Consider the following 113,463-nt stretch of genomic DNA (forward strand, 5'->3'; position numbering starts at 1 on the left):
CACGGCATCGACTACTGCTTCACGCAGTTGCTGCCAATAGGCCGGGGTCATGTTGGCGCTGTCGATCAACGGCGACATTTCACGGAAGCGCCACTGCGGCACAACGAGATCAGGCTGGCTGTGCAGGTAGTCGCGCATCCGCGCTTCGAAACCGGAGGCCGGGGCCAGACCGTTGGCGCTGGCCTGCATGCCGATGGTGCCACCGGTGTAGAGCACCATGACGTGTTGGGCGGCGGGGTAGGTCGACGAATTCATGGGGATTCTCCGAAAGGATGAGGTCCTTGTGGGAGCGAACCTGCTCGCGAAGGGGGCATGCCATTCAACATTAATGTCGACTGTTCAACCGCTATCGCGAGCAGGCTTGCACCCACAGGTATTGCATCACAATAACTGACGGGCGCAGAGGATGCGCCCGTCATTCACCTGTCAGCGTTGCGCTGCAGGCACGCCTTGCGGCTCGGCTTCGGTCTTGCCGGTAGCTGGCGCGTCGGCCGGCCAGGCTTTCAGGTCGAGGTCCAGATCGGAAAATTTGCTGGAGTCGAACACTGGCTGCTTGACGCCGGCGCGGCGCTGCTCGTCGTAGTCGCGCATTACACGCATGCCGACCTTGAACAGCATGGCCAGGGCCATCAGGTTGACGAAGGCCAGGCAGGTCATGGTGATGTCGGCGAAGGCGAACACGGTCGACAGGTCTTGCATCGAACCCCATACCACCAGCGCCAGCACCAGGCCGCGGAAGACCATCAGCAGGGCGCGGTTGCGGCTGAGGAACTGCAGGCTGTTCTCGCCCAGGTAGTAGTTGTAGAGGATGCAGGTGAAGACGAACAGCGACAGCGCGACGCTGACGAAGATGCGGCCCCAGTCACCGACCACGGCGGCCAGCGAGTTCTGGGTCAGGACGATGCCGTCACCTTCGAAGCCCGGGGTGTAGAAGCCCGACAACAGGATCAGCAGCGCGGTGCAGGTGCAGATCACGAAGGTGTCGAGGAACACGCTGAAAGCCTGGACCACGCCCTGGGCGCCCGGGTGTTTCACCGAGGCCACGGCGGCGACGTTCGGCGCACTGCCCAGGCCCGCTTCGTTGGCGAACACGCCACGCTTCACGCCCATGACGATGGCGCTGCCGAGCAGGCCGCCGAAGGCCGGGTCAAGGCCGAAGGCGCTCTTGAAGATGGTTTCCAGCATGGCTGGCACGTGTTCGATCTGGGTGCCGATCACGTACAGGGTCACGCCGATATAGGCCAGGGTCTTGACCGGTACCAGCAAGTCAGACACTGCGGCGATGCGCTTGATGCCGCCGATGAAGGTGATGGCCAGCAGCACCGCCAGGACGATACCGGTGTGGCGCGGATCGAAGTCAAAGGCGTTCTGCAGCGAGTGGGTCACGGTGTAGGACTGCAGGCCAATGAAGGCAAAGCCGTAGGTGACCAGCAGCAGGATCGAGAACACTACCGCCATGCCTTTGAGTTTCAGGCCGTGCTGGATGTAGTAGGCCGGGCCGCCACGGTACAAACCGTCGCCATCGGCGCGTTTGTAGACCTGAGCCAGGGTGCATTCGAAGAAGCTGCTGGACATGCCGACCAGTGCGGTTACCCACATCCAGAACACCGCACCCGGACCACCGAGGGTCACGGCGATGCCGACACCGGCGATGTTGCCGGCACCGACACGGCCGGCGAGGCTGAGCATCAGGGCCTGAAACGAGCTGAGTTGCCCGCCGCTGCTTTTCAGGCTGTCGCGGAACACCGCGAACATGTGGAAGAAGTGGCGCAATTGAACGAAACGCGAGCGAATCGTGAAGTAGCTACCGAGCCCGACAATGAGCACGATCAGTACTTTCCCTGAGAGGAAGTCGTTAATGACTTCGAGCATGGATTTTTCCTCGCTGTTTTTTGTGTGAGCAAATGCTGGATGGAAGAAACATCGTGTTACACCGGTGTGCGCGCGGCACGACGGGTGAGGCGAAGATTTCGTCCCGGTTCCATATCGCGGGTTTGTTATTAGTTCGGGTTTCACATGGGTTATGGCCTCGTTACCGACGACCGCTCATGCGAAGAGGGGCGGCACTATACCGATCAGTGGCGCGCCCGTCTGCACAGTCGTGGTGCAAGCGACGAAACGAGGCTTTGAAACACCCGGCGTTACCGGCGCCGGGCTTGTGCGGAAACTGCTCTTCTGTGGGAGCTGACTCCCCCATTGTTCAGTCCCCGGACATACGGGTCTCAGGGTCAGAAAGTTAAAAAAAAGGGCTTGGGGACATATCCCCAAGCCCTCAAAAGGTGAGAGGTGTCTAGTCCCTCGACCTGGTGAGCGGTGCTACACGTAACGCGTCGGCTCAGGCTTTGAGCGGAACCAGACGCGGAGCAATCATGTTTTCCGGGCGCAGGATGTCGGCGAGACTGGCTTCGTCGAGCAGACCTTCTTCGCGCACCAGTTCCAGCACGCCGCGGCCGCTTTCAAGGGCGATACGGGCGATGCGGGTGGCGTTTTTGTAGCCGATGTACGGGTTCAGCGCGGTGACCAGACCGATCGAGTGCTCGACCAGTTCGCGGCAGCGGGCTTCGTTGGCAGTGATGCCGACGATGCAGTGCTCGCGCAGCATGTCCATGGCGCGTTGCAGCAGGCGGATCGAGTCGAAGATCTTGAAGGCGATCAAAGGCTCCATCACGTTCAGCTGCAATTGGCCGCCTTCGGCTGCCATGGTCAGCGCCAGGTCGTTACCGATGACCTGGAAGGCCACCTGGTTAACAGCTTCCGGGATGACCGGGTTGACCTTGCCGGGCATGATCGAGCTGCCTGGCTGACGCGCCGGCAGGTTGATTTCGTTGATGCCGGTGCGTGGGCCGCTGGACAGCAGGCGCAGGTCGTTACAGATCTTCGACAGCTTGACCGCGGTGCGCTTGAGCATGCCGGAGAACAGTACGAAAGCGCCCATGTCGGAAGTCGCTTCGATCAGGTCGGCCGCCGGCACTACCGGTTGACCGCTGATCAGGGCCAGACGCTGTACCGCCAGCGCTTGGTAGCGCGGGTCAGCGTTGATGCCGGTACCGATCGCGGTGCCGCCCAGGTTCACTTCGGTCAGCAGTTCCGGGGCCAGCGTCTTCAGACGGGCCAGGTCTTCGCCCATGGTGGTGGCGAAGGCACGGAATTCCTGGCCGAGGGTCATCGGCACGGCGTCTTGCAGTTGGGTACGGCCCATTTTCAGGACGTGATCGAACTCTTTGCCCTTGGCCGCGAACGCCTGAATCAGGCTGTCGAGGCTGGCCAGCAGGGTGTCGTGACCGAGCAACAGGCCCAGACGGATAGCGGTCGGGTAGGCGTCGTTGGTCGACTGCGCCATGTTGACGTCATCGTTCGGGTGCAGGTACTGGTACTCGCCTTTCTGGTGACCCATTGCTTCCAGAGCAATGTTGGCGATCACTTCGTTGGCGTTCATGTTGGTGGAAGTACCGGCGCCACCTTGGATCATGTCGACCACGAACTCTTCGTGGAAATCACCGCGGATCAATCGGGCACAGGCTTCGCTGATGGCAGCGTGCTTGGCTTCGCTCAGGTGACCCAACTCGCGGTTGGCGTCAGCAGCGGCCTGTTTGACCATTGCCAGGCCGACAACCAGTTTCGGGTAGTGCGAAATCGGAACGCCCGAGAGACGGAAGTTGTTCACCGCTCGCAGGGTCTGGATGCCGTAATACGCTTGAGCCGGTACTTCGAGGGCGCCAAGCAGGTCGTTTTCTGTGCGGAAAGATGCAGCGGAGGACATGATAGAAATCATCTCGATATGGACCCGGTCTGTGCCGGAACGCTGCGAATGCTAGGCTTGTGGGAATTTTTGGGCCAATGCTGTTCAGCACTGCCCTATGCACATTCGGCATAATGCCCGTGTGACGCCGCCCACGCGGCAGACGTGTGACCTGTTTTGGTGCGTGTCCGGGAGGACGTGATGAATCTGGAAAGCAAATGGCTTGAGGACTTCAGTGCTCTGGCCGCCACCCGCAGCTTCTCGCAGGCGGCCGAACGGCGCTTCGTGACTCAGCCGGCATTCAGTCGGCGGATCCGCAGCCTGGAGGCTGCGTTGGGGCTGACCCTGGTCAATCGCTCGCGTACGCCGGTTGAACTGACAGCGGCGGGGCAGTTGTTTCTGGTGACCGCGCGCACCGTGGTCGAACAGCTCGGGGAAGTGCTGCGCCACCTGCATCATCTGGAAGGCGGGCAGGGCGAAGTGATGCAAGTCGCGGCCGCTCACTCGCTGGCGCTGGGTTTTTTCCCGCGCTGGATCGCGCAGCTGCGTAATGAAGGCTTGAACATCGCCACGCGCTTGGTCGCGACCAACGTCGGTGACGCGGTGCATGCGTTGCGTGAAGGTGGCTGCGATCTGATGCTGGCGTTCTATGACCCGGATGCGGCGATGCAGATGGATCCAGAGATTTTCCCTTCACTGCATTTGGGCCAGACCGAGATGTTGCCGGTGTGCGCGGCGGACGCCGAGGGCAAGCCGTTGTTCGATCTGGAAGGTGATGCGAGCGTGCCGTTGCTGGCGTACAGCGCCGGGGCGTTTCTCGGGCGTTCGGTGAATGGCTTGCTGCGTCAGCGTCAGTTGCGCTTCACCACCATCTACGAAACCGCGATGGCGGACAGTCTGAAGAGCATGGCGCTGGAAGGGCTCGGCATCGCCTGGGTGCCGCAGTTGAGCGTTCGCGCGGAACTGGCTCGCGGCGAGCTGGTGGTCTGCGGTGGCCCGCAATGGCATGTGCCGCTGGAGATTCGCCTGTATCGCTGCGCACTGGTGCGCAAGGCCAACGTGCGCCTGTTGTGGCGCAAGCTCGAAGGCGGCGCTGCGCAAGCCTCCTGAAAAGATCGCAGCCTTCGGCAGCTCCTACATTGGAATGCATATCCCTGTAGGAGCTGCCGAAGGCTGCGATCTTTTGATCTTTCTGGCTGACCTTCAGGTCAATAAAACCGGGCTTTTGCGGCAGATGACAGATGGTCGCGCAGGGGGCTGTTTATTGCTTTCTTTGCGGTATACTGCGCGGCCTTCGGCCGGTACGTCCGGCCATTTTTCGTACAATCAAGCCACGCAACCTGCGTGGCTTGTTGTTTTATGACGCGCCTGCGGGCGCTCCAGAGAGAAGAGGCGCGACGATGAGTGCACTGGTTGGCGTGATCATGGGCTCCAAGTCCGATTGGTCCACCCTTAGCCACACCGCCGATATGCTGGAAAAGCTCGGCATCCCGTACGAGGTCAAAGTGGTCTCTGCCCACCGCACCCCGGATCTGCTGTTCCAGTACGCCGAAGAGGCTGAAGGCCGCGGCATCGAGGTGATCATCGCCGGTGCCGGTGGCGCAGCCCACCTGCCAGGCATGTGTGCGGCCAAGACCCATCTGCCGGTGCTGGGCGTGCCGGTGCAGTCGGCCATGCTCTCGGGTGTCGACTCGCTGCTGTCGATCGTGCAGATGCCAGCGGGCATTCCGGTCGCCACCCTGGCCATCGGCAAGGCTGGCGCGATCAACGCCGCCCTGCTCTCGGCAAGCATCCTCGGCGCCAAGCATCCACAGTTCCACGCGGTACTGAAAACCTTCCGTGCCGAGCAGACAGACAGCGTCCTGGACAATCCAGACCCACGTATTGCCTGAGGTTGTTGAGATGAAGATCGGTGTAATCGGTGGCGGCCAGTTGGGTCGCATGTTGGCCTTGGCGGGTACTCCGCTGGGCATGAACTTCGCTTTCCTCGACCCTGCGCCGGACGCCTGTGCGGCCGCATTGGGCGAACACCTGCGGGCCGATTACGGCGATCAGGATCATCTGCGCCAACTGGCTGATGAAGTCGATCTGGTGACCTTCGAATTCGAAAGCGTCCCGGCCGAGACCGTGGCATTCCTCTCGCAATTCGTCCCGGTCTACCCGAGCGCCGAAGCCCTGCGCATCGCTCGCGACCGCTGGTTCGAAAAGAGCATGTTCAAGGACCTGGGCATCCCGACTCCGGCTTTCGCCGATATTCAGTCGCAAGCCGATCTGGACGCTGCCGTCGCTTCAATCGGTCTGCCGGCCGTGCTGAAAACCCGCACTTTGGGTTACGACGGCAAGGGCCAGAAAGTCCTGCGCAAGCCGGAAGATGTGGTCGGCACCTTTGCCGAGCTCGGCAGTGTGTCCTGTCTGCTGGAAGGCTTCGTGCCGTTCACCGGAGAAGTCTCGCTGATCGCCGTGCGTGCCCGCGATGGTGAAACGAAGTTCTATCCACTGGTGCATAACACCCACGACAGCGGCATCCTCAAGCTGTCCGTAGCCAGCACCGATCACCCGTTGCAGGCGTTGGCCGAAGACTACTCCAGCCGTGTGCTGAAGCAGCTCGACTATGTAGGCGTGATGGCGTTCGAGTTCTTTGAAGTCGACGGTGGTCTCAAGGCCAACGAAATCGCCCCGCGCGTGCACAACTCCGGGCACTGGACCACCGAAGGCGCCGAGTGCAGCCAGTTCGAAAACCACCTGCGTGCCGTTGCCGGCCTGCCGCTGGGTTCGACGGCCAAGGTCGGCGAGAGCGCAATGCTCAACTTCATCGGTGTGGTTCCGCCGGTGGAGAAAGTCATCGCTATCGAAGACTGCCATCTGCACCACTACGGCAAGGCCTTCAAGGCCGGGCGCAAGGTCGGTCACGCCAACCTGCGCTGCGCCGACATGGCCACGCTGCAGGCGCAGATCGTCAAGGTCGAAGCGCTGATCGCCGAATAACGACAGTTTCATGTGGCAGCGGCGGAACCATTCAGGGGCCGCCGTTCTCTCATGGCAGGATGCCAAAGTCTGTCTAGGCTTCGCATATCTACTATTCAGAGGGAAATGCCATGGGAATTATCGGAACCATCTTTATCGGCCTGATCGTCGGCCTGCTGGCGCGGTTCCTGAAACCGGGCGATGACAGCATGGGCTGGATCATGACCATCCTGCTCGGTATCGGCGGTTCGCTGGCGGCCACTTACGGCGGCCAGGCCCTGGGCATCTATCACGCAGGTGAGGGCGCAGGTTTCATCGGCGCACTGGTCGGCGCCATCGTGTTGCTGGTGATCTACGGCCTGATCAAAAAGAACTGATCCAAAGCGACAAAGCCCTCTCTGCCAAAGCGGCGGGGAGGGCTAGAATGCTCGGCGATTCACTGTTCCTTCCTTTCTATACCGAGCACCTACATGCGCCGTCTTCTGTTGACTCTCCTTTTCCTTTGCAGCGGTTTGGCCCATGCCGGCGAACTGCCGGAAACCGACTGGCTCGAACTGATGCCCAAGTCGGACCAAAAGGCCCTTGAGGCCATGCCTGAAATCGACCACAACTCCCCGGAAGCCACCGGCACCTTCACCGAGAAGGGCGGGATGAAGCAGGCCAAAGGTCTGCCGGCGGTGATGTATTCGACCAAAACCGTGGCGTCGATGAACGACAAGCACATCCGCATCGGCGGTTATCCGGTGCCGCTGGAGTCCGACGCCAAGGGCCGCAGCACGCTGTTCTTCCTCGTACCGTATCCGGGCGCGTGCATCCATGTGCCGCCACCGCCGCCGAATCAACTGGTGCTGGTGCGTTATCCGAAGGGTTTGAAACTGGACGATATCTACACGCCGCTGTGGGTGACCGGCACGCTGAAGGTCGAGAAGGTCAGCAATGATCTGGCCGATGCGGCGTATGCGCTGGAAGCGGACAAGGTGCGGGTGGTGCAGGAATCGGATCTCTAAAGCAAAAGATCGCAGCCTTCGGCAGCTCCTACATTGGAATGCATTTCCCTGTAGGAGCTGCCGAAGGCTGCGATCTTTTGATCTTAAAGCGGTTTGCTGGCGACGCTGACGCCCATGGTATGACTCGCCCCCGGCGCGAGCGTGACGATGTCATCCATCACGTTCGCCGTCTCGATGCACAGCATGCGCTGCCAGCCATCGTTATCCATGTCAACCAGCGCTGCTGCGCGGTCGATCCACGGGTTCCAGATCACGGCGGTACGCGAACCTGTAGCCGTCAGCACAATGCGTCGTTCCCAGGTCGGGTCGACGATGCACAGTTGTGGCGGCGCATTGAGGTAGATGCGGTCGGTCTCACCGGCAAAGCGCAGATCGCCTTGCTGACTGTTGATTTTCCAGTCATCCAGCGTCTCGATGTACTGCAAGCCACCCACGCCATCGACGTGCACATTGCGCACGTCACTCACTGCGAAATAGGTGTGCAGCGCCTGACTCAGGCTGACGCTGTCACTGCCACGGTTGTGGCTGGTCAGGCTGAAACTCAGTTGCTCGGACAAATGCAGGGTCAGGGTCAGATCGACTTCGTGCGGCCAGCCCGGCAGGCCCCCTTCGGTGCGGGGCAGCTTGAATTCGACCTTGACGCCATCAGTCTCTGATTCGATGCCGCCCAGCTCCCAATCAATCGCTCGTACCAGACCGTGCGCAGGTGCCGGCTGCTCACCGGTGTACATCGCTTGCACGCTCTGCGGGTTGCGTTCGAACTTGCCGAACCACGGCCAGCACACCGGCACGCCGGCGCGAATGCTTTTGCCCGTCTTGAAGTCGGCCTTGTCGTTGAGCCAGATGATTGGCGGCTGGCCATCAATCTGATAACTGAGGATGTGCGCGCCTTGCTGGGCCACCAGCACTTCGGCCTGACCGTGGCGGATGCGCCAGCAGTTCAATTCATCCAGCTTCACGGCTTCAACGTTGGGCGTGTTCATGGGACAGCTCTCGATCAGACACTTGGGACGATTATCGACCGCAAAACGACCGCGAGGTTTAACGCGCGCGTGGTGGAACCGAACGAGTGCGACCACTGCCGTCGATGGCGACGAAGACGAAGACCGCTTCGGTCACTTTACGCCACTCGCTGGACAGTGGGTCATCGCTCCACACTTCGACCATCATCTGGATCGAGCTGCGGCCGATTTCCAGGGTCTGGGTATAAAAGGACAATTGCGCACCGACTGCCACAGGCACAAGGAACGCCATGCGGTCGATGGCGACCGTGGCGACGCGGCCGCCAGCCACGCGGCTGGCCATCGCCGTACCGGCCAAATCCATCTGTGCTACCAGCCAGCCCCCGAAAATATCGCCAAAGCCGTTGGTTTCACGTGGAAGTGCGGTGATTTGCAGGGCCAGGTCGCCTTGCGGGATTGGATCTTCTTGTTCGAGCTCTATCATGCCGGGGGTGCCTCTGACCCGTGACTCTTCGTTGGTATTGCTGGTGGTAGCCGTCTTCGGGAAAAACGATTCAGCACCGAACATACTACGTTCGTCACGTTTTCCATCAGGCGCCTAAGGAGAAACTCTGCGAAACCGGCTAATCCCGAGCAAAGGGCGGGCCAACGACGTTTTCGCACAGCAACCCCCTACAAACCGGAGCAGGTTGCGAGTATATCGATCGGTAGACTCCACGACGACCATCCGGTTCTCATTTTGACCGTCAAATACGCGCCTCTATGTGCTTTTTCGAACAATTTGCTATGGTGCCGAACCTGCCCAAGCCACCGCCAGCGTTGTTGTGGCGGCAGATCCGACTATAAGAGAAGCCCTTGCCATGACCACAGCGCCTTCGAGCCTCGCGCAGCCCGAGCAACCCGCACGACCGTTGACCCGCAATGACTACAAGACTCTGTCGCTGTCCGCCCTCGGTGGCGCGCTGGAATTCTACGACTTCATCATCTTCGTTTTCTTCGCCACAGTGGTCGGCAAGTTGTTCTTTCCGGCCGACATGCCCGAGTGGCTGCGGCTGATGCAGACCTTCGGCATCTTCGCCGCCGGCTACCTCGCGCGGCCGCTGGGCGGCATCGTCATGGCGCACTTCGGCGACCTGCTGGGGCGCAAGAAGATGTTCACCCTGAGCATTTTCATGATGGCCGTGCCGACCCTGATCATGGGTCTGCTGCCGACTTACGCGCAGATCGGTATCTGGGCGCCGATCCTGTTGCTGTTGATGCGCGTGATTCAGGGTGCGGCGATTGGCGGTGAAGTGCCGGGCGCGTGGGTCTTCGTTTCCGAACACGTACCGCAAAAACACATCGGTTATGCCTGCGGCACCCTCACCAGCGGACTGACCGCCGGCATCCTGCTCGGCTCGCTGGTCGCCACCGCTATCAACAGCATTTATACGCCTGCCGAGGTGTCCGATTACGCCTGGCGGATCCCGTTCCTGCTCGGCGGCGTGTTCGGCCTGTTCTCGGTGTATCTGCGCCGCTGGCTGCACGAAACGCCGGTGTTCGCCGAACTGCAATTGCGCAAGGCTCTGGCTGAAGAGGTTCCGTTACGCGCGGTGCTGCGTGACCATCGCGGCGCCATTGCCATTTCGATGCTGCTGACCTGGTTGCTGTCGGCCGGCGTCGTCGTGGTGATTCTGATGACCCCGACCGTGTTGCAGACGGTTTATCACTTCTCGCCGACCACAGCTTTGCAATCCAACAGCCTGGCCATCGTATTCTTGAGCATCGGCTGCATCATTTCCGGCGCACTGGCGGATCGCTTCGGTGCCGGTCGCGTGTTTGTGTTTGGTTGCTTGGGCTTGCTGGTCAGCTCGTGGACCTTCTATCACAGTCTCGCCGATCACCCGAACTGGCTGTTCCCGCTCTACGCGTTGACCGGTTTTCTGGTCGGCACCATCGGTGCGGTGCCGTACGTGATGGTCAAGGCGTTCCCACCGGTGGTGCGTTTCAGCGGGTTGTCGTTCTCGTACAACGTGGCTTACGCGATCTTTGGCGGGTTGACGCCGATGGTGGTCAGCCTGCTGCTTAAAGAAAGCGCGATGGGCCCTGCCTACTATGTGGCAGTGCTGTGCGCGATGGGGATTCTGGTCGGGGCGTGGTTGTGGAAGAAGGGGCGCTGATCCAAGTTCAGCTATCTAGGGCTCTCGCCAGCGCAAGAGCCTTGTTTCACACTCGCTTGTTGGGAGTCGAGCTCCATGCTCAAGCATGTGAGCTAAGGCGACCGCAGCATGCGGCTCTTCGATAACTTGGTGTTCAACCATTAAGTCTAATAGCCACAAAGCGCCGTGTACCTGGAGCCCGTCTCGTTGTGCCTGGCGCCTCAACCTACCATCTCCAGTTAGTAAAGGGCGGCGTGTTTCCTGTGCCAGAAGGTAACAGGAAACATCAGCCAGGGAGCTGTTGTTGTGCTCGACTCGCAAGCCGTATAAACGCATTACACTGGCTTCATCGAGCGACTCGATAATCAGACCTTGGTCGAGCAATTCGTCGTGGGGGAAGTCTTCAAGTTCCGGCATCACGAAGTCAGTGCAGCACAAAGTGAAAGGCAATCTAAACATCTGCTCCAGTAATCCGGCATTTCTGAAATCGATCCAGATATTCGTATCACTGATGTAGATAAGACTCATGCACTCTCCAGTGAGCCCAAGAAACTCGGGTCCAAGGTTTTTACTGGCCTTCGCAAGAGTTCGGCAGCCCGAGATTTGGTGATCAGCCCCTCCGCCAGCGCCCAAAATGCTAATGACTCAAACCTTTGCGGCGGTTTGCACGGCATCGGTTCAGGTTCTGACTTTCGCCAACCTTTGGCACTGAATTGGATAGTGAGGGATTTATAACCACCTTCGCTGAGTAGCTTCAGATCCTTCAGTCGCCTCAGGGCTGCGTGCATCGATATACCGTATTGCCGCTTCGCAATCAGTAGTTCCTGTGGATGAACCCTAGTGCGAGGATGGCTGCCGAAATCGCTAGTAACGCTTTTGGCGGGATACAGAAATGCCCCCGCGAAACGGTGGCAGCAGTTCTCTTTATCCTTTTCAGGCATCTCCTCTGGTAATGCCATGACCCAATGACCGAGCTCATGGGCGGCAGTAAACCTGATTCGTTCGCCTGGGCGATCAGCATTCAATGCAATTAGGACATGCTCGCCGTCGCCGGTGGTAGCGCAGGCGCCATCGAAATCGTCTGGGCCATTGAGCATTGCAACCTTGATGCTGTGCTCTTCTAGCTGTTCGGTGAGGTTGGCAATGGGGTCAGTGCCGATTCCCCAGAATTGGCGAAGCTCCTCAGCTGCTAGCTCGGCTTCTTCAAGAGAGGAAACTGCAATCATTTGCGCGGGAGTGACAGGAGTGTGGATGTCTGCGGGATCGAAACATTCCTCTAGGGCGATGTATCGCTCGAGGTGCTCTCGAATTTTTTCTTCTACTTGGGCTTGGCGATATTTAGGCATCCTGGCCAGCTTACGAAATTCCAGAGGCGCCAACGGGACCGCTTCTGCACGGAAAAAGTACTCAGGATTGACCTGCAGTGCTTTAGCTAATTGCAGCAGGCGAGTGGAGTTAGGGGTGCTCAACCCCTTCTCATATTTGCTCAATGCTTGTTTGGTTATGTCGCCGAGCTGGATGGCCAGAGCATCAAGGGTTAGTCCTCGTTGCAAGCGTGCGCGGCGAATTCGGTCGTTTATCATGGTGTCCTCTCGTGGTTGACAAGACTATCTTCTGCTAGTGATTTGTCAACCTGACAAGAGTTTCCTTTTTTTAAGACGAGGTCCATGCTGGCCTTTCATCCAATTGTCATATTTCAGCCATAGAGTGTTCACACGGCCTGCTGATACTTGGCCCCGACTTAACACACCCTATCTGCTAGGAGTAAGGCATGAAACTGAAGCGTTTGATGGCGGCAATGACTTTTGTCGCTGCTGGCGTTGCGACCGCCAACGCGTTCGCCGCTGTTGACCCTGCTATCCCGAGCTACACCAAGACCACTGGTGTGTCGGGCAACCTGTCCAGCGTCGGTTCCGATACTCTGGCCAACCTCATGACCCTCTGGGCTGAGAACTACAAAAAAGAATACCCGAACGTAAACATCCAGATTCAGGCCGCTGGCTCCGCCACTGCGCCACCTGCGCTGACTGAAGGCACCTCCAACCTGGGCCCGATGAGCCGCAAGATGAAGGACACCGAACTGGCTGCTTTCGAGCAGAAGTACGGCTACAAGCCAACCGCTATCCCGGTTGCTGTGGATGCCCTGGCCGTATTCGTGCACAAGGACAACCCGATCCAGCACCTGACCATGGAACAGGTTGATGCGATCTTCTCGTCGACCCGTCTGTGTGGCGCCAAAGCCGACGTGAAAACCTGGGGCGACCTGGGCGTTACCGGCGACCTGGCCAACAAGCCAGTGCAACTGTTCGGCCGTAACTCGGTATCCGGCACCTACGGCTACTTCAAAGAAGAAGCCCTGTGCAAAGGCGACTACAAGCCAAACGTCAACGAACAACCTGGTTCGGCTTCGGTCGTGCAATCGATCAGCTCCTCGCTGAACGGCATCGGTTACTCGGGCATCGGTTACAAGACCGCCAGCGTAAAAACCGTTGCTCTGGCCAAGAAGGGCGGCACTGACTTCATCGAAGACACCGAAGAAAACGCCCTGAACGGCAAGTACCCGCTGTCGCGTTTCCTCTACGTGTACATCAACAAGGCCCCGAACAAGCCTCTGGCGCCGCTGGAAGCTGAGTTCGTGAAACTGGTGCTGTCGAAACAGGGCCAGGAAGTTGTAGTGAAAGACGGCTACATCCCGCTGCCAGCCAAGGTTGCTGCAAAAGCACTGGCTGACCTGGGTCTGCAGGAAGGCGGCGCTGTCGCAAAGAAGTAACAAATTGAGTCCTGGGTGAACCCCACGGGACTCAGGTAACAGGCCGGATCTGCGCGCAGACCGGCCTTTTACACACCTCAAATTTTTGATCCTCTGCCAGCCCCGCTGGCGGTGGATTTGCTGCGTCACTGCATTGTCATCTTTCTGTCATACAGGATCGCTAGGGTGAGCGCATGAATGATCTGGCCAATTCCCAAATGACTACTAATCCTCCCAAGCGCATTGACTTCAATACGCCTGAGCTGCAACGCAAGCGCCGCATTCGTGCGCTCAAGGATCGCTTCACTCGCTGGTACGTCCTCGTTGGCGGTCTGGCGGTGCTGGCAGCCATCACCCTGATCTTCTTCTTCCTCGCCTACGTGGTTGCGCCATTGTTTCAGGGCGCTGACCTGACGGCGAAAGACTCGATCACCCCGGCCTGGATGCAGGACGCCGGCAAGCCGCTGATGATTTCGCTCGAAGAGCAGAATCAGGTGGCGATGCGCGTTTCCGACAAGGGCCAGGCATTGTTCTTTGATATCGACAGTGGCGCTGAGCTGAAGCGCGTCGATCTGCCGGTTCCTGCCGGTGCCACCGTGACCTCCATCGGCGAAGACCAGCCGGGCCATCCGCTGGTTGCCGTGGGTCTGTCCAACGGTCAGGCGCTGGTGTTCCGTCACACCTATAAAGTCAGCTACCCCGATGGCAAGAAAACCATCACCCCGGCCATCGAATATCCGTACGGCGAGACGCCGATCGCGCTGAACGAAGCCGGCGGTGCGCTGGAGCATGTCAGCCTGAATGCCACCGACACGACCCTGATGCTGGTCGGTTCGACCGGTTCGCAACTCAACGTGCTGTCGCTGACCAGCGAAGAAAACATGATGACCGGTGAAGTCACCAACGAGCAGAAGCGTATCGATCTGCCGCAGATGACCGAGCCGGTGAAAAACATCTTCGTCGACCCGCGCCAGCAATGGCTGTACGTGGTCAATGGTCGCGCCCAGGCCGATGTGTTCAGCCTGCGTGACAAGAGCCTCAACGGTCGCTACAAACTGCTGGAAAACGCTGACGCCGAAGTCACCGCGACCACGCAACTGGTCGGTGGTATTTCGCTTATCGTGGGTGACTCCAAAGGTGGCCTGGCCCAGTGGTTCATGGCCCGTGACACCGATGGCGAGCTGCGCCTGAAGCAGATCCGTACCTTCCAGATGGGCACCACGCCAATCGTTGAAATCTCCGCCGAAGAACGCCGCAAAGGCTTCCTCGCGCTGGATGCCAGCGGCAAGCTCGGCGTCTTCCACAGCACCGCGCACCGTACTTTGCTGGTCGATCAGGTGGTTGAAGGCCCGGGCCTGTTCGGTCTGTCGCCGCGTGCCAACCGGTTGATCGTCGAAGCCGGCGGCAAGCTGCAACCGCTGCTGCTCGACAACCCGCACCCGGAAGTCTCGTGGAGCGCGCTGTGGAGCAAGGTCTGGTACGAGAACTACGACGAGCCTAAATACGTCTGGCAATCGACCGCCGCCAACACCGATTTCGAACCGAAACTGAGCCTCTCGCCACTGACCTTCGGCACCCTGAAAGCTGCGTTCTACGCGATGCTGCTGGCTGCACCGTTGGCCGTTGCTGCAGCAATCTACACCGCCTACTTCATGGCCCCGGGCATGCGCCGCAAGGTCAAGCCGGTGATCGAGCTGATGGAAGCGATGCCGACGGTGATCCTCGGTTTCTTCGCCGGTCTGTTCCTAGCGCCATATGTTGAAGGGCATCTGCCGGGCATTTTCAGCCTGCTGATGCTGTTGCCGATCGGCATCCTGGTCGCCGGCTTCACCTTCAGTCGTCTGCCTGAGTCGATCCGCCTGAAAGTCCCGGACGGTTGGGAAAGTGCGCTGCTGATTCCGGTGATCCTGTTCGTGGGCTGGCTGTCGCTGTACATGAGTCCGTTCATGGAGAACTGGTTCTTCGGCGGTGACATGCGTATGTGGATCTCCCACGACCTGGGCATCACCTACGACCAGCGCAACGCACTGGTGGTTGGCCTGGCCATGGGTTTTGCGGTGATCCCGAACATCTACTCGATCGCTGAAGACGCTGTGTTCAGCGTGCCGCGCGGCCTGACCCTCGGCTCGCTGGCCTTGGGTGCCACGCCGTGGCAGACCATGACCCGTGTGGTGATCCTGACCGCCAGCCCGGGGATCTTCTCGGCGCTGATGATCGGCATGGGCCGTGCGGTCGGCGAAACCATGATCGTGCTGATGGCCACCGGTAACACCCCGGTCATGGAAATGAACCTGTTCGAAGGCCTGCGCACACTGGCCGCCAACGTCGCGGTGGAAATGCCCGAGTCGGAAGTCGGCGGCAGCCACTACCGCGTGCTGTTCCTCTCGGCGCTGGTGCTGCTGTTGTTCACCTTCGTCATGAACACCCTGGCAGAACTGATTCGTCAGCGTCTGCGCAAGAAATACTCGTCGCTTTAAGCAAAGGTAGAAGTCTGTGAAACAGAACTCCCTGAAAGGATGGTTCAAGAGCGGCGCCCCGGGCGTCTGGATCAGCGGTGGCGCGGTGTCCATCGCGGTCATCATGACCATTGGCCTGCTGGCAGTGATTGCCGTGCGCGGTCTGGGTCACTTCTGGCCGGCGGACCTGGTCCACGCCAACTACGACGTACCGGGCCAGGCTAATCACCTGGTCATCGGTGAAGTGGTGCAGAAAGAAGAAGTGCCACGTGCCCGTCTGAAGAGCGCCGGTTTGCCGGTGCCGGATGAAGGCCCGGAATTCATGACCCGCGAGCTGATCAAGGTCGGCAACCGTGATTTGAATGGCAACGACTTCACCTGGATCGTCGGCGAGTGGCTGACCAACCAGACCACGCCGCCCGAGCTGATGGCGATCGAGCGTCGTGAGTGGGGCAACTTCTACGGCTACCTGGTCAACGTCAAACAGGATGGCAAAGTCATCGCTGAAGGCGAAGCGGCATGGCCTGAGCTGCAAGCGCGGATCAACCGTGTGAACGGTCTGGCTGCGCAACTGAAGTCGCTGGAAAAGACTGACATCGGTGCAATCAACGCCGGGCTGGAGCGCATCCGTCTGCACGGCCGCAAACTGGAACTGGAAGGCAAACTCGACGCCACCGCGCAAGCGGACATGGAATCCGAGCGTGCCGAGTTGAATGCGCGTTATCAGGACATCGAAGCGCGTCTGGCTGATCTGCACGCGCAGTTCAACCGCGATGCCTTGACTGCTCGCGATGCCAACGGCAAAGAAATTGAAATCGGTCTGGGCAAAGTGGTGCACGCCTACCAGCCGAACGCGATGAGCACCTTCACCAAGCTCGGTTTCTACTTCAGCAAGATCTGGGAATTCCTCTCGGACGACCCACGTGAAGCGAACACCGAAGGCGGGATCTTCCCGGCGATCTTCGGCACCGTGATGATGACGCTGATCATGGCGATGATCGTCACCCCGTTCGGCGTGCTGGCGGCGGTGTACCTGCGTGAATACGCCAAGCAGAACACCCTGACGCGGATCATCCGTATCGCGGTGAACAACCTCGCCGGTGTTCCGGCGATCGTTTACGGCGTGTTCGGCCTGGGCTTCTTTGTGTACGTGCTGGGTGGTTCGGTCGACCGCTTGTTCTTCCCGGAAGCATTGCCGGCACCGACCTTCGGTACACCGGGTCTGCTCTGGGCATCGCTGACCCTGGCGCTGCTGGCGGTACCGGTGGTGATTGTGGCGACCGAGGAAGGCCTGGCGCGTATTCCGCGTACCGTGCGTGAAGGTTCGTTGGCCCTCGGCGCGACCAAGGCTGAAACCTTGTGGAAGATTGTGATCCCGATGGCCAGTCCGGCAATGATGACCGGCATGATTCTCGCCGTGGCCCGCGCCGCCGGTGAAGTGGCGCCGCTGATGCTGGTGGGTGTGGTGAAACTGGCGCCGTCGCTGCCGGTGGACGGCAACTACCCGTACCTGCACCTGGATCAGAAGATCATGCACTTGGGCTTCCACATCTATGACGTCGGCTTCCAGAGCCCGAACGTCGAAGCGGCCCGCCCGCTGGTGTACGCCACGGCGCTGTTGCTGGTGCTGGTGATCGCCACGTTGAACCTGTCGGCGGTGTATATCCGTAACCACCTGCGCGAAAAATACAAAGCTTTGGACAGTTAACACAAATCCTGTGGGAGCTGGCTTGCCAGCGATGCAGGCGACTCGGTCAGCCAGTAACACCGCGGTGATGCCATCGCTGGCAAGCCAGCTCCCACAAGGATCGGCGCAAGCCACAGATTTTCAGTAACCCATTGGCAAGGCCAGTGGTTCAACGAACCGAATTTGTTAGCACAGGGAGCCTCCCATGCAGCACGAAACACATAGCCACGGCATCAATATGTCTGCCCTGGGTCGAGACAAGCAGAGCCTGAATCTGGCGCAGGAAACCGTGGCCATCGAAGTACCGGGCCTGAGCCTGTACTACGGCGAGAAACAAGCGCTGTTCGACGTCAGCATGAACATCCCGAAACAGCGTGTGACCGCGTTCATCGGCCCGTCCGGCTGCGGTAAGTCGACGCTGCTGCGTACCTTCAACCGCATGAACGATCTGGTTGACGGCTGCCGCGTCGAAGGCGCGATCAACCTCTACGGCAACAACATCTATCGCAAGGGCGAAGACGTTGCCGAGCTGCGTCGTCGTGTCGGCATGGTGTTCCAGAAGCCCAACCCGTTCCCGAAGACCATCTACGAAAACGTCGTTTACGGTCTGCGCATCCAGGGCATCAACAAGAAGCGCGTCCTCGACGAAGCGGTCGAATGGGCGTTGAAAGGCGCGGCGCTGTGGGACGAAGTCAAAGACCGTCTGCATGAATCGGCACTCGGTCTGTCCGGTGGTCAGCAACAGCGTCTGGTCATCGCCCGTACCATCGCGGTTGAGCCGGAAGTGCTGCTGCTCGACGAACCGTGCTCGGCCCTCGACCCGATCTCGACCCTGAAGGTTGAAGAGCTGATCTACGAGCTGAAATCCAAGTTCACCATCGTCATCGTGACCCACAACATGCAACAGGCCGCGCGGGTCTCCGACTACACGGCGTTCATGTACATGGGCAAACTGGTGGAATTTGGCGACACCGATACCCTGTTCACCAATCCGGCGAAGAAGCAGACCGAAGACTACATCACCGGTCGTTATGGCTGACAGTTGCGGGTTATTCACAGAATTGACGCTGCGGCCCACCGCACCTTACCGGACGCTCCAAGGACGCCAACATGATTAGTAAAGAAGGCCTTACCCACCACATCTCCGCGCAGTTCAACGCCGAGCTTGAGGAAGTGCGCAGCCACCTCCTGGCCATGGGCGGGCTGGTCGAGAAGCAGGTCAACGACGCGGTGACCGCACTGATCGAGGCCGACTCCGGCCTGGCTCAGCAGGTGCGCGAGATCGATGACCAGATCAACCAGATGGAACGCAACATCGACGAAGAATGCCTGCGCATTCTCGCCCGTCGTCAGCCGGCGGCGTCCGACTTGCGTTTGATCATCAGCATTTCCAAGTCGGTGATCGACCTGGAGCGCATCGGTGACGAAGCGACCAAGATCGCTCGCCGTGCGATTCAACTGTGTGAAGAAGGCGAAGCGCCGCGCGGTTACGTCGAAGTTCGTCACATCGGCGACCAGGTGCGCAACATGGTTCGCGATGCACTGGACGCGTTTGCCCGCTTCGACGCCGATCTGGCGTTGTCGGTGGCGCAGTACGACAAGATCATCGACCGCGAATACAAGACTGCACTGCGTGAGCTGGCCACCTACATGATGGAAGACCCACGCTCTATCTCGCGGGTTTTGAGCATCATTTGGGTGCTGCGTTCGCTGGAACGCATCGGCGATCACGCGCGCAACATCTCCGAACTGGTCATCTACCTGGTGCGCGGCACCGACGTGCGCCACATGGGCCTCAAGCGCATGAAAGAAGAAGTTGAAGGCACAAGCGGCGAAACCGCTAATGTTCCGGGCAATGCTGACGATAAGTAAGATTGCCTGAGAAAAGCGCCCGGCCCTTTGGCCGGGCGTTTTTGTTTGTGCTTTTCATGGGCAGAACCGAATTAAAAAGCAGCACCCGCGAACGAAAAGTCCCGGCGTGACTGAAGAGTTTTGGCAATGTGCCATCAGCCAGCGTTATGCTTGCCGGGATTTTAATAGGGGTGTTGGATGAGCAAGATCAGTGTGTTGGTCGTGGACGATGCTTCGTTCATTCGTGACCTGGTGAAAAAGTGCCTGCGTAATTACTTCCCGGGGATCCGCACCGAGGACGCCGTCAACGGTAAGAAGGCTCAGGCCATGCTGGCCAGGGAAGCGTTCGACCTGGTGCTGTGCGACTGGGAAATGCCGGAAATGTCCGGTCTCGAGCTGCTGACCTGGTGCCGCGAGCAAGACAACCTCAAGACCATGCCGTTCGTTATGGTCACCAGCCGTGGCGACAAGGAAAACGTGGTGCAGGCGATTCAGGCCGGCGTTTCCGGCTACGTCAGCAAGCCGTTCACCAACGAGCAACTGCTGACCAAGGTCAAGCAGGCGCTGAACAAGGTCGGCAAGCTCGACACCCTGATGAACAGCGCGCCGACCAAAATGAACTCGGCGTTCGGCAACGATTCCCTGAGCGCCTTGACCGGTGGCAAGCCTACCGTGGTCGGCGGTGCCCCGACTGCTGCTGCGGTCAACCCGTTCGCCAAACCGGCTGCTGCTGCACCAGCGCCGGCCGCTGCGCCATCCCGTGGCCTGCTCAACAGCCCGCCGGTCAAGGCGCCAGCCGCCGCGTCCGCTCCGGCAAGCGGTCGTGGCCAGGGCCAATTGCGCCTGCCAAGCGGCACTCAGCAATGCGTGATCAAGGCTCTGAGCATCAAGGAAGCGCTGTTGGTGGTGAAACGCACCGAGACCCTGCCGCAGATCCTCGACAGCGCCGTGCTCGATCTGGAGCAGGGCGACAACGCTGAAATCGCCCGCCTCAATGGCTATCTGCACGCGGTTGTCGCTTTTGAGCCGAAACCCGACAGCGACTGGCTGCAACTGACCTTCCGTTTCGTCGACCAGGACGCGCAGAAACTCGACTACATCTCGCGCCTGATCGCTCGCGGCACGGCGCAGAAGCACTTCGTTCCGGGCGCGTGATCTTCGTCGCCTGACAGTCCGCCTTCGCATGCAGGCTCGCTCCCACCTTGGAATGCATTCCAAATGTGGGAGCGAGCCTGCTCGCGAAGGGGCCATCACGTGCACCACCAATCTCCCAGACTGGCCAATTTGAAACATCTGTCGACTAGCCTGGTCTGTCTCAGCTGCTAGGCTCATTTCCAGGCCTTCCTTTCGACAGACTTTTGCCCATGCTCGCGCGCCTGCTGTTTTTCTATGGTCTTTTCATGGCCTCCACTTCGGTTGTGGCCATGACCATCTACAAATCCACTGATGCCAACGGCGTGGTGTCGTACAGCGACCGGCCGAGCAAAGGCTCGCAGGTGTTCGTGTTTCAGGACCGAATGGTCGAGCGCCTGGAGCGGCAGGTTTACCTCGATATCAAAAAGCAGAAGGGCACTGACGTGGTCTTCGTGCGCAACGATCTGTATGCGCCGGTCAAAATTGCCTTGGCATTCACCGGGCTGAGCAATGTGCGCGGTGCGCCGGCGCAAACCATCCACCGGGTGCTGCCGGCGCGCAGCAATACGCGGTTGGCGTTGCTGACGGCGATATCCGGCAAGCAGCCGCTGGTGTATACGCCGCAGTTCCACTATTCCCTTGGTGACCCCACTGGTATCGCGCAGGGCTATCGCTATCCGCTGCCATGGCGGGGTGGGCCGTTTCGTCTGAGTCAGGGCGCCAACGGCCAATACAGCCACTACGGGCCGAAGAATCGCTATGCGATGGACATCGCCATGCCGGTGGGCACGCCGATCATTGCCGCGCGGGCCGGGGTGGTGGTGAAGATCGAAAATTCACAGAGCGGTCGCGGCTCGGATGCGTCCGGCAATTTCGTGCGGGTGCTGCACGATGACGGCACCATGGGCGTGTACCTGCACCTCAAGCAAGGTTCGGTGAGCGTGCGCGAAGGGCAACGGGTGGCGGTGGGCAGTCCGCTGGCCCTGTCGGGCAATACCGGCAACAGCAGTGGCCCGCATCTGCACTTTGTGGTGCAGCGCAATACCGGCGAGGGGCTGGTGTCGATTCCGTATCAGTTCGTCCAGCCGCTGGGGGCGTTGCCCAACTTTGCGTTGGGCAAGCAATAAAGCAAAAAAGATCGCAGCCTGCGGCAGCGCCTACAGGATCGCATTCCTGTGTAGGCGCTGCCGCAGGCTGCGATCTTTTAGCAGGCAATGCGGTTTCCCGCATTGCACTCAATCCAGCATCAACACCTTCGCCAGTACAATCTTCGGCCCTTTCATCTTCTTGATGATGATCCGCAGGCCTTCGACTTCCAGTACTTCTTCCTCTTCCGGCACCCGTTTCAGGGTTTCGTAGACCAGCCCGGCAAGGGTCTCGGCTTCGATGTGATCGAGGTCGATGCCCAGCAGGCGCTCGACCTTGAACAGCGGCGTGTCACCACGCACCAAGAGCTTGCCCGGCTGATAGGCGAGGATCCCGCGCTCAGCTTTGCGGTGTTCGTCCTGAATATCGCCAACCAGCACTTCCAGCACGTCTTCCATGGTCAGGTAGCCGATGATGTTGCCGTCAGCCTCCTCGACCACGGCGAAGTGCGAGCCGCCCTTGCGGAACTGCTCCAGCAACTGCGACAGCGGCATGTGCCGCGACACGCGCTCGAGCGGGCGGGTCAACTCAGCCAGGTTGAACGACTCGGGAATATGGTCCAGCGCTGCCAGTTCCAGCAGCAGATCCTTGATGTGCAGCAGGCCGACGAACTCCTGGCGCTCGCTGTCGTACACCGGATAACGACTGAACTTGTGGCGACGGAACATCGCCAGGATTTCTTTCAGCGGCGCGTTGAATTCGAGGGTGATCAGGTCTTCCCGGGAGTTGGCCCAGTCGACCACTTCCAGCTCGCCCATTTCCACCGCCGAGGCCAGCACGCGCATGCCTTGGTCGCTCGGGTCCTGACCACGGCTGGAGTGCAGGATCAGTTTCAGTTCTTCGCGGCTGTAATGGTGTTCGTGGTGCGGGCCGGGTTCGCCCTGGCCGGCGATGCGCAGAATCGCGTTGGCGCTGGCGTTGAGCAGGTAGATCGCCGGGTACATCGCCCAGTAGAACAGGTACAACGGCACCGCCGTCCACAGCGACAGCAGCTCGGGTTTGCGGATCGCCCACGATTTAGGGGCCAGTTCGCCGACCACGATGTGCAGGTACGAAATAATGAAGAACGCGGTGAAGAACGACACACCTTTGACGATTTCCGGCGACTGCACGCCGACCGCGCTCAGCAGCGGCTCGAGAATGTGCGCGAACGCCGGCTCACCGACCCAGCCGAGGCCAAGGGAGGCGAGGGTGATACCGAGCTGACAGGCCGAGAGGTAGGCATCGAGCTGACTGTGTACGGTGCGCAGGATGTGTCCGCGCCAGCCGTTCTGATCAGCGATGGCCTCGACCCGGGTCGAGCGCAGTTTGACCATGGCGAATTCCGCCGCAACGAAAAAGCCGTTGAGCAAAACCAGGATCAGAGCAAAAAGAATCATGCCGAAATCGGCGAATATTGTTGCGAGGGACAAGCCAGGGGAAGGGTCCATGATGGAGTTTTGCGGGTTCCGTGTGATTCAAGAAAGAGAAAAGTCGCGCCTGAAAGGCAGGCACAAGTCAGCCAATGTAGCGGCTGACCTGGCGATTGCCTAGTGCGACATTACTCAGCGGCGCTGATCGCCCGTGCCTGGGCCACTTGGGCCGGGGCGAAATGGCAGGTGAACGTGCTGCCGTGACCGGGCACGCTGCTGATCTCCATGCGCGCGCGGTGGCGCAGCAACACGTGTTTGACGATGGCCAGACCCAGCCCGGTGCCGCCGGTGTTGGAGTTGCGGCTGGAGTCGACGCGGTAGAAGCGTTCGGTCAGGCGTGGCAGGTGTTTGCTGTCGATGCCGATCCCGGAATCCTGCACGCTCAGGTGCGCGCCCTGATCGTCGCTCCACCAGCGAATGCGGATGTTGCCCTCGGCCGGGGTGTACTTCACTGCGTTGAACACCAGGTTGGAAAACGCACTGCGCAACTCCGCCTCGCTGCCCTTGAGCCACAGGCGGGGGTCAGCTTCCAGGGTGATGCGCTGGTTCTTCGCGCCGGACAATTGTTGCGCATCGCTCTTGATCGACTGCAGCAGGCTGTCGATCTGCACCGGCTGGTTGTCCGACGGGTAATCGGTGGCCTCCAGTTTCGCCAGCAACAACAAATCGTTGAGCAGCGTCTGCATGCGCCCGCCCTGTTGCTGCATCTGCTGCAGGGCGCGGCTCCAGCGTGGGTTCACTTCTTCGACGTTGTCGAGCAGGGTTTCCAGATAGCCACAGATCACCGTCAGCGGTGTGCGCAGTTCGTGGGAGACGTTGGCGATGAAGTCTTTGCGCATCTGTTCCAGCTGATGAATGCGCGTGACATCGCGCACCAGCATCAAGTGTTCGTTGTTGCCGTAGCGGGTCAGGTACAGCTGAATGCGCACGCGATCGTTGGTCGGCGAGGGGATTTCCAGCGGCTCGGCGTAGCTCTCCTGCTCGAAGTACTCCTTGAAGCGCGGATGGCGCACCAGGTTGGTCACCGGTTGGCCGCTGTCCTGTGGGGTCTTGAGACCGAGCAGGGTTTCGGCGGCGCGGTTCCACCACTCCAGATTGCCGTCGCTGTCGAGCATGATCACCGCGTCTTTCAGCGCGGCGGTGGACTCCTGAACCCGGTCGATCACCGCTTGCAGGCGCCCGCGCACGCGTTGGTCGCGGCGTTGCAGGTGGTAGATGCTGTCGAACACTTCGCCCCACAGGCCATAGCCATCGGGCGGTGCTTCGTCGGGTTGATGCTGGCGCAGCCATTCATGCAGACGCAGCAATTGCTTGAGCGTCCAGGCCAGATAAATCCCCAGGCCCGCCGCGAGGCTCCAGCCGTAATAGCCGGTGATCAGGCCGATCACCAGGCAGGCGGTGACCAGCAGCAGCATGTGGCGAATCAGGGTGCCATGCCAGTTTTGATTCACGGAGCGTCCTTAACGCAGCTTCGAGTTTCAAGCCACAAGCTTCAAGCTAAAGCGGATCGGCTTCAACTTGCCGCTTGTAGCTAGAAGCTTGCAGCTGTTTTTTTATGCTTTGGTGGAAAACCGGTAGCCGGTGCCGCGCACGGTTTGTACCAGATTTTCGTAGGCGTCGCCGAGGGCCTTGCGCAGGCGCCGGATGTGCACGTCGACGGTGCGCTCTTCAACATAAACGTTGCCACCCCAGACCTGATCCAGCAACTGGCCACGGGTGTAGGCGCGCTCCTGGTGGGTCATGAAGAATTGCAGCAGGCGGTATTCGGTCGGGCCCATCTCGGCCGGTTTGCCGTCGATGGTCACGCGGTGGCTGATCGGGTCGAGCAGCAGGCCGCCGACTTCGATCGGCGCTTCACCGTCGGTCGGTCCGGCGCGGCGCAGCACGGCTTTGAGGCGTGCGACCAGTTCGCGCGGGGAAAACGGTTTGGTGATGTAGTCGTCGGCGCCGACTTCAAGCCCCTGGATCTTGTTGTCCTCCTCGCCCTTGGCGGTGAGCATGATGATCGGGATGTCCCCGGTCAGCTCATCACGTTTCAGACGACGGGCCAACTCGATGCCGGAGGTGCCGGGCAGCATCCAGTCGAGCAGGATCAGGTCCGGTTTACGGTCGACGATGATGGCGTGTGCCTGCTGTGAGTTCTCCGCCTCAAGGCAGTCATAGCCGGCCATTTCCAACGCAACGGCGATCATTTCGCGAATGGGCGCTTCGTCGTCGACGATCAGAATGCTCCTGCCAACCATGCCTTAATCCTCTTGTCATTTAACTGTCTTGCGCCGCATTAGATAACGGAATTATTGCAGTCGTGTGACAGTATTTTAGTCCGGCGGCGATTGTGCGAATGCTGAACTAAGCTCTAAGTCCGAATCCTGACAACCACAAAAGAAGGTTTCCATGACTCAAATGACTGTTTCTTTCAAAGCACTGCTGCTTGCCGCTGCCGTTGCATTACCGTCGATGGCCTTCGCCGCTGATCCGGTCATGATGAAAGACGGCATGATGACCGACCACAAAGGCATGACCGTGTACACCTTCGACAAGGACACGGGCGGCAAATCGATGTGCAACGGCGATTGCGCGAAGAACTGGCCGCCGATGATGGCGCCGGCGGGTGCCAAGGCTGAAGGCAAATTCACCCCCATCAAACGTGATGACGGCATGATGCAATGGGCATATGACGGCAAGCCGCTTTACACCTTCAAAATGGATGAAAAACCAGGCGACATGAAGGGGGAAGGCTTCAAGGACATGTGGCACATGCCGAAACACTGAGTCCTGCAGCAACTGCGTCCCTGTGGGAGCGAGCAAGCTCGCTCCCACAGGTTTGCGGATCAGCGCAACGCGTAATCCAGCACGATCCCGACGAAAATCGCCAACCCGGCCCAATGATTGTGCAAAAACGCCTTGAAGCAGCGCATGCGGTCACGATCGCGGGTGTACCAGAATTCCCACGCATAACACCCGGCAGCCACCAGCAAGCCGAGATGGAACCAGATCCCCAACTCGAACTTCGACCCCGCCAGCAGCAGGCAGCCCAGCGACAACGCCTGCAGGCTCAGGATGATCACCCGGTCCGCCTCGCCAAACAGAATTGCCGTGGATTTCACGCCAATCTTCAAATCGTCATCCCGATCGGTCATCGCGTAATAGGTGTCGTAACCCACCGTCCACAGCAGATTGGCGATCCACAGCAGCCACGCTGCCGCCGGCAACTCACCGGTCTCGGCAGTAAATGCCATCGGCATCCCCCACGAGAACGCCGCACCCAGCACCACTTGCGGGTAATAGGTGTAGCGCTTCATGAACGGATAAGTGAAGGCCAACGCCAGACCACCCAGCGACAGCCAGATCGTCGGCGCATTGGTGCACAGCACCAGCAGGAAACTCACGCCCATCAACAGGGCGAAAAACACCAAGGCTTCTTTCGAACTGATCTTGCCGCTGGCCAGCGGTCGTTGCGCGGTGCGTTTGACGTGGCCGTCGACCTTGCGATCGGCCCAGTCGTTGATTACGCAGCCACCGGCGCGGGTCAGTACCACGCCGAGAACGAAAATCACCACGTTGGCCAGCGATGGCGAGCCTTTGCCGGCAATCCACAATGCCCACAGGGTCGGCCACAGCAGCAGGTAAATGCCGATCGGCTTGTCCATCCGGGTCAACTGAATGAAATCCCAGGCGCGCGGGTTCAAGCGGTTCAGGGACTTGAGCAGGCTCTGATACATCAGCAGTTCTCCGGATGGGCGCGGGCGGCGCGCCACAGGCTCGGCAGGAAGATTTCCGCGACCAGCACGCTCAACGCGCCACGGTCGAAACGCGAACGTCGGCCCCACAGCTCAGGCGCTTTCACGTCTGACGGCAACCATTGTTCAGGGTAGTGGCAAACTTCGAGGGCGCGGCGCTGGAACGCCTGATCGCAAAACAGCAATTCGCCCAGCGAGCGGCTGCCCAGTTCATCCATGTGCAGGCCGTCACCCTGTAAGGCGGCGCGCGAAGCGACGCTGCGGGCAAACACCCAGGCCTCGCCGTGACCGCGCAAATACACCTCGCGCACCCAGCCCTCGCTGCCCTCGGCCAGATCCAGCGCCGCGCATTCGTCGGCGCGCAGAGTGTTCCAGCCTTCGAACAACGGCGTGACGCTGAAGCCATCATTGGACAGCCGGGTCAGGCGGCGGGTGAGGGAGCCTTCGTCGAACAACCAGTCGAGGGTTAACGAATCGGGGAGGGGCGTCAGTCGGCTTCGGGTCAGCCAGAGCGGGGCCGGGCAGGCATTTGAATGTTGCACAATGAGTCATTATTGGCCGCAAATGAGGCGGCGAGCTTACCATGGCGAGCTGCGATATTGATTGATCCGGGTCGCCGTTGCGCCGAACAGGCTTGCATCTGCCCGGCACCATCAGTACAAAACGCCCTGAGCCGGATGGCAGCGCAACACCCATCGACCGTCCGCGCCGGCAATAAGCCTGAACCCTGAGGAAGTACTTGAATGAAAAAGTGGCAATGTGTGGTCTGCGGCCTGATCTACAACGAAGCCGACGGTTGGCCGGATGACGGCATTGCGCCGGGCACCGCTTGGCAGGATGTGCCGGAAGACTGGCTGTGCCCCGACTGCGGCGTCGGCAAGATGGACTTCGAAATGATCGAAATCAACTAAGCACAAACAAGGAGTAAGGCATGAGCGCACCTGTCGTCATCATTGGCACCGGCCTGGCGGGCTACAACCTGGCCCGCGAGTTTCGCAAGCTCGACAGCGAAACCCCGCTGCTGCTGATCACGGCTGATGACGGCCGTTCTTACTCCAAGCCGATGCTCTCCACCGGTTTCGGCAAGAACAAGGACGCCGACGGCCTGTGCATGGCTGAACCGGGTGCGATGGCCGAGCAATTGAATGCCGAAGTGCGCACCCACACGCGCATCAGCGGCATCGACGCCGGCCATAAGCGCCTGTGGATCGGCGAAGAAGCGGTTTACTACCGCGATCTGATCCTCGCCTGGGGCGCAGAAACCGTGCGCGTGCCAATCGAAGGCGATGGCGGCGATCAGGTGTTCCCGATCAATGATCTTGAAGACTACGCGCGCTTTCGCGCAGCGGCGGCCGGCAAGCGCCGGGTGCTGCTGCTCGGCGCCGGCCTGATTGGCTGCGAGTTCGCCAACGACCTGATCCTCGGTGGCTACGAAGTGCAACTGGTGGCGCCGTGCGAACAGGTCATGCCGATGCTGCTGCACCCGGCTGCTGCGGCAGCGGTGCAGGCCGGGCTGGAAAGCCTCGGTGCGAAATTCCACCTCGGCCCGGTGCTGACCCGACTGCAAAAAGTTGCCGATGGCCTGGAAGCGCATCTGTCCGACGGCCAGGTCATTCCTTGCGACGTGGTGGTTTCGGCCATTGGCCTGCGCCCACGCATCGATCTGGCGGCGGCTGCCGGTGTACAGGTCAATCGCGGTGTGGTGGTCGACCGCTACCTGAAAACCTCCCACGCCAATATCTACGCCCTGGGCGACTGCGCCGAGGTCGACGGGCTGAATCTGCTGTACGTGATGCCTCTCATGAGCTGTGCGCGAGCGCTGGCACAAACCCTCGCCGGAAACCCTACCGCCGTGAGCTACGGCCCGATGCCGATCACCGTGAAAACCCCGGTGTGCCCGCTGGTGGTTTCGCCGCCGCCACGGGGCAGCGAAGGCGTCTGGACGGTTGAAGGGCAGGGCGCCGACATCAAGGCCCTGTGCCACAGCGCCGACGGGCAGTTGCTCGGTTATGCACTGACCGGTGCGGCGGTAATGGAAAAACTCGCCCTGAACAAACAGCTTCCGGCCCTGCTGGCGTAAATACCGGTCGTTCTGTCGGAATCACCCCGCTTTTGCCCCTACAAAGGTCGCGGGGAGACTGGCGCCGCCGGTATCCGCGTGCCATTCTCACTCCCGTCTGCCGCAGAGTAGAGCCTGCGGCGCCTTGGGCGCTGTTCCAACGAGAACAGCACGGACATAACAACAAAAAACCGTCAAAGGGGCTTCACTAATGCGTAAACCAGAACTCGCCGCTGCAATCGCTGAAAAAGCAGACCTGACCAAAGAGCAGGCCAACCGCGTACTCAACGCCGTTCTAGAAGAAATCACCGGCGCTCTGCACCGCAAGGACAGCGTGACGCTGGTCGGCTTCGGCACCTTCCTGCAACGCCACCGCGGCGCCCGCACCGGCAAAAACCCGCAGACCGGCGAGCCGGTTAAAATCAAGGCCAGCAACACCGTGGCATTCAAGCCAGGCAAGTCGTTGAAAGACAGCGTTAATCCTTAATTGCGGCGAACTTCTCGAATAACGAGGAGAACCGTGTAGAAAAATGGGCACACCGATTGCGGTCGGGTGCCCATTTTTTATGCCTGCCTATTGGTAATGGCGTACAGCAATAATAAACGCCGCGTAAGTGATTGCATTTGTTGGCTATCGATCTGCCTCACACTTAAATCATTACCCTATATATAAAAGCCATCATAGTGATGGCACTTTTACGATTGTTGGATGTCTCGCTGTGAATTGTTGAAACAACACCAAGGTCTTTCGGAATCATCCTACATCCGAATTTTTTAAAACCCGGCATGCTCCCCCACCATGCTCGTCGGCCCCCGTTTACGGCGATCGGCGACACTTGGGACGATCGCTCTAAATCAAGCGTTCCAGGCATTTTGTACGGGTATCTGAATATAAACAGAGGATCGGGGATTCCCTGACGGAATATAGGGAAAACTCCTACAACAAACAAAGAACACTTCGTCTTGTTGTTTAATCAGATGCTTGCTAGTGGCCATCATAGTGATTACGATGCGCCCACTTGAAAGAGCACATCTCAATTGGATGAGTCGCTGCACCGCTCTTCGATACTGTCCCGCGCCGCGGTAACTCCAATAGGCGCCTGACTGTAATCCTTAATAAAGGCCATGGATGTCCTACTCAAGCAAACTTTCCGCCCATTACCTCGAACTCGCAAAAGTCTCTGTTTCCAAAGAGAATTTCGCGGGCGAAGACGTTCGTTTTTCGAGCGAATTCGAGGCCTTGGAAAGTGAGCTGGCCAAAGCCTCGTCGATGCACGAAAGCGGGCAGATCGACTGGCTGAAAATTCGCGAAAACAGCGAAAATCTGCTGCGTACCCAATCCAAGGATTTGCGTGTCGGCGCCTGGCTGACCTGGTCGCTGTATCAGCGTGAATCCTTCCCCGGGCTGCTGGCCGGCCTCGGTCTGCTGCACCATCTGTCGGAAAATAATTGGGCCGACGTTCACCCGCTCAAACCCCGCACCCGAGCCGCCGCCATCGGCTGGCTGGTGCCGCGTCTCGAGCAGGTCATCACCGAAAACATTGCGATCAAAGAGCAGTTGCCGATGTTCCGGCAGCTCTCCGAGCACCTGTCCGGCCTTGAAGCGGCATGTGCTGAGCATCTGGGCGATGATTCGCCGCTGCTGCTGCCGATCTCTCGTCGCCTGAAAACCATGATCCAGCGCGCCGCCGACAATCAACCGGCCCCCGGTGTGGTCGGTGCAGCAGTGGCGCAGGTCAAGCAGGCCGCGAGCCAGTTGCTCACCCCAGGCGCACCGATCGATAACGAACGAGACGCGCACAAAGCCCTGCGCGCGCAACAGGAAAGCGCCCGACCGTTGTGCGCCTGGTGGCTCAAGCAGAAGGCCACCGACCTGCGCGCCCTGCGCCTGAACCGCACGCTGCTGTGGATGACCATCGACGCAGTACCCGAGCGCAATGCCGAACAGATCACCGTGTTGCGCGGCCTGCCGCTGGAAAAGCTCAAGCTCTACCAGGACCGCTTCGATCAGGGCAAATACGCCGACCTGCTAGTGGAACTGGAGGCGAGCCTGGCGAAGGCGCCGTTCTGGTTCGATGGCCAGAGGATGGTCTGGGAATGTCTCCAGAACCTCAACGCCGAATTGGCAATGCGCGAAGTGGAAATCCACTTCGCGCTTTTGGTTCAACGCCTGCCCGGCATTGTCGAGTTGCGCTTCCATGACGGCGCGCCTTTTGCCGATCCGTCCACTCGGGCGTGGATCGCCGCCAACGTCATGCCGCACCTGCAAAGCGCCAGCGCGCCGCGCAAGGTCGAAAGCGAAAACGTCGAAACCCAGCCGGCCTGGGAAAAGGCCCTTGAAGAAGTCCTGCCGTTGCTGCGCAAGGAAGGCCTGAAGCCCGCCGTGCAGATTCTCAAGCAGGGTTTGCAGTCGGCCCACGGTGGCCGCGAGCGCTTCTTCTGGCAGTTCGCCCTCGCACGCCTGTGCTTCATGGCCAAGAAGTACGAACTGGCCAAGAACCAGCTGGAAACCCTCGATCAGACATTACAGGACTCAGGCCTGCACGCCTGGGAGCCCGATCTTGCATTGGAAGTGCTGCACCTGCTGCACAGTTGCTGCGAGTTGTTGCCGCAGAACCATGCCGTACGTGAACGCAAGGAAGAGATTTATCGCAGGCTGTGCCACCTCGACCTCGAAGTGGTACTCGAATAGGCCCCAGGGCCACAACCGCAAGGAGAAAAGCCATGGCCAAAGAAGGCTCGGTAGCCCCCAAGGAACGCATCAACGTCACCTTCAAACCCGCCACCGGCGGTGCTCAGGAAGAGATTGAACTGCCGCTGAAGCTGCTGGCAATCGGTGACTACACCCACCGCAAGGACGATCGCAAAATCGAAGATCGCAAGCCGATCAGCATCGACAAGATGACCTTCGACGAAGTGTTGGCCAAGCAAGAACTGGGTCTGACGCTGAGCGTGCCGAACCGTCTGCAGGAAGATGGCGAGGCCGACGAGCTGGCTGTGCAACTGCGCGTCAATTCGATGAAGGACTTCAACCCGGCCAGCCTGGTCGAGCAAGTGCCTGAGCTGAAAAAACTGATGGAACTGCGCGATGCGCTGGTGGCCCTCAAAGGCCCGCTGGGTAACGCACCTGCGTTCCGTAAAGCGATCGAAGGCGTGCTCGCCGACGACGAATCCCGCGGTCGCGTACTCGGTGAGCTGGGCCTGAACGCCGCAGCCCCGGACGCCTGAGACTCCAGCCAAGGAAGCCAACACAATGAGCACTAGCGCAGCACAAGAGAAGAGCGCCGGCAACGGCGAGTACAGCATTCTCGACAGCATCATCGCCGAAACCCGTCTGACTCCGGACGACGAAGCCTACGACATCGCCAAGCGCGGTGTGTCGGCGTTCATCGAAGAACTGCTCAAGCCGCAGAACAACGGTGAGCCGGTCAAGAAGGCCATGGTTGACCGCATGATCGCCGAGATCGATGCCAAGCTCAGCCGTCAGATGGACGAAATCCTGCACCACCCGGACTTCCAGGCGCTGGAATCGTCGTGGCGTGGTCTGCAGTTGCTGGTCGACCGCACCAACTTCCGCGAAAACATCAAGATCGAAATCCTCAACGTCTCCAAAGAAGACCTGCTGGACGATTTCGAAGATTCGCCGGAAGTCATGCAGTCGGGCCTGTACAAGCACATCTACACCGCTGAATACGGCCAGTTCGGTGGTCAGCCTGTGGGCGCGATCATCGCTAACTACTACATGTCGCCAAGCTCGCCAGACGTCAAGCTGATGCAGTACGTCGCCAGCGTTTCGTGCATGTCCCACGCGCCGTTCATCGCTGCGGCCGGCCCGAAATTCTTCGGTCTGGAAAGCTTCACCGGCCTGCCGGATCTGAAAGATCTGAAAGACCACTTCGAAGGCCCGCAATTCGCCAAATGGCAGAGCTTCCGTACCTCGGAAGACTCCCGTTATGTTGGTCTGACCGTGCCGCGTTTCCTGCTGCGTAACCCGTACGATCCGGAAGAAAACCCGGTCAAATCGTTCGTGTACAAGGAAACCGTTGCCAACAGCCACGAGCACTACCTGTGGGGCAACACCGCTTACGCGTTCGGCACCAAGCTGACTGACAGCTTCGCCAAATTCCGCTGGTGCCCGAACATCATCGGCCCGCAGAGCGGTGGCGCGGTTGAAGATCTGCCTCTGCACCATTTCGAAAGCATGGGCGAAATCGAAACCAAGATTCCTACTGAAGTTCTGGTTTCCGACCGTCGTGAATACGAACTGGCCGAGGAAGGCTTCATCTCCCTGACCATGCGTAAAGGCTCCGACAACGCGGCGTTCTTCTCCGCGAGCTCGGTGCAGAAGCCGAAGTTCTTCGGCATCAGCGCAGAAGGCAAGGCTGCAGAGCTGAACTACAAGCTCGGCACCCAACTGCCGTACATGATGATCGTCAACCGTCTGGCTCACTACTTGAAAGTGCTGCAGCGCGAGCAACTCGGTTCGTGGAAAGAACGTACCGACCTCGAGCTGGAACTGAACAAGTGGATCCGTCAGTACGTTGCCGACCAGGAAAACCCGAGCGCCGAAGTGCGTGGCCGTCGTCCGCTGCGCGCTGCGCAAGTGATCGTCAGCGACGTTGAAGGCGAGCCGGGCTGGTACCGCGTGAGCTTGAACGTGCGTCCGCACTTCAAGTACATGGGTGCCGATTTCACCCTGTCGCTGGTTGGCAAGCTGGACAAAGAGTAAGAGCGACTCATGGACGGATACGGCAGCCTGTTCGAACGCCTCAACGGCGACGCGCAACTACGCAAGGGCAACAGCCTTGAGGCTTGTGCCATGGCGTCAGTGGCTGCCCATCTGGCCAAAATGCTCAGCACCCGGGCCGGCAGCGTGCAAACGCTGTCCGACTACGGGTTGCCCGATCTCAATGACATGCGCCTGAGCCTGCACGACTCCCTGAGTCAGGCCCGTCTGGCCATCGAAAACTTCATCGAAGCCTACGAGCCGCGCCTGAGCAATGTGCGTGTCATTTCCCTGCCGCGTGACCACGATCAACTGCGCCTCGCCTTCAGCATCGAAGGCCTGCTGGAAGTTGAAGGGTTCAAGCGTCAGGTCAGTTTTTCCGCGCGCCTGGATGGCAGCGGTCAAGTGAAGGTCACCTAAGGAGATCCCCGATGTCTGGCAAACCCGCAGCACGTGTATCCGACCCCACCGCTTGCCCGCTCCCCGGCCACGGCACCAATCCGATCGCCGCCGGTTCCGGCGACGTGTTCTTCGACGGCCTCGCGGCCGCCCGCGAAGGTGATGCCTCCGCGTGTGGTGGTGCGATGGTCGGCGGCTTGGCCACGACGGTAAAAATCAACGGCAAGTCTGCTGTCACTGTTGATTCCATAGGCTCCCACGGCAACAAAGTCACCGCCGGTTCCGGGACGGTGATTATCGGCAATTCGCATTCACCAGCCCCGTTTGTGCCGCCGTTGCCGGTGGAGCTCAGTTGGCCTTTTACCCAGCACTTCGTCGCACGCAATCCGAGAACCGGTGCTCCGGTCGCAAACCGTGCCTACACCCTGAGAACGGCCTCTGGCAAAGAAATCAAGGGCGTTACTGATGCACAGGGTAAAACGGCGCCGATTGCTTCCAATTTGGCTGAAAGCGTCACGCTTACCTTCGAACCGCAGTCTTCGCTCGTGATTGCATAGGGTTTATGACATGACCGCACCGGCACCACTCACGACCCAGCTCACGCCTTCTTCTGACAAGACGCCAGTAGAAGTGCCTGTGGACGAATTCCTGATCACAGATATTCCTGGCGCCATGAGAAAAATGGGCTGGGTGCAGGCCGCTCGACTGATGCAGCGCTGGTTCGATGGCAAGCCTTACGAAATGACTATCGACGAAAAAGAGGGGCGTCTTGACGTTAAACAACTCACTCCAGAAAAACTGTTTGATGATCTGGAGTTCGATTGGTTGAACAGTGCGTCACCGCACACAGGTGAAGATGTAAAAGCGTTGCTCGAAAAAGCAGCGTATGCCAGTCAGTACAACGAGCTGATCGGGCGTGCCAAAGGATTGAATCAACTGGCGCCTGGTCTTTTGCAGTTTATGACGCGTCTGAGAGATCTCGGGATTCTTGATCAGGCAAGCATGGATCTGAAAACAGGCGAATATGATTTCAGTTCTATGAGCGCCCAAGAGTTGGAAGTAACATCGCAGTACAATCGCAGGTCTATCGGAACTGATAAGTGGGCAAGAATTACTGATCCACTGGATGATGTTTACGGAACGTTGGGTGGGTTTTCCGTAAAGTTTGCTGTTACCAAATTTTCAACGGTTTCGAAAACCAAAAAAACACCGGCCACTTTGCATATCGAAGAAATTGGTTGCTACATACGTGATACGTATGAGTTTTTGAATGACAGCAGTAATAATCAGCCGCTTGGGTACTGGAGCTTTGAAAGTGGCGTGAAAGGATTTAGTGCGTTGGGTCGAGATACATTTGAGGCCGATGGCCAGTTATATCACAAGGTAACTAACGATAGCTTCAATCAGTACCGTGCTCTACATGGTAAAGGTGGCGATTTGTTTGTTTATTCAACCGTGAAGAAGTTGCCAACATCCATTGACTTTCGTTTCATGAGTGCCGATTTCGGTGAGTTCGTGGCGAGGGCAAAGCCGATGGTAGCGTCATGATCAGTGCTAACAGAAAACGAGGCGTTTATCTGCTGCTGGCTGTGTCATTGCTTCTGGCGATGCTTCTCGCGCTAAAAGTTCACAGTTCTCTGGTTGCAAAGCCATTAAAAACTTATGTGAGTGAATCTGGTAAATGCTACATCGCCAGATATGCAGCTGATTATGGATTTTTGGGAATCGCAGGAAGTTTGTTAGAACTTTTCAGCAGTCAATCCTTCTATCGGGTCTATTCAATGGATGGGGAACTTCTAAAAACATCTGAGTGGTATCTATGGATGCGAGAGGGAGATCCAGGGGCTGCCCCGGAATTTCATGGCGAGATGATCTTGTATCCGGGTTCTGAAGGCTGGGAAAGTTGGATAATTCCACAATGTCGGTAATAGGTTTTTTTGGGGCTGAAGGCACGTCCTCATTCCAGAGTGCCGATAAAGCCATGACCGGAGTTGCACATGAATAGCCGTCACGCCATCGGTCTGGCTGTGCACTCGCTAGCCTGTGTGATTTATATCGTTATGAATGGCTATGCGGTTCCCGCCTATAAACAACTGGTCGGTGGATTGACCTCGCACGGTGTCGCCATCGGCATGGCGATGTATCTGATTTTCTATTTTTTCGTTTTCATGAATTTGATTTTGGTCTTCATCCAGCGTCAAGCCATCCAGTTTGGCCTGGTAGTTTTGATGATGTTGACGATTCTGTTTTATCTGCTGCCGCAGTACCCCATTCGTGGCTTGGCCTATTGCGCGCTTACAGGTGGTTTGACGGTTTGCGCCATCCTGCTGACCAACGTCATCCACACGGCTTACACCCGCTGGCGCAAGCACGCGGCACTGCAACCGCTGGAGGCTCAGAAACGTCGAGCATTGCCGCGACTGTTGCTGGCTCCGGCGCTGACCGGTGTGTCCATATGCACCGTCTTGCTGGGGTTGAAGATTTTCGGTGGCTTAACGGCGCAGGCCTTGGCGCGACACTCGAGCGAGTCGGGCGAGTGCTACCTCATCACATACGCACCCGGTTATCCCAAGCTGGGATTGATCGGGCAAGTGTTTGGGATGTTCAGCAGCGGGTACTTTTTTCGGGTGTACACCAAGGACGGCGCGTTGCTCGAATCCTCGGAATGGAATTTCCGGGTGACTGAATTTTTTGCGGTTGCTCCCGAATCCAACGGCTCGACAGTGCTGTATCCCGGCACGCAAGGCTACGAAGACTGGTGGGTGCCGGAATGCGCCTGATCGCCAGAAGCTCTCTCATGCAGAAAACACACGGTATGCATCATGACGCAATGGATGCGTGTGTTTTCGAGGATGGAGGCTTGCCCGTGATAGGTGTATCGAACGAGATGGCCCTGCTCAGTCGCGCGCAACTCAGTTTCTTCATGGGAGCCTTGTGGACGCCATTCTTGGCCATGCTGGCGTTTTCATCCTATGGCCTGTGGATTGGCGAGTATTCGACATTCGACTCGTCCGAGACCCACTGGGTGTATCTGTTGTGGTTCGGCATGCCCGGGTTGCTGTTGTTTGCGCTATGGGGCTCGCGGGCCGCGAAGAGCCGCAATGAGCAGCAGGCGCTGCGAATGGTCTGGCTGGCGCCGTTGAAAATCATCCCTTTCTACGCGGTGCCCTGGATGCTTTATGGCTTGTGCAGCCTGGTCGCCGGGCCATTCGACAATGCTTTCATGGCCTACGGATGGATCCTGCTCGTGCCCTACCTCCTGATCGCCGGTTACTTCTGTGCCGGTCTGACGGTCGCGCTCTACAGGATATTTTTTTGATGAGTTCCACTACCAGGCAGGTAACCCGTGTCCTTTAACCACTACTACCAAAGCGAACTCACCGCACTGCGCCAACTCGGTCGCCGTTTCGCCGAGCGTAGTCCGGCGTTGGCGCCGTATCTGGGCCAGGCAGGGCGGGATCCGGATGTGGAGCGGTTGCTCGAAGGCTTTGCGTTTCTGACTGGGCGTCTGCGCCAGAAGCTCGATGACGAGCTGCCGGAGCTCAGCCATTCGCTGATGCAGCTGCTGTGGCCGAACTACATGCGCCCGCTGCCGGCGTTCAGCATTTTGCAGTTCGACCCGCTCAAGCGATCCGGGCCGGCATTGCGCGTCGAGCGCGATACGCCGATTGAAAGCAAACCGATCGAAGACGTGCGTTGCCGCTTCCGTACTTGCTACCCGACCGAAGTCTTGCCGCTGGATCTGGCCGCGCTGAATTACTCGGTGAAGGGCGACGGCTCGCTGCTCAGCCTGCGTCTGGAAATGAGCGCCGACGGCCACCTTGGTGAGCTGGAGCTGAGCAAGCTGCGCCTGCACTTTGCCGGTGAGCGCTACATCAGCCAGATGCTCTACCTGAGCCTGCTGCGCAACCTCGAAGGCATCGAACTGATCCCGCTCGACGGTGCCGGCAAACCGATCGATGGCGTCAGCGGCAAGCCGATGGCGTTCAAGATTCCCGGTGATCGGGTCAAACCGGTGGGCTTTGCCGAAGAAGAAGCGTTGATCCCGTATCCGCTGAACACTTTCCGTGGCTATCGCTACCTGCAGGAATACTTCGCCTTCCAGGACAAATTCCTGTTCGTCGACGTCAACGGTCTGGACATCATCAACGCGCTGCCGGAAGACACCCTCAAGCAGATGCGCGGCCTGGAATTGCGCTTCGATATCCGCAAGAGCGGCATCATGCGCATGCGGCCGACCCTGGATAACGTGAAGCTGTTCTGCACGCCGATTGCCAACCTGTTCGCCCACGACGCACTGCCGATTCGCCTCGACGGCAAGCAGGACGAATACCTGCTGCTGCCAGCGGAATACGATCTGGAAAACTGCGGCGTGTTTTCGGTGGAAACCGTGACCGGCTGGAAGCCCGGCGGCCTCGGTTATCAGGAGTACGTGCCGTTCGAGTCCTTCGAGCACGACCCGAGTTTCGACGTGCCCAACAGCCGTCCGCATTACAGCATCCGCCAGCGTTCGTCGCTGCTGCATGACGGCCTCGACACCTACCTGAGCTTCGGCATTCGCCACACCGAAGCCCACGAAACCCTGTCGATCGAGCTGATGTGCACCAACCAGAACCTGCCGCGCAAGCTCAAGCTCGGCGACATCTGCATGGCCTGTGAAGAAACGCCGGAGTTCCTCAGTTTCCGCAACATCACCCCGGCCACTTCCAGCTTCGCGCCGCCGCTGAACCGTGACTTCCTGTGGAAGCTGATCAGCAACATGTCGCTTAACTATCTGTCGCTGGCCGACGTCAATGCGTTGAAGGTGATTCTCGAAACCTACGACTTGCCGCGCTACTACGACCAGCATGCGGAGAAGGTCAGCAAACGCCTGCTCGGCGGCCTCAAGCACATCAAGCATCACCACGTCGACCGCTTGCACCGTGGGCTGCCGGTGCGCGGTCTGCGCACCGAACTGACCATCGACCCGGAAGGGTACATCGGCGAAGGCGACCTGTTCGTTTTCGCTTCGGTTCTTAACGAGTTTTTCGCGCTTTACGCCAGTCTCAATTCATTCCATGAACTGCGCGTAAAAAGCACACAGGGAGAGGTGTACCAATGGACACCACGTATGGGCCTGCAGCCCCTGCTTTAAGCGGGCTGACCAAGGTAATACGCGAGTACTCGCTGTTTCAGGCCGTGCTGCTGGTGATCGACCGGCTGCGCGAGGCACACCCGTACCTGAGCGAAGACGATCTGTACGACCACGTGGAGTTCCAGGCCAACCCGAGCCTGGGCTTTCCGCGCAGCGACGTCGATCGCGTGGAGTTTTTCGAAGAGCACGGGCAGATGCGCGCGCGCATGCGTTTCAACCTGATCGGCCTGGTCGGTTCTGGCTCGCCGTTGCCGGCGTTCTACGGCGAACAAGCCCTGGGCGACAGCGAGGACGGCAACCCGACACGCAATTTCCTCGACCTGTTCCACCACCGCCTGCAACGGCTGATGCTGCCGATCTGGCGCAAGTATCGCTATCGCGCAAGCTTCCAGAGTGGCGCGATCGACCCGTTCTCGTCGCAGTTGTTCGCCCTGATCGGTCTGGGTGGCGACGAGATCCGCAAGGCCAAGGAACTCAACTGGAAACGCCTGCTGCCGTACCTCGGCCTGCTCAGCTTGCGGGCGCACTCGGCGGCGCTGATCGAAGCCGTGCTGCGTTACTACTTCAAGCACGAAGACCTGGTCATCGAGCAATGCATCGAGCGCCGCGTGGAAATTCTCGAAGAGCAGCGCAATCGTTTGGGCCGCGCCAACAGCCTGCTCGGTGAAGACTTGGTGCTCGGCGAACACGTGCGCGACCGCAGCGGCAAATTCCGCATTCACATCACCGAACTCGACTGGCAGCGATTCCATGAATTCCTGCCGATCGGTTTCGGTTACCAGCCGCTCTGCGCGCTGGTGCGGTTCACCTTGCGTGACCCGCTCGATTACGACATCCGCCTGGTCCTGCGCCAGGAAGAAATCCGCGAACTGCGCATCGGTGAGCAGAACGCCTGTCGCCTCGGTTGGACCAGTTGGCTGGGCCGCGAAAAAGCGGACGGCGTGGTGACCCTGGGCAGCAAAATTCATTAAGGACGTGAGCCATGATCAACGTAGACCTGCAACAACTCATCCAGGCGCTGGACGCCGAAACCCGTCGTGATCTGGAACGTTCCGCCGAGCGTTGCGTGGCCCGTGGCGGCAGCAAGATCCTCGTCGAAGACTTGCTGCTCGGCCTTCTCGAGCGTCCGAACGGCTTGCTGTCGCGTGCCCTGCAGGATGCAGACGTCGACGCCGGTGAACTCAGCGCCGCGCTGCAATCGCGCGTCGAGCACAGTGCATCGCGCAACCCGGTGTTTGCCCCGGAACTGGTGCAGTGGCTGCAAGATGCGCTGCTGGTGGCCAACCTCGAACTCGGTCAGACCCAGGTCGAAGACGCGGCGCTGATCCTCGCCCTGCTGCGCAATCCGATGCGCTACGCCGGCAGCCGTTATCAGCCGCTGCTCGCCAAGCTGAACATCGATCGCCTGAAAGAATTTGCCCTGTCGCAACAGGAGCAACCGGCGGCCAATGGCAAACCGGCCGCGCAGGGCGAATCGCTGTTGCAGCGCTTCACCCACAACCTGACCCAACAGGCCCGCGACGGCAAACTCGACCCGGTGCTGTGCCGTGACGGCGCGATCCGCCAGATGGTCGATATCCTCGCCCGTCGCCGCAAGAACAACCCGATCGTCGTCGGTGAAGCTGGCGTGGGTAAGACGGCTATCGTCGAAGGCCTGGCTTCGCGCATCGCCGCCGGTGAAGTGCCACAAGTGCTCAAAGGCGTTGAGCTGCTGTCGCTGGACATGGGTCTGTTGCAGGCCGGTGCCAGCGTCAAAGGTGAGTTCGAGCGTCGCCTCAAAGGCGTGATCGACGAAGTCAAAGCCTCGCCAAAACCGATCATTCTGTTTATCGACGAAGCCCACACCCTGATCGGTGCGGGCGGCAACGCGGGCGGTTCCGACGCGGCCAACCTGCTGAAACCGGCACTGGCCCGTGGCGAACTGCGCACCATCGCCGCGACCACTTGGGCCGAGTACAAGAAATACTTCGAGAAAGACCCGGCGTTGGCCCGGCGTTTCCAACCGGTGCAATTGCACGAACCGACCGTCAGCGAAGCGGTGACCATCCTCCGTGGTCTGGCCCAGGTTTACGAGAAGAGCCACGGCATCTATCTGCGTGATGACGCGGTGGTCTCGGCGGCTGAACTGTCCGCACGTTATCTGGCCGGTCGGCAACTGCCGGACAAAGCCGTCGATGTGCTCGACACCGCTTGCGCCCGCGTACGCATCAGCCTCGCTGCCGCTCCGGAAAGCCTTGAGCGCCTGCGTGGCGAACTGGCTGAAGGTGGCCGTCAGCGTCAGGCGCTGCGCCGCGATGCCGAAGCCGGCCTGCTGATCGACCACGAAGCGCTGGATGCACTGGAAGCGCGTCTGGACGAAGCCGAAGACGAAATGGTCGCGCTGGAAACCCTGTGGACTGAACAGAAGCAACTGGCCGAGCGCCTGTTGGAATTGCGTCAGCAATTGGCCAAGGCTCGTGAAGCCGCCGCTGTCGAGCCGACCGTCAACGTTGAAGAAGACGCCGAAGGCACCGTGATCGAAACCGTCGCTGCCGAAGTCGAAGAAGGCCAAAGCGTCGAAGCGCTGGAAGCCCAACTCAACGAAACCCACAGCGCCTTGACCGCCGCCCAAGTCAAAGAGCGTCTGGTCAGCTTCGAAGTGTGCCCGCGTCTGGTCGCCGAAGTGATCAGCGCCTGGACCGGCGTGCCATTGGCGCAACTGGCCCGTGAGCACAACGCCAAAGTCGCCAGTTTCGCCACCGACCTGCGCACGCGCATCCGTGGTCAGGAACAAGCCGTGCACGCACTGGATCGCTCGATGCGTGCCACCGCTGCCGGCCTGAACAAACCTGACGCACCGGTTGGCGTGTTCTTGCTGGTCGGCCCGAGCGGCGTCGGTAAAACCGAAACCGCTCTGGCCCTCGCTGACCTGCTGTACGGCGGCGATCGTTTCATCACCACCATCAACATGTCCGAGTTCCAGGAGAAGCACACTGTTTCGCGCCTGATCGGTGCACCGCCAGGCTACGTCGGTTACGGCGAAGGCGGCATGCTCACCGAAGCCGTACGCCAGAAACCGTATTCGGTAGTCCTGCTCGATGAAGTCGAGAAGGCTGACCCGGACGTGCTCAACCTGTTCTACCAAATCTTCGACAAGGGCGTGGCCAACGACGGCGAAGGTCGCGAGATCGACTTCCGCAACACGCTGATCCTGATGACCTCGAACCTCGGTAGCGACAAGATCAGCGACCTCTGCGAAAACGGCGCACGGCCGACCGCTGAAGTCCTCGAAGAAACCATTCGCCCGGTGCTCAGCAAGCACTTCAAACCGGCGCTGCTGGCGCGGATGAAAGTGGTGCCGTACTACCCGGTCGGCGGCCCCGTGCTGCGCGAGCTGATCGAGATCAAACTCGGTCGCCTTGGCGAGCGCCTGAATCGCCGTCAGCTGGATTTCAGCTGGTGCCAGAACCTTGTCGATCACCTGTCCGAGCGTTGCACGCAGAGCGAAAGTGGCGCGCGCCTGATCGACCATTTGCTCGATCAGCATGTGCTGCCGCTGGTGGCTGACCGCTTGCTCGACGCGATGGCCACCGGTGAAAGCCTCAAGCGCGTGCATGCCACGCTCGACGGCGAAGCCAGCGTGACCTGCGAGTTCGCCTGAGGTGGGTGTGATGTTCACTCAGGTGCCGCAGCCACTGGTCTATGCCGAAGCGTTGCTGGCGCAGTTCGCCAGTCTTTCGCGGGCGGCGGACGGTGCTGCGCTGCTGGGTGACTTCGTGCGCGGTCTGGCCGAGCTGAGCGGTTGCGAATTGACGCAGCTGTATTTGCTCGACGCGACCCACACGTGCCTGGGAATGAACGCCGAATGCCTCGACGGCGCGTTGCAACCGCGTGAAGCGGCGAGCCTGCCGGCGGATTACAACGGTGAGCAACTGCTGCAATTCGCCCTGTGCCAGAACCGCGTGGTGTGCCTCGACGACTTGAGTGGCAGCCTGCACGAAACCAGTTTTCTGCCGGCGGCGGCTTCGCCATGGCAGTCGCTGCTGTGTGTGCCGCTGGTCAATCAGCACAAGGCTGTCGAAGGCCTGCTGCTGTGCGCCAGCCGTCGTCGCACCCACCTGCAAGGCTTCGCCGACTCCCTCGGCCAGCTCGGCTCGTTCGTGCTCGGCCAATTGCATTTGCTGCAACGCCTGCGTCAGCCGTTGGCAGAGTCGGCAACGGTTGTGCGCAGCGTGCCGAGCATCAGTGGTTATGGCTTGATCGGCAAAAGCGCGGCGATGCGCCAGACTCATTCGCTGATCAGCAAAGTCCTGCACAGCCCGTACACCGTGCTGTTGCGCGGCGAAACCGGCACCGGCAAGGAAGTCGTCGCCCGGGCGATTCACGACTGCGGCCCGCGCCGTTCCCAGGCGTTCATCGTGCAGAACTGCGCGGCGGTCCCGGAAAACCTGCTGGAAAGCGAGTTGTTCGGCTATCGCAAAGGCGCCTTCACCGGTGCCGACCGCGACCGCGCTGGCCTGTTCGATGCGGCCAATGGCGGCACGCTGTTGCTCGACGAGATCGGCGACATGCCGCTGTCGTTGCAAGCGAAGATTTTGCGCGTGTTGCAGGAAGGCGAGATTCGTCCGCTGGGTTCCAACGACACCCACAAGATCGACGTACGCATCATCGCTGCGACGCACCGCGATCTGTCGACGCTGGTCAGCGAAGGCAAATTCCGCGAGGACTTGTATTACCGCCTCGCGCAATTCCCGATCGAGCTGCCGGCGCTGCGTCAGCGCGACGGCGACATCCTTGAACTGGCCGAGCACTTCGCCGAGAAGACCTGCACGTATCTGCAACGCGATCCGGTGCGCTGGTCGAGCGCGGCGCTGGAACACCTGTCCGGCTACAACTTCCCCGGCAACGTGCGTGAACTCAAGGCCTTGGTCGAGCGCGCAGTGCTGTTGTGCGAAGGCGGCGAGTTGCTCGCCGAGCATTTCTCCCTGCGCATGGAGCCGATGCCGGAAGACAACAGCCACCTCAATCTGCGCGAACGCCTGGAGCAGGTCGAACGCACTTTGTTGCTCGATTGCCTGCGCAAGAACGACGGCAACCAGACCCTCGCCGCCCGCGAGCTCGGGCTGCCGAGGCGCACGCTGCTGTATCGGCTCGGCCGTCTGAATATCAATCTGGGAGATTTCGATGGGTAGGCAAAACATCCTCGATTTTCCCGCAAAACCCCATTTCAGCGCCGCCCGCAAGGGTCGGCGCTTTGTGCTTTGTCTACACCTGGAGACCCTCTGATGTCTGTTCGTCACTGGCACGCTGTCCTGCTGACCCTCGTCGTTCTATGCGGCCTTGGCGGCTGTAGCGGCAATTACAAATTCAACGACAACGACTATCGCCCGTTGGGTGATCCGCAAGCGGTCAATCGCGGCAAGTGACCGCAAGGAGCATCAAACATGGAATTGGTTTTCGAAATGCTGAACACCAAGCAGTTCGTGCCCACCGAGTTGTGCCAGAAGACCTTTAAACAGGCCGGCGGCGTGATCGGGCGGGGCGAGGACTGCGACTGGATCATCCCTGACCGCAAGCGTCACCTGTCCAACCACCACGCGATTGTCAGCTACCGCGAGGGCACGTTCTTCCTCACCGACACCAGCAGCAACGGTGTTCAGGACGGCGAGAGCGGCGCACGTCTGCACAAAGGCGAACCGGTGCGTATCGAGCACGGCAGCACCTACGTGCTGGGTGACTTCGAAATTCGCGCGCGCCTGGTGCGCGACCCGGCGACCTTCGACGGTGAAGTCGGCCGTCCGCGCGCTGCCGGCAGCATCATCCCGGACGACGCGTTCCTCGATCTCGACCCGCTCAATGCCCTCGAACAGCAAGAGCGTGTGTACTCGGAAATCGACGAACTGCTGGCGCCGAACACCAAGCCTGAGGATTCCCGTCAGCGTGCCGACTACGCGCGCATCGACATGGAAAGCCTGATGGTGCCGGAGCTGATTGCAGCACCCGCCGAACCCGAGCCCGCTCCGGCACCGAAAGCCGTTGAGCGTCAGAGCGAAGGTTTCTGGGAGCACTTCGGTGCGGCGCTGGGTGTCGACGTCAAAGGCCTCAGCCACGACGAACGCGAAGCCCTGGCGCTGAACGCGGCGCGTTTGCTGCGCCAAAGCATCGGCGGTCTGCAGCAGAGCCTGCGTACCCGCTCGGAGCTGAAAAACGAATTGCGTCTGGCCCAGACCACCGTGCAAGGCACCAACAAGAACCCGCTGAAATTCGCCGTCGATCCGAGCGAAGCGCTGCAGATTCTGTTGCAGCCAAGCAAGCCCGGCCATCTGCCGGCCGAGCAAGCCATCTCCCGCGCGTTCCGCGATCTGCAGGCGCATCAGGTGGCGCTGCTGACTGCCAGCCGCGCCGCAGTGCGCGGTACGCTGGAGCACTTCTCGCCGGAGCAGCTGACCCTGCGTTTCGAACGTGACAACAAGCCGTTGATCGCGACATCGGGCGGGCGCTGGAGAGCGTTCGGCCGCTATCACCAGGCGCTGCGTCAGGACGATGACTGGAGCGAGCGTCTGCTGGCCCGCGACTTCGCCCAGGCTTACGAAGAACAGATCCGCCTGATCTCCACCCTCCACACCGACCACCAAGGATGATGCGCATGTCTCGCCGCTCGACCGCTTTTTTCAAGACGCTGACTGCGCTCACCGTGCTGGTGCTGCTCGCCGGTTGCTCGTCGCTGTCGCCGTACTCGAAAGTGACCAAGATCAACCTGAAGCTGACCGGCAGCGATCAGCTCAACCCGGACCTCAACGGTCGGCCGTCGCCGATCGTCGTGCGCCTGTTCGAACTCAAGCACCCGGTGACCTTCGAGAACGCTGATTTCTTCAGCCTGTACGAACGCGCCAAGGAATCCCTCAACCCGGATCTGGTGGCCAGCGAAGAACTCGAACTGCGCCCGGGTGAAACCGTGGAGATGAAGCTCAAGGTGGAAGAGGGCAGCCTTTATGTGGGCGTTCTCGCCGCTTACCGCGACTTGCCGGACACCCAATGGCGCCACACCGTTCAGATCACTCCGCTGGAAGTCACCGAAGTCGATCTGACTCTGGACCAGACCGGCATCCGCAACACCAATCAAGTGCTCGCCAAGGCGGATGACTGATCATGAATACCCATAAAGTCATTTGGCAGGAAGGCATGCTGCTGCGTCCGCAGCACTTCCAGCACAACGATCGCTATTACGATCACCAGATGAAAACCCGCACGCAATTGTTGGGTGGTTACACCTGGGGTTTCCTCAATCTGGAGATCGACTTGCAGTTCCTCAACATGGGCAAACTGGTGATCAGTGAAGCCTCGGGAATTCTGCCGGACGGCAGCCTGTTCGAACTCGGTGGCAACACCGAGCCGCTGGCGCTGGACGTACCGCCGAACACCGGCAACACACCGATCTACCTGGCGCTGCCACTGGTCACCGGTAACCACATCGAGTCGCGCCGTCCGGAGCAGTCCGATGTGCTCGCGCGTTACACCGCGTACGACGCCGAAGTGGCCGACTCCAACGCCGGCGACGATTCCGCCAGTCAGGTCAGCTGCGGTCGCCCGGACTTCAAACTGTTGCTCGGCGAGCAGCAGAGCGATCAGGCCTACGTGAAGCTGAAGATCTGCGACGTACTCGACACCACGCCCGACGGCGTGATCAGCCTCGACCCGGATTTCGTGCCGACCTACATTCAGGCCCACGCCTCCAGCTATCTGCTGTCGTGCCTGAAAGAAGTCATCAGCATGCTCAGCCACCGTGGCGACACCATCGCCGAGCGCATCCGCTCCAACGGCAAGGTCGGCGGTGCCGAAGTCGGCGACTTCATGATGCTGCAACTGATCAACCGCACCGAGCTGCTGCTGCGTCACTACCTCGGTCTGGAACAGGTACATCCGGAAGAGTTGTACCGCACGCTGCTGACCATGCTCGGCGATCTGGCGACCTTCTCCGGCGAGAGCAAACGCCCGCGTCTGGACAGCCGCTACTCCCACGCCGACCAGGGCGGCAGCTTCCGCAAACTGATGGAAGCGATTCGTCAGGTGCTGTCGATGGTGCTCGAACAGCACGCCATCGAACTGATCCTGCAAGCACGTCAGTACGGCATCATCGTCTCGCCGTTGCACGACCACAAACTGCTCGGCTCGGCGTCGTTCGTGCTGGCAGCCAGTGCCAACTGCGACTCCGAAGAACTGCGCCACCGCTTGCCGGCGCACCTCAAGGTCGGCCCGGTGGAGCGCATCCGCCAACTGGTCAACCTGCACTTGCCGGGGATCAAGGTCAAACCGTTGCCGGTGGCCCCGCGGCAGATTGCGTTCCATTCGAACAAAACCTATTTCATCCTCGAACTCAGTTCCGAAGACCTGGCACAACTCGAGCGCTCCGGCGGTTTCGCGTTCCACGTGTCCGGCGAATTCGCCGAGCTTGAACTGAAATTCTGGGCCATCAGGAACTGACCGACATGATCAAGGAAACGGATTACAACCAGGACGACAAAACCGTCCTGCTCGATCGTCAAGGCCACGGACCGGCATCGAGTCCGCTGACCGACTTCGCCGCACCGCCGCGTTTCGAGCAACTGGAAGAGCGCATGATCTACGCCGCGCGCCTGCGCCCGGCGGAAGCGTTCAACATCAGCCTCAATTCGCTGGTCGCCGCCTCGTCCGAGCTGCTTTCGGAAGTGGTGCGTCTCAAGCACAGCGAAACCCGCGAAGACTTGTACGCACTCAACGAGCGCCTGACTGCCGGGCTGAAATTGTTTGAAGTACGCGCCCTGCATAACGGTGCCGAAAGCAGCCAGGTGATGGCCGCGCGTTACGTGCTTTGCACCGTGGTCGACGAAGCCGTCGTGACCACGCCGTGGGGCAACGAAAGCGAATGGTCGCAGATGAGCCTGCTGAGCAGCTTCCACAACGAAACCTTCGGTGGCGAGAAGTTCTTCCAGCTGCTTGATCGGTTGTCGAAAAACCCGGTCAAGCACCTGCCGATGCTCGAGCTGATGTACCTGTGCCTGTCCCTCGGTTTCGAGGGCAAGTACCGCGTACAAGCGCGCGGCATGCTCGAGCTTGAAGGCATCCGTGACGCCCTGTACCGGCAGATCCGTCAGTTGCGTGGCGACGTGCCGCGCGAGTTGTCGCCGCACTGGGAAGGCTTGAACGATCAGCGTCGCAACCTGGTGCGCATCGTGCCGGCGTGGATGGTGGTGTTGTTCACTTTTGTCTGCCTGGTGGTGATGTATTCGGGCTTCGCCTGGGTCTTGGGCGAGCAGCGCGACACCGTTCTGCAACCATATCAGCCGCTTGATCCGGCCGCGGTGCAACCGCAGTCGCAGCCGTAAACAGGGACGTGTGATGAAAAAGTTTTTCAAGAAAGTCGGCGCCTTCCTGCGCCAGACCTGGGTCTGGACCTTGCTGCTGGTGCTGTTCGTGGCGCTGCTGGTGTGGTTCGTCGGCCCGTTGTTGGCTGTGGATGACTACAAGTTCTGGGAGAGCGCGACCTCGCGTCTGCTGACCATCAGCGTGCTGTTCCTGATCTGGGGCCTGACCATGGTCTTCGTCAGCTGGCGCGCGGGCATCCGCAAGAAAGCCGAGGAAGAAAGCGAGGACGGCCAGGACCGCATTCGCCGCGAAGAGCTGATCGACGAAGAACAGAAAGAGTTGAAGGCGCGCTTCAAAGACGCCCTGAAAACCCTGAAGACGTCGAGCCTGTATCGCGGCCGCAGCGAGCGCTGGCGCAGTGACTTGCCGTGGTACCTGCTGATCGGTCCGCAGGCCTCGGGCAAGACCAGTCTGCTGGACTTTTCCGGTCTGGAGTTCCCGATCAACAAGATCGACCGCAAGCTGACCCGCGACACCCTCGGCACCCGTCATTGCGACTGGTACTTTGCCGACCACGGTGTGCTGATCGACACCGCCGGGCGTTACCTGACCCAGCCTGACGCGGAAGTCGACGGCAGCGCCTGGACGACACTGCTGGAGCTGCTGCGCAAGCGTCGTCGCGGGCGTCCGTTGAACGGTGTGCTGGTGACCATTCCAGTGGAAACCCTGCTCGGTGGCAGTGAGCAGGACATCGACACCCTCGCGCGCCAGGTTCGCGGCCGTCTGCAAGACGTGCATCAGAAACTGCACGTCGACGTGCCGGTGTATCTGGTCCTGAGCAAGGCTGACAAGCTGCTTGGTTTCGACGAGTTCTTCGATCAACTGACCCGCGAGGAAAGTGATCAGGTACTCGGCACCAGTTTCCGCAAGGACCAGGTCGGCACTGACGTTGCTGTGCTGCGCAACGAGTTCGAAGAACTGCTGCGTCGCCTCAACAGCCAAGTGATCATGCGCATGCACTCCGAGCGCGACACTCAGCGCCGTGGCCGCATCCTCGACTTCCCGCATCAACTGGGGCAGATCGGCGAGCGCCTGTGCCTGTTCGTCGACATGGCGTTCACTGGCAACCGTTATCAGCGTGCCACGCAATTGCGTGGTTTCTACCTGACCAGCGCGCCGCACCTGACCCAAGAGATGGATGCGACCACCGCCGGCATCGGCGCCAGTCTCGGCATGAGCGCCGGCGTGCTGCCGACCCTGCGCAGCGGTCGTTCGCGGTTCATCCATCACTTGTTCAGCCAAGTGATTTTCCCCGAAGCCGATCTGGCCGGTCTGGACAAGCGCGAACGCAGCCGCATCCATTGGGGCCAGCGTGCGCTGTATGTCGGCGCACTGGCCTCGCTGGCACTGTTTGGCATGCTCTGGGCGGGCGGTTTCTCGGCGAACTACGAGCGTCTGGAAAACCTGCGCAATCTGGCGCAGAACTGGACGCAGCAACGCACGGCATTGTCGCCGCGTGACGACGCCATGGGCGTGCTGAAAACCCTCGACACCAGCTACGCCGCGACGCAGGTGTTCCCGAAGAAGGGCGACGTTTCGTATCACGAGCGTGGCGGTCTGTATCAGGGCGAAGACGTCAATCCAGTGGTCAAAGAGGCTTACGAGCGCGAGCTTGAAAAGCAACTGCTGCCACGGGTTGCAACCATGCTCGAAGGGCAGATCCGCGCCAACATGAAGGACCGCGACCGCCTGCTCAACAGCCTGCGCGCGTACCTGATGTTGAACATGAAAGACCGTCGCGATGCCGCGTGGCTCAAGGACTGGGTCGCCACTGACTGGTCGACGCGCTACACCGGCAACACCGCCGTACAGAATGGTCTGAATGCGCACCTCGATCGCCTGCTGAAGCAGCCGTTTATCTACCCGCTGAACGACCAGTTGGTCACTCAGGCGCGTCAGGTACTGCGCAGCGAATCGTTGGCCACCGTGGTTTACCGCATGCTCCGTGAGCAAGCGCGCAACCTGCCGGACTATCGTTTCAGCCAACACCTCGGCCCACAAGGCTCGCTGTTTATCGGCACCGAATACGTGATCCCGGGCTTCTACACGCAATCCGGTTATCAGCAGTATTTCTCGGTACAGGGTTCGGCGCTGGTCACCGACATCCTGCGTGACAACTGGGTGCTGGGTGAAGGCGCGGGCATCAGCGACATGGACTTGCGTCGCCTGATGGTCGAGCTGGAGCAGCTGTACTTCCGCGACTACGCCAACTACTGGAGTGAAGCCGTCGGCCAGGTTGCATTGCCGCCGATCAGCGACGCCGGTGAAGGCGCCGAGCAACTTGCGGGTCTGACCTCGGCCAACTCGCCGGTGCTGGCATTGCTCACCGAAGTACGCGAGAACACGCGCTTCCAGGCTGCTGCAGACCCTGTCGAAGAAGCTGGCGACGCTGCTGATGCGCTGGCTGGGCAGAAAGGCAAACTGGGTAAGGTTGGCAAACTTGCAGCCGCCGCAGCGGACAAAGCTTCGGCCCTGAACGTGGCGAAGACCCTGCCAGACACCGCGAAGAAATCGCTGCAACGTCGCTTCGAACCGCTGCATCGTTTGCTCGATGACAACAACGGCCCGGCGGCAGACCTGACCCCTGCACTGAGCGCGCTCAACGACCTGCAACTGCAACTGGCCGGTCTGGCCCGTTCCAGCACGCCGGAACAAGCCGCGTTCGAAATGGCGAAAACCCGCATGAGCGGCCAGCGTGATGCGCTGACCAACCTGCGCAATGCGTCTAGCCGTCTGCCGCGTCCGCTCAGCGTGTGGTTCAACGTGCTGGCCGAAGACTCCTGGCGTCTGGTGCTCAACGATGCCTACCAATACCTGAACGGTCGTTATCAGAACGAGCTGTACAGCGTGTATGGCAAAACCATCAGCAAGCGTTATCCGTTCAGCGCCAGCAGCACCAGCGACGTAGCGATCAGCGATTTCCGCGAGTTCTTCCGCGCTCAAGGCACCGTCGACCGCTTCTTCGACAGCTACATGCGTCCATTCGTCAGCGGCGATCCGGGCAACTACCGTATGCGCAGCGTCGACGGTCACAGCCTGCCGGTATCGAAGATGTATCTCGACCAGATGGCGGCGGCGCTGACGATTCGTCAGAGCTTCTTCTCGATCAACCCGGCCGAGCCGACCGTGCAGTTCAAACTGGAGCCGTACACCCTCGACCCGGCGGTCAGCCGTTCCGAGTTCAAGTTCGGCGACAAGACCATGGAATACCGCCACGGTCCGATCCTGCCAATGTCGTTCAAGTGGCCGACCGATGCTGAAGACGGTCGCACCAGTCTGGTCATGGACAAAATGGCCGGGCGTCCGATCGGCATCGAGAAGAACTCCGGCCCATGGTCGCTGTTCCGTCTGTTCGACCTGATGCAGACCGAGTACCTGACCGGTCGCGACGTGCTGGTGCTGAAAGCCGATGTGGGTGGCCTGCGCGCCAACTACCTGCTGACCAGCCAGCGCACGCCGAACCCGTTCGACATGGGCGTGCTGCGCACCTTCCGTATGCCGGTGCAGCTCTGATGCTGGTGGCCAGTGCCTGGCGCAGCGCGGCGCGTACCGACCCGGGCAAGGTGCGGGCGCGCAACGAAGATGCCTTCCTCGACTCGCCACAGCAGGGGCTGTGGGTGGTCGCGGACGGCATGGGCGGTCATCAGGGGGGCGACATCGCCAGCCAGTTGATCGTCGCCAGCCTGGCTGAACTGCCGCAACACGAAGACTTCGACGAACGCCTCAAAGCCATTCGCCAGTGCCTGCACTGGCTGAACCGGCGTTTGGGGCAGGAGTTGACCGTCACCGCCGGCCGTCACGACAGCATCATGGGCAGCACCGTTGTGGCGCTGCTGGTGGAAGGCAATCGCGCGGCCTGCATCTGGGCCGGCGACAGCCGTTGCTACATGTGGCGCGGGCAGCGGCTGTATCAGCTGTCCAAGGATCATTCGTTGCAGCAGCAATTGATCGACGAACAGCAAATGAGCGTCGAACAAGCGGCAGCGCACCCAGCGGCTCAGGCCTTGACCCGAGCTGTTGGCGCGGCCGAAACACTGACCCTGGATGTACTGGAACTCGAGGTCTATCCGGGCGATGCGTTTTTGCTCTGCAGCGATGGTTTGTATCAAGGCCTGAGCAGCGATGCCCTCGGCAACGCCCTCAGCCTCAGCGCGCCGCACGTGGCGCTGGAACGTTTGTTCGACGGCGCCCTGCGTGGCGCCGCGCGCGACAACCTGACAGCCGTGGTGATCCGCCAATGACCAAAATCGAATCACCCATCGATGACTTGCTGATGAGCGAAGAACAGGCCAACAACCTGACCTACTTCGCCTTCGCCAAGGAAAACAAGGCAGAACCTTTGCTGGCGCCGACCAAGGCCAGCATCGGTGCACTGCCGGATGTACTCGCCGGTCGCTACCACCTCGAGCGTTTGCTCGGGGCCGGTGGCATGGGCGCCGTTTACCGGGCGCGGGATCTGCTGCACGAACAGTTCGGCGATCCCGATCCTTACATAGCGCTGAAAATCCTCAGCGAAGAATTTGCCGAATCGCCGGACGCCAGTGCCTTGCTCTACAGCGAGTTCGCCCTGACCCGACGCCTGCGCCACGACAACGTCGTGCGTGCACACACCTTTGAAGTCGACACCGACTGCCAGCGGGCCTTCATCACCATGGAATACATGCGTGGCCTGACCCTGGACAAATTGCTCTGCGAGCGGCCGCTCGGCCTGCCTTGGCAAGAACTGCGCGACATCGTCCTGCCGCTGCTCGACACGCTGGCCTACGCCCACGGTCGCGGCGTGCTGCACGGTGACATGAAACCGAGCAACGTCATGCTCAGCGAAGACGGCTTGCGCCTCTTTGACTTCGGCCTCGGTCAGGCAGAGGAGGGTGTGTTGCCCGGCCTGCCGCACCTGAGCCGCGAACGCTTCAACGCCTGGACCCCGGGCTACGCCGCCCCCGAACTGCTTGAGGGCCAACCGTTGTCGGCCAGCGCGGACGTGTACGGCGTGGCCTGCGTGATCTATGAACTGGCGGGCGGCAAACACCCGTTCCGCCGCTTGCCTTCGACCCAGGCCCGCGACGAGCATCTGGAGCGCGAGCTGCATGCGCCGGCGAACTTACCGAAACACGGCTGGCCAGCGCTGCGAACCGCGCTGAGCTTCGACCCGGCAGAGCGCACCATCACTGCCCAACAATTGCGTGACGCCTTGGGCGCCACTTCGTCCTGGCTGCAACGGTTGCGACTTCGGGCCTAACGGATGACATTCGAACAGGGAGCACTTTATGTTCAACCCAGCTAACGAAACCCACTTCAGCCTCAAGGTCGAAGACTACGTCGGCGACCTGCAAGTGCTGTCGTTCACCGGCACCGAAGGCATCAGCCAGCCGTATCGCTTCGACCTCGAACTGGTCAGCGAAAACCCTGACCTGGACCTCGAACAACTGCTGCACAAGCAAGCCTTTCTCGCATTCGATCCACAAGGCTCAGGCATTCACGGCCAGATCTACCGCGTCGCCCAAGGTGATGCCGGCAAGCGCCTGACCCGCTACAAAGTGTCGATGGTGCCGCAACTGCAATACCTGCATCACCGCACTAACCAGCGCATTTACCAACAGATGTCGGCGCCGAAAATCATCGCGCTGATCCTCGACGAACACGGGATCAAGGGCAACGCCTACAGCTTCCAGCTCAGCCAGCCGTGCCCGGATCGCGACTACTGCGTGCAGTACGACGAAACCGACCTGCACTTCGTCCAGCGTCTGTGCGAAGAGGAAGGTATTCACTACCACTTCCAGCACAGCGAAAAAGGCCACCTGCTGGTGTTCGGCGACGATCAGACCGTGTTCCCCGACCTCGGCCAGCCGACCGCGTACGTGCAAGGCAGCGGCATGGTCGCCGAAGAACCGGTGATCAAAGGCTTCAAACTGCGCCTGGAAACCCGCACCAGCCGCACCACGCGCCGCGACTACGACTTCGAAAAACCGCGCCTGCAAATGGAAGCGGCGTACAAACCTGAAGGCGAGAGCACCGAGCCGGATCTGGAAGACTACGACTACCCCGGCCGCTTCATCGACCGCGCGCGCGGCAAGTTCCTCAGCCAGCGCGCCCTCGAACGCCACCGCGCCGACTACCGCCAGGCCGAAGGCCGCGGCGACCAGACCAAACTGGTCAGCGGCCACTTCATGGCCATGTCCGACCACCCGCGCAGCGAGTGGAACGACCTGTGGCTGCTCACCGAAATCTTCCACGAAGGCAAACAGCCGCAAGTCCTCGAAGAAGGCGTGACCAGCGACACCACCGACAACAAGGACGACTTCCACCAGGGCTACCGCAACACCTTCCTCGCCACCCCGTGGGACGTGTTCTACCGCCCGGCCCTCGAACACCCGAAACCACGCGTGCTCGGCAGCCAGACCGCCATGGTCACCGGCCCCAAAGGCGAAGAAATCCACTGCGACCAATACGGCCGCATCAAAGTGCAATTCCACTGGGACCGCGAAGGCCTGGCCGACGACAAAACCAGCTGCTGGCTGCGCGTCTCCAGCTCCTGGGCCGGCGACCGCTACGGCGCCATCTCCATCCCGCGCATCGGCATGGAAGTCCTCGTCACCTTCCTCGAAGGCGACCCCGACCAACCGCTGGTGACCGGCTGCCTGTACCACAAGGAAAACCCGGTGCCGTACGCACTGCCGGCTAACAAGACTCGCAGTGTGTTCAAAACGCTTAGCTCGCCGGGTGGTGGTGGGTACAACGAACTGCGCATTGAAGACAAGAAAGGTGCGGAGCAGATCTACATCCACGCCCAGCGCGATTGGGATGAAAACGTCGAGCATGACCAGAAGATTCGGGTCGGCAATGAACGTCACGACACGGTGGTGAAGAACACCTACACCGAGCTGAAGGCCGAGGAACACCGCACCACGATTGCCGACCGCAAGATTGAAGCGAAGCTGGATGATCACCTGACGATTGGGCAGAGCCAGCATGTGAAGTTGGGGACTGCGCAGCTCACCAGCGTGGGGAAAGAGATTCACCTCAAGGCTGGGGACAAGATCGTTATTGAGGCCGGGACGGAGCTGACCATTCTTGGGGGTGGGAGCTTTATCAAGCTGGATGGCGGTGGGGTGACGGTGGTTGGGCCGGTGATCAAGATCAATGCCGGTGGCTCGGCTGGCTCCGGCACGGGCATCGGGATTAAACCGCCGGTGCTGCCGGGGGCGGCGGATAAGGATAAGGCGGGGAGTTTGATGGATCAGGCGTTGTTGAATGCGCCGGCATCTACTCCGCCAGCATCGGAGAAAAAGAGCTTCCGTATTCAGATGAAACGTCCCTATGACAAAAAAGGTATTGCTGGACAGCCCTATACGCTGGAAGTGGATGGAGTGACCTACAAAGGCACAACTTCTAGTGAAGGGTTTGTTGACCAGCCAGTTCCGCCCGATGCGAAGAAGGGCAAGCTTACTTTTTATCCTTTTGGCGCAGAATCTCAGCCATGGGTATGGGAGTTGGACTTGAAAGCTCAGTCGGAAGCCTCGGACGTGAAAGGGCTTCAGTCCCGCCTTAAAAATCTTGGGTTCTATGATGGGGAAATCGACGGTGAAAATGGCCCGAAAACGAAGCATGCCACTCGTTGTTTCCACCGTTCTTGTGAGTTGGCAGACAAAGATTATCTTTCTTCCAGCGATATCAAGCGTCTCGAAGAACAGCATATTGCATAAGGGAATGAGCAATGATTTACGGCAATTTTGATCTCCGTAAAAAGGATCATGACGGAAAACCTGCGCAGAACACACCTCCACGTTGGGGAGGTGTTGATAACCCACCAGTTGCTATTACTAATGCTGAAACAGCTGGTGCAGCTTCGGGGAATAGCGCGGCCTTAGCAGTGCCAGAGCATGTAAGAAAGCTTCAGGAGGACTTGATTGGTCTAGGGTTCTCTGTACTAGGCAAACCTACTGGGGAGTTTGATACTAGGACCGAGTGGGCCGTTCGAGAATTTCAGATATATGCTTCAATGGCACAGGTTGCATGTGTTAGAGCTGAAAAAAAGGGGCAGCTGCTGCTAGATCAGGCTGGTTCCCCCGTGCGGATAAATAACTTGGATGTTTACTATGACGGCTCGGCGGGTGTTGTAGCCAAAGCTGGAAAAGCTCCGGTTGTTAGCGGGTCAACTGTAGGTCCTGTAACTTATTATGTTGATAGTCTTCAGTCTATAGCTAACTCTGCAAAGTATGTTGGTCCTGTAAGCGGTGTCGTGAATGAAAAGACCAGAGTGGCGATAGAACACTGGCTCGATAACGACTATCGGTGTCCAGTTGTTTTTGAAGCTTGGAAGATAACAGCTGGAAATAGGACCGAGTTGGCTCAAAAGGGTTGTAATATTTGGGCTCATGATAGTTTTACTGAGGGCGGCCCAAGAGTTGTATTCAGGGATTTCAGTAGTTACTTTGCGTTTCCAGATGGCCGTGCTCAAACAGAATATCATGCAGTTGGTTACTACCAGACCGGAACCTATGGTGGACCTAATGCGGGGAAAACGCATAGTTGGTCCTCCCAGACTGAAATGACAGTTGAGAAAATAACCGGTGCCCCCGCTAACCCAGCGCAACTAAATAGTCCAGCCCTTTCAACATATCGGACGATAAGGGTGGTTGCGGAAGCAGAATGTTTTGGTCGATTTGACGTACTAAACGCTTGGGATAATGCTCTTATTTCTGGCGGGCCTTGCCATTGGACTATGGGGCTATATTCATCAAATCCAAATATAAATGCATATGGGAAAGGTGAGCTTCCTGGATTTATGGCCTACCTGAATAATCGTGAGCCTGAAATTTTTAAAAAGGTTTTTAGTAATTTTGGTTTATATCCAACGAAGGCATGGAATAGTCCGGGTTTGTATAACGAAGATCTAATGACCTATGCGGCTTGGGTCAAACTCGCAAATGATAGTTACGCTGTTTCGCAAGCAACTCATTCCGACAGTGAGTTCACAGAATTAGGCGACTCGAAAGACGAGGCGCATTATCTGAAAACGTGGCATTGGTTTTATCGATTGAGTATGGCTGCGCGCACAATGCCTGGGTATAGAGCAGCAATGTGGTCTATGGCCAAACTAAGACTAAGGGAAATACTGACTGACCCGATTAGCTTCAGTGTTGGCGGTGTGGTCGTCAATAGTACTATAGGGACTATCTATACCTCGGAGAAGGCAGTGGCCATACTTTTGCGTTGGCATGTTTGGCGACCTTCACACATCGTTGGTGTACCACAATACAATCAGCTTCGCCATGTCCTTCAAAACACGATAAACACGTCGGGAGGGGTGAATTGGCAACTCCCGATTGCTAGCTGGGGGGCGGCACATGAGTCGGCACTGACAACAAAATTATTTAATGCTTTAGAAGCGTTGAATGATACGATCACTGGAGCCATAGTTTATGGTTCCGGTCAAGTTCAAGGTGCCGTTAGGACTGGTCGTCACACATTCATTATGGAGAATTGATATGAGATTTTTTTTGTTGCTTGCATTTTTTGCGGCTACGGTCAACGCTGCCCCTATAGATGTATGTGCTCCGGCAGATGGTGCTAAATATTTTTTATCTCAGTGGACGGAAGGTGTACGTGATTTTGATTTGCTTTCTCGAATTGAAGATGAAAAATTTTCAATTGAGGAAGGAAAGGTTGTCACTAGTGAAGATATCAATGGTGACGGAGTGAAAGATTTTATTTTTCTTTCATATTCAAGTGCCGGGTCGAGCGGTGATTTTATTTATGAATTTCTAATTCAATGTCGTGGCTTTTTAAGAAACGTTGGTGGTGAGTATTTTGCTGATGTGAAGGTTCTCGATACTCATCCAAAAGATAGTCTGTTTAGAGATATTAAAATCTACTCTTATAACAGGGATAAGCAAGATCAAATTATGCACAGAGATGGTAAGCCGTTAACTACCCCTCATATTTGGCGCTTTAATCCGGAAACGAAGCTGTATGAAGGTGAATCGAGATAGTAACGAATGAAAGTGAGAAGAGAGCGCAAAGTAGGGGACGGGTTAGTTTTCTAATCCGTCCCGGTCACACTCCTTACGCTTTCGCGGCCTTTCCTGCAATCAGGTCTTCCAGCTCATCCAAAGCACGTTCCACCATGATCTGCGCACCATCGGCAATTCGGCTAAGGGCTAGCGCTACCGAGCGGTTTGAGCCTTCGACGTCGTCCGCTAATTTGGCAGCGATGGCGCTGATGGACAGCATGTCTTCGGAGGCGTTGGCCAGGAGGGCTTCCGAGTCGATGTCATTGGAGATGGTGAAGAGTCTGCCTTTACGGCGTTTGGACTGTTTGTCGTTGGTAGGCGGGAAGTAGTGAGCGAAGGCGCGGTCGGCGGCTTCTTTGTCGAGCGTCGCAGTGTCGAGGGATTCTTCGGCGGGGGCACCAGTGTTGTCTGGCGGGTTGGGCGTCACTTTGAACATGGATGTATCTCCGTCTGTATATGAGGAGCCACCACCGTTCGCTTGCACGCAAATTAAGGTGGCAGCTGTGCGCAGGTGTGCAAGACCGGGCAGACGGACCCGGCAGATCGCTCTCGAAAGAAGGATCTCCCACGCACAGCCGCCATACAGTCGGTACCGCGAGCAGGGATATGCCTGATCAGCGACCTATGACGTTGCGCGTCGTCTTTTACCCGGACTTGCACGTCCGTGTCACCGTTTTTTGCGGTGACAAATCAAGGTTAGCGGTGAAAGCGAGGGGTGGATAGTTCATGGATGGCTCGGCGTCTTGCGGGAAATGTCCGACGAACATGACATCCGTTTAGCAGAAGATCGGAGGATCGTAAGTTCTGTTTAAGCGTTTGCGTCAGAAAATGGAAGGGTCTTACAGCAGGACACCTGTATCTGATTCTGAGGTTGAGTGGGTCAAATTCAGATCGTATGAATTGCAGACTTTTATAGTTTTTCAAGGAAATCAGGGAATGAAGATTTTCAGATTCGGCGTCGTTTTTTTACTGTCCTTGCTATCGTCCCTCGCTCATGCGGAAGGCACGATGATCGCAACGGTGCTTCAGGCGGATTTTTCCAAAGATCCGGAAATACGACTGCTCGTGAGGGTTGTAGACGTAGGATGGGGGCCGGATGCTCCATCCATGGCCCTTCGTAAAGATTGTCTGGCGAGGGTGAAATCGTCTGACCGTCCCGGCCCGGATCCTTGCTTTTCGATTGAAATAACCGAGAGCAAAAAGCAACGCGCCATTGTTCGGCAAACGCTTCTGAATGATCCTCAGCGCTCAAGTGACCCGATCTATCTGGAAATTGTTTACCAATCGGAAGTCAGCGAGAGCGATCCGACCAATCATTATGGGCGGTCTGCCCGGCTGAAAGTTGAAGAGAACGGTTTCTACAATTGGAACAACGAAACCAAGCAGGCATTGGCGGACGTTGTGTGGCCAACTTTGCCGAGTGGGACGCTTGATCTGGTCGTGACGGATACGGATGCACTGCTCAACCTGGTTTACCGGGAGCGCATGGAGCGGTTGGACGAAAAAGCACAGAAAGAGCTGAGAGAAACCCAAAGAGCCTGGATGAAGTTTCGCGATGCGGAGTGTCTGCCTGAGGCGAAATCGTATAAATCGGTGTTTGGGGAATGGTCGAACTCCTGCTTGATCCGCGCGACGATAGAGCGAGCGCGTCAATTGGCTATGGCTCCGGACAAGAACAAGCAGTGAAGTAAAGCGTTTGAAGGTCACGGGCACTTATGAGTTGATAACTCAAGGCTCACAGATCGTCTCGATGTCTTACACAAAGCAGTCCAGCGGCAAGGTGTACAGCTTCGGAATCAATACCAGCATCGACTCCTCTCCGGAGTCCGGATGCAAGTGGGAATAGGGCGAGTACATGCATTTCAAAACTTTAGCGTTATCACTGCTGGGCCTGCTGTGGACGATCCCGTCGCTAGCCGAAACCGCTACGTTCAGCCCAACCCAAGGCGTTGAAGCGACGCTGGTTCTCGAAGGCTCCAAGCTGAACATCGCGGTAAAAAGTGAAACGCACAGCGAGTCGCGAACAATCGATTTTGAAGCCGAGAATGAACTCCACATGCAGTTCGACGATTTCAATTTCGACGGCGACAAGGATTTCGCGATCTGGCAACTCGATGACGGCATGGGCACTTACCACTACTACCGGTTGTTCATTTACCAAGTCAAAACCGGCACCTTCGAAGAGTTGCAGCCGGACTGCGGCGATGGCTTCGTTAACCTGCGCGTCGACAAAAAGCGTAAAGCCTTGCTCAGCACCTACTGGGAAATGAACATACCCAAGCAATGCATCACCCGATTCACCGAACGCAAAACCTGAATGACTCAAGGATGAACACAGTGAACCGTTTTGTTTTAACCCTGCTGGCCGTATTGCTGCCGGCTTCAGCTGCCTATGCGCAGGACGACTGCAGCCATGTCACCTCAAGTCTGGAAATGGTGCCCTGCTCGGAGGCGGCGAAGAAGGCTGCCGATACGCAGTTGAATGTCAGCTACAAGCAGCTAATGACGCGACTTGAGTCTGACTATCGAGCAGATCCGGCATTGGGCGCGGAGTACGCCGCGAAGGTCAAAGAGTCGCAGCGTGCGTGGCTGAAATTGCGCGATGCGAATTGTCCGTTGGAGGCATTCGAAATCGAGACGGGGATGCCGGCGCATGTCTTCGCCGTTAACTCGTGTATCGCCAGAATGAGTCGTGAGCGTTCGGAGTATCTGGACAAGATCGTCCCTGTACTTTCATCCGACAAGAACGCTTCGATAGCTCCCACCAGCGACGCTTGTCCCTCGGAGGAGTTCGCGCCTTTCCTGACAGCGTTTTCCGCCAATAGCGAATCACAACGCCGTCTTACCGCAATGACGGTTAAGTCGCTGGTGTTGAAACCGGTAGCTGGGAAGGATCGAAGCACCTTTGAGCCTTCGACCTCGGGTGTTAGTGGAACAACGTTCACCTATCCGCTGATGGCTGCAATCACACCCGGCAAGACACCTGGAGTCGAAATCGAAGAGGTCGATGATAGTCACGTCAATGTGGTGGATAAGAGGGCGGGCAACAGCAATGTGAAAATCTTCAACTTCTCTCGTCAGGCGTGCTGGGTGCTTGAGGGAATTGAGGATTGGTCGATCAGTGAGAAGGATCTTGTCGCAACACGTAATCCAGGAATGAGCCGCGCCGAGAACTTCTGTGATCAGCGTGCTGAAGCTCTAGGTGGGCTTGGGTTGCTTGAGCAATACCCTCTAACGGTGGAACTGGTTGAAGCGTCCCTAGAAAATTATGTATGTGCTGCGGAGTCAGGTGATGCAGAGGCAAGTCTTTCGGCGGCAAGCCTGAGTCTTTCTCAAATGGCATCCCAGTTGGAAACCAGCAAAGTAGAGGCGCTGTTCAAAGCGGCCTCGAAAATACCGAGTGGCGCGTTGGCCTATGCCACGTTTTTTTGTGTCGGAAACTCCACCGACTATAACGGCCCTTGCCTTCATCCCGAGCAGGCAAAAGAGCAGGTTGTTCGTGCTATTTCCATGGGCTCCACAGACGCGATGAATTATCTGGCCTCGACCTTTGAAGGTGGCGAGCTTGGAACGAAGGATATGTCCCGGGCGCTAGCCTGTTATCAAATGGCGGCTGACAAAGGTAATCAGTTGGGCCTCTTCAACGTGGGGCGATTGGGATCGTCAGGCACCGCGCCGATCAAGGCTAGCCACTGCATCTGAATTTTGGGGGGCATGTTTGATGCGCTTTCGCACGCGCTGAGCCTGAATCCGTCACCGTAAAACGTTTAGTGCTTAAGCGTCTGACAACTCCCATTTTCCTTTAAACTCCCCACCCCCAAGGAATGCGCTCAGGACACGGAATGCCAGCCCCCTCTAACTCCCTTCGCCCAGCGTTAATGCTCTGGCTATACGCCGCCGCAATCGTGCACATTCTCGCCGGCCTTACCCTGACCTGGGCCGGTCATTCCGGATTACTCGACGGCTATCTGCACACCCTCGAACTCGCATTCTGGGGCGCCGACGCAGTACCCGTCGCCGGCCACGAACAACAAGTCTGGTGGCTCGCACTCTTCGGCGCGACTCTGCAAAGTTATTCGCTGTACATGCTTGCGCTGGTGCACATCGGCAATCGCTCGAAAGCGCCGATGATGTGGGGCTGGTTGATCGCCGGCATCCTGTTATGGGCGCCGCAGGACATGTGGCTCTCAGCGCAACAACAGGTCTGGTCGCACCTGTGGCTCGACAGCTTTGCATTGCTGGTGTTGTTGCCGCCGTTGTTCTGGCTGTATCGGCATGATCGCCGGAAGCCTCCTGCAGTAAAGACACCGAGCCAATCCAATCCGTTTGCCGGCGGCGCTTTCAAGCGCGTGCTGATCACCGGCGGCACCGGGTTTATCGGTGAAGCCTTGGTCAATCGATTACTCGACGCGGGCCATTCGGTCAGCGTACTGACGCGCAATCCGTTGAGCGCGGCCAATCTATTCAACGGCCGCGTCCGCTGTGTGCATTCGTTCAGCGAACTCAGCCACGACGAAGCCTTCGACGTAGTGATCAATCTCGCCGGCGCGCCTGTCGCCGGCCCACGCTGGACTCCCAAGCGTCAGGCGCAACTGCTCGCCAGCCGAGTCGGCACCACCGAAGCGTTGATGACCTGGCTGAAGAACACCAAGCACAAACCAACGCTATGGATTCAAGCCTCGGCCATCGGTTTCTACGGCGTGCGCGATGCCAGCGAAAGCCTCGACGAACACGCCAGCAAGGGCGATGGCTTCATGGCCGAACTCTGCGCACGTTGGGAAGCCGCCGCGCAACCGGCCGCCGAGTTTGGTGTGCGTCAAGTGGTGCTGCGTCTTGGCGTGGTCTTCGGCCCCGGCGGTGCGTTGACACCGTTGCTGATGCCGTTCCGCCTGGGCTTCGGCGGACGCATGGGCGATGGTCGGCAGATCATGAGCTGGGTGCATCGCGACGATGTGCTTCAGGTGATCGCGCGGGCTTTCAACGACGGCACTCTGCGCGGCACCTACAACATGGTCGCGCCGGAAACGGTCAGTCAGGCAGCGTTCGCCGAGCAGGCCGGCAAGGTTCTCAAGCGCCCGGTGTGGTTGCACATTCCCGCCGCGCCAGTGCGTGCAATGGCGGGGGAGATGGCGCAGCTGTTTTTCGATGGTCAGCGCGTGGTGCCGCAGCGTTTGACCGAGGCCGGTTACACATTCCGTTATCCAACTCTCGACGCCGCTCTGCGCGATCTGACCTGAGGATCGCTCATGAGCAAGCCGTTGATGTACCTGCTGGCCGGCAACGGCAGCGCTGCCGATTGGTGGGATGATGCGCTGCCGCACTTCCAGCACTACGACGTGGTGCCGCTGGAGTTGCCGGGCTTCGGCGCCAATCCGCAACCGCCTTGCGAGGATCTGGCGGACTACGCGCAGACCTTGCTGGCGATAACGCAGAAGGGCAGCGCGATCATGGCAGTCGGGGTCAATGCGTTGCTGGTGTTGCATGCGTTGCAACGTCGGCCCGGGCACTTTTCCCGCAGTGTTTTGCTGGCGCCGGTCGGGGCGTTTCTGTGGCAGCGGCGCTTGCCGGCACTGATGTCGCCGCTGCCGATTCGCAAGACCATTCATTGGCTGCTGTCGAACAAACCCACGCTGTTCGCCCGCAAGTTCTCCAACCAGACCTGGACGCCCGCGCAGTACCAGCGCATGGGCGCCGGCTATGCTCGCTGTCGGGCGTTTGTGCCGCATTGGGATCTGGTGCGGGCCGACACCGCGCTGCCGCTGCTGGAGTGGATCACCGATCCGGTCGAGCTGGTTTGGGGTGATCAGGACGCGGTGCTCGGCATCGAGCAAGCGGCGGCGTGGTCGGCGATTCTAGCCCGCGCCGATCTGAGCATCAGCCTGAAACCCGGTTGGGGTCATTACCCGTGGATCGACTCGCCCGCGCAGTTCGCGCAGTGGCTGGAGTCGGGCGAGCGCGGGTTTGTCGCGCACACCAAGGGCGGGCGTTTGCGCCTGGCTGAGCTGGCGCGGCAACCGGTGCCGGCGGCACTGACGCTCAACGATTGCACTGACCCGCGTCTGCCGGCATTTCTCGCCGCCCAACCTGATGTGACCTGGGCGGTGCGCTCCTCCAGTTACGGCGAGGATCAGGCAGATTCGGCGAATGCCGGTTTGAGCACGACCTATCTGCGCGAGCCGTCCGCCAATGTGCCGAAACGCATCGCCGAACTGACGGCCGAAGGCGTCGAGGAAGTGGTGGTGCAACGCTTCATCACGCCGGTCGTTTCCGGGATCGCTTTCGTGCGCCATCTCTCGGTAGAACTGGAATGGGTTGAAGGCCATCTCGAATCGCTCGCCGACGGTCACGTCAGCCCCTCACGGGCAACGCTTTCGCTGCTCGGCGATGCTTGGCGAAGCGGCACGTTCACGCCGTCCCACGGTTTGACCGAAGACCTGCTCTGGCGCTTTCTGCAAGACGTACTGCGCGTGTTCCACTACGTGCCCGGCGACGTCGAATGGGCCTGGGACGGCTCACAACTGTGGCTGCTGCAATACCGGCCGATCAGCGATTACGGCTGGCGCCGTCACCTGACCGCCGCCAATATCGCCGAGATCCTGCCGCCGCAACCGAGCGTGCTGGTGGAATACGCCCAGCGCCGCGCGGCAGCGAGTATCCCGGCAATCATGGCGCGTTGGGATGCGCGAGTGCTGCAGGACAACGAACCGTTCACCGCAGTGTTCGGCGGCGCGTCCTACATCAACAATGACCTGTTTCTCGCCCGGCTGGCCGACTGGGGCATCAGCGCGAGTAACTACGCTGGTGAAGTCGGTGGCGCGACTCCGCATCTGCCGTGGCAGCCGCTGAAGATGCTGCGTTCGTTGCCGCTGTTTTTGCGTATGCAACGCAAGGCTCGCGGGCATTTGCTGAATCTTGAAAACGGCTTGCAGCGCTTCGATCGGGAACTGGCCGAACTCGTCGCCCAAGCTGCCGATGACCAACAACTCGCGGACTGGTTCACCCGGTTTTACGTGTTCGTGGTGCAAGGCAATCTGTGCATCGCCACGGCGCTGGCCAGCAGCGGCGGCGATTGGCTGGGGCGCCCGCCGACTGCTTACGACAACCTTGAAAACAGTCCGCATCGATTGCCGTGGGAAACCGATCCGGCCACCCCTCGACCCGCGTCGAGCGAACTGCCGCTACAGCCATTCCCGCAATGGCCAGGTCTGATCCGCCTCGCCCATTCGAGCGGCCTGCCGGGCTTGCGCGGCTACTACCTGCAAGTACGCGAGTGGTATCGCGACAACCTCATGCGAATCTTCTTTCGTCTGTACCACGCCATGCCGCTGGCGGATCGCGAACACTGGTTTGCGCCGCATCCCGACGTGCGCACCCGCGATGGCAGCTTCTGGCAGGACGGTCGCGAAGGTGCGGAACAGGCCACCGGGTTCATGATTTATCCGGGGCAGGTGCAAGGCATCCTCGGCGCCGACATCCTGCTCGAAGACACCCTTGATCCAGGACGATATGCGCATTACCAAACCGCGCGGGCGGTGATTGCGCGGATGGGTGGGCGCTTGTCGCATGGCTCGACTCTGTTGCGTGAGTTGCGCAAGCCGTCGGCAGTGATACCGCAGGTGGATCCGGCGTGGGTGGGGTGTGAGGTGGTGTATCGGGATGGTGAGTTGCAATTGATTAATTCGAAGGATGCGAAGTGAAACGATTGCTGGTGTTATGTGTGAGCTGGTTCCCGATAGCGGTTATGGCGGCAAGTGTTTGCAATCAGGAAGCTGACTCAAAATATTTCTTATCGCAATGGTCGCAGAGCAGTGAACATCCGGAAGACATACTTTCCAGTCTCGATGGAAAAGAGTTTTCTATCGATCCGGGCCACGTGGTTTTTCGCGGCGATCTAAATGGCGATGGCATCGAAGACTTCATCTTCAATTCCCGCGTCGGTATTGGCTCATCAATGGATAGCACATTCGCCTTCCTGATCCAGTGCCGTGGTTATTTGAGGTATTCGGGCGGCGGTTACTTCGCCGGGGTCAAAGTTCTGGACGGCCCAGCCAAGGGGGGAGGTGAGTTCAAGGACATCGAGATCTACTCCTACATCAGGGACAAGCGCGGGCGGATTCGCTACAAGGGTGAAAAGGCCATGACCCGGCCACATCTGTGGCAATTCGACCCGCAGACACAGCGTTACGAAGGGCAGGCTGAGTAAGCCGACGGTCCCCACGGCATTTACGGAGTTATTACGTGAAAGGATTTTCGATTGTTCTCGGCAGCTTGATATTGGCTGCCGCGTCCATGGCATTCGCTGCCGATCCAACCTTCAAGGATTACGCCGTCACGCCAGTTTTCACCGGCTCTAACCATAAGCTGGTGCCGCAAGAAAACAGCAGCCCAATGATGGATCAGGCACGGGTGCAAGCCCTGAAAGGCAAGGTCAACTTCGCCGGCCATTACATCCTGCACAGGTTCGGCTGTGGCGGTAGCGCCATTTGCGGCGAAGTGCTGGATGCTCAGACCGGTGAAGTGGTTGGCGGTCTGCCCAATGCTTACGACGGCAGCACGTTCGGCATGGTTTACCAACCCGACAGCCGATTGATCATCGTCTCCGGCATCACGCTCGACGGCGAAGAAGATGCGCAGGGGAATGCGTTGGAAAGCGGTAACCGGGACCGTTTCTACGAGTTTGTGAACAATGAATTTCGACTGCTGAGCATGACCGACATGGAATCGTCGCCGATGGATGAGGAGTGAGTGGATGAACCGGTTTTTCATTCGGTCTGCGCTGATTGCGCTTTCGCTATTACCTCATTCACTGTCCGCGACTGCCAGTGAAGGGAGTTGCTACGGCTACCTTACTGAGCTTGTCAGGAGCAGCGATTTTCCGTTTCGTTATGTCGGCAAGGACAAGGTCAACCTGCTGATCGACGAGGACGACGGTGAAGTAGTGCGCGCTCAGCTGCTTTTCGACACCGACGGCAGCGGCACGATTGGCTGGATCAAATACACCCCGGCTACCCGTGTATTGCTCAATAGCTCGGCGGAGTTGGAGGAGCCAGTGGCATTGTCATTCGATGCCAAGTTTGCGGACGGCTATGCGAAGTGCTTGGCGGAGCAACAGGCCGGCTAACGGCGAAAAGGATTTCTCAATGAATCAGCTTTTGTTCGCCGGGAGCCTGGCATGGTTGTTCTCTTCCCCAGCCTTCGCCACGCCGACGGATGCTTACACCCAACGCGATGTCATGCAGTGCGGCGGTGTTGAAGTGGTGTTGGTGTCGTCCTGCCGATCGGTAACGGTGGATGGTGCGCAAACCCACGTCATCCCGGTCTGCTCCGACCAGACCATCAACATCGGGGGCAAAGTGCTTCGACGCGATATCAGCAAAGTTTCACAGCTCACTTCCGACGGTGCGAAGACGAAAATGTTGAGCAATGTCGTTGTGGCGATGGATTGCGTGGAAGGCACCAAGGGCAGTCTTGTTTCGATAGGCGGATATGGCGGTTGCGGTGCCTGCGCGGAGTGGCATGGGTATTACTCGACAGCAGGGCGATTGGAGCAATACAGCTTCGATAATAACCAACGCTCTTTTGGCTCGAAGGGATCTCGGGAAGAGTTGATCAAGGCCTATGGCGTTACGAAGAGACAGTTAATGTCAGAAAGCCCGGCGGTGAAGAGGATCGTCTATGGCCAGCCTTAAATGGGTGTTGATGATGGGCAGCTTTCTTGCCGCCACAAGTGCCTTTGCCGAGGATCCACCGATAGTCGGCATCGACGGACACACCGTGACGTTTAGAGCAACTGAATGGACGATGCCCGGTGTGGATTCGGCGACCGCATGGTTCACCGCCAACGGCAAAACCTTCCCGCTCTTCAGTGCCGATGTTGGCGCTGATGGGCACTCGGATTGGCTCAGTCCTGACAAGAAAACCTTATTGCTCGACCCGGTGGTCTTCGGCATGTTGTCGGACGAGAATCAAGAAGAAAAACTCGTGTCGCAACAGCATTGCGATGTGATTTCCATGGAAACCGGTTGCGTGCTGGCCGAGCGTTCCCCTCGTTTTTGTCTCGGCAAATGGGTGGGTAATCAGTGGTTTTCGGAAGATGGCGAAGTCCTCACACCTAGCCTGGAAACGGAGTCTCCGAAGGACTGGTTGAAATATATCTCGACCATCAAAGCTGCGCAGTCCCGCGCTGATTCCATCGAATCGAGCCTGACTTTTTTGAGTCCAGAGTCCTACATGGCGTGCCATCCCCCGGCGCAAAATGTTCAGGCGTACAACGACCTGGGTTTTTATCTGGCCGAGGGCGGTAGAGATGAGCTGGCGCTGAAGTTTTATCGCGGCGGTGAGGCCGTTGGTAAACGCACGGTACTGATGTTGAACATCGCCGATTCACTCTGGCGCCTTGATCGGAAAGAAGAAGCGCAGCGTTATTACCGCGAGTACCGCGACGCGATGAGCGCCGACGGCAAGGCGCAGAAAATTCCGCAAAGAGTGATTGAGCGAACTGCACATCAGGGAATGAAAAATTGAACAGGATTGTCCGTTTTATCGCATTGCCTCTTGGAACGCTGTGCGCATCAATCGCGCATGCCGAGGACACCTGCAAAGTCATCAACGTGAGCTGGCAATACGATGAGTGCTTGGAGGCCGACCGTAAGAATGCCGACGCACGACTCAATGCCAGCTACAAAAAACTGATGTCGCGGTTTGAGTCCAGCCCCGAACCGGAACTGACCAAGACAAATATGGCCGCTGCCAAAGAGTCGCAACGTGCCTGGATCAAATTGCGTGACACCACCTGCCCCCTCGAAACCACGGCTGTCGCACCCGGTTCGCAGGCTTATTCCCAAGTACTCAATAAGTGCATCACCAGAATGAGTCTGGAGCGTGCCGCCTACCTGGATGCGATTGCGCCTGACGGCCCGAGTGAAGTGTTCGATGTGACCAAGGTTTCTGCATCGGCCTCGCAACGTTTCGGTGATGTGGTAGCTCGCTACGTCACTACGTTTGGCAACCCTTGCCTCAATGTCCAGCTTCTCGCGCCCGATGGCAATTGGCGAGTGCTGGCGTCCAAGCGGTTCTGCAGTTTCGAGGGCAAGTCGTTTTGGGATGGCTATGCCAGTGCGGTGTTTGAGGATCATGCGTTCGCTACTGATGGTTTACACCTGACGCTCAGCTTGTTCGAGCTTCGTGGGGAAAGAGAGAAGCGGCTCGCTTGTGTGATACCGATCCAGAATGAGCAAATCAAAGAGCTGAAGTGCGGCGCACCTGAGTCATCGTAAAACCCTCAGCCTAAACATTTGAAGATTGATTAACAGGGAAGTGAGTGGAATTGGCCAGGCTCTTAAGTTGTATGAGTGCGCTCGGATTCATGGTTGCCTTGTTGGCTCAGCCGGCATTAGCGAGTGACCCGCAAACCATCGGTGAGCTGCATCCGCCTGTGGTTGCATCGCTCGGTGATCAAAAGATCACAGTGTTCTTTTTGAAGAACAACCTCAAAGGTCAGGTAAAGGAAGGACATGTTCCTTACGCTGAGATCTTCTACACCTCAATGAACGCCGTGAAGCCTTCGCTGAATTATGTGTGGAAGGTCGAAGGTGAGCAGATCGCCTCGGTGTTCTTATTCGAGCGCAAATTTCCGGAGCAAGCGGGGAAGTCCATGTTTGTTCTGACAAAACAAAAAGTCTCGCACAGTCAATTCGAAGGTGATTCCTATTCGGTGCTGGAATTGCCTTTGGTGAAGGACGGCGATCAGTTGGCCTTGCGGTTTTTTAGCGGCGACCCACCAGATCCCGAGCTTGAGAACTGCCTCGACGGTCTAAATCTGGCGGATGATGTAAAGGTCGAATGTGCTTACAAGGATGCGACCAGCATTAAAAAGCGCTTGGCAGACTTGGATGCAAAGATAATTGCGGATTCAAAACTGCATCAGGACATCGGCCAGAATCCACTCAAAGCCGAGGTTGATACGTCCAATGTTGCTTGCCCTTCGACCGACTTTTCAGCGTTCCTCTCAGCTTTCTCCGAACGCGCAGATGTGCAAAAAGCCTTCGTACAACAACCGCTGAAAATGGTCACGACCGTGGCCGGCGATCCCGAACCCGAGATGGAAAAGCGCAGTCTCAGCGGCGATCAACTTAAGTTTCCTGTCATTCCGGATCAAGCAAAGCGAGAGGCCCAGGGCCTGACGTTGACCGTCAAGGAAGCGCGGGACAAAAAAGCGATCGCGATCCTGCAGAAGCCGGATACCGACTATGTCTTCGAATATCGGTTTGTTCGTGGGCAGTGTTGGCGGCTGGAAGAAGTGGCGGATTATTCGCTTTAGAAACGCCGGCGTTCATCGGCATAAGCGCATTCAACAGAACGGGTTCAGAGGGATTTGTGAAGAAGTTATTTTCAGTGCTGTTGTTGGTGTTGCCGTTGGCGGCCCACAGCGAAGTTTCTACACAGGTAAGGTGCTTCCACTCGCTGGAAGGCAAAAACATCAATTTTGAGTTCAGAACCTATTACGACGTGGTTGCCAAATGGAGCGGCGCAAGTGTCAGGTACAGCAAGTCGAAGAAAGCTATTGCTTTGGTTCATCACCGAACCGAAGAGTACGTCATGACGGAGAGCGGGCCCTACGAATTCACGACGACTTGGGTGGAAGTTTCAGACGGTGCAGTGACGGGGCAGTATGTCATTGCAACGCAAGGCGCTCGGGTGAACTCGATGCGCTACACGAATTACAAATCCGGCAAGCAGTATTCGTTCGACGAGGACTTCAGTATCGAAGCCTCTCCGGAGACGGGTTGTCAGTGGGGATGAAATCTTCAAGAAAGGGGACTTAACGTCCCCTTTTTTCATCCTCAAATTTCGCTACGGCTTGGCCGCCACGCTTCGCACTTCAATCTGGTCGAGCGTCCCTTCCACCATCAATCTCACGCCGTCCGCCATTCTGCTCAGGGCAAGCGCTACCGAGCGGCGGGAGCCGTGGAGGTCGTCGGCGAGGTCGCAGGCGATGACGCTGATGGACAGGAGGTCTTCGGAGGCGTTGGCCATGAGGGCTTCGGCGTCGGTGCCGGGGGAGAGTTTGAAGAGGCCGTTTTCACGTTTGGGATGTGGTTCGACGGCTGGTTTGAAATGGTGGTCGAGGGCGCGCTCGGCGGCTTCGTGGAATTTCTTCGAATTGGGGGATTCGTAGGGCGAGATTGCTTCAGTGCTGAATGTTTCATCGGTCATCGGTGTAAATCCTGAGCAGTTAGTTGATCTCCCCGAGTTCGGACTTGCACATCCGGCCACCGATTTTGCGGCGACAAACAGAGCCTATCGCTAGCCAGCCAACTCGCCTAGTTCATCAACAGCCCGGCACTTTGCAGGACATTTCCCATAGATTCGCGGGCCGGAAGATCAAAAGATCGCAGGCTTCGCCAGCTCCTACAGGGATGTGTTTCAACTGGTGTAGGACGTTGCCTGCGGAATCGTGACTTGGCGGTCATCGTGCAGGAATTGGTCTGCATCATCTTCCAACAGCGTCAGATACTGGCGTTATCGTCCGAATCCCTTACACTGCCCCGGCCGTTCATTTTCCTTTTGAGGCTGTACGCATGAAATTTCGTTTTCTTCTGTGGATGATGGGTTTGTTGATGGGTAAGGCCAGCCGGACAAATCCTGCGTTCCAGCAGCAGTTGGGTGACAAGGATCTGGTGTTTCAGCTGCAGACGCTGGACGGGAAAGTGGCGCGGCATTTCGTGGTCAAGAATCAGCGCATCACCAGCAAGTCCGGAACCGTGGCAGAGCCGGCGTTCGCGATTGCGTTTAAAGATGCGGGTTATGGCTTTGCCACCATGCAGGCGAAGAACAAGCAGTTGGCGTTCATGCAGGGCATTCAGGACAAGTCGATCCAGCTCAAGGGCAGCCCGGCGCTGGTGATGTGGTTTCAGGGTTTGATGAAATATTTGAAGCCGAGGAAGGCCAAGCCTAAGGCGTGAAGCGCCATTTTTTAGAACCCGGTGGGCAATTGGTTTGGCTCGGTAAGTCGCTCAATTGGCTCGTAGTACCACGAACACCTGTCAGAAGTGACAGGTGTTTTTGTTTGGATGTTGAGGCCTCATAGGGATCGTCCAGCAGTAAAGGGACTTATCCGGATTGGAGAGTTATCAACATGACCGTACAAGCAGGCGAACTTGATTCCACATTCGCCAATGACGGCAAACTCAATTGGGAGTTTCCTGAGTTTGTCAGCATTGCCCCGCAAGTGGTCCTTCCTCTGGCTGACGGTCGGCTGCTGGTCGTGGCAAATGAGTCAGGTGTGTTCCCTGGCTTCGTAGTCGCGCGGCTTACTGAAAAGGGGCAGCTTGATGTTGGCACCGGGTTTGGCGAGAACCAGCAAGGTTTTGCGCGGATTTTGACCGGGGAAAAGCTTTTATCAGGAAAGTTGGGCGCAAGCTTGCTGAGTAATGATGGCTTGCTGATTACGGTCGATTACATGATGGGGCCACCGAGTTATGAAAGTGGTTTCGTTGCCATCCAGTTGCTGCCGGACGGTCGGCTCAACGATAAGTTTGGTGAAGGCGGTGTGGTCACGTTCCCGTACGGTTCAATGCCCGTCACGCTAAGCGCAGCGGCAAGGAATGTGCGCGCGCGCCAGAATGTCGCTCGGAATGTGAAGCCCGCTGTTCAGAGCAGCGCCAATTCTGGAGCGTCCGGTATCGAGTTGCCAGACGGCAAAATAGCGTTGGTCTTCTTTGGCTTTGATCATGTGGCACAGCAAACCAAAGGCTTGGTCATGCGACTCAATCCTGATGGTTCTTTCGACGACACCTTCAACAAGATCGGTTCAGCCACTGTCGAATTGGCTGAGTTGAGCCCGGCAGGTGATAACGCCGCCCGTGGAGTGGCTGTGCAAGCGGACGGTGGCTTGGTGGTGTATGGCGACTTTCATGATGAAGGCACCTTCGGTACCTATGCTGTGCGCTTCACAAAAGATGGAATGCGCGACGACAAGTTCAAGACAGCCATTGTGTCCTCTGATCGGCTGCCGATTTTTCGCGATATCGCCGTGAGGAAAAAGGACGGAATGATTGCGTTGATAGGAGGCCAGGCCGGTGACGGCTTCCTTGAGGGTGAAGGGGTGATTGTCGTACTCAGTGCGGATGGCTCACCTCACCCTATGTTCAACAATGGCCAACCGTTATGTACCAAAGTTGTGCCTGAGATTGGCCAAAATTGGTCGAGCTGCGCCTTTGGCGACTTGGATGAAAGCAAGTTGATTGTCGCCGGCACCAGTGGTGGAGGGTTTGCTACTGATGAGATGCACGCCGTCTGTGCACGTTATCGCCTTACCGGCGAGCTCGATTCGACGTTCAACGGTAGTGGGTGGGTAACTTTTGATCAGGCTGAGAAACTGGAAAATAGTTTGGATCTGCACGTCACTGCGCAAAATAAAATCGTCATCTGCGGTGAGTCTTGGAAAGACCGGTTGAGTCTTGCTACAAGCGGATGGATAGCACGCTTTATTGCCTGATCAATAAACAACGCTCTAATTGCCCGCTCTCACGAGTAAGAATGATCTCGTGAGAGCGGGTTTTTTATGCCTGACTGAACTGTGAGGCCAACGGTGTGCTTGTCTTGCAAGGCCATTACTCAGGCTCGCAAAGACAGCCGAACTGTCATTTCTATCAGGTGTTTTGTGTACCGTCGCGATGCTCTACTCAAGTTCCAGTTCCGGCATTAAGGGACTTCACCGACTTGATGGAACAAGCTCATGACGCAGACGCACAGTATTTCGATCCCTGGGTCTCTCGATCCGACATTTGCTCAGGATGGCGTGCTGACCTTACCGATACCCGGCATCGCGGGCGACGAAGCGGCGGCGGTCCTGGCGCTCCCCGATTCAAAATTTCTCGTGGCGATACCCTTAACGGGAGCGAATGCCCCGGTTGCCATTGCGAGGCTGGATCACGACGGTTCTCTGGACGAGACCTTCGGTCCGGCGCGCAGAGGTTTCGTTGAAATAGCGTTGGAGGGTGCTCGGATCAGCTATGTCTCCGGTCTCGATGCGCTTGAGGATGATGGTTGGCTGATACACCTTCAGTATTTCTCGACTACCTCCGATGACGTCGGCCTCGCACTCGTCCGCCTGAAAAAAACCGGTGAACTGAACGAAACGTTTGGCACCAATGGCATGCTGTTTATTTCCCATTATGGCAACCCCGACCCCGCTAGCGTGCCGCGCAAGACCAGTCGCCCGACCGGCAGATCCTTTCAGACTGCGCACGCTTCATTACGGTCAACGGCTTCCCAGGTTGACGGCAAAATCGTCCTGCTCCATTTCGTGTTTTTTGATGATGCACCATTGCCAGTGGGAGTTGTGATACGTCTGCAAGCGGATGGCTCCCTCGATCGATCGTTCAACGGTTCGGGCTATGTGGTTGTGAATGTCGCCACATCGAATAACGTCTCCGGTATCGCCGTTCAAGCCGATGGCAAGGTGCTGGTCTGCGGTTCATACCTGGACGGATCGGGAGGCCGTGGATTTTTTCTGGCGCGTCTGGACACAAGTGGGGCACTGGACAGGCAATTCAACAACGGCCTGCCGTTGTTGATTCCCAACGATGAAGGCGAGAATTTTCCGCAATCGATTTCGGTACGTGAAGGCGATGGCAGGATTATTGTCGCGGGCCGAGCCTTTCGCAGTGGCCTCCAAGGTGGGTTGATCGCTGCATTCACGACCAGCGGCGCGTCCAACCTTGTGTTCAATGGGGGCAAGCCGCTGTTTTCGCCGTTAATAAAAGGGTTGGCGTGGACGCATACCTCGCAGGTGGGGGGTTCGATCGTTGTTGTTGGTCAGGGTGAAACAGCCATGGTGACGGCGCGTTTCCTTGCTGATGGAAAACCGGATACGGCTTTCAACGGTACGGGTCATGCGTTGTTTGAAGACAGCGCAGGGGCTGCCTATGCGCGAGGTGTCGCCGGTATGACGGACGGCCGGATCGTGGTTTGCATTGAACTCTCCGTCTACGCTGATCCTTCCAAAATCCCTGGCCGTATCGTGCGCTATCTGGCGGGCGTACCGTCTTTAAATAACGATCCGACTTTTGGCGACGGTGGCGTCCTCAGGTTTCCGTTCCCCGGATTTTCGGGATATGACGTCAGGGCGCTGCTGGCGCTGCCGCAAAACAAATTGCTGGTTGCCGTCCGCCTTTCAACGCCCGGTGCGCCGACGCGGATCGCTCGTCTGCTTGAAGACGGTGCTCTCGACTCAGCCTTCGGTGGAGAAAACTCAGGCTACGTCGAGATCAGGCTGAAAGAAAATTTTTACATGAGCCGGATTCTCGGGTTCACACCGCTGAGTGATGGCGGCTGGCTGGTTCGTGCTCAGTACACGGACGAAGGCGCAAATAATTCGACGGGCCTGGTGCTGGTCAGACAACGCGATGACGGACAACTGCAGACGTCCTTTGGGGAACAAGGTGTGCTTTATCTTCCCTACGAGAAGATGGGCGGCGGCGGATATACCGGGGTGGCGCACGCGTCTGCCAGCGGAGCTGCAGAGGCTGGCGCAGCAGGGGTGGTCGCGCAACAACTGAACGAAAAAATCGTCGTGGTCAGTAATGTCATGGATGCTGCCGGACGGACAAAAGGCATCGCTCTGAGGTTCGAGCCGAATGGCTCTCCCGATATGACCTTCAACGGCACTGGCTTTGCGTTTGTAGAGCTTGCAGGTATTTCGTCTTCGGACACTGTTGCGCTAGCGGCCGCGACCCAGCCTGACGGCGCCGTGGTGATCTGCGGCACTTACCTCGCGGTCAGTGCGCAGGGTGCCTTCGTTACTCGTTTCGACGTTACGGGCAAGGTTGACACAGGCTTTGGAAGCAACGGAGCGGTGGTCGTACCCCACGATCAATGGATCAGCCTGGACGTTGCGGCAATCGTCGACGACAAAATTGTTGTGGCCGGCGGTGCGGTGGTGCAGGGGGTCCCTCAGGGCTTGATTGCGGTGCTCAATTTCAGCGGCTCCTACAACCGGGTGTTCAATGGTGGTCAGCCACTGTTTTCTTTACCTGTGTCCCAAGGCGTCAGATGGTTGCATTGTGTGCCGCGTACGGACGGTTCAGTCATCGTTTGCGGCGGCAGTGGCCCCGGCACGTTTGATGAGAGTCTCAGCGCGGTTACCGCACGCTTTTTGGCGGACGGTTCTCCGGACCCCTCTTTCTTTGATACGGGATTTACCGTTTTCAATGAAAGCGATGGTTTCGAATACCCTCATGGTATGGCCGTGATGGACGATGGTCGAATCGTAGTGGGCGGAGTGTTTTTCACGGACTCGGGGTATGAGAAAGGCTGGGTGATCCGTTACCTGGACAAGTCGGCTTAGGCCGCAGATTGGCACATCGCGGGCAAGCGTCGCTCCACCTGGAGGTCGCTTGCCCGTTTTGCTTTCAGCCCTGGCTGAACTGCGATGCCAGTTCGCGCAGCAGCACTTCAGCCTCAAGCACTTTGCTGACCACGTCATTGGCTTTGTCGCGAGTCAAACCCACGCGCTCCAGCAACGCATCCGGAATGTCTTCATCCGGCCCGGAGCCAATCCCGCGGCTGCGCAACAGGCGCACGGCCAGGCAGACGAGGTTCGGGTATTCGGCATAGGCGCCGTCGTAGCTTGGGTCGTGCTGGAAGCGCAGGGCGGTGGCCAGTTCGTCGGGCATGTCCCAGTAGCGCATCAGCCACGAGCCGATCTGTTCACGGCTGATACCGAGCAGGTGTTGCTCGATGTAGCTGTGGCACAGGTGCGGGTTGACCTCCAGGTGACGGCAGATCAGCGAGAAGTGCGGCGGGAACACGTGGGCCAGCAACAGGTAACCGAAGTTGTGCAGCAGACCGGCCAGATACGTCAGGCCAGCTTCCGGACGCTGGGCGCGCGGCATGGCGCGGGTCAGGCCTTCGATGACGGCGGCGGTGTAGATCGACTGCTGCCAGTACGGCGTGGTGTGTTGCGGGTGGTCTTTGGGCAGGCTCAGGGTCTTGCCGAGGGCCAGGCCCAGCGCCAGGTTGATCACCAGATCGAAACCCAGCACGCGAACGATTGCGTCTTCCACCGAACGAATCTTGCCCGGCGAGGCGTAGTACGGCGACGCCGCCCAGCTCACCACTTGCGCGGCCAGCGCCGGGTCGGTTTCAACCACGCCGGTGATGTCATCGATGGTGGCGTTGGGGTCGACGCGCAGCTTGATGATTTTTTGCGCGGTTTCGGCCAGCGGTGGAATCTCGATGGTCGCTTCCAGACGCTGCTGAATGCGCCGCGCGGTGAACGCCTGCACGGCCTGGGTGATTTCCTCGCGGTCATCGTCCGGGCGGTCGAGGTTCGGGCGGATGCTGCTCAGGGCTTCGCCAAAGTTGGCGGCGCTGGCCTTGGTCAGCATGCTCTTGAAGGCTTCGCTGGTGATTTCCAGCAGCAGGCCCGGCTCGCCGGAGTTGATCAGCAGCTTCGGTTCGCGCAGCAGGCTTTCTTCGTAAAGGCACGGCGAACTGGTCAGCGCCGGCAGGCCTGGCAGCAGGCTCAGGCTGTGTTTGCCGAGCATCTTTTCCAGGCGCTCGGTGGATACGGCGGTCAGGCGACGGCCCGTCAGTTCGGCGAGGCGATTGAGATCCAGCAACTGGCTCTGCGGAAACAGCACCATCAGCGCGCCGACGGCGTCGTCCAGCAACACGGCTTGAACCTTGCGCGAGGCATTGAGGCCGTGGTGGTCGAGCACTTCTTCGTAGGCGATACCCAGCTTGCCGAGCAGCAGCCGAATTACAGACGGCGCGTGCGGGAGTTCGGGGGCGAGAGCTGCGTCAGTCATGGTCTGTATCCGTTTTTGAAACAATGGCAGGAGTATAACCAGCTCTGTAGGAACGATCCTGCACAAACTGCGACGGTGCTCACACTTGGCCGTATTGCTGCCCATGGCGCAGCCAGCGGTCGAGCAATGGGCTGACATGAGTCGGCCAGCGTTCCAGCAGTGCTTGCGCGGCATCGCGTACGGCGGGCAATAAGTCGGCGTCGCGCATCAGGTCGGCGACCTTGAATTGCAGCAGGCCGGTCTGGCGGGTGCCGAGCATTTCCCCGGGGCCACGCAGCTCGAGGTCTTTTTCGGCAATGACGAAACCGTCGTTGGTCTCGCGCATGATGCCCAGGCGCTGGCGACCGATCTGCGACAGCGGCGGATGGTAGAGCAGCACGCAATGGCTGACCGCGCTGCCCCGGCCAACCCGGCCGCGCAATTGGTGCAGTTGCGCGAGGCCAAGACGCTCGGGGTTTTCGATGATCATCAGGCTGGCGTTGGGCACGTCGACGCCGACTTCGATCACTGTGGTGGCGACCAGTAGTTGCAGGTTGCCGGCCTTGAATTCGGCCATGACGGCGGCTTTTTCGGCAGGCTTCATGCGCCCGTGGATCAGCCCGACTTTCAGTTCGCCGAGGGCGAGGGTGAGGTCTTCAAACGTGGTTTCGGCGGCCTGACAGGTCAGCTCTTCCGACTCTTCAATCAGCGTGCACACCCAATAGGCCTGACGGCCTTCGGCGCAGGCACTGCGCACCCGTTCGATGACTTCGACGCGGCGGGTGTCGGTGACCAGCACGGTATTGACCGGGGTTCGACCCGGCGGCAGTTCATCGAGGATCGAGGTGTCGAGGTCGGCGTAGGCGCTCATCGCCAGTGTGCGTGGAATCGGCGTGGCGGTCATGATCAGTTGATGCGGGCACATGCGCCCGCCGACGCCTTTCTGCCGCAACGCCAGACGCTGCTGCACGCCGAAGCGGTGCTGCTCGTCGATGATCACCAGCGCGAGGTTCTTGAACTGCACTTCGTCCTGAAACAGCGCGTGGGTGCCGACCACCATTGGTGTGCCGCTGGCGATCTGCTCCAGCGCGGCGACACGGTTTTTGCCTTTGAGCTTGCCGGCCAGCCACGCGACATCAATGCCCAACGGTTCGAGCCAGCGCTTGAAGGTGATGAAGTGCTGTTCGGCGAGGATCTCGGTCGGCGCCATCAGCGCGACCTGATAACCGGCCTCCAGTGCTTGCAGCGCAGCGAGGGCGGCGACCACGGTTTTACCGGCGCCCACGTCGCCCTGAATCAGCCGCAGCATCGGTTCGTGCTGGCTGAGGTCGTAGGCGATTTCGTTGCCGACGCGCTGTTGCGCGCCGGTCGGATTGAAGCCGAGGTTGGCCAGGTATTTCGGCGGCAACTTGGTTGCTTTCGGCATCGCTGGCGCGCGTAGCGAACGCATGCTTTCGCGCAGACGCTGTTGCGACAGTTGATGGGTCAGCAGTTCTTCGAAGGCCAGACGATGCTGGGCCCAGTGATGACCGAGCGCGAGTTCGTCGACGTCGGCGTCAGCGGGCGGGTTGTGCAGGTAGCGGATCGCATCGGCCAACGGCGCCAGTTGATAGTCGCGCGCCAGTTCGGTCGGCAGCCAGTCGGGCAGGGTGTCTGGCTTGAGCATGGTCAGTGTCTGCATGCACAACTGACGCAGACGCGCCTGGGTCAGGCCTTCGGTGAGCGGGTAGACCGGGGTCAGGGTTTCATCCACTGGCGGCGGTTCGTCACCGGTGATGGCGCGGTATTCCGGGTGGTAGATCTCCAGGCCTGACGCGCCGGGCCGGGCTTCGCCGTAGCAGCGAACCCGCGTGCCGCGCTTGAGGCCTTCTTTCTGGGCGTTGCTGAAATGGTAGAAGCGCAGACTCAGACCGCCGGTGCCGTCCTGCAAGCGCACGACGAGGCTGCGGCGGCGGCCCATGACCACATCGGCACCGCTGACGGTGCCTTCGACCACGGCGTCCTGTCCCGGCCGAAGTGCGCCGATCGGCACCACGCGGGTGCGATCCTGATAACGCAGCGGCAGGTGAAACAGCACGTCTTGCAGATTCTCCAGGCCGACCTTGGCCAATTTCTCGGCCATGGCTTCGCCGACACCCTTGAGTGCCGTCACCGACACTTGCGACAGCTCCGTCATGACGCTCGCTTAACCGGCGGTGACCGGTGCTGCAGGTTTGGCAACCGAGCACAGGCGAATGGAATCGGCGAGGATCTCGATGGCTTTCGGCCGCGGGAAACTCGCGCGCCAGGCGATCGCCACGGTGCGGAACGGCACCGGCGGCGACAGTGGCCGCACTTCGATCACGCCCGGGGCGTAGTGATGGCTGTCGACGGCCGACAGCGGCAGGATCGAGATGCCCAGACCGGACGCGACCATGTGGCGGATGGTTTCCAGTGAGCTGGATTCGACCGTGGTGTGCTTGGCGCCGTCGTTGCCTTTGGTCAGGGTCGGGCAGGCTTCGAGAACTTGATCGCGGAAGCAGTGGCCTTCGCCTAGCAGCAGCAGGCTCTTGTCGTTGAGCAGGCCGGCGTCGATGGTTTCTTTTTGCGTCCACGGGTGCTGCGCCGGCATCAAGACGTAGAAGGGCTCGTCGTAGAGCGGCAGGGTCAGCACATCGGCTTCGTTGAACGGCAGGGCGATGATGATCGCGTCGAGCTCGCCGTTGCGCAGTTTGTCGCGCAGCACGTGGGTGAAGTTTTCTTCGATGTACAACGGCATCTGCGGGGCGACCCGGTGCAGTTGCGGAATCAGGTGCGGGAACAGGTACGGGCCGACGGTGTAGATCGCGCCGACTTTCAGCGGCGCGGTCAGCTGGTTCTTGCCGGCCTGGGCCAGTTCGCGGATGCCTTGCGCCTGCTCCAGGACTTTCTGCGCCTGGGCGACGATGCCTTCGCCGACCGGGGTCAGGCGCACGGCGCTTTTGCTGCGCTCGAAAATCAGCACACCGAGTTCGTCTTCAAGTTTCTTCACGCCCACCGACAGGGTCGGCTGGCTGACGTGGCAACGTTCGGCGGCGTGGCCGAAATGCTGCTCTTGGGCGAGGGTAACGATGTAGCGTAATTCTGTGAGGGTCATAGCAAGCGTCCATGAAGATGCGGGCCAAGCATACCGGCTGCAATCGATAGACGCACGTTATCAGACTGAGTGTGGAATGTGACACCGGGCAATGTGAGTTTGCCGTTGCCAGATATGCAAAAGGCACCTTTCGGTGCCTTTTTGGCTTGGCTCTCTCGGCTGGCGGAGAACCTTGTGGGAGCTGGCAAGCCAGCTCCCACAGGTATTGCGGTGTTGCTTAGCGGCGGCGCTCGAGTGAGTACACAAACGGCGCAACAATTTCGATCGAGCCGTTGTTGAGCATATCGGCCGGTGGCTTGGGCAGCGGCTGTGCGCGGCGGATCATTTCCAGGGTGGCCCGGTCCAGATCGGCGTTGCCGGAGCGGCCCACCAGTTCGAACGACAATACGTTACCTTCGGCATCCACAACAAAGCGCAGGCGGTTCAAGCCTTCCTTGCCGCGTGCCTGTGCACTTTGCGGGTACTTTTTGTACTTGGCCAAATGCGCGAGCAGGGTGCCTTGCCAACTGGCCTTGGCTGCCAACTGTGCCGGCGACGGGCCGGGCGCCGGTGCAGCGGATTTCTCCGTCGGCGCTGGAGTCGGTGGCGTGTCGGCCGGTTTCTCCTCGGAAGGTTTTTCCTTCGGCGGATCAGGCAGCTTCTTCTCGACCGGCTTCGGCGGTTTAGGCTTTGGCTTCGGTTTGGGTTTCTGCACCGCGATCTCAGCTTTCGGTGCTTCGGCCAGCTTCGGAATCGGCAATTCTTCAACCGGAGCCGGTGGTTGCGGCGGTGTGACGACTTTCGGCGGAGCAGGCGGTGGCGGGGCCGGAACCGGGGCCAGCTCGACCATCATTGCCTGCGGTGGCAATTCGATGGGCGGGCGGGCAGTCCAGTTCAGCGCCAGCGCGATGGCCAGCGCATGCACGCCCAGCACCACGGCCAGGCTACCGCTGTAACGCGTCAGCTTATGGCGCGTCGTGATCATTTCTTGGCTGCCGTCTCAAGTCCGACCAGACCGACCTTCAGGTAACCGGCGGAGCGCAGTTTGTCCATCACGCTCATCAGATCACCGTAGTCCACGCCTTTATCAGCCTGGAAGAAGATGGTGGTGTCTTTCTTGCCCTGGGTCTTGGCGTCGAGCACGGCGCCAAGGGTTTCGGCTTTTACTTCGTCGTCGCCGATGTACAGGCGCTGGTCAGCCTTGACGCTGAGGAACACCGGTTTCTCTGGCCGCGGTGCCGGTTTGGCGGTCGAGGCCGGCAGGTCGACTTTGATGTCCACGGTGGCCAATGGAGCGGCCACCATGAAGATGATCAACAGCACCAGCATCACGTCGATGAACGGCGTGACGTTGATTTCGTGGTTCTCGGCCAGATCGTCGTCTGCGCCTTCTTTTAAATGCAGGCCCATGGCCGATTACCCCACTTTCACCATGTGCGGTTGCGAGCTGCGCTCAGGCTGGTGATCGAGGTCGCGGCTGACCAGCAGCAGAACTTCTGCCGAGGCATCGGAAACCTGCGCCTTGTAACCGGCGATGGAGCGGGCGAAGACGTTGTAGATCACCACGGCTGGAATCGCTGCAACCAGACCCAGTGCGGTGGCCAGCAGTGCTTCGGCGATACCGGGGGCCACAACGGCAAGGTTGGTGGTCTGGGTTTTGGCGATGCCGATGAAGGAGTTCATGATGCCCCACACGGTGCCGAACAGGCCCACGAACGGCGCGGTGGAACCGATGGTGGCGAGGACGCCGGTGCCGCTGCTCATGTTGCGACCGCAGGCTGCTACGAGGCGCTCGAGACGGAAGCTGACGCGCTCCTTGATGCCTTCTTTCTCGCGGCTGTTGACCGACAGGCGCATCTCTTCGAGCGCGTCGTGCACCAGCAGGTTGGCGAGGATGCCTTCCTTCGCCGCCGTGGTGCTGGCTTCTTTAAGGGTGGTGGCTTTTTTCAGAGCAGCGATTTCGCCACGCAGGCGACGCTTGGCGCCCATCAGCTCGAAGCCTTTGGCAATCCAGATGGTCCAGGTGATGATGGACGCGATGGCCAGACCGATCATCACGATTTTCACAATGATGTCGGCGTTCTGGTACATGCCCCACGGCGACAGGTCGTGGGCCATGCCCAGGGAGTTGTCGGCTTCGAGGACTTCAGGGACGTCGGCAGCATCGACAGCCTGTACCGGATCGGTAGCGGCCGGGGCAGCCGGAGTGGCGGCCGGTGCGCTTTGCTCGGTGGCGGCTGGAGTGGCGGGTGCTTGAGCGTCGGCGAAAGCGGCGGTCGGTGCCAGCATCAGGCTGAGCAGCAGAGCCGCCACTGCGCTCCAGGCGCGAGGTCGATTGGTTGGCGAAGCGGGGATTTGATTGCGTGTCATGCTGGCCGGACCTGAGATAGAAAAACGTTGATGCTCTTCCAGGCCTCGTAAGGCCGAGAACAAAAGTGGCGTGCATTATTGCAAGTAATTCTTGTTAACAAAAGTAATAGAGTATCTTTTTTTCCTTCATTGCTAGCCGTCCGTCCTTTGCCAGCGCTAGTCTGTGTCTTTCCGATAGGAGTTTTTTGATGTCCGCGCCTTCTGTTTTGATTGCCGGTTGTGGTGATGTCGGCAGTCGTCTGGCCAAGCAATTGCTGGCGGCTGGCTGGGAAGTTCATGGCTTGCGCCGGGATGTTTCGAAGCTGCCTGAGGGGGTGATCGGCGTTGCCGGCGACCTGTTCAATGAGGACTGCCCGGCGACCTGGCCAGTGGGTGTCGTGGACTATCTGGTGTATTGCGCGGCAGCCACCGATCACGATGAAGCCGGTTATCGCGCCGCTTATGTGCAGGGTTTGCAGAATGTCCTGAGCTGGCTGGAGGATTATGGCCAGGTGCCTGAGCGGCTGCTCTTTGTGTCCAGCAGCAGTGTGTATGGGCAGCAGGATGGTGCGTGGGTGGATGAGAAATCAGAGACCGTCGCTGCCGGTTATTCCGGGCGCTTGATGCTGGAGGCGGAGCAGGTGGCGCTCAACAGCGGCATCCCGGCGAGCGTCCTGCGCCTGACCGGGATTTACGGCCCGGGCCGCGAATGGCTGCTGACCCAAGTGCGTCGCGGCTATCGCGTGGCGGTTGATCCGCCGCTGTATGGCAACCGGATTCACGCTGATGACGCGGCGGGATTGCTGGCGTTTCTGCTGGAAAAGTCGCGACAGGGCGTGCAATTGGAGCAGATTTACATCGGTGTCGACGATGCACCGGCGCCGTTGGCAGAAGTGGTGGCCTGGTTGCGTGAGTACCTGGGCGTAACCGAATGGGCGGAAGACGCCAGCGTTCGGCGCACCGGCAGCAAGCGTTGCAGCAATGCCCGGGCTAGAGCGTTGGGCTGGACGCCAATGTACCCAAGCTATCGCGAGGGCTATGCCGCGATCCTCGAAGGTAAATGCTGACTTTTTAACAACACAAAAACAACTGTGGGAGCGAGCAGGCTCGCTCCCACATTTGATCTTCAGAGGTTTCAGAAGCGGGTTACTGCTTCTCCAGCAACCACTTGCGCTCGCCCGGCGTGTATTGCGGCATTTCATCCGCCAGCGCCGTGTTCACTGCCTGGAAAATCTCCAGTTCCTTGCCCTTGCGCGCAAAGATATAGGCATTGCCCTGACCGTTGAGCTGCAACCACATGTTGTCGTTGGTGCTGCTCATCGACGCGCAATCGCCCGCCAGACACAAGGCATAACGGTCGGCGCCCGGCAGGCCGGATACTTGACCGTCAGCCTGGAACTGCACGGTGCCGCCTTCGCCCTGACCGCTGGCGATTGTCCAGTTGCCGCCCATGTAGGCGGAATACAGCGCACGTTCGAAACTGGCGCCGATCGGTGCGCCTTCCGGCACCGGAATCTGCGCACGGTCGAAGACTTGCTCGGGTTCGTTCTCGCTGGCGGCTTGCTGCAGTTGCCCGCCGTCGCGTTTCAGCTCACTGGCGGAGCTGCCATAGAAGTCGACTTTCCAGGCGCCGGATTCCTCACCCAGCAGCCGTCCTTCGACGTTCTCAAAACCGTTGGTGTAGCGGGCCTGGCCGGCCTTGGTGTTGACGTCCCACTCAAGGTTCGGGCCGTAAGCCTGAAGCGCTTCGCGCAGCGGGCCGCCCTTGGCTGCGGCATCGATTGCCACCTGGTTGATCCAGGTGCCGCTGATGTCACGGTCGGCAGGGTTGCTGGCGCAGCCGCCGAGGAAAATGGCGAGCAGCGGGAGAGCTAGCGCTTTGCGCATGGTGGAATCCTTTCAAAACCTTTTCTTGCTGAGCAGTCGGCGCGGCGTTTGAAGGCCGCGCCGTGCGCATCACTCGATGACCAGAATGGCATCCATTTCAACCTGCGAACCCTTCGGCAGGGCAGCCACGCCGATGGCGGCACGGGCCGGGTATGGCTGGTCGAAGTATTTGCCCATGACCTCGTTGACCTTGGCGAAGTGGCTCAGGTCGGTGAGGAAGATGTTCAGTTTGACGATGTCCTTGAACGAACCGCCAGCGGCTTCGGCGACGGCTTTGAGGTTCTCGAACACCTGGACGGTCTGGGCTTCGAAGCCTTCAACCAGTTCCATGGTTTTTGGGTCCAGAGGAATCTGACCCGACATGTAAACGGTGTTGCCTGCCTTGATCGCCTGGGAGTAAGTACCGATGGCGGCCGGGGCCTTGTCGCTGGTGATTACGGTTTTGGTCATATATGACTCCTTGTAATAGGCAGGTTATGCACGCATGCGGGTGATGCGGATCACTCCGGTCAAGGCGCGCAGCTTCTTGATCACGCGGGCCAGGTGCACACGGTCGTGGACGCTGACCACCAACTGGACCACGCTGATGCGACCATCGCGTTCGTCCATGCTGATTTTCTCGATATTGCCGTCGGCTGCGTTGACGCTGCTGGCCAGCAGGGCGATCAGGCCGCGCTGGTGTTCCAGCTCGACGCGCAGTTCGACGTTGAATTCGCCGGTGACATCCTTGGCCCACGAGAGCTGGATGCATTTTTCCGGGTTGTGCCTGATTTCGCTGATGTTGCGGCAGTTGTCCAGGTGCACGACCATGCCTTTGCCCGCCGACAGGTGCCCGACGATCGGGTCGCCCGGGATCGGCGTGCAGCACTTGGCGTAGCTGAGTACCAGGCCTTCGGTGCCGCGAATCGCCAGTGGGCCTTCCGGGCTTGGCAACTGTTCGCCTTCGCCAAGCAGGCGGCGGGCGACCACATAGGCCATGCGGTTACCCAGGCCAATGTCTTCGAGCAGGTCTTCGATCAGTTCGAGGCGGTACTCGGTGAGCATGGCTTTGACGCGTTCGGCCGGGATTTTCTCCAGCGCGCTGTCGAAACCGTTGAGCACTTTGTTCAGCAAGCGTTCGCCGAGGCTGATGGACTCGGAGCGACGTTGCAGTTTCAGCGCGTGGCGGATGTGCGTGCGCGCCTTGCCGGTCACCACGAAATTCAGCCACGCCGGATTCGGCCGTGCGCCGGGGGCGCTGACGATCTCCACTGTGGAGCCGCTTTGCAGCGGTTCGGACAACGGTGCGAGACGACGGTTGATCCGGCAGGCAATGCAGCTGTTGCCGACGTCGGTGTGCACCGCGTAGGCAAAGTCGACCGCCGTGGAGCCTTTCGGCAGCTCCATGATCCGGCCCTTGGGCGTGAACACGTAGACCTCGTCCGGGAACAGGTCGATCTTCACGCTCTCGATGAATTCCAGCGAGTTGCCGGCACGTTGCTGCATTTCCAGCACGCCTTTGACCCACTGGCGGGCGCGGGCATGGGTGCCTTTCGGCTGTTCGTCACCGCTGGACTTGTACAGCCAATGGGCGGCGATGCCGTTGTTGGCCATCTCCTCCATTTCGCGGGTGCGGATCTGGATCTCGATCGGTACGCCGTGCATGCCGAACAGCGTGGTGTGCAGCGATTGATAGCCGTTGGCCTTGGGGATCGCGATGTAATCCTTGAAGCGACCCGGCAGCGGTTTGTACAAATTATGTACAGCGCCCAGCACGCGGTAGCAGGTATCGACCTTGTCGACGATGATCCGGAACGCGTAGACGTCCATGATCTCGTTGAAGGCCCGACGCTTGCCGCGCATTTTCTTGTAGATGCCGTAGAGGTGTTTCTGGCGACCGCTGACTTCGCCCTGGATGCCGTCGATAGCGAGGCAATGGCCGAGGGACTCTTCGATCTTGTTGACGATTTCCTTGCGGTTGCCCCGGGCGCGCTTGACCGCCTGGTAGATCCGCGCGGAACGCATCGGGTGCATGGCCTTGAAGCCGAGGTCTTCGAATTCGATGCGGATCGCATGCATGCCCAGCCGGTTGGCGATGGGCGCGTAGATTTCGAGAGTTTCCTTGGCGATCCGGCGGCGTTTTTCCCCGGACAGCACTTCCAGCGTGCGCATGTTGTGCAGGCGGTCGGCGAGTTTGACCAGGATCACGCGAATGTCGCGCGCCATGGCCATGGCCATTTTCTGGAAGTTTTCGGCTTGGGCTTCGGCCTTGGTCTCGAAGTTCATCTGGGTCAGTTTGCTGACCCCGTCGACCAGTTCGGCCACGGTTTCACCGAACTGCGCTTGCAGTGCTTCTTTGGCGATACCGGTGTCTTCGATCACGTCATGCAGCATTGCGGCCATCAGGCTTTGATGGTCCATGTGCATGTCGGCAAGAATATTGGCCACGGCAAGAGGATGCGTGACATACGCCTCGCCGCTGCGACGGCGCTGACCGTCATGGGCTTGTTCGGCGTAGAAATACGCTCGGCGGACCAGGTTGACCTGGTCGTTGCCGAGGTAGGTCGATAAGCGATCGGCGAGGGCGTCTATGCTCGGCATGATAAATCCTGCCGCAAGCTGTGATCCCGCGCCGTGCTACGTCGACCAGGCATAGGCTTAGACGGCCTCGTTGGACTCGTCCTCGAACGAAGCGAAGATCGGGTCTTCGTGGACGATTTCCTGCTCGGCGATGAACTCGTAGCTCATCAGGCCTTCAGCGATTTCACGCAAGGCGACAACAGTCGGCTTGTCGTTTTCCCACTGGACCAGTGGCTCTTTGCCGCCGGTGGCCAGTTGACGGGCACGCTTGGTAGAGAGCATGACCAGCTCAAAGCGGTTTTCCACGTGTTCTAGGCAGTCTTCAACGGTTACGCGGGCCATGGTATTCCTCGGAGCGAATGCAATATGCGCGCTGCCCGGTTGGGCGAGCGGACTCAACAGTTTAAAAAATCACCAGCGATTAGGGAAGCGCTGATTTTTTGACCAAGCCCTTCAACGCGCTGCAAGCACCAATGTAAAGCGCTTGCAGCTGTTTTGGGAAGTGCTGATTATCCGAGCAATTCGGCCAGCAACTTGCCGAAACGTACTTGCTGGCGTTTCTGCTGGAGTTGATTGGCGCGAAAAATCGCCTTCAGATCGTCCAGTGCATGAGCAAAATCGTCGTTGATGATCAGGTAGTCGTATTCGACGTAATGGCTCATCTCGCTGACGGCTTCGCGCATCCGCCCGTCGATGATCTCGTCGCTGTCCTGGCCACGATTGGTCAGACGCTGGTGCAGGGCCTGCAGCGACGGCGGCAGGATGAAGATCGAGCGTGCTTGCGGCATCAACTTGCGTACTTGCTCGGCGCCTTGCCAGTCGATTTCCAGAATCAGGTCGTGACCTTCGTCCAGCGTGTGCTGCAGGCGGCTTTGCGAGGTGCCGTAGAAGTTGCCGAAGACTTCGGCGCGTTCAAGGAAGTCGCCGTGCTCGCCCATCTTCACGAACTCTTCACGGGTCACGAAGTGGTAGTTCACGCCGTCCACTTCACCCGGACGCATCGCGCGGGTGGTGTGGGAGATCGAAACGCGGATCTCCGGATTGGTGTCGGTCAACGCCTTGACGAGGCTGCTCTTGCCTGCGCCCGAAGGCGCGGAAATGATGTACAGGGTGCCGGTGCTGTGGGTCATGTCGGGGTAGCCTTACTCAATATTCTGCACTTGTTCGCGCATCTGCTCGATCAACACCTTGAGGTTGACGGCGGCTTGGGTGCTGCGCGGGTCGAAGGCCTTGGAGCCCAGTGTGTTGGCTTCGCGGTTGAGTTCCTGCATCAGGAAGTCCAGGCGCCGACCGGCGGCCCCGCCGGACTTGAGCACCCGGCGCACTTCGATGATGTGAGTGCTCAGGCGATCCAGTTCTTCGGCCACGTCGCTTTTTTGCGCGAGAATGACCATTTCCTGTTCGAGACGCTGCGGATCCAGCTCGGCCTTCATGTCGGTGAAACGATCGAGGACTTTCTGGCGCTGGGTGGCGAGCATCTGCGGTACCAGTTCACGCAGGGTCACGACGTCTTCTTCAATGGAGGTCAGACGCTCGTTGATCAGCCGTGCCAGCTCCGCGCCTTCGCGCTCGCGGCCGGCCTTCAAGTCTTTCAGGCCTTGATTGAACAGCGCCAGTGCGTCGGCATTCAGCGCCTGCGGGTCGGTTGCATCGCCCACCAGTACGCCGGGCCAGGCCAGCACTTCCAGTGGATTGAGGGCGCCAGGGTTCTTGATCAGGCCGGCAACGGTCTCGGCCGCAGCGACCAGTTGCGCGGCGCGCTCGCGATCGACTTGCAGGGTTTTGCCGGTGCTTTCTTCGGTGAAACGCAGGGTGCATTCCAGTTTGCCCCGTGACAGGCCTTGACGCAGCGCTTCACGCACCGCGCCTTCAAGGTCGCGAAACGACTCGGGCAAACGCAGGTGAGGTTCAAGGTAGCGGCTGTTGACCGAGCGCAGCTCCCAGCTCAGGGTGCCCTGTGCGCCGGCTTTTTCGACGCGGGCGAAGGCGGTCATGCTGTGCACCATGGCGGTGACCTCGCAATGCAGATCGGCGCAGCAGGATGTTCCGCAGGCTCGATATCAATGAATTTAAGCCGACTGGCAGCAAAGGCGCAGGATTGTAGCGCAGTGCGGCGAATGCGCCCAAACACACGGTGTGACAAAGGGCTGCAGCCCGTCGGTAATGGGTGTTGCAAGGCCTTCGGTCGTCGCTCGGGTTTTTAACGAGTGCCCAGGCGCGGTGCAGCGCTCTATAATGCTCGGCAGTTTTCCGTCCCCAGTACAGGTATCTCCTATGAAACGTCCAAGTGGTCGCGCTGCCGATCAGCTCCGCTCGATCCGCATTACCCGCAACTACACCAAACACGCCGAGGGATCCGTACTGGTCGAATTCGGTGATACCAAAGTCATCTGCACCGTCAGCGTCGAAAACGGCGTGCCGCGCTTCCTCAAGGGCCAGGGTCAGGGTTGGTTGACCGCCGAGTACGGCATGCTGCCGCGTGCTACCGGCGAACGTAACCAGCGTGAAGCGAGCCGTGGCAAACAGGGCGGTCGCACCCTCGAAATCCAGCGTCTGATCGGCCGTTCCCTGCGCGCTGCGCTGGACATGTCCAAGCTGGGCGACGTGACTCTGTACGTCGACTGCGACGTGATCCAGGCTGACGGTGGTACGCGCACGGCTTCGATCACCGGCGCCATGGTTGCACTGGTTGATGCGCTTAAAGTGATCAAGAAACGTGGCGGCCTGAAGGGCGGCGATCCGCTCAAGCAAATGATCGGTGCCGTATCGGTCGGTATGTATCAGGGCGAGGCTGTGCTGGATCTGGACTATCTTGAAGATTCCGCCGCCGAGACTGACCTCAACGTAGTGATGACCAGCACCGGTGGTTTCATCGAGGTGCAGGGCACGGCCGAAGGCGCGCCGTTCCAGCCTGAAGACTTGAACGCCATGCTGGAGCTGGCCAAGCAAGGCATGAACGAAATCTTCGAACTGCAAAAGGCTGCACTGGCCGACTGAGCAGGTTGTTAACCGCAAGGAGGACTCGATGAGTGAAGAGCAAGAATTGCTGCCCAAGCCGAGCCAGCAAGTTCGCCAATGGGCAATGTTTTGTCACTTGTCCGCCTTGCTGGGGATCTGGATTCCTTTCGGCAATCTGATCGGGCCACTGATCCTCTGGCAAATGAAGCGTGAAACGGACCCGTTCATCGACGCTCAAGGCAAGGAGGCGCTGAATTTTCAGATCACCGTCGCCATTGCTTCGTTGATCTGCTTCCTGCTGATGGTGCTGATCATCGGGTTTTTTCTGTTGGGGATACTGGCTATCGGCGCGTTGGTTTTGACGATCATTGCAGGGGTGAAGGCCAATGAAGGTTTTCCATACCGTTATCCATTCACCTGGCGGTTGATCAAATAAACATCTCACAACGTTTAAAAAATGCCCTGACATGTCAGGGCATTTTTGTTTGTGCAGCAAAATTAAGTTTCGCCGTATGTAGGGATAATCTTTTTGCGATGAGTGACAAGTAACATTTTATATTAATGGTCTGATTACACTTTTAGTCACAACTGCACTGCCTTGGTTAGGTTCTATATCCTTGGAATCAGAGTGGGTGATTGTTAAAGTTGCCGGGTTAATACTTCTCTTGAAATATTAAGATATATTCAAGCCATCGAAGGTTCTTGAATTCCACAGCAATCAGTGTTGAGACAATCAGCCGGTTCATGGGCGGATGCAGGTAAAAAGTTCGCCTCTGAATATATAGTCAAGAATAATTCCAATGATTCAGCTCGATTTTTACGGAACGCTTGTGGCCGCGTCTTTAGTGCTTCTACTGGGGCGCGGGCTGGTCAGGCGTGTTGGGTTCATGCGCAGTTACAATATCCCCGAGCCTGTAGCGGGCGGCCTGGTAGTTGCCATGATCTTATTGCTGCTGCGAACATTCGATATTGAAGTTCGCTTTGATACTTCTCTTCAGACACCGTTGATGCTGGCCTTTTTCGCCACCATTGGTTTGAGTGCAGACTTTGCCAGTCTGAAGAAAGGTGGCCGGATAGTGGGGATATTTCTTCTGGCGGTCGCCGGGTTGTTGGTCGTGCAGAATGCGATGGGTATTGGCCTGGCAACAATGCTCGGGCTTGACCCTTTGATGGGCCTGCTGACCGGATCGATCACCCTGGCGGGCGGTCATGGCACCGGTGCTGCGTGGGGTACGGTATTCAGCGAGAAGTACGGTCTGGCCTCGGCGTCCGAACTGGCGATGGCTTCTGCGACGTTTGGCCTGGTGCTGGGCGGTTTGATTGGCGGACCGGTCGCGCGGTTGCTGATCAAGCGTGTGGAAGTGCCGGGTTGCCAGCAAGAGGATGCGCCACGTTTGCCAAAAGGTTTTGAGCAGCCGAACAAGGAGCGCTCCATCACGCCATTTTCGTTTGTTGAAACCCTCGCGTTGATTGCAGTGAGCTTGCTGGCCGGCAATCTGTTGAATGGCTTGCTGCAAGGGACTGCGTTCGAACTGCCGACATTCGTCTGCGTCTTGTTCGTCGGCGTGGTGCTGCGCAACAGCCTTTCAGCGCTGGGTTTGTATCAAGTGTTTGAACGTGAGGTTTCGGTGCTGGGGAATGTCAGTCTCTCGCTGTTTCTGGCAATCGCCCTGATGTCACTCAAGTTGTGGGACCTGGCGGCATTGGCGTTGCCGATCTTCATCATCCTGGCAGTGCAGGCGCTGGTTATGGCGTTGTTCGCGATTTTCGTGACATTCCGGGTGATGGGTCGCAACTACGATGCAGCCGTGCTGGCCGCGGGACATTGCGGTTTCGGTTTGGGTGCGACGCCGACCGCCATTGCCAACATGCAAGCGGTGACGCAGCGCTATGGTCCTTCGCAGATTGCGTTTCTGGTGGTGCCGATGGTCGGAGCGTTTTTCATCGACATTATTAATGTCATCGTGATCAAGCTGTACCTGATGCTGCCTTTCTTCGTCGCAGTCTGAGTTCGATTCGCTTCGAGCGCAGGCACAAAAAATGCCCGTATCTCGCGATACGGGCATTTTTTTTAACGTTCGAATCGACGCTTAGATGGTCAGCGTCCAGTCGTAGTCGACGATCAGCGGCGCGTGCTGCGAGAACCGTGGCTGACGTGGCAGGCGCGCACTGCGCACGAAGCGCCGCAGGCCTGGGGTCAGGATCTGATAGTCGAAGCGCCAGCCCAGATTGAGCATCTCGGCCTGTTCGTTGTCCGGCCACCAGCTGTACTGGTCGCCTTCACGGCTGACTTCGCGCAGGGCATCAACATAGCCCATGTTGCCGACAATCTCGTCCATCCAGGCGCGTTCTGGCGCCAGGAAGCCCGGGGATTGCTGGCTGTCGCGCCAATTCTTGATGTCGAGCTTCTGCTGCGCCACGTACAGCGAGCCACAATAAATGTACTCGCGACGTTTGCGCCGCTGTTTGTCCAGGTACTTGCCGAAGTCGTCCATGAGCTTGAACTTCTGGTTCAAGTCCTCATCGCCGTTCATCCCCGAAGGGAGCAGCAAGGTGGCAATACTGACTTTGTCGAAATCTGCTTGCAGGTAGCGCCCGTAGCGGTCGGCCGTCTCGAAACCGAGACCGCTGATGACAGCCTTCGGTTGCAACCGCGAGTACAAAGCCACGCCGCCTTGGGCAGGGACTTCAGCATCGCAGGCATAAAGGAAGTAGCCATCCAGTTGGAAGGCTGGGTCATCCAGTTCAAAGGCGGAGGCACGGGTGTCCTGCAGGCAGATGACGTCGGCATTCTGTGCTTGCAGCCAACTGAGCAAACCACGCTCGACTGCAGCCTGAATACCATTGACGTTCACACTGATGATCCGCATAAATGGCCCCAAAAATCGCGTGCGTGTATGATACACGGCGTCAAGCTAATTAGCTAAATCCGTGGTATTTGGGGTTTTTTTCATGCAAGCGTATCAGCGCGATTTCATTCGTTTTGCCATCGATCGCGGCGTTTTGCGCTTCGGTGAGTTCACCCTGAAGTCCGGGCGCACCAGTCCTTACTTCTTCAACGCCGGCCTGTTCAACTCGGGTTCGGCCCTCGCGCAGCTGGGGCGTTTCTACGCTGCAGCCATTGTCGAGAGCGGCATCCCCTTCGACGTTCTGTTTGGCCCGGCCTACAAAGGCATCCCGTTGGCAGCGACCACAGCTGTCGCGCTGGCCGAGCATCACGACCGTGATTTGCCATGGTGTTTCAACCGCAAGGAAGCCAAGGCCCACGGCGAGGGTGGCAGTCTGGTCGGGGCGCCGTTGACTGGCGACGTGCTGATCATCGATGACGTGATCACCGCCGGCACGGCAATCCGCGAAGTGATGCAGATCATCGCGGCTCAGGACGGCGCCAAGGCGGCCGGTGTGCTGATCGCGCTGAACCGTCAGGAGCGTGGCAACGGTGAGTTGTCGGCGATCCAGGAAGTCGAGCGCGACTTCGGCATTCCGGTGATCAGCATTGTTTCATTGAATCAGGTGCTGGAGTTCTTGGCTGACGATCCGCAGCTCAAGCAGCACCTGCCAGCCGTGGAAGCCTACCGCGCACAGTTCGGCGTTTAACGGCGGAGCACTGTGGAAGGCCTTCACATTCAATATTGATGTGATGCAGAGACCGCTTTCGCGAGCAGGCTCGCTCCCACAGGAATTGCAGTGCAAAAAAAGACCCCGCTCAGCCTGGCTGAGCGGGGTCTTTTTGTTCGCGTCTGCGCTTACGGACGCTTGCGATTGCTGATCAGCGTGCCCACACCGGTATCGGTGAAGATTTCCAGCAGGATCGCGTTCGGCACACGACCGTCGATGATCAACGAGCTACCCACACCGCCCTGAACCGCTTCCAGTGCGCAACGGATCTTCGGCAGCATGCCGCCGTAGATGGTGCCGTCGGCGATCAGGTCGTCGACCTGCTGCGTGCTCAGACCCGTCAACACGGTGCCCGACTTGTCCATCAGGCCGGCGATGTTGGTCAGCAGCATCAGCTTCTCGGCTTTCAGCGCTTCGGCAACCTTGCCGGCCACCAGGTCAGCGTTGATGTTGTACGACTCGCCGTTTTCACCGACGCCGATCGGTGCAATCACCGGGATGAAGTTGCCTTTGACCAGCAGGTTCAGCAGCTCGGTATTGATCCCGACCACTTCGCCTACCTGGCCGATGTCGATGATTTCCGGTTGGGTCATCTCCGGGGTCTGGCGAGTCACCGTGAGCTTCTTCGCACGAATCAGCCCGGCATCTTTACCGGTCAGGCCGATAGCGCTGCCGCCGTGACGGTTGATCAGGTTGACGATGCTTTTGTTGACCTGGCCGCCGAGGACCATTTCCACCACGTCCATGGTTGCGGCGTCGGTGACGCGCATGCCATCGACGAAGTGGCTTTCGATCGACAGGCGCTTGAGCAGATCGCCGATCTGCGGGCCGCCGCCGTGCACGACCACCGGGTTGATGCCCACGGCTTTCATCAAGACGATGTCGCGCGCAAAGCCGGTCTTCAGCTCCTCGCTTTCCATCGCGTTGCCGCCGTATTTGATCACCAGAGTCTTGCCGACATAACGTCGGATGTAAGGCAACGCTTCGGACAGGACCTGGGCGGTGTGGGCGGCGGCTTCGCGTTCGAGGGTCATTCAGGGCTCCGGGTGAATCAGAACGGTAGTTGGAGATCAGGTGCAACGCGTTTCAGTTGGGCGTGGAACACATCCTTGATGCGCTGCAATTCAGCCTCGTCATCGGCCTCGAAACGCAGCACCAGCACCGGGGTGGTGTTGGATGCGCGCACCAGGCCCCAGCCTTTGGCGTAATCGACTCGCACGCCGTCAATGGTGGTCAGGTCAGCGCCTGGGCCCCACTGCGCGTCGTGCAGTGCATCAATGATGCTGAATTTGCTCTCCTCGGTCACATGGATATTGATTTCCGGCGTAGAAATATCGTTCGGGAAGGTCGCAAACAGCTCTTCCGCAGTGGATTTTTCCTTGCTGAGGATCTCCAGCAGCCGTGCGGCGCTGTAGATGCCGTCGTCGAAACCGAACCAGCGCTCCTTGAAGAAGATGTGCCCGCTCATCTCACCGGCCAATAGAGCACCGGATTGTTTCATTTTCTTTTTGATCAACGAATGACCAGTCTTCCACATGAGCGGACGACCACCGTATTCCTTGATCAACGGCACCAGGCGGCGGGTGCATTTGACGTCGAAGATGATTTCCGCGTCCGGGTTGCGCGCCACCACGTCGCGGGCGAACAGCATCAGCAGGCGGTCGGGGTAAACGATACTGCCGGTGTTGGTCACCACACCGACGCGGTCACCGTCGCCGTCGAAAGCCAGACCAATATCGGCGTTGGTTTCCTTGACCTTGGCGATCAGGTCGACAAGGTTCTCAGGCTTGCCCGGATCCGGGTGGTGGTTCGGAAAGTTGCCGTCGACTTCGCAGAACAGCGGGATGACTTCGCAGTTCAGCGCTTCGATCAGTTGCGGGGCGATCACGCCGGCCGCGCCGTTGCCGCAGTCGACCACGACCTTCATGCGCCGCGCCAGTTTGATGTCCTGGACGATTTCGGTGTTGTAGCGGTCGAGGATCTCGACCTGGGTGACACTGCCCGTGCCGCTGCTCAGGTTGTTGGTCTTGAGGCGCTCGTGCAGGGCCTGGATTTGTTCGTTGGCGAGGGTGTCGCCGGCGATGACGATCTTGAAACCGTTGTAGTTCGACGGGTTGTGGCTGCCGGTGAGCATCACCCCGGACTTGCCGGCCAACACGTTGGCGGCGTAGTACAGCGCCGGCGTCGGCACCAGGCCGACATCGCTGACGTGGCAGCCGCTTTCGGCGATTCCGCGGATCAGTTCTGCGACCAGCTCAGGACCGGACAAGCGGCCATCCCGGCCGACGGATACATTCGGCTCGCCTTGGGCCAGGCTCTGCGAACCGATGGCGCGGCCAATCCAGTAAGCGGTTTCGGCATTGAGGAATTCCGGCACGGTGCCGCGAATGTCATAGGCGCGGAAAATGCTGTCAGGCAGCTTCGGGGCGATCTTGGCTGGGGTGCTCATCTACGGAAATGCTCCATCTCGAAAGTGGCGGGACAGACCGACGAATCGTTCGACGGCAGGCTCAAACTGAAGGGTATGACGGCGTTTTTCACAGAGAGTTCGTGGTGTGAAAGGGCCATGACGCCTCGGCTGGCGTGGCTTTGGGCCGGCAAAACCTTGATTTACGGTGTTAAAACCTGTCGCTGAAACTGCACAAATTTCCCCTGTAGGAGCTGCCGCAGGCTGCGATCTTTTGACTTTGTTTTTTTAAGATCAAGATCAAAAGATCGCAGCCTGCGGCAGCTCCTACAGGAGATTCATCCGGTTACTTGGTGCCGGTGTGGCCAAATCCGCCAGTGCCGCGTTCGGTTTCGACGAACTCTTCAACCATTTCGAAGTGCGCCTGCACCACCGGCACCAGCACCAGTTGCGCCAGACGTTCGCCGACTGTCATGGTGAAATCGGTCTGGCCACGGTTCCAGCAGGACACCATCAGCGGGCCCTGATAATCGGAGTCGATCAGCCCGACCAGGTTGCCGAGCACGATGCCGTGTTTGTGGCCCATGCCCGAGCGCGGCAGGATCAGCGCGGCGAGGTTCGGATCACCGATGTAAACCGACAGACCGGTGGGGATCAGCACGGTTTCACCCGGTTTGATCACGATGTCCTGTTCCAGCATGGCGCGCAGGTCGAGGCCGGCGGAGCCTGGCGTGGCGTATTGCGGCAGCGGGAATTCGGTACCGATGCGTGGGTCGAGGATCTTGGCTTGCAAAGCGTGCATGTAAATTAAACCTGGTTCAGACGTTCGGCGATAAAAGTGACCAGTTGGCGAGCGATCTTGCTCTTGCTGGTCTGGGCGAAAACCGTGGCGTGTAGCGCACGGTCAATTACGCTGCAGGCGTTTTCTTCGCTGTTGAAACCGATGCTCGGGTTGGCGACGTCGTTGGCGACGATCAGATCGAGATTCTTGTCCTTCAGCTTGCGTGCAGCGTAGTCGAGCAGGTGTTCGGTCTCGGCGGCGAAGCCGACACTGAACGGGCGGTCAGGACGGGTCGCGATGGTGGCCAGGATGTCCGGGTTGCGCACCATTTGCAGGACGAAGCCGTCACCGCTCGTAGGATCTTTCTTGAGTTTTTGCGGGGCAACCACTTCCGGGCGGTAGTCCGCGACTGCTGCCGAGGCGATAAATACGTCGCACGGGATCGCCGACTCACAGGCCGCGAGCATGTCGCGGGCGCTGACCACGTCGATGCGCGTGACGCGATCCGGCGTCGGCAGGTGCACCGGGCCGCTGATCAGCGTGACGCGGGCGCCGGCTTCCACCGCTGCTTCGGCGAGGGCAAAGCCCATTTTGCCGGAGCTGTGGTTGGTGATGTAGCGCACCGGGTCGATGTTTTCCTGAGTCGGGCCGGCGGTGATGACGACGTGTTTGCCAGTCAGCGCCTGGCGCTGGAAGCAGTCTGCCGCGCATTGTGCGAGGTCGGTGGCTTCCATCATCCGGCCCATGCCGACGTCGCCGCAGGCCTGGCTGCCCGAGGCCGGGCCGAATGTCTTCAGGCCACGGCTTTCCAGGAGTTGCAGGTTGGCCTGGGTCGCCGGATCGCGCCACATCGCCTGATTCATTGCCGGCGCGACTGCCACAACGGCGTCGGTGGCCAGCACCAGGGTGGTCAGCAAATCGTTGGCGATGCCTTGGGCCAGGCGGGCGAGCAGGTCGGCGGTGGCTGGGGCAATCAGCACCAGGTCGGCCCATTTCGCCAGTTCGATGTGGCCCATCGCGGCTTCGGCAGCCGGGTCGAGCAGGTCGAGGTGCACCGGGTGGCCGGACAGCGCTTGCATGGTCAGCGGGGTGATGAACTCGGCGCCGCCATGGGTCATGACCACGCGCACTTCGGCGCCCTGGTCGATCAGGCGACGAACCAGATCGGCGCTCTTGTAGGCCGCGATGCCGCCGCCGACGCCCAGAACGATGCGTTTCCGATACAGCCGCTGCATAGGTCTGCCTTTCATTTCGTGGGTGACATACGTGGCGAAACCCCCTCCCCAGGGTGAATTCGCCCGCAAAAAAGATGGGCTACGATATCACAGCGACCGCTACGGAACAGCGGCGCCCACAGACAGGGAATGTGTATGAGTATTCGCGATTGGCCTGCGGCGGAACGGCCGCGGGAAAGGTTATTGGAACACGGTGCAGCGAGCCTTTCGGACGCTGAATTACTGGCGATTTTTCTGCGCACCGGGTTGCCTGGGAAAAGCGCCGTGGATCTGGCGCGACACCTGTTGGCACAATTCGGCAGCCTGCGATTGCTGCTTGAAGCCGATCAGAACGCATTCAGTAAACAATTGGGGCTCGGCCCCGCAAAGTTTGCGCAACTGCAAGCAGCTCAGGAAATGAGCAAGCGCCATCTGGCCGAGCGATCGCGGCAAAAACCGGCACTGGAAAGCCCTCAGGTCGTGCGCGATTACCTGAAAGCGATGCTGCGTCACGAGCCGCACGAGGTGTTTGGTTGCCTGTTTCTCGACTCCAAACATCAAGTGTTGACCTTCGAAGCGCTGTTTCGCGGTTCGATCGACAACACCAGCGTGCATCCTCGGGAAGTGGTGAAGCGTGCGTTGGCCAACAACGCCGCAGCGGTGATCCTCTGCCACAACCATCCATCGGGGAACACCGATCCAAGTCAGGCCGATCGGTTACTGACCAAGCGTCTGCAAAAGGCGCTGGAGCTGATTGATGTGCGGGTGCTGGATCACTTCATCATCGGTGACGGCGAGCCGCTGTCGATGGCGGAATGTGGCTGGATGTAACTCTCAAGGACAAACACTGAACCCCTGTAGGAGTGAGCCTGCTCGCGAAGGCGGTGTATCAGTCAGCATTTTTGTTGCTGACGGACCGCTTTCGCGAGCAGGCTCGCTCCCACATTGGGAACTGTGCAGGGCAGGTTATTTCAGGTTTACCTTCGAATAGTCCTGCCGGCCAAACGGGCTCACGGAGTAACCCTGCACGTCTTTACGCGTCAGTGCGTAGGCCGTCGGATGTGCGAGAGGCAGCCACAACGCCTGCTGTTGAATCTGCGTCTGCGCCTGCTCGTACAATTTGGTGCGCACGCCTTGTTCGCTCGTGGTCTTGCCGGCGCTGATCAGCTTGTCCAGATCGGCGTTGCAGTAGCGCGCAAAGTTGGTGCCCGATTTGACCGCTGCGCAGGAAAACTGTGGCGTGAGGAAATTGTCCGGGTCGCCGTTATCGCCGGCCCAGCCCATGAACAGCAGATCATGTTCCCCGGCCTTGGCGCGGCGAATCAGTTCGCCCCACTCGATCACGCGGATTTCCGCCTGAATGCCGATTTCTGCCAGATCCGATTGCAACAGCTGTGCACCCAGGCTTGGGTTTGGGTTGAGCAGGCTGCCCGATGGGCGCGTCCAGATTGTGGTCTGGAAACCGTCCTTCAAACCGGCCTTGGCCAGCAATGCCTTGGCTTTGGCCACGTCGTGCGGGTATCCCGGCAGGTTCTTCGCGTAGCTCCAGGTGTTCGGCGGGTAAGGGCCGTTGGCCGCTTCGGCGGTGTCTTCGAACACGGCCTTGATGTAGTTGGCCTTGTCGAAGGCAAGGTTGATGGCCTGGCGCACTTCAGGCTTGTCCAGCGGTGGGTGCTGACTGTTGATGCCAACGAAAGCGGTCATGAAGGCGTCAGTCTTTTCGACTTTCAGCGTCGGCTCTTTCAGCGCGGCTTGTACGTCCAGTGGTTTTGGCGACAGGGCGATCTGACATTCATTGCGTCGCAGCTTTTGCAGGCGCACGTTGGCGTCCGGGGTGATCGCGAAGATCAACGGGTCGACCGAAGGCTTGCCGCCGAAGTAATCCGGGTTGGCCTTGTAGCGAATCGCCGCATCTTTCTGGAAGCGGTTGAACACAAACGGGCCGGTACCGATCGGTTGGCTGTTGAGCTTGTCCGTAGCGTTGGCCTTCATGAGTTTGTCGGCGTATTCGGCGGAGTAGATCGAAGCGAAGCCCATGCTCAGGGTGGCGAGGAATGTCGAATCCGGATGATCGAGGGTGAAACGTACGGTCAGCGGATCGAGCGCGTCGATCTTTTTGATCAGCGCTGGCAACTGCATCGATTGCGCATGCGGGAAGCCGCTCTGGGCGACCTTGTGCCACGGGTTGGCCGGGTCGAGCATGCGGTCGAAGCTGAACTTGACGTCTTCGGCGGTCAGCTCACGGCTCGGCTTGAAGTAATCAGTCGTATGAAACTTCACCTGTGGGTGTAGCTTGAAGACGTACGTCAGGCCATCGGTACTGACTTCCCAGCTGTCGGCCAGGCTCGGCACGACTTTGCCGCTGGCAGTGTCAAAATCCACCAGACGGTTCATCAGCACATCGGCCGAGGCATTGGTGGTGGTCAGCGAGTTGTACTGCACCACGTCGAACCCTTCAGGGCTGGCCTCGGTGCAGACGCTCAGCGCGGCGGCCTGGGCCAGGGGGCTCAGCAGGAGCGGGGCGAGCAAGAGGGGTAGGGCAGCGAGGCGCATGGTCGGTTTCCTTTTACAGATCGAAGGCCCATCTGCAAGCGCAGTCTGGAAAAGGCCTACCCTAGAGGTCTGGATTACAAATGACTATCCCCTTTTTGCATTTTCGGGGCACAGTGATGGCGGTTTTTCAGACCGCGGCGCGCGGTAAAAAGTCTGAATCGTCCGTAGGGACGATTTTCTGCGACGAGTGGTAAAAATCAATGCCAGCCTTTATCCAAAGCGTTTGCAGGCTGAAAAAGCGCCTTTTTGCCGATTGATTGCACACCGATTGTTGTTGCTGCGAAGTCTTTCTGGTATAAAGCAGCGCTCTTTTCTAGGGGCCCGGTTCCTTCACTGTAGGTGTAGCCGGTAAGACCTCTAAAGAAACGCGGCGCCTGGCGCCAAATGACTGAGAGATTAAGCGGCCAACCCATGCCGGGTTGGGCATGTGGTTTTAGAGGGCTGAGGCATGTCGAGAGTATGTCAAGTTACCGGTAAGGGTCCGGTGACTGGGAATAACATTTCCCACGCAAACAACAAAACCCGTCGTCGTTTCCTGCCGAACCTGCAGCATCACCGCTTCTGGGTTGAAGAAGAGAAACGTTTTGTGCGTCTGCGCGTATCTGCCAAAGGCATGCGTATCATCGACAAGCGTGGCATCACTGTCGTGCTCGCCGAACTTCGCCGCGATGGCAAGATTTAAGGGAGCTAATCATGCGTGAATTGATTCGTTTGATCTCGAGCGCCGGTACTGGTCACTTCTACACTACCGACAAGAACAAGCGTACTACCCCGGACAAAATCGAGATCAAGAAATATGATCCGGTTGTTCGCAAGCACGTGATCTACAAGGAAGGCAAAATCAAGTAATTGATTTTTCCCGACTTACGAAAAAGGCCCGTATCTCACGATACGGGCCTTTTTTGTTGCCTCGGTTTCTGTGGTGTCTGGTCGGGCCTCATCGCTGGCAAGCCAGCTCCCACAGTTTCGGCGGTGTGCACAAATCTTTTGAGCGCCAATTATCCCTGTGGGAGCTGGCTTGCCAGCGATAGGGCCAGGTCAGTCGGCGAAAATCCTCAAGCCTTCTGTTCGAAAATCACATAGATCTTGCGGCAAGCTTCGAGCACTTCCCAAGTGCCACGAAACCCCGCCGGAATCACAAAGCGGTCGCCAACGCGCAACGTCTTGGCATTGCCATCGCTGTCACGCAGCACCGAAACCCCCTGCAGGATTTCGCAGTATTCATGCTCGGTGTAATTCACCGTCCACTGACCCACCGCACCTTCCCACACGCCGACGCCCATCTGCCCACAAGGGCTTTCGTATTGATGAAACACCGCTTGTTCAGGATCACCCTTGAGCACTTTGGCCGGGTCCGGGCGATAGCGTTCGGCTTCGCTGCTGGTCAGGCTGATGTCGACGACGTTCTGGATGTTCATTGTTGTTTTCTCCCGTGATGACGGCGCGATGGTTGGAATTGACGGAAGTCTATGTTTATTAAAATGAACACCGCAAGGCCGTATAGCCGGCTTATGTCAAATATATTGAAACAACCCCGGCCGCTGGTTTAGGGTGGCGGGTGCCTTGGGCCGAATTGCAGGCTGGCCGGGCAGAATTTTTGAGGACGCTGGCGACGATCGCGCGGCGCTCGTATTGAACAAGAGGAGGACACTCAAATGACCACCCTGACTCGTGCCGACTGGGAACAACGCGCCCGCGACCTGAAAATCGAGGGCCGCGCCTACCTCAATGGCGAATACACCGACGCCGTCTCCGGCGAGACTTTCGAGTGCATCAGTCCGGTCGATGGCCGCCTGCTCGGCAAGATCGCCAGCTGTGACGCCGCCGACGCCCAGCGCGCTGTAGAAAACGCTCGCGCCACGTTCAATTCCGGCGTCTGGTCGCGCCTGGCGCCGACCAAACGCAAAGCCACCATGATCCGATTTGCCGGCCTGCTCAAGCAGCACGCCGAAGAACTGGCCCTGCTCGAAACCCTCGATATGGGCAAGCCGATCAGCGATTCGCTGTACATCGACGTTCCGGGCGCGGCGCAGGCGCTGAGCTGGAGCGGTGAGGCGATCGACAAGATCTACGACGAAGTGGCGGCCACGCCCCACGACCAACTGGGTCTGGTGACCCGCGAGCCAGTGGGTGTGGTCGGCGCTATCGTGCCGTGGAACTTCCCGCTGATGATGGCTTGCTGGAAACTCGGCCCGGCGCTGTCGACCGGTAACTCGGTGATCCTCAAACCATCGGAAAAATCCCCGCTGACCGCCATCCGCATCGCTGCGCTGGCTGTTGAGGCCGGCATTCCGAAAGGCGTGCTCAACGTGCTGCCGGGTTACGGTCACACCGTCGGCAAGGCGCTGGCCCTGCACAACGATGTCGACACACTGGTGTTCACCGGTTCGACCAAGATCGCCAAGCAACTGATGATCTACTCCGGCGAATCGAACATGAAACGCGTCTGGCTGGAAGCCGGCGGCAAGAGCCCGAACATCGTCTTTGCCGATGCGCCGGATCTGCAGGCTGCGGCTGAATCTGCCGCCAGCGCCATCGCCTTCAACCAGGGCGAAGTCTGCACCGCCGGTTCGCGTCTGCTGGTCGAGCGTTCGATCAAGGACACATTCCTGCCGATGGTGATCGAGGCACTGAAAACCTGGAAGCCGGGCAACCCGCTGGACCCGGCGACCAACGTCGGTGCGCTGGTCGATACCCAGCAGATGAACACTGTGCTGTCGTACATCGAATCCGGTCATAGCGATGGCGCCAAACTGGTCGCCGGCGGCAAGCGCATTCTGCAGGAAACCGGTGGCACCTATGTTGAGCCGACGATTTTCGACGGCGTGAGTAACGCGATGAAGATCGCTCAGGAAGAGATCTTCGGCCCAGTGCTGTCGGTCATCGCTTTCGATACGGCTGAAGAAGCGATCCAGATCGCCAACGACACGCCGTATGGCCTGGCCGCTGCGGTATGGACCCAGGACATCTCCAAGGCGCACTTGACCGCCAAGGCGCTACGCGCCGGCAGCGTGTGGGTCAACCAGTACGACGGCGGCGACATGACCGCACCGTTTGGCGGCTTCAAGCAGTCGGGTAACGGTCGCGACAAGTCGTTGCACGCGTTCGACAAGTACACCGAGCTGAAAGCGACGTGGATCAAGCTGTAAGTCGTTAGGAGGGTCTGTTCGCGAGAGCAGATCCTCCAGGCCAAGCAGATCCCCTGTGGGAGCGAACCTGCTCGCGAAAGCGGTGTATCAGTCAGCCCATGTGCTGAATGTGCAGCCGTATTCGCGAGCAGGCTCGCTCCCACATTTGTTTGATGTGGCCTCTAAAAATAATTATCCACAGGAGCGTGGAACATGCGGTGGGCGACGTATTTCGCCGTGTTGGCGTCTGTCTTGAGTGTCGGCCTGGCCCTGGGGGTCAGCATGCCGTTGGTGTCGTTGCGCCTCGAAAGTTGGGGCTACGGCGCCTTCGCCATCGGCGTGATGGCGGCGATGCCGGCGATTGGCGTGCTGCTGGGCGCGAAGATTTCCAGCCATCTGGCGGCACGTTTCGGCACGGCAAATCTGATGCGCCTGTGCCTGTGGGCAGGGGCGCTGTCGATCGGTCTGTTGGCGTTGCTGCCGAGCTACCCGATCTGGTTAGTGTTACGGCTGATGATCGGGGTGATCCTGACCATCGTGTTCATCCTCGGCGAGAGCTGGATCAATCAACTGGTGGTCGAGAACTGGCGCGGGCGACTGGTGGCGCTGTATGGCAGCAGCTATGCGTTGAGCCAACTGTCGGGTCCTTTGCTGTTGGGCGCGCTGGGCACCGAGCATGATTATGGTTTTTGGGTCGGTGTCGCTTTGCTGTTGCTGTCGCCATTGCTGCTATTGGGCCGCAGTGGTGCGCCGAGCAGTGAGGCGAGCAGCGTAACGTTCCGCGAGTTGTGGGGCTTCGCCCGCGAGTTGCCGGCGATTGCCTGGGCGGTGTCGTTGTTCGCCGCGTTCGAGGCGATGATCCTGACGTTGCTGCCGGTTTATTGCCTGCAGCAGGGCTTCACTGCCGAGATTGCGCTGGCGATGGTCAGTACCGTGGTGGTGGGCGATGCGCTGCTGCAGTTGCCGATTGGCGCGTTGGCCGATTACCTGTCGAGGCGTACGTTGTTCGCCGGTTGCGCGCTGGTGTTGATGTTGTCGAGTCTGGCGATTCCGCTGTTGCTCGATACGTTGCTGATCTGGCCACTGTGGGTGTTGTTCGGGGCGAGTGCTGGTGGCTTGTTCACCCTGTCGCTGATTCTGATCGGCGAACGCTATCGCGACGATGCGCTAGTGCGTGCGAATGCGCACATCGCACAGTTGTGGGGTATTGGGTGTCTGGTCGGGCCGCTCGCGGCGGGCGCGGGCAGTCAGTGGATCAACGGGCATGCGTTGCCGTTGTTGATGGCGATCGGGGCGTTTGGATTGGTGATTCTGCTCTTGCGCCAAGGGGCATTCGGACCGATAACCGAGCCTGCCTAAGATCAAAAGATCGCAGCCTTCGGCAGCTCCTACAGGAGGAATGCATTTCAACTGTAGGAGCTGCCGAAGGCTGCGATCTTTTGCTTTTTTAAAGCATTCGCTCAAGCCCGACAGTGGTGCTGAACCACGCGTTGAACCGCCGCCACCAGCTCCCCGGTTCTTTGCTCAGCGTATGCATCTGGCCGTTATCCTCGGTCACCCAGACTATATGCCCGTTCTCCAGTTTCGCCTGGTAACTCAGCGCCGGCGCCATGCCCTGCAATGCCAGCTCACGTACATGTTCGGCCAGCTCAGGGCTGTCGACCAAGACCCCGACTTCGGTGTTCCACAGAACCGAGCGCGGGTCGAAGTTGAATGAGCCGATAAACGATTTCTGCCGGTCGAAGATCATCGCCTTGCTGTGCAGGCTTGAATCGGAACCGCGAAACGACTTGCTGTAAAACACATGCGGACCGCTGCCGTAGTTATCCCCAGGCTGACGGCGCAGTTCATACAGCTTCACGCCATGCTCCAGCAACGCTTTGCGATACGGCGCATAGCCGCCGTGAACCGCTGGCACATCGGTGGCTTCCAGCGAGTTGGTCAGCAAGCTCACTGATACCCCTGCATCGGCACGGCCGGTCAGGTACACCAGGCCCGGTTGGCCCGGTACGAAATACGCCGAAATCATGATCAGCTCTTTGCTGACGCCGCGCAGCTCCGGCCCTAATTGCGTGGTCAGCAGCAACTGCGGATCCGGCTCATCCTTGGCCAACACTTTGCTCGGCGCGTCCCACAGCGCCTGATTCCACGCCCAGATCAGCTCTTTGCGCCAGATATCCATGCGCGGTGCGGTCTTGAATGTCATCAACTGCTGATACAGCGCGTGATTCTGTTTGCGCGTGTCTTCCAGCGACTCTTCCAGGCGTGTACGGGTGTTCTGCAGGTCCTTGGCGGTCGGTCGGGTGGAGAGAAATTCGTCGATCGGTTTGCTCAGGGCGCTGTTCCAGTACTGGTCGAAACTGTGCCCGAGCTGCTCGGCCACCGGCCCGACACTGAGCATGTCGATGTCGGTGAAATTCAGGTTCGGCTCGGCATCGAAATACTCGTCACCGAGATTGCGCCCGCCAACGATGGCCACGCTGTTGTCCGCCAGCCACAGCTTGTTGTGCATGCGCCGATGCTGCAGCGACAGATTGAACAAGCGGCCTGCTGCGCGGGTGACGCCGGTACTGCGGCCCAGATGCAGCGGGTTGAACAGACGGATCTGGATCTGCGGATGCGCCGCCAGGGTGGCGATGATCTGGTCGAGGCCGTCGCTGGTGGTGTCGTCGAGCAAAATGCGTACACGCACGCCACGATCGGCCGCCTTGAGCAGTTCCTCCACCAGCATCCGCGTGCTGATGCCGTCGTGGACGATGTAGTACTGCAGATCGAGACTGGTCTGGGCGTTGCGGATCAGCTCGGCGCGAGCAGTGAACGCTTCGCTGCTGTTGGACAGCAGGCGAAAACCCGAGCGACCTTGGTAGGGCGCCGCTTGCGCCTGAATCGACCGGCCGAAGCTGGAGTCGGACGCCGGTAGCGCCTGGCTGGGCTCACGCGGAACATCGAGACTGGCACAGCCGCTGAGGAACGAGGCGAGTAACAGCAAAGCGAGTAGGGGCTGTCTGAAGCTCACGTAGGATCATTCCGGTTGGCGGCAAGGGTAGGCATATGGACGCGGTTCTCTGGAAAAAGGTCAGTCGGCTTCGGCCAATAATCTGATGGCCGTCGCGCCGACCTTGCGCACCGCCTCCTCGATCTGCGCTGTCGGTTTGGCAGCGTAGTTCATCCGCAGGCAATTGCGGTACTTGCCTGAAGCGGAAAAGATGCTGCCGACGGCAATCTGTACGCCTTGGTCGTGCAACTCACGATTGAGCTTCAGGGTATCGAAACCTTCCGGCAACTCGACCCACAACATGAAGCTGCCTTGCGGCCGGCTGGCGCGGGTGCCCGCCGGGAAATAGCGGGTCACCCAGTCGATCATCAGGTCGCGACTGCGCTGGTATTGTGTGCGCATGCGCCGCAAATGCGGTTCGAAATGACCGGCCTTGAGAAATTCGGCGATGGCGATCTGCGGCTGCGGCGCGGTCGAGCCGGTGCTGATGTATTTCATGTGCAACACCCGCTCAAGGTATCGACCCGGCGCGACCCAGCCAATGCGCAGCCCCGGCGCCAGGGTCTTGGAAAACGAACTGCACAACAGCACGCGGCCGTCTTCGTCGAAGGATTTGATCGTGCGAGGGCGCGGGTAGGTGTAGGACAGTTCGCCATACACATCGTCCTCGATGATCGCCACGTCGAAGCGCTGTGCGAGATTGAGCAGGGCGCGTTTGCGTGACTCGGGCATGATGTAGCCGAGCGGGTTATTGCAGTTGGGGGTGAGCTGGATGACCTTGATCGGCCATTGTTCCAGTGCCAGTTCCAGCGCTTCGAGGCTGATCCCGGTGAGCGGGTCGGTGGGGATTTCCAGGGCTTTCATGCCCAGGCCTTTGAGGGTCTGCATGGCGCCGTGAAAACTTGGCGAGTCCACCGCGACAATATCCCCCGGCTCGCAGATCGCGTGGATGCTGGTGGACAGCGCCTCATGGCAGCCGGTGGTGATTACCAGATCGCTGGCGCTCAACTGGCAGCCGGAGTCGAGCATCAGTCGAGCGATCTGTTCGCGCAGTTCGAGGGTACCGTGAATGTTGTCGTAATACAGACCGGGCATGTCCTGACGGCGGCTGATTCGCGCCAGCCCACGCAGCAATGGCTTCATCGTCGGCGAGCTGATGTCCGGCATGCCGCGGCCCAGTTGCACGACATCCTTGCGCGGCACCGCGCGAATCAACTCCAGCACTTGATCCCACTGCGAAATCTCCACCGGGCGCTGCGCCGGACGGCCTACGGCGGGCAGCTCCGGCAGCTCGCGGCCGACCGGCACGAAGTAGCCTGACTTGGGCTTCGGCGTGGCCAGGCCGCTGTCTTCGAGCATGCGATAGGCCTGCTGCACCGTGCTCAGGCTGACCCCGTGTTCGACGCTCAAGGCGCGCACCGATGGCAACCGATCGCCGGGACGATAGAAGCCTTGTTCGATGCGCGTGCCGAGCAATTCGGCGAGATTTACATAAAGGGTCATGGCGCTGCCTCGGTGCGGTGATTCGATAAACCAGTACAGATGCAGCAAAAACCGGCAATTCAGTCGGTATAGCGGCAATTCTGTATGGAGTTAATACAGTAACTTTGGATCTGTAATGGTTTTGCTCGCCCGCGCATCATGGAATCTCTGGCTACCCAAGTAAACAGGAGCATTGAAAATGAACGGCTTGAGCGATGTGCGGCTGACGTTACACAGTCAGGAACTGGCGGCAGGGCAGAAGGACAGTGCGCGCAATCTCATGCGCAATGCGCCGTCCGGCCTGAGTCGCTGGGATCTGTTCTGGCATCGTCTGCACACGCGCAAGGCGTTGCTGGCGTTGACGGCGGACCAGCTCAAGGACATCGGGCTGACCCGTGAGCAAGCGCAGGAGGAGGGGTTGAAGCCGTTCTGGCGGATCTGAAATCTGTATTGTTTTTTCGATCCATTCGCGAGCAGGCTCGCTCCCGCATTGATCTCCAGTGGATACAAGATTCCCATCCACCGCAGGTCCCCTGTGGGAGCGAGCCTGCTCGCGAAAACGGCCTCAGGATCGCTGCAAATCCATCAGACCAACTCTTTCATCCGGTGCCACAACATCCCCAACGCCAACAACGGCGAACGCAAATGCTTGCCGCCCGGGAAGGTGATGTGCGGCACCTTGGCGAACAGATCAAAGCCACCGCTGTGCTGCCCGCTGATCGCCTCGGCGAGCAACTTGCCCGCCAGGTGTGTGGCATTCACCCCGTGCCCGGAGTACGCCTGGGCGTAATACACATTCGGCTGATCCGCGAGGCGGCCGATCTGCGGCAAGCGATTGGCGCCGATGCCGATCATGCCGCCCCACTGATAATCGATCTTCACGCCAGCCAGTTGCGGGAATACTTCCAGCATCTTCGGCTGCATGTACGCCGCGATGTCTTTGGGATCATGTCCCGAATAATGGCAGGCACCGCCGAACAACAAGCGGCGATCCGCCGAGAGTCGGTAGTAATCCAGCGCCACACGCTGGTCGCAGACCGCCATGTTTTGCGGCAGCAGGTTGTGCGCCTGCGCCTCGCTCAACGGCTCGGTGGCGATGATGTAGCTGCCGGCAGGCAGGACTTTGCCGCTGAGCTGCGGGTTCAGATCGTTGAGATAGGCATTGCAGCCAAGCACCAGCGTCTTCGCGCGCACCGAGCCTTGGGCTGTATGCACCTGCACTTCGGGGCCGTAGTCGATACGGGTTACTGCCGAATGTTCGAACAGCTTCACACCCAACTGCTGCGCCGCTGCCGCTTCGCCCAAGGCCAGATTCAGCGGGTGCAGATGGCCGGAACCCATGTCGATCAAGCCGCCGACATAGCGTTTGGAACCGACCACCGTGTGCATTTCGTTGGCTTGCAGCAAGTGGGTTTCATAGCGATAGCCAAGACTGCGCAGTTCTTCGGCGTCTTCGGCAAAGCCTTCGAGGTCGGACGGTTTGTTGGCGAGGTCGCAGTAGCCCCAGGTCAAATCGCAGGCAATCTGAAAACGCTCGACGCGCTGGCGAACGATTTCTACCGCTTCCAGGCCCATCAGTTTCATCGCGCGCACGCCGTCGGCACCGACGACGTTGGCGAACTGGTCGAGACCGTGACCGACCCCGCGAATAAGCTGCCCGCCGTTGCGGCCGCTGGCGCCCCAACCGATCTTGTGCGCTTCCAGCAACACCACGCTGAGGCCGCGTTCGGCCAGTTCCAGCGCAGTGTTCAACCCGGAAAAGCCGCCCCCGACCACACAGACGTCGGCCAGCATGTCACCTTGCAACATCGGGTGATCGGGCTGCGGCAGGCTGCTGGCGGCGTAATAAGAGGCAACGTGGGGTTGGCTCGCGGAGGTGAAGGCGCGGGCAGTCATGGGCGTCATCCAACGGCTAAGTGTCGAGAAAATTTGACGGAGCATAAGCCGCACGCCCGAACGTGGGCAACACTGGTCGGCCTGCGGTGTCCGGATCGCGGCTTTTGCGGCACAATTGCCGTCTATTTCACCTTGGTCACCGCTTCGATGAGCTGCAACAGCCAGAAAATCCGCACCTTGCGCCAGCAGATTCCCTCATTCGAGTGCGTGCCCGGCTGTCACGATTGCTGCGGCCCGGTAACCACCTCGCCGGAAGAAATGGCGCGCCTGCCGCGCAAGAGTCGCGCCGAGCAGGATGCGGCGATGGAAGAACTGAACTGTGTGCATCTGGGGCCGAATGGCTGCACGGTGTATGAAGAGCGGCCGTTGATTTGCCGGTTGTTCGGGACGACCAAGACCTTGCCTTGCCCGAATGAGCGACGGCCGGTCGAGCTGATTCATCCTCGGGTGGAGAAGCAGATATTCGAGTACATGGCGTCAAATCGGCAGGTGTTGGTTTAAAAGATCGCAGCCTTCGGCAGCTCCTACAGAGATATGCATTCCCATGTAGGAGCTGCCGAAGGCTGCGATCTTTTGATCTTCAAAAACTCAATCCGGAATAGGTAAGCTCAGGCTCTCCTTCACCTCTTCCATCACGATATAACTCTTCGACTCACGCACATGCGGCAGCTTCAACAGAATGTCGCCCAGCAGCTTGCGGTACGAGGCCATCTCGGAAATCCGCGCCTTCACCAGATAGTCGAAATCCCCTGACACCAAATGACATTCCAGCACATGCGGCAGTTTCAGCACCGCGCGTCGGAACTCCTCGAAAGTATCGCCGGATTTGTAGTCGAGACTGATCTCGACGAACACCAGCAAGCTACCCTTCAAATGCTGCGGATTCAGCCGGGCGTTGTAGCCCATGATGATTCCTTCGCGCTCCAGACGCCGCACCCGCTCGGTACACGGCGTAGTGGAGAGGCCAACCTTTTCGCCGAGCTCGGTAAAGGAAATCCGCCCGTCCGCCTGCAGGATCCGCAAGATGTTGCGGTCGATCTTGTCCAGCTCACGTTTGGTCTGAGTGTTGGTACGCATAGGGGATGCGCCTCCGTGAAAAGGGTTTTTGCCGAGAATTGTCGCCAAATATAGGCGCTTATATAGTGAAAAGCACTGGCATTTCTTTTTTACACTGCGCGCATCATTGCTCTAACAACACAGCTCGGCAAAAAGCCGCGATGAGGGAAACAAAATGCGCGTTATGGTCTTGGGTAGCGGCGTCATCGGTACCGCCAGTGCTTACTATCTGGCCCGTGCCGGGTTTGAAGTGGTGGTGGTCGACCGGCAGCCCGCTGCGGCCATGGAGACCAGTTTCGCCAACGCCGGCCAGGTCTCGCCGGGCTACGCATCGCCGTGGGCTGCGCCGGGCGTACCGCTGAAGGCGATCAAGTGGCTGCTGCAACGCCACGCCCCTCTCGCGATCAAGGCCACCGCTGACATCGACCAGTACTTGTGGATGGCGCAGATGCTGCGCAACTGCACCGCCAGCCGTTACGCGGTGAACAAGGAGCGCATGGTGCGTCTGTCCGAGTACAGCCGCGACTGCCTCGACGAACTGCGCGCTGAAACCGGCATCGCCTACGAAGGCCGCAGCCTCGGCACGACTCAACTGTTCCGCACCCAGGCACAACTGGATAACGCCGCCAAAGACATTGCCGTGCTGAAAGAATCCGGCGTGCCGTTTGAGGTCCTCGACCGCGCCGGCATTGCCCGCGTCGAACCGGCCCTGGCGGGCGTCACTGACATCCTCGCCGGTGCCCTGCGCCTGCCGAACGACCAGACTGGCGACTGCCAGATCTTCACCACCCGTCTCGCCGAAATGGCCGTGAAACTCGGCGTCGAATTCCGCTTCGGCCAGGACATTCAGAAACTCGACTTCGCCGGTGATCGCATCAACGGTGTGTGGATCGACGGCAAGCTGGAAACCGCTGACCGCTACGTGCTGGCGCTCGGCAGCTACTCGCCGCAACTGCTCAAACCGCTGGGCATCAAGGCCCCGGTGTATCCGCT

At 59.1% G+C, this 113,463-nt stretch carries 106 protein-coding genes and 1 pseudogene (2 of these 107 only partly in view); 70 read left to right on the forward strand and 37 right to left on the reverse strand.

Annotation, left to right across the window (positions count from 1 at the left end):
- The 3 genes from QZR14_RS03030 to aspA form a co-directional block, all read right to left on the reverse strand.
- A protein-coding gene (locus QZR14_RS03030) for an asparaginase (protein ID WP_311995869.1) crosses the window boundary here: on the reverse strand, positions 1-255 show its beginning. 750 nt of this gene lie to the left of the window's left edge; the window shows 255 of its 1,005 coding nt (coding positions 1-255); the start codon lies at positions 253-255; the stop codon falls past the left edge of the window.
- Positions 256-426: 171 nt separating this feature from the next.
- Complete coding sequence (locus QZR14_RS03035) at positions 427-1,872, reverse strand: alanine/glycine:cation symporter family protein (RefSeq protein WP_250605629.1); 1,446 nt, start codon at positions 1,870-1,872, stop codon at positions 427-429.
- A 463-nt stretch (positions 1,873-2,335) separates the two neighbouring features.
- Entirely contained in the window at positions 2,336-3,760 is a 1,425-nt protein-coding gene (gene aspA / locus QZR14_RS03040) for an aspartate ammonia-lyase (protein WP_123454738.1), read from the reverse strand.
- A gap of 180 nt (positions 3,761-3,940) precedes the next feature.
- On the opposite strand from aspA, the gene QZR14_RS03045 reads away from it, so the two are divergent.
- From QZR14_RS03045 to QZR14_RS03065, 5 genes are all read left to right on the forward strand, one after another.
- Positions 3,941-4,849 carry a LysR substrate-binding domain-containing protein gene (locus tag QZR14_RS03045; RefSeq protein ID WP_095113189.1) on the forward strand — a complete coding sequence of 303 codons (909 nt, stop codon included), beginning with the start codon at positions 3,941-3,943 and terminating at the stop codon, positions 4,847-4,849.
- A gap of 290 nt (positions 4,850-5,139) precedes the next feature.
- The gene (gene purE / locus QZR14_RS03050) at positions 5,140-5,631 is read left to right on the forward strand and encodes a 5-(carboxyamino)imidazole ribonucleotide mutase (RefSeq protein WP_007954291.1); all 492 of its coding nucleotides are present in this window, start codon (positions 5,140-5,142) and stop codon (positions 5,629-5,631) included.
- Between the two features lie 10 nt (positions 5,632-5,641).
- Positions 5,642-6,724, forward strand: coding sequence for a 5-(carboxyamino)imidazole ribonucleotide synthase (locus QZR14_RS03055; RefSeq protein ID WP_007920221.1), 1,083 nt, complete (start codon positions 5,642-5,644; stop codon positions 6,722-6,724).
- 110 nt (positions 6,725-6,834) lie between these two features.
- Positions 6,835-7,080, forward strand: coding sequence for a GlsB/YeaQ/YmgE family stress response membrane protein (locus tag QZR14_RS03060; protein ID WP_007920223.1), 246 nt, complete (start codon positions 6,835-6,837; stop codon positions 7,078-7,080).
- Between the two features lie 93 nt (positions 7,081-7,173).
- The gene (locus QZR14_RS03065) at positions 7,174-7,710 is read left to right on the forward strand and encodes a DUF3299 domain-containing protein (RefSeq protein ID WP_311995870.1); all 537 of its coding nucleotides are present in this window, start codon (positions 7,174-7,176) and stop codon (positions 7,708-7,710) included.
- A gap of 83 nt (positions 7,711-7,793) precedes the next feature.
- Here QZR14_RS03065 and QZR14_RS03070 read toward each other — a convergent pair whose 3' ends face one another.
- Entirely contained in the window at positions 7,794-8,693 is a 900-nt protein-coding gene (locus QZR14_RS03070) for a D-hexose-6-phosphate mutarotase (protein WP_311995871.1), read from the reverse strand.
- A gap of 58 nt (positions 8,694-8,751) precedes the next feature.
- Complete coding sequence (locus tag QZR14_RS03075; RefSeq protein WP_003229628.1) at positions 8,752-9,156, reverse strand: acyl-CoA thioesterase; 405 nt, start codon at positions 9,154-9,156, stop codon at positions 8,752-8,754.
- A gap of 376 nt (positions 9,157-9,532) precedes the next feature.
- Between QZR14_RS03075 and QZR14_RS03080 the strand changes: the two genes are divergently transcribed.
- Positions 9,533-10,831, forward strand: coding sequence for an MFS transporter (locus tag QZR14_RS03080; protein ID WP_250605631.1), 1,299 nt, complete (start codon positions 9,533-9,535; stop codon positions 10,829-10,831).
- A 15-nt stretch (positions 10,832-10,846) separates the two neighbouring features.
- Here QZR14_RS03080 and QZR14_RS03085 read toward each other — a convergent pair whose 3' ends face one another.
- Both QZR14_RS03085 and QZR14_RS03090 read right to left on the reverse strand, forming a co-directional pair.
- Complete coding sequence (locus QZR14_RS03085; RefSeq protein ID WP_311995872.1) at positions 10,847-11,338, reverse strand: type II toxin-antitoxin system VapC family toxin; 492 nt, start codon at positions 11,336-11,338, stop codon at positions 10,847-10,849.
- Positions 11,335-12,393 carry a helix-turn-helix domain-containing protein gene (locus QZR14_RS03090; RefSeq protein WP_250605632.1) on the reverse strand — a complete coding sequence of 353 codons (1,059 nt, stop codon included), beginning with the start codon at positions 12,391-12,393 and terminating at the stop codon, positions 11,335-11,337. Before QZR14_RS03090 ends, QZR14_RS03085 begins: the two co-directional genes overlap by 4 nt.
- 188 nt (positions 12,394-12,581) lie before the next feature.
- Between QZR14_RS03090 and QZR14_RS03095 the strand changes: the two genes are divergently transcribed.
- The 7 genes from QZR14_RS03095 to QZR14_RS03125 all read left to right on the forward strand — a co-directional run bounded on the left by QZR14_RS03095 (position 12,582) and on the right by QZR14_RS03125 (position 21,814).
- Positions 12,582-13,580, forward strand: a complete 999-nt coding sequence (locus QZR14_RS03095; RefSeq protein ID WP_250605633.1) for a phosphate ABC transporter substrate-binding protein PstS — start codon at positions 12,582-12,584, stop codon at positions 13,578-13,580.
- A gap of 422 nt (positions 13,581-14,002) precedes the next feature.
- Positions 14,003-16,036 carry an ABC transporter permease subunit gene (locus QZR14_RS03100; protein WP_250605898.1) on the forward strand — a complete coding sequence of 678 codons (2,034 nt, stop codon included), beginning with the start codon at positions 14,003-14,005 and terminating at the stop codon, positions 16,034-16,036.
- A 16-nt stretch (positions 16,037-16,052) separates the two neighbouring features.
- On the forward strand, positions 16,053-17,723 hold the full coding sequence (gene pstA / locus QZR14_RS03105) for a phosphate ABC transporter permease PstA (RefSeq protein WP_194935758.1): 1,671 nt from the start codon (positions 16,053-16,055) through the stop codon (positions 17,721-17,723).
- Positions 17,724-17,907: 184 nt separating this feature from the next.
- Positions 17,908-18,741 carry a phosphate ABC transporter ATP-binding protein PstB gene (pstB, locus tag QZR14_RS03110; protein WP_007920249.1) on the forward strand — a complete coding sequence of 278 codons (834 nt, stop codon included), beginning with the start codon at positions 17,908-17,910 and terminating at the stop codon, positions 18,739-18,741.
- A 71-nt stretch (positions 18,742-18,812) separates the two neighbouring features.
- Complete coding sequence (gene phoU / locus QZR14_RS03115; protein ID WP_016985766.1) at positions 18,813-19,574, forward strand: phosphate signaling complex protein PhoU; 762 nt, start codon at positions 18,813-18,815, stop codon at positions 19,572-19,574.
- Positions 19,575-19,751: 177 nt separating this feature from the next.
- Positions 19,752-20,708, forward strand: coding sequence for a response regulator (locus tag QZR14_RS03120; RefSeq protein ID WP_311995873.1), 957 nt, complete (start codon positions 19,752-19,754; stop codon positions 20,706-20,708).
- A gap of 209 nt (positions 20,709-20,917) precedes the next feature.
- The gene (locus QZR14_RS03125) at positions 20,918-21,814 is read left to right on the forward strand and encodes a peptidoglycan DD-metalloendopeptidase family protein (protein WP_250605635.1); all 897 of its coding nucleotides are present in this window, start codon (positions 20,918-20,920) and stop codon (positions 21,812-21,814) included.
- 108 nt (positions 21,815-21,922) lie between these two features.
- Here the strand turns inward: QZR14_RS03125 and QZR14_RS03130 are convergent, their stop codons facing one another.
- The 3 genes from QZR14_RS03130 to phoB form a co-directional block, all read right to left on the reverse strand.
- A complete protein-coding gene (locus tag QZR14_RS03130) occupies positions 21,923-23,263 on the reverse strand; it encodes a hemolysin family protein (protein WP_007920256.1) in 1,341 nt (446 codons plus the stop codon).
- Between the two features lie 110 nt (positions 23,264-23,373).
- The gene (gene phoR, locus QZR14_RS03135; RefSeq protein ID WP_311995960.1) at positions 23,374-24,660 is read right to left on the reverse strand and encodes a phosphate regulon sensor histidine kinase PhoR; all 1,287 of its coding nucleotides are present in this window, start codon (positions 24,658-24,660) and stop codon (positions 23,374-23,376) included.
- Between the two features lie 138 nt (positions 24,661-24,798).
- A complete protein-coding gene (phoB, locus tag QZR14_RS03140) occupies positions 24,799-25,488 on the reverse strand; it encodes a phosphate regulon transcriptional regulator PhoB (protein WP_007896474.1) in 690 nt (229 codons plus the stop codon).
- Between the two features lie 151 nt (positions 25,489-25,639).
- On the opposite strand from phoB, the gene QZR14_RS03145 reads away from it, so the two are divergent.
- On the forward strand, positions 25,640-26,017 hold the full coding sequence (locus tag QZR14_RS03145) for a COG4315 family predicted lipoprotein (protein ID WP_250605636.1): 378 nt from the start codon (positions 25,640-25,642) through the stop codon (positions 26,015-26,017).
- Positions 26,018-26,076: 59 nt separating this feature from the next.
- Here QZR14_RS03145 and ubiA read toward each other — a convergent pair whose 3' ends face one another.
- Together ubiA and QZR14_RS03155 are read right to left on the reverse strand one after the other, a co-directional pair.
- Positions 26,077-26,967 carry a 4-hydroxybenzoate octaprenyltransferase gene (ubiA, locus tag QZR14_RS03150; RefSeq protein WP_123376079.1) on the reverse strand — a complete coding sequence of 297 codons (891 nt, stop codon included), beginning with the start codon at positions 26,965-26,967 and terminating at the stop codon, positions 26,077-26,079.
- Positions 26,967-27,527: a chorismate--pyruvate lyase family protein gene (locus QZR14_RS03155; protein ID WP_250605637.1), complete on the reverse strand. Its 561-nt coding sequence runs from the start codon at positions 27,525-27,527 to the stop codon at positions 26,967-26,969. Before QZR14_RS03155 ends, ubiA begins: the two co-directional genes overlap by 1 nt.
- A gap of 201 nt (positions 27,528-27,728) precedes the next feature.
- On the opposite strand from QZR14_RS03155, the gene QZR14_RS03160 reads away from it, so the two are divergent.
- The 27 genes from QZR14_RS03160 (at position 27,729) to QZR14_RS03290 (ending at position 58,676) form a co-directional block, all read left to right on the forward strand.
- Entirely contained in the window at positions 27,729-27,896 is a 168-nt protein-coding gene (locus QZR14_RS03160; protein WP_084317722.1) for a rubredoxin, read from the forward strand.
- A gap of 20 nt (positions 27,897-27,916) precedes the next feature.
- A complete protein-coding gene (locus QZR14_RS03165) occupies positions 27,917-29,065 on the forward strand; it encodes an NAD(P)/FAD-dependent oxidoreductase (RefSeq protein ID WP_311995874.1) in 1,149 nt (382 codons plus the stop codon).
- 190 nt (positions 29,066-29,255) lie between these two features.
- Positions 29,256-29,531, forward strand: coding sequence for an HU family DNA-binding protein (locus QZR14_RS03170; RefSeq protein ID WP_003213368.1), 276 nt, complete (start codon positions 29,256-29,258; stop codon positions 29,529-29,531).
- Positions 29,532-30,173: 642 nt separating this feature from the next.
- Complete coding sequence (gene tssA, locus QZR14_RS03175) at positions 30,174-31,736, forward strand: type VI secretion system protein TssA (RefSeq protein ID WP_250605639.1); 1,563 nt, start codon at positions 30,174-30,176, stop codon at positions 31,734-31,736.
- Positions 31,737-31,768: 32 nt separating this feature from the next.
- On the forward strand, positions 31,769-32,272 hold the full coding sequence (gene tssB / locus QZR14_RS03180; RefSeq protein ID WP_003229587.1) for a type VI secretion system contractile sheath small subunit: 504 nt from the start codon (positions 31,769-31,771) through the stop codon (positions 32,270-32,272).
- A 25-nt stretch (positions 32,273-32,297) separates the two neighbouring features.
- The gene (gene tssC, locus QZR14_RS03185) at positions 32,298-33,773 is read left to right on the forward strand and encodes a type VI secretion system contractile sheath large subunit (protein WP_007920272.1); all 1,476 of its coding nucleotides are present in this window, start codon (positions 32,298-32,300) and stop codon (positions 33,771-33,773) included.
- 9 nt (positions 33,774-33,782) lie between these two features.
- A complete protein-coding gene (gene tssE, locus QZR14_RS03190) occupies positions 33,783-34,190 on the forward strand; it encodes a type VI secretion system baseplate subunit TssE (RefSeq protein ID WP_123454704.1) in 408 nt (135 codons plus the stop codon).
- Between the two features lie 11 nt (positions 34,191-34,201).
- Positions 34,202-34,726: a PAAR domain-containing protein gene (locus QZR14_RS03195; RefSeq protein ID WP_122842177.1), complete on the forward strand. Its 525-nt coding sequence runs from the start codon at positions 34,202-34,204 to the stop codon at positions 34,724-34,726.
- Between the two features lie 10 nt (positions 34,727-34,736).
- Positions 34,737-35,717, forward strand: a complete 981-nt coding sequence (locus tag QZR14_RS03200) for a DUF6402 family protein (protein WP_311995875.1) — start codon at positions 34,737-34,739, stop codon at positions 35,715-35,717.
- Positions 35,714-36,097: a hypothetical protein gene (locus QZR14_RS03205; RefSeq protein ID WP_250605640.1), complete on the forward strand. Its 384-nt coding sequence runs from the start codon at positions 35,714-35,716 to the stop codon at positions 36,095-36,097. Before QZR14_RS03200 ends, QZR14_RS03205 begins: the two co-directional genes overlap by 4 nt.
- Before the next feature lie 69 nt (positions 36,098-36,166).
- Positions 36,167-36,949 carry a hypothetical protein gene (locus tag QZR14_RS03210; protein ID WP_311995876.1) on the forward strand — a complete coding sequence of 261 codons (783 nt, stop codon included), beginning with the start codon at positions 36,167-36,169 and terminating at the stop codon, positions 36,947-36,949.
- Between the two features lie 107 nt (positions 36,950-37,056).
- Positions 37,057-37,488, forward strand: a complete 432-nt coding sequence (locus tag QZR14_RS03215) for a hypothetical protein (RefSeq protein ID WP_186620433.1) — start codon at positions 37,057-37,059, stop codon at positions 37,486-37,488.
- A gap of 27 nt (positions 37,489-37,515) precedes the next feature.
- On the forward strand, positions 37,516-39,303 hold the full coding sequence (tssF, locus tag QZR14_RS03220) for a type VI secretion system baseplate subunit TssF (protein WP_277759871.1): 1,788 nt from the start codon (positions 37,516-37,518) through the stop codon (positions 39,301-39,303).
- Positions 39,267-40,274, forward strand: coding sequence for a type VI secretion system baseplate subunit TssG (tssG, locus tag QZR14_RS03225; RefSeq protein ID WP_123454698.1), 1,008 nt, complete (start codon positions 39,267-39,269; stop codon positions 40,272-40,274). Before tssF ends, tssG begins: the two co-directional genes overlap by 37 nt.
- A gap of 11 nt (positions 40,275-40,285) precedes the next feature.
- The gene (tssH, locus tag QZR14_RS03230; protein WP_311995877.1) at positions 40,286-42,943 is read left to right on the forward strand and encodes a type VI secretion system ATPase TssH; all 2,658 of its coding nucleotides are present in this window, start codon (positions 40,286-40,288) and stop codon (positions 42,941-42,943) included.
- A 10-nt stretch (positions 42,944-42,953) separates the two neighbouring features.
- Entirely contained in the window at positions 42,954-44,474 is a 1,521-nt protein-coding gene (locus QZR14_RS03235) for a sigma-54 interaction domain-containing protein (protein WP_250605644.1), read from the forward strand.
- A 93-nt stretch (positions 44,475-44,567) separates the two neighbouring features.
- Entirely contained in the window at positions 44,568-44,708 is a 141-nt protein-coding gene (locus tag QZR14_RS03240) for a hypothetical protein (RefSeq protein WP_003229566.1), read from the forward strand.
- A gap of 18 nt (positions 44,709-44,726) precedes the next feature.
- Complete coding sequence (gene tagH / locus QZR14_RS03245; protein ID WP_064116459.1) at positions 44,727-45,923, forward strand: type VI secretion system-associated FHA domain protein TagH; 1,197 nt, start codon at positions 44,727-44,729, stop codon at positions 45,921-45,923.
- Between the two features lie 5 nt (positions 45,924-45,928).
- Entirely contained in the window at positions 45,929-46,429 is a 501-nt protein-coding gene (gene tssJ, locus QZR14_RS03250) for a type VI secretion system lipoprotein TssJ (protein ID WP_007920299.1), read from the forward strand.
- Positions 46,430-46,431: 2 nt separating this feature from the next.
- The gene (gene tssK / locus QZR14_RS03255; RefSeq protein ID WP_064389585.1) at positions 46,432-47,763 is read left to right on the forward strand and encodes a type VI secretion system baseplate subunit TssK; all 1,332 of its coding nucleotides are present in this window, start codon (positions 46,432-46,434) and stop codon (positions 47,761-47,763) included.
- A gap of 5 nt (positions 47,764-47,768) precedes the next feature.
- Positions 47,769-48,644, forward strand: a complete 876-nt coding sequence (gene icmH, locus QZR14_RS03260) for a type IVB secretion system protein IcmH/DotU (protein WP_016985783.1) — start codon at positions 47,769-47,771, stop codon at positions 48,642-48,644.
- Between the two features lie 13 nt (positions 48,645-48,657).
- Positions 48,658-52,197 (forward strand): type VI secretion system membrane subunit TssM, encoded by a 3,540-nt coding sequence (gene tssM / locus QZR14_RS03265; RefSeq protein ID WP_311995878.1) that lies wholly within the window; start codon positions 48,658-48,660, stop codon positions 52,195-52,197.
- Positions 52,197-52,925 carry a PP2C family protein-serine/threonine phosphatase gene (locus QZR14_RS03270; protein WP_007920303.1) on the forward strand — a complete coding sequence of 243 codons (729 nt, stop codon included), beginning with the start codon at positions 52,197-52,199 and terminating at the stop codon, positions 52,923-52,925. Before tssM ends, QZR14_RS03270 begins: the two co-directional genes overlap by 1 nt.
- Positions 52,922-53,923: a serine/threonine-protein kinase gene (locus tag QZR14_RS03275; protein WP_311995879.1), complete on the forward strand. Its 1,002-nt coding sequence runs from the start codon at positions 52,922-52,924 to the stop codon at positions 53,921-53,923. The genes QZR14_RS03270 and QZR14_RS03275 overlap by 4 nt, the downstream gene beginning before the upstream one ends.
- Positions 53,924-53,951: 28 nt before the next feature.
- The gene (gene tssI / locus QZR14_RS03280) at positions 53,952-56,387 is read left to right on the forward strand and encodes a type VI secretion system tip protein TssI/VgrG (protein ID WP_442967373.1); all 2,436 of its coding nucleotides are present in this window, start codon (positions 53,952-53,954) and stop codon (positions 56,385-56,387) included.
- A gap of 11 nt (positions 56,388-56,398) precedes the next feature.
- Positions 56,399-58,171 carry a peptidoglycan-binding domain-containing protein gene (locus tag QZR14_RS03285; RefSeq protein ID WP_122604589.1) on the forward strand — a complete coding sequence of 591 codons (1,773 nt, stop codon included), beginning with the start codon at positions 56,399-56,401 and terminating at the stop codon, positions 58,169-58,171.
- Between the two features lies 1 nt (position 58,172).
- Entirely contained in the window at positions 58,173-58,676 is a 504-nt protein-coding gene (locus QZR14_RS03290) for a hypothetical protein (RefSeq protein WP_241000845.1), read from the forward strand.
- Between the two features lie 73 nt (positions 58,677-58,749).
- Here QZR14_RS03290 and QZR14_RS03295 read toward each other — a convergent pair whose 3' ends face one another.
- Entirely contained in the window at positions 58,750-59,133 is a 384-nt protein-coding gene (locus QZR14_RS03295) for a DUF6124 family protein (protein WP_280038430.1), read from the reverse strand.
- Between the two features lie 500 nt (positions 59,134-59,633).
- Between QZR14_RS03295 and QZR14_RS03300 the strand changes: the two genes are divergently transcribed.
- From QZR14_RS03300 to QZR14_RS03360, 13 genes are all read left to right on the forward strand, one after another.
- Positions 59,634-60,383: a lysozyme inhibitor LprI family protein gene (locus QZR14_RS03300; protein WP_257356611.1), complete on the forward strand. Its 750-nt coding sequence runs from the start codon at positions 59,634-59,636 to the stop codon at positions 60,381-60,383.
- A 169-nt stretch (positions 60,384-60,552) separates the two neighbouring features.
- A complete protein-coding gene (locus QZR14_RS03305) occupies positions 60,553-61,014 on the forward strand; it encodes an XAC2610-related protein (protein ID WP_311995880.1) in 462 nt (153 codons plus the stop codon).
- A gap of 20 nt (positions 61,015-61,034) precedes the next feature.
- On the forward strand, positions 61,035-62,399 hold the full coding sequence (locus tag QZR14_RS03310; RefSeq protein ID WP_311995881.1) for a lysozyme inhibitor LprI family protein: 1,365 nt from the start codon (positions 61,035-61,037) through the stop codon (positions 62,397-62,399).
- 140 nt (positions 62,400-62,539) lie between these two features.
- Positions 62,540-63,934: a TIGR01777 family oxidoreductase gene (locus tag QZR14_RS03315; RefSeq protein WP_311995882.1), complete on the forward strand. Its 1,395-nt coding sequence runs from the start codon at positions 62,540-62,542 to the stop codon at positions 63,932-63,934.
- Between the two features lie 9 nt (positions 63,935-63,943).
- On the forward strand, positions 63,944-66,394 hold the full coding sequence (locus QZR14_RS03320) for an alpha/beta fold hydrolase (protein ID WP_311995883.1): 2,451 nt from the start codon (positions 63,944-63,946) through the stop codon (positions 66,392-66,394).
- Positions 66,391-66,900: a hypothetical protein gene (locus QZR14_RS03325; protein WP_110718131.1), complete on the forward strand. Its 510-nt coding sequence runs from the start codon at positions 66,391-66,393 to the stop codon at positions 66,898-66,900. Before QZR14_RS03320 ends, QZR14_RS03325 begins: the two co-directional genes overlap by 4 nt.
- Positions 66,901-66,986: 86 nt before the next feature.
- On the forward strand, positions 66,987-67,442 hold the full coding sequence (locus QZR14_RS03330; protein WP_311995961.1) for a hypothetical protein: 456 nt from the start codon (positions 66,987-66,989) through the stop codon (positions 67,440-67,442).
- Positions 67,443-67,446: 4 nt separating this feature from the next.
- The gene (locus tag QZR14_RS03335; RefSeq protein WP_311995884.1) at positions 67,447-67,818 is read left to right on the forward strand and encodes a hypothetical protein; all 372 of its coding nucleotides are present in this window, start codon (positions 67,447-67,449) and stop codon (positions 67,816-67,818) included.
- A 19-nt stretch (positions 67,819-67,837) separates the two neighbouring features.
- On the forward strand, positions 67,838-68,386 hold the full coding sequence (locus QZR14_RS03340; protein ID WP_311995885.1) for a hypothetical protein: 549 nt from the start codon (positions 67,838-67,840) through the stop codon (positions 68,384-68,386).
- The gene (locus tag QZR14_RS03345) at positions 68,373-69,221 is read left to right on the forward strand and encodes a tetratricopeptide repeat protein (protein ID WP_311995886.1); all 849 of its coding nucleotides are present in this window, start codon (positions 68,373-68,375) and stop codon (positions 69,219-69,221) included. Before QZR14_RS03340 ends, QZR14_RS03345 begins: the two co-directional genes overlap by 14 nt.
- The gene (locus tag QZR14_RS03350; protein ID WP_311995887.1) at positions 69,218-69,973 is read left to right on the forward strand and encodes a lysozyme inhibitor LprI family protein; all 756 of its coding nucleotides are present in this window, start codon (positions 69,218-69,220) and stop codon (positions 69,971-69,973) included. Before QZR14_RS03345 ends, QZR14_RS03350 begins: the two co-directional genes overlap by 4 nt.
- A 71-nt stretch (positions 69,974-70,044) precedes the next feature.
- Positions 70,045-71,016 carry a hypothetical protein gene (locus tag QZR14_RS03355; RefSeq protein WP_311995888.1) on the forward strand — a complete coding sequence of 324 codons (972 nt, stop codon included), beginning with the start codon at positions 70,045-70,047 and terminating at the stop codon, positions 71,014-71,016.
- A gap of 56 nt (positions 71,017-71,072) precedes the next feature.
- Positions 71,073-71,498, forward strand: coding sequence for a hypothetical protein (locus QZR14_RS03360; protein WP_250605661.1), 426 nt, complete (start codon positions 71,073-71,075; stop codon positions 71,496-71,498).
- Between the two features lie 51 nt (positions 71,499-71,549).
- On the opposite strand, the gene QZR14_RS03365 is transcribed toward QZR14_RS03360, so the two are convergent.
- On the reverse strand, positions 71,550-71,912 hold the full coding sequence (locus QZR14_RS03365; protein ID WP_250605662.1) for a DUF6124 family protein: 363 nt from the start codon (positions 71,910-71,912) through the stop codon (positions 71,550-71,552).
- A 365-nt stretch (positions 71,913-72,277) separates the two neighbouring features.
- On the opposite strand from QZR14_RS03365, the gene QZR14_RS03370 reads away from it, so the two are divergent.
- From QZR14_RS03370 to QZR14_RS03380, 3 genes are all read left to right on the forward strand, one after another.
- Positions 72,278-72,661, forward strand: a complete 384-nt coding sequence (locus QZR14_RS03370; protein WP_311995889.1) for a helicase — start codon at positions 72,278-72,280, stop codon at positions 72,659-72,661.
- Between the two features lie 173 nt (positions 72,662-72,834).
- Complete coding sequence (locus QZR14_RS03375; protein WP_311995890.1) at positions 72,835-74,196, forward strand: hypothetical protein; 1,362 nt, start codon at positions 72,835-72,837, stop codon at positions 74,194-74,196.
- A gap of 240 nt (positions 74,197-74,436) precedes the next feature.
- Entirely contained in the window at positions 74,437-77,049 is a 2,613-nt protein-coding gene (locus QZR14_RS03380) for a hypothetical protein (protein ID WP_311995891.1), read from the forward strand.
- A gap of 64 nt (positions 77,050-77,113) precedes the next feature.
- On the opposite strand, the gene QZR14_RS03385 is transcribed toward QZR14_RS03380, so the two are convergent.
- The 6 genes from QZR14_RS03385 to exbB all read right to left on the reverse strand — a co-directional run bounded on the left by QZR14_RS03385 (position 77,114) and on the right by exbB (position 83,957).
- On the reverse strand, positions 77,114-78,514 hold the full coding sequence (locus QZR14_RS03385) for an aminoacyl-tRNA deacylase and HDOD domain-containing protein (protein WP_250605666.1): 1,401 nt from the start codon (positions 78,512-78,514) through the stop codon (positions 77,114-77,116).
- A 79-nt stretch (positions 78,515-78,593) separates the two neighbouring features.
- Entirely contained in the window at positions 78,594-80,669 is a 2,076-nt protein-coding gene (recG, locus tag QZR14_RS03390) for an ATP-dependent DNA helicase RecG (protein ID WP_250605667.1), read from the reverse strand.
- 9 nt (positions 80,670-80,678) lie between these two features.
- A complete protein-coding gene (locus tag QZR14_RS03395; RefSeq protein ID WP_007920331.1) occupies positions 80,679-81,608 on the reverse strand; it encodes a hydrogen peroxide-inducible genes activator in 930 nt (309 codons plus the stop codon).
- Between the two features lie 217 nt (positions 81,609-81,825).
- On the reverse strand, positions 81,826-82,572 hold the full coding sequence (locus tag QZR14_RS03400; protein WP_007920332.1) for an energy transducer TonB family protein: 747 nt from the start codon (positions 82,570-82,572) through the stop codon (positions 81,826-81,828).
- Entirely contained in the window at positions 82,569-82,997 is a 429-nt protein-coding gene (gene exbD / locus QZR14_RS03405) for a TonB system transport protein ExbD (RefSeq protein WP_007920333.1), read from the reverse strand. The genes QZR14_RS03400 and exbD overlap by 4 nt, the downstream gene beginning before the upstream one ends.
- 6 nt (positions 82,998-83,003) lie before the next feature.
- The gene (exbB, locus tag QZR14_RS03410; RefSeq protein WP_311995892.1) at positions 83,004-83,957 is read right to left on the reverse strand and encodes a tonB-system energizer ExbB; all 954 of its coding nucleotides are present in this window, start codon (positions 83,955-83,957) and stop codon (positions 83,004-83,006) included.
- 188 nt (positions 83,958-84,145) lie between these two features.
- Here exbB and QZR14_RS03415 point away from each other — a divergent pair, with 188 nt between their 5' ends.
- Positions 84,146-85,003, forward strand: coding sequence for an SDR family oxidoreductase (locus QZR14_RS03415; RefSeq protein ID WP_311995893.1), 858 nt, complete (start codon positions 84,146-84,148; stop codon positions 85,001-85,003).
- 79 nt (positions 85,004-85,082) lie between these two features.
- Here the strand turns inward: QZR14_RS03415 and QZR14_RS03420 are convergent, their stop codons facing one another.
- The 6 genes from QZR14_RS03420 to QZR14_RS03445 form a co-directional block, all read right to left on the reverse strand.
- A complete protein-coding gene (locus QZR14_RS03420; RefSeq protein ID WP_250605669.1) occupies positions 85,083-85,823 on the reverse strand; it encodes a hypothetical protein in 741 nt (246 codons plus the stop codon).
- 69 nt (positions 85,824-85,892) lie between these two features.
- A complete protein-coding gene (locus QZR14_RS03425; RefSeq protein WP_311995894.1) occupies positions 85,893-86,273 on the reverse strand; it encodes a RidA family protein in 381 nt (126 codons plus the stop codon).
- A gap of 24 nt (positions 86,274-86,297) precedes the next feature.
- Complete coding sequence (gene spoT, locus QZR14_RS03430) at positions 86,298-88,403, reverse strand: bifunctional GTP diphosphokinase/guanosine-3',5'-bis pyrophosphate 3'-pyrophosphohydrolase (protein ID WP_064589822.1); 2,106 nt, start codon at positions 88,401-88,403, stop codon at positions 86,298-86,300.
- A 57-nt stretch (positions 88,404-88,460) separates the two neighbouring features.
- Positions 88,461-88,724: a DNA-directed RNA polymerase subunit omega gene (gene rpoZ, locus QZR14_RS03435; protein WP_250605670.1), complete on the reverse strand. Its 264-nt coding sequence runs from the start codon at positions 88,722-88,724 to the stop codon at positions 88,461-88,463.
- A 167-nt stretch (positions 88,725-88,891) separates the two neighbouring features.
- Entirely contained in the window at positions 88,892-89,512 is a 621-nt protein-coding gene (gene gmk, locus QZR14_RS03440; protein WP_102669403.1) for a guanylate kinase, read from the reverse strand.
- A 12-nt stretch (positions 89,513-89,524) separates the two neighbouring features.
- Positions 89,525-90,388, reverse strand: a complete 864-nt coding sequence (locus QZR14_RS03445; RefSeq protein ID WP_250605671.1) for a YicC/YloC family endoribonuclease — start codon at positions 90,386-90,388, stop codon at positions 89,525-89,527.
- Between the two features lie 268 nt (positions 90,389-90,656).
- On the opposite strand from QZR14_RS03445, the gene rph reads away from it, so the two are divergent.
- From rph to gltS, 3 genes are all read left to right on the forward strand, one after another.
- Positions 90,657-91,379: a ribonuclease PH gene (rph, locus tag QZR14_RS03450; protein ID WP_016985814.1), complete on the forward strand. Its 723-nt coding sequence runs from the start codon at positions 90,657-90,659 to the stop codon at positions 91,377-91,379.
- A 28-nt stretch (positions 91,380-91,407) separates the two neighbouring features.
- Entirely contained in the window at positions 91,408-91,776 is a 369-nt protein-coding gene (locus tag QZR14_RS03455) for a DUF4870 domain-containing protein (protein WP_250605672.1), read from the forward strand.
- Positions 91,777-92,140: 364 nt separating this feature from the next.
- Positions 92,141-93,349: a sodium/glutamate symporter gene (gene gltS, locus QZR14_RS03460; protein WP_250605673.1), complete on the forward strand. Its 1,209-nt coding sequence runs from the start codon at positions 92,141-92,143 to the stop codon at positions 93,347-93,349.
- An 81-nt stretch (positions 93,350-93,430) separates the two neighbouring features.
- Here gltS and QZR14_RS03465 read toward each other — a convergent pair whose 3' ends face one another.
- Complete coding sequence (locus QZR14_RS03465; RefSeq protein ID WP_007920349.1) at positions 93,431-94,210, reverse strand: exodeoxyribonuclease III; 780 nt, start codon at positions 94,208-94,210, stop codon at positions 93,431-93,433.
- Between the two features lie 82 nt (positions 94,211-94,292).
- Between QZR14_RS03465 and pyrE the strand changes: the two genes are divergently transcribed.
- On the forward strand, positions 94,293-94,937 hold the full coding sequence (gene pyrE / locus QZR14_RS03470; protein ID WP_250605674.1) for an orotate phosphoribosyltransferase: 645 nt from the start codon (positions 94,293-94,295) through the stop codon (positions 94,935-94,937).
- Positions 94,938-95,086: 149 nt separating this feature from the next.
- Here the strand turns inward: pyrE and argB are convergent, their stop codons facing one another.
- The 4 genes and pseudogenes from argB to coaBC form a co-directional block, all read right to left on the reverse strand.
- Entirely contained in the window at positions 95,087-95,992 is a 906-nt protein-coding gene (gene argB, locus QZR14_RS03475; RefSeq protein ID WP_003229488.1) for an acetylglutamate kinase, read from the reverse strand.
- A 17-nt stretch (positions 95,993-96,009) separates the two neighbouring features.
- Positions 96,010-97,386: pseudogene (locus QZR14_RS03480) on the reverse strand (phosphomannomutase/phosphoglucomutase); the annotation flags it as partial.
- 325 nt (positions 97,387-97,711) lie between these two features.
- Positions 97,712-98,167 (reverse strand): dUTP diphosphatase, encoded by a 456-nt coding sequence (dut, locus tag QZR14_RS03485; RefSeq protein ID WP_016985816.1) that lies wholly within the window; start codon positions 98,165-98,167, stop codon positions 97,712-97,714.
- Between the two features lie 5 nt (positions 98,168-98,172).
- Positions 98,173-99,381: a bifunctional phosphopantothenoylcysteine decarboxylase/phosphopantothenate--cysteine ligase CoaBC gene (coaBC, locus tag QZR14_RS03490; protein ID WP_095119812.1), complete on the reverse strand. Its 1,209-nt coding sequence runs from the start codon at positions 99,379-99,381 to the stop codon at positions 98,173-98,175.
- Between the two features lie 135 nt (positions 99,382-99,516).
- On the opposite strand from coaBC, the gene radC reads away from it, so the two are divergent.
- Positions 99,517-100,191 (forward strand): RadC family protein, encoded by a 675-nt coding sequence (gene radC / locus QZR14_RS03495; RefSeq protein WP_250605675.1) that lies wholly within the window; start codon positions 99,517-99,519, stop codon positions 100,189-100,191.
- Between the two features lie 135 nt (positions 100,192-100,326).
- Here radC and QZR14_RS03500 read toward each other — a convergent pair whose 3' ends face one another.
- A complete protein-coding gene (locus QZR14_RS03500) occupies positions 100,327-101,913 on the reverse strand; it encodes an ABC transporter substrate-binding protein (protein ID WP_250605676.1) in 1,587 nt (528 codons plus the stop codon).
- Between the two features lie 448 nt (positions 101,914-102,361).
- On the opposite strand from QZR14_RS03500, the gene rpmB reads away from it, so the two are divergent.
- Both rpmB and rpmG read left to right on the forward strand, forming a co-directional pair.
- Positions 102,362-102,595 (forward strand): 50S ribosomal protein L28, encoded by a 234-nt coding sequence (rpmB, locus tag QZR14_RS03505; protein ID WP_007920377.1) that lies wholly within the window; start codon positions 102,362-102,364, stop codon positions 102,593-102,595.
- An 11-nt stretch (positions 102,596-102,606) separates the two neighbouring features.
- Positions 102,607-102,762 carry a 50S ribosomal protein L33 gene (rpmG, locus tag QZR14_RS03510; protein ID WP_003177274.1) on the forward strand — a complete coding sequence of 52 codons (156 nt, stop codon included), beginning with the start codon at positions 102,607-102,609 and terminating at the stop codon, positions 102,760-102,762.
- Between the two features lie 206 nt (positions 102,763-102,968).
- Here the strand turns inward: rpmG and QZR14_RS03515 are convergent, their stop codons facing one another.
- Positions 102,969-103,331 carry a cupin domain-containing protein gene (locus QZR14_RS03515; protein WP_064589815.1) on the reverse strand — a complete coding sequence of 121 codons (363 nt, stop codon included), beginning with the start codon at positions 103,329-103,331 and terminating at the stop codon, positions 102,969-102,971.
- 237 nt (positions 103,332-103,568) lie between these two features.
- Between QZR14_RS03515 and QZR14_RS03520 the strand changes: the two genes are divergently transcribed.
- Positions 103,569-105,062, forward strand: a complete 1,494-nt coding sequence (locus QZR14_RS03520) for an aldehyde dehydrogenase (RefSeq protein ID WP_038359230.1) — start codon at positions 103,569-103,571, stop codon at positions 105,060-105,062.
- A 192-nt stretch (positions 105,063-105,254) separates the two neighbouring features.
- Positions 105,255-106,400: an MFS transporter gene (locus QZR14_RS03525; protein ID WP_250605678.1), complete on the forward strand. Its 1,146-nt coding sequence runs from the start codon at positions 105,255-105,257 to the stop codon at positions 106,398-106,400.
- 88 nt (positions 106,401-106,488) lie between these two features.
- Here the strand turns inward: QZR14_RS03525 and QZR14_RS03530 are convergent, their stop codons facing one another.
- On the reverse strand, positions 106,489-108,057 hold the full coding sequence (locus tag QZR14_RS03530; protein ID WP_250605679.1) for a phospholipase D family protein: 1,569 nt from the start codon (positions 108,055-108,057) through the stop codon (positions 106,489-106,491).
- Between the two features lie 60 nt (positions 108,058-108,117).
- Positions 108,118-109,539 (reverse strand): aminotransferase-like domain-containing protein, encoded by a 1,422-nt coding sequence (locus tag QZR14_RS03535; RefSeq protein WP_311995896.1) that lies wholly within the window; start codon positions 109,537-109,539, stop codon positions 108,118-108,120.
- 178 nt (positions 109,540-109,717) lie between these two features.
- Between QZR14_RS03535 and QZR14_RS03540 the strand changes: the two genes are divergently transcribed.
- On the forward strand, positions 109,718-109,960 hold the full coding sequence (locus tag QZR14_RS03540) for a DUF1127 domain-containing protein (protein WP_311995897.1): 243 nt from the start codon (positions 109,718-109,720) through the stop codon (positions 109,958-109,960).
- A gap of 143 nt (positions 109,961-110,103) precedes the next feature.
- Here the strand turns inward: QZR14_RS03540 and QZR14_RS03545 are convergent, their stop codons facing one another.
- Positions 110,104-111,414, reverse strand: a complete 1,311-nt coding sequence (locus tag QZR14_RS03545; protein WP_311995898.1) for an NAD(P)/FAD-dependent oxidoreductase — start codon at positions 111,412-111,414, stop codon at positions 110,104-110,106.
- A gap of 147 nt (positions 111,415-111,561) precedes the next feature.
- On the opposite strand from QZR14_RS03545, the gene QZR14_RS03550 reads away from it, so the two are divergent.
- Positions 111,562-111,915 carry a YkgJ family cysteine cluster protein gene (locus tag QZR14_RS03550; protein WP_250605901.1) on the forward strand — a complete coding sequence of 118 codons (354 nt, stop codon included), beginning with the start codon at positions 111,562-111,564 and terminating at the stop codon, positions 111,913-111,915.
- Positions 111,916-112,002: 87 nt separating this feature from the next.
- Here QZR14_RS03550 and QZR14_RS03555 read toward each other — a convergent pair whose 3' ends face one another.
- Positions 112,003-112,491, reverse strand: coding sequence for an Lrp/AsnC ligand binding domain-containing protein (locus QZR14_RS03555; protein ID WP_003177284.1), 489 nt, complete (start codon positions 112,489-112,491; stop codon positions 112,003-112,005).
- Between the two features lie 154 nt (positions 112,492-112,645).
- On the opposite strand from QZR14_RS03555, the gene dadA reads away from it, so the two are divergent.
- Positions 112,646-113,463, forward strand: partial view of a D-amino acid dehydrogenase gene (gene dadA / locus QZR14_RS03560; RefSeq protein ID WP_250605683.1) — the 5' portion only. The gene runs 487 nt beyond the window's last position; 818 of the gene's 1,305 nt are visible here — the first part of the coding sequence; its start codon is at positions 112,646-112,648; its stop codon lies off the right edge, out of view.

This window comes from Pseudomonas sp. rhizo66 (assembly GCF_031931925.1).
Taxonomy (GTDB): domain Bacteria; phylum Pseudomonadota; class Gammaproteobacteria; order Pseudomonadales; family Pseudomonadaceae; genus Aquipseudomonas.

Bases quoted from the DNA above. Each gene is read 5' to 3' on its own strand.
- spoT (WP_064589822.1), bottom strand. From the start codon at position 88,403: ATGCCGAGCATAGACGCCCTCGCCGATCGCTTATCGACCTACCTCGGC.
- QZR14_RS03095 (WP_250605633.1), top strand. From the start codon at position 12,582: ATGAAACTGAAGCGTTTGATGGCGGCAATGACTTTTGTCGCTGCTGGC.
- phoR (WP_311995960.1), bottom strand. From the start codon at position 24,660: ATGCTGCTGCTGGTCACCGCCTGCCTGGTGATCGGCCTGATCACCGGC.
- radC (WP_250605675.1), top strand. From the start codon at position 99,517: ATGAGTATTCGCGATTGGCCTGCGGCGGAACGGCCGCGGGAAAGGTTA.
- QZR14_RS03380 (WP_311995891.1), top strand. From the start codon at position 74,437: ATGACGCAGACGCACAGTATTTCGATCCCTGGGTCTCTCGATCCGACA.
- rpmG (WP_003177274.1), top strand. From the start codon at position 102,607: ATGCGTGAATTGATTCGTTTGATCTCGAGCGCCGGTACTGGTCACTTC.
- QZR14_RS03365 (WP_250605662.1), bottom strand. From the start codon at position 71,912: ATGACCGATGAAACATTCAGCACTGAAGCAATCTCGCCCTACGAATCC.
- QZR14_RS03205 (WP_250605640.1), top strand. From the start codon at position 35,714: ATGATCAGTGCTAACAGAAAACGAGGCGTTTATCTGCTGCTGGCTGTG.
- QZR14_RS03240 (WP_003229566.1), top strand. From the start codon at position 44,568: ATGTCTGTTCGTCACTGGCACGCTGTCCTGCTGACCCTCGTCGTTCTA.
- QZR14_RS03455 (WP_250605672.1), top strand. From the start codon at position 91,408: ATGAGTGAAGAGCAAGAATTGCTGCCCAAGCCGAGCCAGCAAGTTCGC.
- rph (WP_016985814.1), top strand. From the start codon at position 90,657: ATGAAACGTCCAAGTGGTCGCGCTGCCGATCAGCTCCGCTCGATCCGC.
- QZR14_RS03075 (WP_003229628.1), bottom strand. From the start codon at position 9,156: ATGATAGAGCTCGAACAAGAAGATCCAATCCCGCAAGGCGACCTGGCC.
- QZR14_RS03330 (WP_311995961.1), top strand. From the start codon at position 66,987: ATGGCATTCGCTGCCGATCCAACCTTCAAGGATTACGCCGTCACGCCA.
- QZR14_RS03215 (WP_186620433.1), top strand. From the start codon at position 37,057: ATGGCCCTGCTCAGTCGCGCGCAACTCAGTTTCTTCATGGGAGCCTTG.
- aspA (WP_123454738.1), bottom strand. From the start codon at position 3,760: ATGTCCTCCGCTGCATCTTTCCGCACAGAAAACGACCTGCTTGGCGCC.
- tagH (WP_064116459.1), top strand. From the start codon at position 44,727: ATGGAATTGGTTTTCGAAATGCTGAACACCAAGCAGTTCGTGCCCACC.
- QZR14_RS03195 (WP_122842177.1), top strand. From the start codon at position 34,202: ATGTCTGGCAAACCCGCAGCACGTGTATCCGACCCCACCGCTTGCCCG.
- QZR14_RS03345 (WP_311995886.1), top strand. From the start codon at position 68,373: ATGGCCAGCCTTAAATGGGTGTTGATGATGGGCAGCTTTCTTGCCGCC.
- QZR14_RS03200 (WP_311995875.1), top strand. From the start codon at position 34,737: ATGACCGCACCGGCACCACTCACGACCCAGCTCACGCCTTCTTCTGAC.
- QZR14_RS03090 (WP_250605632.1), bottom strand. From the start codon at position 12,393: ATGATAAACGACCGAATTCGCCGCGCACGCTTGCAACGAGGACTAACC.
- QZR14_RS03545 (WP_311995898.1), bottom strand. From the start codon at position 111,414: ATGACTGCCCGCGCCTTCACCTCCGCGAGCCAACCCCACGTTGCCTCT.
- icmH (WP_016985783.1), top strand. From the start codon at position 47,769: ATGATCAAGGAAACGGATTACAACCAGGACGACAAAACCGTCCTGCTC.
- QZR14_RS03170 (WP_003213368.1), top strand. From the start codon at position 29,256: ATGCGTAAACCAGAACTCGCCGCTGCAATCGCTGAAAAAGCAGACCTG.
- pyrE (WP_250605674.1), top strand. From the start codon at position 94,293: ATGCAAGCGTATCAGCGCGATTTCATTCGTTTTGCCATCGATCGCGGC.
- QZR14_RS03305 (WP_311995880.1), top strand. From the start codon at position 60,553: ATGCATTTCAAAACTTTAGCGTTATCACTGCTGGGCCTGCTGTGGACG.
- tssI (WP_442967373.1), top strand. From the start codon at position 53,952: ATGTTCAACCCAGCTAACGAAACCCACTTCAGCCTCAAGGTCGAAGAC.
- QZR14_RS03085 (WP_311995872.1), bottom strand. From the start codon at position 11,338: ATGAGTCTTATCTACATCAGTGATACGAATATCTGGATCGATTTCAGA.
- QZR14_RS03320 (WP_311995883.1), top strand. From the start codon at position 63,944: ATGAGCAAGCCGTTGATGTACCTGCTGGCCGGCAACGGCAGCGCTGCC.
- phoB (WP_007896474.1), bottom strand. From the start codon at position 25,488: ATGGTTGGCAGGAGCATTCTGATCGTCGACGACGAAGCGCCCATTCGC.
- phoU (WP_016985766.1), top strand. From the start codon at position 18,813: ATGATTAGTAAAGAAGGCCTTACCCACCACATCTCCGCGCAGTTCAAC.
- tssK (WP_064389585.1), top strand. From the start codon at position 46,432: ATGAATACCCATAAAGTCATTTGGCAGGAAGGCATGCTGCTGCGTCCG.
- exbD (WP_007920333.1), bottom strand. From the start codon at position 82,997: ATGGGCCTGCATTTAAAAGAAGGCGCAGACGACGATCTGGCCGAGAAC.
- ubiA (WP_123376079.1), bottom strand. From the start codon at position 26,967: ATGTATCAGAGCCTGCTCAAGTCCCTGAACCGCTTGAACCCGCGCGCC.
- QZR14_RS03295 (WP_280038430.1), bottom strand. From the start codon at position 59,133: ATGTTCAAAGTGACGCCCAACCCGCCAGACAACACTGGTGCCCCCGCC.
- argB (WP_003229488.1), bottom strand. From the start codon at position 95,992: ATGACCCTCGAACGCGAAGCCGCCGCCCACACCGCCCAGGTCCTGTCC.
- QZR14_RS03270 (WP_007920303.1), top strand. From the start codon at position 52,197: ATGCTGGTGGCCAGTGCCTGGCGCAGCGCGGCGCGTACCGACCCGGGC.
- QZR14_RS03555 (WP_003177284.1), bottom strand. From the start codon at position 112,491: ATGCGTACCAACACTCAGACCAAACGTGAGCTGGACAAGATCGACCGC.
- QZR14_RS03130 (WP_007920256.1), bottom strand. From the start codon at position 23,263: ATGGACCCTTCCCCTGGCTTGTCCCTCGCAACAATATTCGCCGATTTC.
- QZR14_RS03210 (WP_311995876.1), top strand. From the start codon at position 36,167: ATGAATAGCCGTCACGCCATCGGTCTGGCTGTGCACTCGCTAGCCTGT.
- QZR14_RS03375 (WP_311995890.1), top strand. From the start codon at position 72,835: ATGACCGTACAAGCAGGCGAACTTGATTCCACATTCGCCAATGACGGC.
- rpmB (WP_007920377.1), top strand. From the start codon at position 102,362: ATGTCGAGAGTATGTCAAGTTACCGGTAAGGGTCCGGTGACTGGGAAT.
- gltS (WP_250605673.1), top strand. From the start codon at position 92,141: ATGATTCAGCTCGATTTTTACGGAACGCTTGTGGCCGCGTCTTTAGTG.
- QZR14_RS03540 (WP_311995897.1), top strand. From the start codon at position 109,718: ATGAACGGCTTGAGCGATGTGCGGCTGACGTTACACAGTCAGGAACTG.
- QZR14_RS03100 (WP_250605898.1), top strand. From the start codon at position 14,003: ATGCAGGACGCCGGCAAGCCGCTGATGATTTCGCTCGAAGAGCAGAAT.
- rpoZ (WP_250605670.1), bottom strand. From the start codon at position 88,724: ATGGCCCGCGTAACCGTTGAAGACTGCCTAGAACACGTGGAAAACCGC.
- tssA (WP_250605639.1), top strand. From the start codon at position 30,174: ATGTCCTACTCAAGCAAACTTTCCGCCCATTACCTCGAACTCGCAAAA.
- tssE (WP_123454704.1), top strand. From the start codon at position 33,783: ATGGACGGATACGGCAGCCTGTTCGAACGCCTCAACGGCGACGCGCAA.
- QZR14_RS03515 (WP_064589815.1), bottom strand. From the start codon at position 103,331: ATGAACATCCAGAACGTCGTCGACATCAGCCTGACCAGCAGCGAAGCC.
- QZR14_RS03335 (WP_311995884.1), top strand. From the start codon at position 67,447: ATGAACCGGTTTTTCATTCGGTCTGCGCTGATTGCGCTTTCGCTATTA.
- QZR14_RS03420 (WP_250605669.1), bottom strand. From the start codon at position 85,823: ATGCGCAAAGCGCTAGCTCTCCCGCTGCTCGCCATTTTCCTCGGCGGC.
- QZR14_RS03070 (WP_311995871.1), bottom strand. From the start codon at position 8,693: ATGAACACGCCCAACGTTGAAGCCGTGAAGCTGGATGAATTGAACTGC.
- QZR14_RS03500 (WP_250605676.1), bottom strand. From the start codon at position 101,913: ATGCGCCTCGCTGCCCTACCCCTCTTGCTCGCCCCGCTCCTGCTGAGC.
- QZR14_RS03035 (WP_250605629.1), bottom strand. From the start codon at position 1,872: ATGCTCGAAGTCATTAACGACTTCCTCTCAGGGAAAGTACTGATCGTG.
- tssH (WP_311995877.1), top strand. From the start codon at position 40,286: ATGATCAACGTAGACCTGCAACAACTCATCCAGGCGCTGGACGCCGAA.
- QZR14_RS03315 (WP_311995882.1), top strand. From the start codon at position 62,540: ATGCCAGCCCCCTCTAACTCCCTTCGCCCAGCGTTAATGCTCTGGCTA.
- QZR14_RS03145 (WP_250605636.1), top strand. From the start codon at position 25,640: ATGACTCAAATGACTGTTTCTTTCAAAGCACTGCTGCTTGCCGCTGCC.
- tssJ (WP_007920299.1), top strand. From the start codon at position 45,929: ATGTCTCGCCGCTCGACCGCTTTTTTCAAGACGCTGACTGCGCTCACC.
- recG (WP_250605667.1), bottom strand. From the start codon at position 80,669: ATGACGGAGCTGTCGCAAGTGTCGGTGACGGCACTCAAGGGTGTCGGC.
- QZR14_RS03385 (WP_250605666.1), bottom strand. From the start codon at position 78,514: ATGACTGACGCAGCTCTCGCCCCCGAACTCCCGCACGCGCCGTCTGTA.
- QZR14_RS03165 (WP_311995874.1), top strand. From the start codon at position 27,917: ATGAGCGCACCTGTCGTCATCATTGGCACCGGCCTGGCGGGCTACAAC.
- QZR14_RS03290 (WP_241000845.1), top strand. From the start codon at position 58,173: ATGAGATTTTTTTTGTTGCTTGCATTTTTTGCGGCTACGGTCAACGCT.
- QZR14_RS03080 (WP_250605631.1), top strand. From the start codon at position 9,533: ATGACCACAGCGCCTTCGAGCCTCGCGCAGCCCGAGCAACCCGCACGA.
- QZR14_RS03160 (WP_084317722.1), top strand. From the start codon at position 27,729: ATGAAAAAGTGGCAATGTGTGGTCTGCGGCCTGATCTACAACGAAGCC.
- pstB (WP_007920249.1), top strand. From the start codon at position 17,908: ATGCAGCACGAAACACATAGCCACGGCATCAATATGTCTGCCCTGGGT.
- QZR14_RS03340 (WP_311995885.1), top strand. From the start codon at position 67,838: ATGAATCAGCTTTTGTTCGCCGGGAGCCTGGCATGGTTGTTCTCTTCC.
- QZR14_RS03235 (WP_250605644.1), top strand. From the start codon at position 42,954: ATGTTCACTCAGGTGCCGCAGCCACTGGTCTATGCCGAAGCGTTGCTG.
- dut (WP_016985816.1), bottom strand. From the start codon at position 98,167: ATGCACGCTTTGCAAGCCAAGATCCTCGACCCACGCATCGGTACCGAA.
- QZR14_RS03550 (WP_250605901.1), top strand. From the start codon at position 111,562: ATGAGCTGCAACAGCCAGAAAATCCGCACCTTGCGCCAGCAGATTCCC.
- tssB (WP_003229587.1), top strand. From the start codon at position 31,769: ATGGCCAAAGAAGGCTCGGTAGCCCCCAAGGAACGCATCAACGTCACC.
- QZR14_RS03525 (WP_250605678.1), top strand. From the start codon at position 105,255: ATGCGGTGGGCGACGTATTTCGCCGTGTTGGCGTCTGTCTTGAGTGTC.
- QZR14_RS03120 (WP_311995873.1), top strand. From the start codon at position 19,752: ATGAGCAAGATCAGTGTGTTGGTCGTGGACGATGCTTCGTTCATTCGT.
- QZR14_RS03370 (WP_311995889.1), top strand. From the start codon at position 72,278: ATGAAATTTCGTTTTCTTCTGTGGATGATGGGTTTGTTGATGGGTAAG.
- QZR14_RS03415 (WP_311995893.1), top strand. From the start codon at position 84,146: ATGTCCGCGCCTTCTGTTTTGATTGCCGGTTGTGGTGATGTCGGCAGT.
- QZR14_RS03355 (WP_311995888.1), top strand. From the start codon at position 70,045: ATGAGTGCGCTCGGATTCATGGTTGCCTTGTTGGCTCAGCCGGCATTA.
- purE (WP_007954291.1), top strand. From the start codon at position 5,140: ATGAGTGCACTGGTTGGCGTGATCATGGGCTCCAAGTCCGATTGGTCC.
- coaBC (WP_095119812.1), bottom strand. From the start codon at position 99,381: ATGCAGCGGCTGTATCGGAAACGCATCGTTCTGGGCGTCGGCGGCGGC.
- tssM (WP_311995878.1), top strand. From the start codon at position 48,658: ATGAAAAAGTTTTTCAAGAAAGTCGGCGCCTTCCTGCGCCAGACCTGG.
- tssC (WP_007920272.1), top strand. From the start codon at position 32,298: ATGAGCACTAGCGCAGCACAAGAGAAGAGCGCCGGCAACGGCGAGTAC.
- QZR14_RS03065 (WP_311995870.1), top strand. From the start codon at position 7,174: ATGCGCCGTCTTCTGTTGACTCTCCTTTTCCTTTGCAGCGGTTTGGCC.
- QZR14_RS03425 (WP_311995894.1), bottom strand. From the start codon at position 86,273: ATGACCAAAACCGTAATCACCAGCGACAAGGCCCCGGCCGCCATCGGT.
- QZR14_RS03535 (WP_311995896.1), bottom strand. From the start codon at position 109,539: ATGACCCTTTATGTAAATCTCGCCGAATTGCTCGGCACGCGCATCGAA.
- QZR14_RS03465 (WP_007920349.1), bottom strand. From the start codon at position 94,210: ATGCGGATCATCAGTGTGAACGTCAATGGTATTCAGGCTGCAGTCGAG.
- QZR14_RS03300 (WP_257356611.1), top strand. From the start codon at position 59,634: ATGAAGATTTTCAGATTCGGCGTCGTTTTTTTACTGTCCTTGCTATCG.
- QZR14_RS03060 (WP_007920223.1), top strand. From the start codon at position 6,835: ATGGGAATTATCGGAACCATCTTTATCGGCCTGATCGTCGGCCTGCTG.
- gmk (WP_102669403.1), bottom strand. From the start codon at position 89,512: ATGACCCACAGCACCGGCACCCTGTACATCATTTCCGCGCCTTCGGGC.
- QZR14_RS03045 (WP_095113189.1), top strand. From the start codon at position 3,941: ATGAATCTGGAAAGCAAATGGCTTGAGGACTTCAGTGCTCTGGCCGCC.
- exbB (WP_311995892.1), bottom strand. From the start codon at position 83,957: ATGACACGCAATCAAATCCCCGCTTCGCCAACCAATCGACCTCGCGCC.
- QZR14_RS03285 (WP_122604589.1), top strand. From the start codon at position 56,399: ATGATTTACGGCAATTTTGATCTCCGTAAAAAGGATCATGACGGAAAA.
- QZR14_RS03125 (WP_250605635.1), top strand. From the start codon at position 20,918: ATGCTCGCGCGCCTGCTGTTTTTCTATGGTCTTTTCATGGCCTCCACT.
- QZR14_RS03400 (WP_007920332.1), bottom strand. From the start codon at position 82,572: ATGATCACGACGCGCCATAAGCTGACGCGTTACAGCGGTAGCCTGGCC.
- QZR14_RS03520 (WP_038359230.1), top strand. From the start codon at position 103,569: ATGACCACCCTGACTCGTGCCGACTGGGAACAACGCGCCCGCGACCTG.
- QZR14_RS03275 (WP_311995879.1), top strand. From the start codon at position 52,922: ATGACCAAAATCGAATCACCCATCGATGACTTGCTGATGAGCGAAGAA.
- QZR14_RS03445 (WP_250605671.1), bottom strand. From the start codon at position 90,388: ATGGTGCACAGCATGACCGCCTTCGCCCGCGTCGAAAAAGCCGGCGCA.
- QZR14_RS03055 (WP_007920221.1), top strand. From the start codon at position 5,642: ATGAAGATCGGTGTAATCGGTGGCGGCCAGTTGGGTCGCATGTTGGCC.
- tssG (WP_123454698.1), top strand. From the start codon at position 39,267: ATGGACACCACGTATGGGCCTGCAGCCCCTGCTTTAAGCGGGCTGACC.
- QZR14_RS03395 (WP_007920331.1), bottom strand. From the start codon at position 81,608: ATGACCCTCACAGAATTACGCTACATCGTTACCCTCGCCCAAGAGCAG.